The following is a 115343-nucleotide window of genomic DNA, read 5'->3' as shown; positions in this document are numbered from 1 at the left end:
ACTGCCGCGCACCCCGTCCGGGAAGCTGAGCCGGGGCCGCGTCCGCGACGCGTACCTGCGCGGACACGAGAGCTGACGCCCGCTCCCCGGTCGACCGGTCCCGAGACGACCCGCGCCCTTCGCATGGCCGCGGGTCGCCTCGGTGCGTCCGCAGGGAAGGGGGAAGCCGGTGGCGCCTTGCGGACGGTTGGTGGGGAAAGTGCATAAGACGTCCGGGGAGCGTCGAACGGTTCGCGGGACGGATGCGTACCACGGCACATGGAAGACCAGAAGGTCGCCCCGCTCGACAGCCCCGCGAAGGCAGCCGCCGCCCCGACGATGCACGACCTTCCGACGATCCCCGACCCTCCCGCCGCCGTCCCCGGGCCCGCCCCGGCGGGGGAGGGGGCGGACGAGCCCCGCGCCGGGATCACCCGCCTCGGCGACCCGGTCGCGGTATGGCCGTGCGCCGGCTGCGGCAGGCCCGTGCCGCAGCCGGCGCACGGCGCCCGCACCGTCCGCTACTGCCAGGACGAGGACGGCGGCTGTGAGCGCGCGGCGCGCGAGGCCCGGGCGCGGGCATGGGAGTCGCCCGGCCTGACCGGCCAGGTCGCCTGGGCCTGGGAGATGGTGGAGCGGCTGGAGGACGCCGCCGGCCGGCTCGCCGGCTCCCTCGCCTCCGAGCTCGGCGTCGCGGGAGTCGAGCGGCGCGTCGCGGACGCGCGGGCCGACGCGGCCGGGCACGTCGCCATCGCGCAGCGGGAGCGCGACGCGTCCCAGCGCCAGGCCGAGGCCGCCTGGCGGGAGACCGCGACCGCGCGGGCCCGCGCGGACACCGCCGAGCAGGACGCGGCGCGGGCACGGGCCGCCGCCGAGCGCGCCGCCGCGGAGCGCGACACCGCCCGCCGCGAGCGCGACGACGCCAAGGACGCCGCCGACGCCGCCGCGGCCGCCCGGCTCGCCGCCGAGAGCGAGCGCGACCGCGTCGCCGGCCGCGAGGGCGAGCTGCGCGCCGCCCTCGAGGCCGCCCGGGGCGAACTCGTCACGCTGCACGAACGGGTCGCGGAGGCGGAGGGCCTCGCCCAGTCGCGCGGCGGCGAGCTCGCCATCGCCGGCCGCACCGCCGACGACCTGCGCGCCGCCGTCCGGGACGCCGAGGCGCAGCGCGGCCAGGCCGTCGCCGACCGCGACCAGGTCCAGGCCCGCGCGCACGACCTCGAGCAGCAGAACTGGCGGCTCGCGCGCACCGTCGACGACCTGCGCGCCGCCGTACGGGCGCTCACCGCCGAGCGCGACGCGGCCCGCGCCGAGGCCGACCGCGCCCGCCGCCGTGTCGACGCCCTCACCCGCGTCGCGGAGGGCGGCGGCCCGCACACCGCCATCGACAGGGAACCGCCCACAGGCGTCCACTCGCTCACGCCGCTCACCGCCATGACCGGCGACCCGCTGGGCCTGGACGGGCACCGGAGCGGCCGCAACGGCTTCCGCCTGCCCCACACCGGGTGAGGCGGGCGATTGGAGGCACGGGAACAGGAGGTGAGGCCGCACGTCCATGTACCGGGCCCTGAACCGGCCGCCGCACCGCACCGGGATGGTGCGGCGGCCGGTCCCGGTCAGCCGGACCGGGACCGCAGATAGGCCGTGTAGTCGACCGCGCCCGCGTGGACGGCGCCGTGCACCGCCCGCGCGATCCGCGCGCCCCAGACGGAGCGGGGACCGGCGAAGGGCTCCTCGTCCCCGGTGTCCGGGGCCGCGACGCAGACGGCGTCCGACGCCGTCCCCGTGCACCGGTACCCGGCCTCCAGCAGCGCCTGCGTCTTCGCCTCCGTCGCGGTGACGACCGCGTTCACCAGCGCCGCGTCGCTCAGCGGCACGGGGACCGCGACGACGATGTTGACCGTCCCCGGCAGCCCCGCCCGGGGGACGGGCGCGTCCAGCCGGATCGGCGCGAGCTCCCGGTCGGCGGCGCCCTCGGGTGCCGCCGCCCATGTCGGGACCCGCAGCCCCACCGTCGCCGACACGTGGACGCCGCCGTCCTCCCGCTGCACGGTCCGGTCGACGGACGCGGCGGTCAGCATCCCCACCCCGCGGCCGGTGAGGCCCTGCGCCGCCGCCAGTTCGGCAAGGTGCGCCACCGGGTCCATCCGCGCGTAGCCGGCCGCGACCTGCGCGTTCAGCACCCAGCGGACCGGCCCGATCCCGCCGCCCGCCATGGCCGACGACACCCCGCGCCAGCCGTCGCCCGCCCGCCACACGGTCGCGGCGAGCCGGGTGCCGTCCTCGTCGCGCCAGGTCCGCTCGATCCTCATGGGCGCTCCAGGGAGAGGACGGGCCGGCCGTCCGGGCCGGGGGACACGTGCACGCGGGCACCGAAGTGCTCCTCGACGGCGGGCCTGGTCAGCACCTGCGAGGGCGTCCCCGCCGCGGCGACCCGTCCCTCCGACAGCAGGACGAGGGTGTCGGCGTACTGCCCCGCCAGCGTCAGGTCGTGGATGGTCGTCACCACCGTCAGGCCGTCCGACAGGCGCAGCCGGTCGACGAGTTCGAGGACCTGCTGCTGGTGGCCGATGTCGAGCGCGGCCGTCGGCTCGTCCAGCAGGAGCACCGGAGTCTGCTGCGCCAGCGCCCGCGCCAGCACCACGCGCTGCCGCTCCCCGCCCGACAGGTGGTCGAGCGGGCGCGCGGCCAGCCCGACCAGGTCGAGCCGTTCCAGGACCTCCGCGGTGATCGCCAGGTCGGCGGCGCTCTCCCGGCCCAGATGCGGGATGTAGGGGGAGCGGCCGAGCAGCGTGTAGTCGAAGACCGTCATCCCCACCGGCAGGCTCGGGATCTGCGGCGCGTACGCGATGAGCCGCGCGCGCTGCCGCGCCTTCAGCGCCGCGATGTCCTCGCCCGCCACCCTGATCGCCCCGGCCGAGGGGACGAGCCCGAGGACGGCCTTCAGCAGCGTCGACTTGCCCGCCCCGTTCGGACCGATGATCGCCGTCCACGACCCGGCGGGCGCGTCGAGCGACACGCCCCGCAGCACCGGGCGCCCGTCCAGCGCGACGTCCAGGCCCTTCACCGCGACGGTCACGTCTCCACCCGCCGCCGGCTCGCGCGCAGCACCGCGACGAAGAACGGGCCGCCGACGAACGCCGTCACGACCCCGAGCGGCAGTTCCGCGGGCGCGACCACCGTCCGCGCCACCAGGTCCGCCACGGCCAGGAACGCCGCGCCGCCGAGCAGCGACAGCGGCAGCACCACCCGGTACGAACCGCCCGCGAGGCGCCGCACCACGTGCGGCACCACGATCCCCACGAAACCGATCAGCCCGCTCACCGCCACCGCGCACGCGGTCGCCAGCGACGCCGCCACCAGCACCATCAGCCGGACGCGCCGCGCCGACAGGCCGAGCGCCGACGCCTCGTCGTCGCCGACGCTCAGCACGTCCAGCAGCCGCCCGTGCGCCAGCAGCACCGCCGTCGACACGGCCGCGTACGGGGCGATCAGCGTGAGCTGCCGCCAGTCCGCCGCGCCGACGCCGCCGAGGATCCACGAGTAGATCCGCTGCAGGTCCTCAGAGCTCAGCTGCTGCACGAACGTCTGCACCGCCGAAAGGAACGACGACACCGCGACACCCGCCAGCACCAGTGTCGCGGCGCCGCCCCCGCGCTCGGCGGTGCTGCCCAGCGCGTAGGCGAGCAGGACCCCGCCGATCGCCCCGACGAACGCGGCGAGCGGCACCACGAACCCGAGCCCGTCCGGCACCAGCACGATCACGAGCGTCGCGCCGACTCCGGCGCCCGCCGCCGCGCCGAGCAGGTACGGGTCCGCGAGGGGGTTGCGGAACACGCCCTGGTAGCCGGCGCCCGCCAGCGCGAGGAGCCCCCCGACCACGGCCGCCATCAGCACCCGCGGCACCCGGAGCTCCCACACGATGCTCTCGCCGACCGGCCCGAGCCCCGAGTCGAGGGACACCAGCGGCACCCGGTCGGCGAGCGCCCGCACGACACCGGACGCCGGCAGGTCCGCCGCGCCGACCAGCAGCGAGCCCAGCAGGGTCCCCGCCAGGACCAGCAGCGCCGCCGCGAGCAGCCCGGGACGCAGCCGGGCCTGGCCGCCGGCCGCCGCGGCGGCGGGATCGGGGCGGACCGGGACCTTCACGGCCGGGCACCCCCGGACGCGGAGGTCACTTGGCCTTCTGCACCGCGTCGCCGATCGCCTTCACGAACTCGGGCAGGCGCGGGCCCCAGCGCGACGCGACATCGTCGTCCAGGGCGACCACGCCGTTCTTCTTCACGGCGGTGAGCCCGTCGAAGCCGGGCCGCTTCGCGACGGTCGCGGCGCTCTGCCCGCAGCACTTGGTGTCCGCCAGGAAGATCAGGTCGGGGTCCTGCCGGACGAGGAATTCGCGGGACAGCTGCGGGTACCCGCCCGCCGCCTTCTCCGCCCCGTCGGCGACGTTGCGCAGCCCGAACAGGCCGTACACCTGGCCGACGAACGTCTTCGACGTCACCGAGTGGAGCTGGTCCGTCAGCTCGTGGTAGTAGTCCAGGCCCTTCCCCTGGGACGCGGCCGCGACCGTCTTCTCGATGCTCGCCTTCATGTCGGCGGTGAGCTTCTTCGCCTCGGCCTCGTGGCCGGTGGCCTGGCCGAGATCGGTGATCTCGTCGTACGCCTCGTCCAGGGTCTGTGCCGCGGGCTCTCGCAGCACCGGGATCTTCACCTTCTCCAGCGCCTTCACGATGCCGTTCATGTCGTCCGACACGACCACCAGGTCGGGCCTGTACCCGATGATCGCCTCCGCGTTCGGCTTGAAGCCCGACAGCTTCGTCCGGGGCGCGTTCGCCGGGTGGTTGGAGTAGTCGTCCACCGCCACCACCTGCGGGCCCGCGCCGATGGCGAACAGGGTCTCGGTGTGGGTGGGAGACAGCGAGACGATCCGCTTCGGCTTCGCCGGGATCGTCACCTTCCCGTTCGCGGCCTCGACCGTGACGGCCTGCGCGCCGGACGTCGCGTCGCTCTTGTCGTCGTCTCCGCCGCATCCGGCCGCGAGCGTCACCATGCCGATGACGAGGGCCGTGCAGAGGGAGCGTACGGGTTTCACTGGCGCCTCCTGGCTGCCGGGAAGCCGCGGCCCGTTGATGACGGATCGCCCTTCCACGAGGTCGAGAATCGTCGGCGCGCCCGGAGGCGACCTGGCTCGGCCACTAACGGAAGGGCATCACAGTTGCGGGACAGCGCCGGAATCACACCGGACTTCGCTCCAAGGCGCGCGTGAACTGCAACGTTAGCAGTAGCGATGTCCGACTTCGGGCGCGGGCCGCCCGGACGGCCGCCCGCCTCGCGGGGCCACCGGAACGCGGTGGCCCCGCCCGGGGTCACTTCACCGTGACGGACTTCAGGAAGGCCCGCGTCCGCTCGCGCTCCTCGCCCGGCATGTACTCGGCCGCCACGAAATCGGTGACGCCCGCCGCCGCGAGGGTCTCCAGCCGCGCCGCCACCGCGTCCTCGTCACCGACGATCGCCAGGTCGGCGGGGCCGGCCACGCCCTCGCGGTCCATCATCGCCCGGTACGACGGCAGCGTCCCGTATACCGCGAACGCCTCGCCCGCCCGCTCCCGAGCGTTCTCGGCGTCGTTCGTGACGCACACGGGGAGGACGCACACGATGCGCGGGTCGGGGCGTCCGGCCGCCTCGGCCGCCGCCGTGATGGTGGGCGCGATGTGGTCCCGGACGGTCGTCGGCCCGGTCATCCACAGGACCGTGCCGTCGGCCCGCTCCGCCGCCAGTTTCAGCATCTTCGGCCCGAGCGCCGCGAGCAGCAGCGGCACCCGGCCCTCGTTCGGAACGCTGAACCCGATCTGCCCCTTCACCGTCTCACCCGTGAACGACACCGGCTCGCCGGCGAGCAGCGGCACGAGCACCTCGAGGTACTCGCGCATGTGCCGCAGCGGCCGCCCGAAGTCGTACCCGTACATGTCCTCGATGACGACCTTGTGGGACAGGCCGATCCCGAGGGTCAGCCGCCCTTCGAGGGCCAGCGCCGTCGTCCGCGCCTGCTGCGCCATGACGGCCGGGTGCCGCGGATACGTCGGGACGACCGCCGTGCCGAGCTCGATGCCCGGCACCCCGGCGCCCGCCACGGCCAGCGCCGTCAGCGCCTCGATCCCGAAGATGTTCGACAGCCACGCCGAGGGGAAGCCGTCGTCCGCCGCCTGCCGCACATCGTCGGCGAGCCTGCTCAGCGCGTCCGCGCCGCCCCGCTCGTTGAGAAGAACACCGATACGCATATGAACCTCCATGGATCCCGGGGGCGATCTTCGCACATCGCCGCTCCACCCGAGAATGCCGTTATGTACCCGGGTGCCCGACCGTCCATCATGGGGGCGTGCCGACTCCCGAACCGCTCACCCTCTACACATCCGACCACGTCAGGATCGATGCCGGGCACCTGCGCGGCGACGGCCGCCTCTGTTTCGTCCTGGCCCACGGGTTCACCTGCTCCTGGCGGCGGCCCAGCCTGCGGAGGATCGCCGACGTCCTCAACCGGCGCGGCGGCGTCATCGGCCTGGACTTCCGCGGGCACGGCAGGTCGGGCGGCCGCTCCACCGTGGGGGACCGCGAGGTCCTGGACATCGAGGCCGCCGTGTCCTCCGCGCGGCGCCGCGGCTACGAGCACGTGGTGGTGACGGGCTTCTCCATGGGCGGCGCCGTGGCCGTGCGGCACGCGGCCCTGCACGGCGGCGTCGACGCGGTGGTGTCGGTCAGCGCCCCCGCCCGCTGGCACTATCGCGGGACCGTGCCGATGCGGCGCGTCCACTGGGTCATCGAGCGCCGGGTGGGCCGACTGGCCGTGCGCCTGGCGCGCGGTACCCGCGTGGCCCCGGACGGATGGGATCCCCGTCCCGAAGCGCCGCACGAGGTGGCGTCGCTGATCGCTCCCGCGCCGCTCCTGGTGGTGCACGGGGACGCCGACGCGTTCTTCCCGCTGGAGCACGGGGAACAGCTGTACCGGGCGGCGCGGGAACCGCGAGAACTGTGGATAGAGCCGGGTTTCGGTCACGCCGAGGCGGCGGCCACGCCTGACCTGATCGAGCGCATCGCGGGCTGGGCATCGGAGGTCGTCCACAGTTCCGCATGACGGTGCCGCCGCCCTGCCGGGGCGCGCACGCTCGGGGGCATGAACGGATCCACCCTGACCTGGAAGCGCACACCGGCCGGCGCGGTCGTCCCCGTCGGCCCCGGCCTGTACTTCGCACCCGTCGACGGGAGCTCCCTGGAGACCCGCGCCGCGGCGCTCAGCCGGCTCCTCCCGCCGGACGTCGTCATCGCCCGGCGCACGGCCGCCTGGATCTGGGGCCTGGACGTCCTCCCGCCCGGCGCGGACGCCGCCGACTGGGAGATCGACCTGGTCACGGCGGCGGGCGAGAACGCCCCCGACCCGCCCAGCGCGGAGTGCGCGGCCCTGCCGTCCGGCCACATCGTGGAGGAGGGCGGGGTCCGCCTGACGTCCCGGCACCGCACCGCCCTCGACTGCGCCCGCTGGCTCCCGCGCACCGAGGCCGTCGCGTCCCTGGACCAGTTCCTCCGCGACGGCATCGCCCTCGAGGACCTCCGCCGCATGGCCCGCGCCCTCCCCGGCTACCGGGGCAGCACCCGCCTGAACGAGATCATGCGCCTGAGCGACCCGGGCGCGGCCTCACCGGGCGAGACGTGGGTGCGCGTGGCGATCATCCGGGCGGGGTTCCCCCGCCCCGCGACCCAGGTCCCGGTGGAGGGCCTCTACGGCGGCGACTTCTACCTCGACCTCGGCTACCCCGAGCACCGCGTCGGTCTCGAATACGACGGCGAACGCCACCACACCGGCCCCCGGGCCCGCGCCCGCGACGGCGCGCGCCGCCGCTGGATCACCCGCGAACTCGGCTGGGACCTGATCTCCGTGACCAAGGACTTCCGCACGACCCCCGCTCCGTACCTGGAGGCCCTGCTGACCGCGCTGCTCCACCGCGGCTGGACACCCGACCCGCCCACTCTGGACAGGATCACCGCGAACCTGACCCTCCTCACCCGCCGTCCTCACGGTCGAGGAGGGCGGCGAGGCGTTTGGGGGCGATGAGGCGGTAGCTGTCCTCGATCAGCTCGGTGAGCTCGTCCCAGTCCTGCTCGACGTCCAGGCGGGCGCCGACCCAGCCCTTGCTCCCCACGTACGGCGGGACGAAGAAGCGTTCCGGATCCTCCGCCACCAGCGCGTCCTGCACTCCGGGACCGCCCTTGAACCACAGTGCCGTACCGTCCTCGCCGGTCATCGCGAACAGCTTGTCGCGAATACGGAAGGACGGCGCGGTGTGGCCGCCGAAAGGCTTCTCCACCGCCTCGGGAAGGGAAAGGCAGATGTCCCGCAGACGGCCGATGACTTCCGTGCTCTCCATGCGCGTCCCCTTCTCGAACCGGTGGCCGGAGGCCGAGCCTAACGACGGGGGCCGACATCTTCGGGGGCCGCCGCCATCCGGCGTCCGCGAAACACGAATCCGGCGGCAGTCCGTGCCGTAGGGTTTGCGTCCATGGAGGGTCCACCTCTGCCACCTCCCGGCCTGGACGTCGACGCGGAGAGCGCCGTCCGGGTGAACGGTCTCTTCGACGCCCTCGTGGCCGACCGGGCCGACCTGCGCACCCTCGTCGCCGAGACCGCCGCCCTCGCCGGATGCGGCGCCGGCGTCACCGACCCCGGTACCGGCGTCCTCGAACGGGCCGGCCCCGGCGGGCCCGGACGCGCCTCGGCGGTCCGCGAGTTCTCCGGAACGGGCCGCGTCCGGGTCGGCCGCCACCACAGCACCGTCGCCGCCCGCCTGTCCCGAGCCGAGACGACCTTGGGTTTCTCCTTCGCCACGCCCGCCGGCCGCCGCCGCCTCGACCTGGCCCTCCTCCTCCGCCACCTCCGAGACACTCCCGACCGCCCCTCGACCGCCTCGTCCGGCCCGCGCGCGAGAGGTGGGTGACACAGGGGTCAGAAGAGGGTCGCGGGTTCTATGGGCAAGGGGGTCGGCAGCGGGGCCAGGGCCGGGATCCGGGCCCTCACCTCGTCGTGGAAGCGGCGGGCCAGCGGGAGGGCCTCGGCGTTGTCCGGGGTGTGGATGAAGACCGTGGGGGAGCGGCCCTCGCGCAGCCATCCGGTGACGACGGCGATCCACTCCCGCCAGCCTTCGACGGTGCGGTCGGTGTCGTCGCGGCCCAGATAGCGGACGATCGGGAACTCGGTGAGGGCACGGGTCCGGCGGGGCAGGCGGGGCTTCTTCGTCCAGGCGTCGCGTTCCGCGTCGGTCGCCGGAGGGAGCCGGAACAGGATCGTGGTGTCGAACGGGACCCACTCGGCGGAGCAGCCGGCCAGGGCGCTCTCGAGCCGGGCGGTCGAGCGGGCGTCCTCGAAGAAGGCGCGGTGGCGGACCTCCACCGCGCGCCGGCGCGTCGCGGGCAGGCGGCGGAGGAAGGACGTCAGCGCGCCGATGTCCTCCGGGCCGAACGACGCGGGGAGCTGTATCCAGAGCGGGTGGCCGCCCAGCGGCTCCATGGCGTGCAGGAACGCGCGCAGTTCGGCCTCGGCTCCGTGCAGGCGGGCCTGGTGGGTGATGGTCTTCGGCAGCTTCACCAGGAAGCGGAAACCGGGCGGTGCCTGGGCGGCCCAGGACTCCACCGTCGTGCGGGCGGGGGTGGCGTAGAAGGTCGTGTTGCCCTCGACCGCGTTGCAGGACCGCGCGTAGGCGTGCAGGCGCTCGGCCGGCGGCAGCGGATGCGGGAGGTGGCGCCCCCGCCACGGCGCATGGGTCCACATCGCACACCCCACGTGAAGACGCATGGACGAACGCTACCGAAACGGGCCGCCTCGACCGCCGGCCGTCAGGACAGCCGGTCCGAGTTCAGATCGGCCTCGGCGCGGACGGCGTCCATGAACGCGTCCCTCTTCCGCCGGCGGAGCGCGTCGTGGTAGTCGTCGTCGCCGATGCCCTCGTCGTCGGCGTCCTCGCTGAAGATCAGCCAGCAGGCGTAGATCCCGCTGAGGAGGTCCTCCAGCAGGTCCTGTGCGGGGCGCGACGGGTCCAGCGGGGTCGTGCGCATCTCGGACAGGAGTCGCTCCCGCAGGTTCGGTTCGCGGTGGCCGAACTTCTCCGCGACCTCCTCGGTGAACGTGAGGCGTTCCAGGAGGGCGTCGACGTCCGGCAGCAGGCCCTCGGAGACCCGCACGGCATCGCTGATCAGGCCGGTGACGGCGCGGTACGGCGACACCTCCTCGGCCATGAGGTCCAGGACGGCCGTGGGCGTCTCGTGCGGCAGGGCCTCGATGTTGTCGGCCTCGCGCACGACGTCCGCCGGATCGAGGCCGGCGGCGCAGGCGGCGACGTCCGCGGCGGCCTGCAGCCAGTGGGCGGCCGCGACGGCGGACGCCGCGGGGTCGAGTTCGGTGAACAGCGCGGTGCCCCCCAGGGGGTCCTCGCGCAGCATCGCGTCGGCGACGGCGATCTGCGCGGGCGACGCCCCGACGCGGGTGAGCGTCACGGCGTGCGCGGCGCGTCCCGCCAGGTCGCCCCGGTCGGCCCGCCCGACGGCGTCGAGCTCCGTGCGGACCTCGGCGACGACCGCCTCGGTGAGCGCCTCGTCCCCGAACCGGTGCAGCGTGCGGCCGACCCGGTGGGCGGTCTCCTCCACCGGGTCGTACGACACCACGAGGGTGCCGTCGGAGGCCGGGAGGTTCGGCGCGAGCAGGACACCCGGGACCTCGGGCAGCCGCGCGCGCGTCCCGTCCGGAGCGAGATCCTCCGCGGCCTCCGGCGGATGCGTGTACGTCGCCCACAGGGCCGCCGACAGATCGGTCAGCTCCCGCGCCAGCCGCCTGGCGTCCTGCCCGGTGACCGCCTCGGGCAGCCCGGCGAGCACGCGGGCGCGATCCCCGGCGCCGGTGCCCCAGGACACGATCAGCGTGCGCCGCTCCTCGTCGACCGCGTACCGCGCCACCTCACACCCCCTCACCTGACGGTAACCCGTGCGGGCGGCCGGGCGGGCCGGTTCTCCGGGCCCGCTCACATGACGTGGTACCCGTTCTGCCGGGCCGCGCGCTCGTTGAACGCGGCGAACTCCTCGACCCAGGACCGGACGGCCGCGGTGCCGGGGCTCTCGTCGTAGAAGCCGAGCAGGTCGTCGATCACGCCCAGCTCGACGGCGCGCCGCAGCCGTCCCGCGATGAACTCCGCCTCACGGGCGGTGATGTGCCAGGCGTCGTTCGACATGAACCTGTCGATCGGCACCGTGTCGGCGCAGGTCTCCAGACCGGGACCGCCCAGCGCCGCCGCGAACCCGTCGCCGGCGGTCGCACCCGCCTCGATCATGATGAGGCGGACGTAGTTCATCTGCTCGCCGTTGAAGGCGCAGTGCACGGCGGTGTCGTCGTGCGGCCTCTCCAGCGTGAAGGCGTATCCCATGCGCCGACCCTAGTGACGTCCCGGGGCGCGCGGGACCGCGTGCCCCGGATTGTCGGTGGCGGGCGGGAGAATCAGAGCATGACGCAAGCCGCTGCCGCCGTGAACATCGCCGACGAGGCCGCCTACGCCGCCGCCGTCCAGACCGCCGTCTCGGCGTCCGCCGCCTACTACGGCGACGGTGACTCCCCGCTCGACGACGACGCGTTCGACCGCCTGGTGCGGGCCATCGCCGCCTACGAGCGGGCCCATCCCGGGCGGACGCTGCCGGAGTCGCCGACCGGCAAGGTGGCGGGCGGCGCGGTGGTCGGCGACGTGCCGCACACCGTCCCCATGCTGAGCCTCGACAACGCCTTCAGCGCGGACGAGCTGGCGTCCTGGGCGGCGGGGCTGGAGCGGCGGCTGGGCCGTCCGGTCGAGCGGTGGAGCGTGGAGCCCAAGCTGGACGGCCTGGCGATCTCGGCCCGCTACCGGGACGGGCGCCTGGTGCAGCTGGTGACGCGCGGCGACGGCGCGGCCGGCGAGGACGTCAGCCACGGCATCGACAGCGTGCTGGGGCTGCCGCGCCGGCTGGAGTCCCCGGTCACCGTCGAGGTGCGGGGCGAGATCCTCATGACGACCGCGCAGTTCGAGGCCGCCACCGCCGCGCGGGTCGAGGCGGGCGGCACGCCGTTCGCGAACCCGCGCAGCGCCGCGGCGGGGTCCCTGCGCGCTCAGGACCGCCCCTACAAGGTCGAAATGACCTTCTTCGGGTACGGGGCGCTGCCGCTGTCCGCCGACGCGGGGTTCGGCGCGGGCACGGACGAGCCGACGGCCGAGCGGCTGCGCACCCTCCCGCACAGCGAGATCATGGACGTGGTGCGCGCATGGGGCGTCCAGACGACCGCCGCCACGCCCGTCGCCGGCACCACCGCCGGCACCGTCGAGGAGGTGCAGCGGCGGGTCGAGGAGATCGCCGCCCTGCGCGGCACCCTGGAGTTCGGCATCGACGGCATCGTGGTCAAGGCCGACGCCGCCCTGGACCAGCAGCAGGCCGGGTTCTCCTCGCGCGCCCCGCGCTGGGCGATCGCCTACAAGCTGCCCGCCGTCGAGAAGATCACCAAGCTGCTCGCGGTGGAGTGGAACGTCGGCCGGACGGGCATCATCGCCCCCCGCGCCGTCCTGGAACCGGTGAAGGTCGACGGCGTCGAGATCACCTACGCGACCCTGCACAACGCGGGAGACATCGAGCGCCGCGGCCTGATGATCGGCGACTCGGTCATGGTGCACCGCGCGGGCGACGTCATCCCGCGGGTCGAGGCGCCGGTCGTCCACCTGCGCACCGGCGCCGAGACGCCGATCGAGATCCCGTCCTCCTGCCCCAACTGCGGCGACACCATCGACGACTCCCAGAAGCGGTGGCGCTGCGTCAAGGGCCGCGCGTGCACGGCGGTCACGTCGATCCGCTACGCGGTGGGACGCGACCAGCTCGACATCGAGGGCCTCGGCGAGAAGATCATCGACCAGCTCGTCTCCGCCGGCCTCATCACCGACTTCGCCGACCTGTTCACCCTGACCCGCGAGCAGATCCTCGGCCTGGAGCGGATGGGGGAGACCAGCACCGACAACCTGCTGGCCGCGATCGAGGCCGCCAAGGGCAAGCCGCTCAACAAGGTGTTCTGCGCGCTCGGCGTCCGCGGCACCGGACGGTCGATGTCGCGGCGCATCGCCCGGCACTTCGCCACCATGGACGAGATCCGCGCCGCCGACGCCGAGGCGTTCCAGGAGGTCGACGGCATCGGTCCCGAGAAGGCGCCCGTCCTGGTCGCCGAACTGGAGGAGCTGGCCCCCCTCATCGGCAAGCTGGTCGCCGCCGGCGTGAACATGACCGAACCGGGCGCGACCACCCCCGCCGAACGCGCCGCCGTCGCCCAGGCCGCCGCCGAGGCGGCGGAGGCGGCCGGGGCCGACCCGGAGGAGGCCGCCGCCGCGGCCACGGCGGGCGACGGTCCGCTGGCGGGCATGTCCGTCGTCGTCACCGGCTCGATGACCGGTCCGCTGGCCGACCTGTCCCGCAACGAGATGAACGAGCTCGTCGAGCGCGCGGGCGGCAAGGCGTCCTCCTCCGTCTCGGCGAAGACGGCGCTGCTGGTCGCGGGCGAGAAGGCCGGCTCCAAGAAGGCGAAGGCCGAGAAGCTCGGCGTCCGCGTCATCACCCCGGAGGAGTTCGCCGACCTGGTGGCCGACCACCTGTGAGCCGCGACGGGGACGGCTCCCGCCGCTCAGCGCGCGCGGCGAGCCGTCCCCGGAGCACGTCGCCCATGACGCCCGGCAGCCGGGCCGTCGCCGTGTCGAACTCCCGCCGGATCCGGGCGTCGAGCGCCGCGCCGGACTCCGGCCCGGCGGCGAACACCAGCGCGTTCGCGAAGTGGTACTCCGCCTCGTCGCTCCACTCCTCCGGCTCGTGCCGGAAGCGGTCCCCCGCATCGAGGAACCGCGCTACCTGATCGTCGCGTCCGGCCCCGGCGACCGGGCGGGCCCACAGCAGGCTGAGCAGGACACTCGCGATCTCCAGCCGGACGGGGGACGGCCCGGCCTCCAGCCACGCGAGCACGTGCCCGGCGGCACGGTGGCCCGGCCGGGCGTTCGCCAGCGCGGCGCCGAACGAGCTCAGCTCCTCCGCGTCGTGGCCGGGATGAGCCCGCGCGAAGCGCTCACCGACCTCCTCGACCAGCAGCGCGACCGCGGGCTCGCCGAGCGTGCCGAGGACGGTGTGATGCTCCGCGAGGTGCAGCAGCGAGAGCGCCCGCCATTCCGGATAGGTCAGCAGCGCGCCGCCCGTGTCGGCCAGCGCCCGGAGCCGGTCCCGCCCCTGCCCGCCGACGGCGTCCCACAGCAGGTCCACGACGGCGGGGGCGTGATCCGTGCCGCACACCGCCGCACGGAACAGGGTCCGCGCCAGATCCCACGCCGCCGCGTCCCCGAGCGCCAGGCCCCGATGTCCCTCGACGAGCCGGACGATCCCGTCGTCGGAGCACCGCGCGGTGCCCCGGCGGAACCACAGGCCGCGCAGCAGCGCGCACGCCGTCTCCGACCGTGCGGGCGAGGGGCCCTCCGCGAACCAGTCAACGACGGCCGCCGAAGCCGCACCGTGCGGCGCCCCCGACAGCATCATCCCGACGGAGATCAGGCGGTCGTCGCCGTAGGCGGGGTCGTCCCGCTCGACGCGCTCGCACAGCGACCGGACGAGGCGCGCGGCGGCCGTGGGCCCGAGGTCGCGCAGCGCCGCCCGGTCACCGGCCGAGTACACCGGCGCGGGACCCGCGGGAGAGCTCATCATCGTCGGGGACTCACCACGATCTTGGAGGTGTCCGTTCCGGTCGTGCCGAGCAGGTCGTGCACCGCCCGCAGCTCCGGTTCTCCCAGGCTCCTGCCATCGAGCCGGGTGTTGGGGAAAGCGTAGGACGAATTGTCGTCCAGCAGCCACCGCCCGGTGGGCCTCCCGTCGGGACCGAGCTCCGCCTTCAGCTCGCCGCCCATCCGGGCGGGCGGGCGCAAGGGACCGCCCGTGGGCGCACCGTCCGCACCGGCCGCGAGGTCACCGTGCTTGAGGGCGTTGCCGTTCCGCTTCGGAAAGAGCGAGCCGTACTCCGGACTGGTTTCCGGCGCGACGCGGAAATTCCCCTGCGGATCGACGAGCCACAGATAGGTCTTCGACGGATCGAGCGTGCCGAGATCGAGCGGAGAACCCGGTTTGATGACGCGGACCGTCGGTGGCGATGTGTAGGGGAGTTCGTGCCCGCGCCCCGGGACGAACACCCCCGACGGTTCGCCGATACGGCCGAGGATCGCCTTGATCTGCGCGGGGGTGGCGCCGGTCGGCGACGGTCTCGGCTCCGGTTTGTCACCGCCTTCGCCGTCCGGTTTCTTCCGGCCGCCGAGGTATTTCAGTTTGGTGAGGCCCTTGCCGCCGAAGATGGTGCCGAGTGCCGAGGGGATGGCGCGGAAGACGGACCGGACCTTGTGCCCGTTGTTCCAGTCGTCGCGGACGGGTTTCGTGGCCTCGTCCCAGATCGTGCTCGCGGTGGTGACCGGATTGGTGGTGAAGAGCGCCCCGATACTGCCCCAGTTGCTCTTGAAGCCGTCATGGCTGCAGATGTGCAGGAGACAGCCCGCGAACGTCACCCCGTCCCAGATGTCCTTGCCCGCGTCCACCGTGCCGAGCCGCAGGCCGTCCACCCCGGCGCAGAGCCAGTCGAGCCACTCGTAGCAGTTGCCGTTGTCGGGCTTCCCCTGCGTGACCCCGGTGGCGGTGTCCTTGAGCTTGGGCGGGGGCGTGCTCCCGGTGCCGGGCGGCGCCGTGGTGGGGCCGGGCGACGGCCGGCCGGCCACCGGGCCGGGTCCCGGTGCCGTCCCGTTGCCGTCCTCCTGGCATTTCTTTCCGCTCGTCACCTCGCATATCGCGGATTCGACGCCCTTGACGACCCTGTCCGAGACACCCGTGACGACGACGGAGCCGGCGATGACGGCGAGCAGCAGAATGACGGCCAGATAACTCACCGGGCCTTCACCGCGATCGGGCCGTTGCGGGGGCCGTCCGCGGCCGGACATGCGGATCACCTGGCGGTCACCTCCGCAGCGGACCGTATGGGTGCGGAAATGGGCAGAACCAGGGCCCCTGGGCCTAATCGGGGAACGCTTTTCTGCCTCCTCCTCTGGTCGCCCGGATTCGAGGCGGTGGACGTCCGGTGTTCGGGCCCGGTTCTTCTCCGGGCCGGGCCGGGGCATTAGGATTCGACGCCGACGATGTCGTGGTCGGGAAGGCGAGGGGCGCTGTGCCCGCATATCGTGTGATGCCGAGTTCGGTGCGGGCCGTCCGGGTGCTGCTCTTCGTCGCCGCCGGGCTCACGGTGATGGCGGCTCTCGACGCGGGGTTCGCGGTCGGCGGCGCCCGCGGGTTCGGGGTGGCGCTGGCGGTCACGGTGCCCGCCGCGGCCGGAGTCCTCGCGGGGCTGGCGATCGCGCGCCGGCCGTCCCGGTGGCTGTGGGGGGCGATCCTGGCTCTGGAGATCCTCTACGTGTTCTGGCAGCTCGGCCGTGTCGCGAACGACGACCCCGCCGGGGTGCTGGGGCTCATCGTCCCGTTGGTCATCCTCGTGCTTGCATGCCGGGCGCCCGCCCGCCGCTATTTCCGCTCCGCCGAATAGCGAGGGCACTGGGCCAGGCCCTTCTGCGCAGCTCCACCATGACCACCCGTGGGGGCGTACACAAAAGCCCTGCTGACCTGGATGAACTCCATGGTCGACAGGGCTTGTCGTGCTGTCGGGACGGCGGGATTTGAACCCACGACCCCTTGACCCCCAGTCAAGTGCGCTGCCAAACTGCGCTACGTCCCGGTGCCCGCCGCAGCAGGCGTGATTACTGTAGCGCAGTCCCGAGGGTCGTGCGTACCGGGAAACGGGGTGGCGGGCGGCGCGCGGCGGGGTGCCGGGTCGGGGTCCGGCCAAGCGGCGGGCGCGCGGTGGGCAACGGGCCGGGGCTTAGCGAAAAGTCCGGCAAAGGTCTGGACTGCAGATGAAGGGGATGGGATTCGCCCTTCGCTGGCGTATGTACCTTTCTTCTCTCGGGTGCGGGCGTCGCCGGAGGGGAGGGCCGCGTGGCGGATGCGGAGGACGGGGTGCCGTCCGGTGTGCACGCGGCCATGCCGCGGCTGAAGGACGTGCGGGGCGCCGCGCATGACCGGGCCGTCCTGTCCGAGGCGCGGGTGGTGCTGGCGCGGCGGCTCGGGGTGCCGCCGGGGGAGGCGCTGCAGCATCTGATCTGGCTGGCGCGGGACCTGGAGATGGAGCTCGCCGAGGTGGCGGCGCTCGTGGTGACGGACATCGGGGCCGGGCAGGGCGGGGGCGTCGTCGCGGAGCGGCGGCCGCCTCGGGTGGCGGGGCGGCGGCGGGCCGTCGTGTCGGAGGCGGAGGACGTGCTGCGCCGGGTGCTCGCGGAGAGCACCGCGGGGGACGCCGAGATGCTCGCGGGGCTGCCCGACGATCCGCAGGCGCGTGCCGTCCTGGACGGGTCGCTCGACTCGGCGGTGCATCTGGTGCCGGTCCGGGGGGCCGACGGGCGGGTCGTGGACTTCCTGCAGGCGGCGTTCAACGAGGTGGCGCACGACCTGTTCGGGCGGGGCGGGGATGAGCTGACGGGGCGGCGGCTGCTGCGGACGGATCCGGGGGCGGCGCTCACCGGGCTGTTCGACGAGTACGTCGCGGTGCTGGAGAGCGGACGGCCGCTGGGGCGGGACATCATGTACTCGACGGCGCAGGGCGGGCTGTCGCGGTCGTCCCGGACGAGCGTGCGGTGCGTGCGGGTGCCGACGGGGGTGTGCCTGACGTGGCGCTACCACCGGGAGGAGGACCGGCGGGCGCGGCGGCTGGAGATGGCGGAGCGGCTCGCGTCGATGGGGTTCGGGGAGTGGGACCTCGGGACGGACGAGGCGGACTGGACGCCGCAGATGCTCGCGAACTACGGACTGGACCCGGACGGGGCGCCGCCGATGCCGCACGACCTGCCGAAGGTCGTGCTGGAGGAGGACGTCCCGGTGGTGGAGGAGGCGGTCCAGACCCTCTTCTCGCGGCGGGAGCCGGTGGAGGCCGAGCACCGCGTGGTGGGGCCGGATGGGCGGCTCCGGAACCTGTGGGTGTTCGCGGAGCCGGTCCTGGACGACGCGGGGCTGCCGGTCTCGATCAACATCGTGTCGCAGGACATCACGCGGCGGCGGGGCATCGAGCGGGCGCTGGCGGAGACGCGCAGGCAGGTGCTGCGGCAGCGGGCGCGGACGGCGGAGGAGCGGCGGGTCGCGGTGACGCTGCGGCGGGCGATCCTGCCGGACGTGGACCAGCTGGAGGATCTGCCGGGGCTGCGGATCGCGATCCGCAGCCTGGCGGCGGAGAGCGTCGCGCGGATCGGCGGGGACTGGTTCGCGACGGGGGTCCTGGACGACGGGCGCGCGCTCGTCGCGATCGGGGACGCGGCTGGGCACGGGCTGCCGGCGGCGGCCGCGATGGCGCGGACCCGCAACGGCCTGCTCGGGCTCGCCCGGACGGGGGAGCGGCCCGGCCGGCTGGTCGGGTGGCTGAACGACCTGGTCGGGAACATGGATCCGCCGGCGACGGGCACGGCGGTCGTCGCGCAGTTCGAGCCGGGACGGCGGGTGATCGAGTGGACGTGCGCCGGGCATCCGCCGCCGATCCTCCTGCGGGACGGCGACGTCACGCCGCTGCCGTACACGCCGGACCCGATGCTGGGTGCGGTGGCCGGGTGGGACTACGCGACGGTGACGACGCCGCTGCGGCCCCGTGACTTGATCTTCCTGTACACGGACGGGCTGGTGGAGCGCAGGGACGCCGATCTGGAGGAGCAGATCGGGCGGCTGACCGGCATCCTGCGGGAATGCTCGTCCGGTCCGGGGCTCCTGCTGGACGAGGTGCTGGCCCGGATGGAGCACGACCGGGCCGCCGACGACACCACGCTGTTCGCCGTCCGCGTCGAATAGTCGCCCGGTCGCGGGTGTTCGCCCAGGTAGAGCCGGTCCTTCACGCCTGCCGCACTATGTCCGGCATGCGGCATCTGTCGCTTTCAGTGGTCTGAGTGTGAATATTGGGTAATCCGATCCATTGACGACCTTTGATTGCACTTGGACCTCTACGGGGCCTCCCTGGAAAGGAATCCCTGGCAGTTCCCGAAGGGGAGTGGGAAGGGGGGCCCATGCGCACGCGTCCGGATGTCAGCGTGGTGGTGATCGCCTACAACGACGCGCGGCGGCTGCCGCGCGCGGTGGGCTCCGTGCTCGCCCAGTCCCTCCACTCGGTGGAGGCGGTGATCGTCGACGACGCCAGCACCGACGGCACGGGCCGTGTCGCCGAGCGGCTCGCCGCCGCGTACCCCGGCCGGGTGCGGGCGATGCGGCTGGCGGAGAACTCGGGCGGCTGCGGCCGCCCCCGCAACGTCGGCGTGGAGCGCTCGGACGGCCGGTACGTGATGTTCCTCGACAGCGACGACCTGCTGGACCGGCACGCCTGCCTGAACCTCGTCGCGGCCGCCGAGGAGACCGGCGCCGACCTGGTGTCGGGCCTGTGCACCCGGGTGATCCTGGACCGCCCGCACGGCACGACGGGCCGGGAGCGCCCCTGGTACCCGTGGCTGTACGAGCGCAGTGCCGTGTACGGCTCGCTGACGGAGAAGACCGACCTGCTGTACGACACGCTCTCGACGAACAAGGCGTACCGGCGCGGCTTCCTGGAGGACAAGGGGCTCGCGTTCACCGAGGACCTCCACTACGAGGACCTCCTGTTCACCGCCGAGGCGTATCTCCGGTCCGGCCGGACGGCCGTGATCCCGCACCGCGTCTACGACTGGCTCGTCGAGCGGGAGGCGGGGACGCCGTCGATCTCGAACCGGCGGGCCGAGCTCGCGAACTTCGCCGACCGGCTGGAGATCCACCGGCGCATCGACGCGCTGTTCGCCCGGCACGGCGCGGACGAGCCGCAGCGGGCGAAGGACGCCAAGTTCATCAACCATGACCTGCTGCTCTACCTGCGGGAGCTCCGGGGACGCGACCCGCTGTACCGGGCGCGGTTCCTGGACCTCGCTGCCGCCTACCTGTCCGAACTGGACCCGGAGGTGTTCGAGCGGGCGAACCGCCTCGCCGGGATCGCGGCGTTCCAGATCCGGGCGGGCGACCACGCGGGCGCCCTGGCGGCCGCCGAGTGCGGGATCGGCCGCCGCCCCGAGCTGCGCACCCCCCTGACCGAGCGCGACGGGCGGGTCTTCTGGGCGACGGCGGACGGACGCCCGCAGGACGAGGCCGCCCGCCGCGTCCTCGACGTCACCGACTTCGGCTTCCACCAGCGGCCGCTCCGCGAGATCAGCCCCGGCAACACCGTGACGCGGCTGGACGTGCGGCGCGGCCGGGTCCAGATGGCGGGGCGCGTCCTCAACCCGCTGGACCGGGTGGCGCCGGACGCCGACCTCGGCGCGACCCTGGAGTTCTACGACCGCCGGCGGCCCGCCCGTATCGGCAGGATCCCGGCCGCCATCGAGCACGACGGCGACCATCTGACGTGGCGGGCCGACTTCGACCCGCGGCGGCGCGTCCGGCCGTGGGGGTTCATCGACCCCGTCTGGGACGTGCGGCTCCGCGTCGACGTCGACGGCGACGAGATGATCACGCGGCCCGGGGAGGGGCCGGGCGCGCCGCCGCTGGCCGGGGTCGCGGTGCCGGTCCGGCCCCGGATGACCCGGCTCGCCGCCGACCGGATGCGCTCCTACGTCACCGACCGGGGGCACCTCGCGTTCGGCCTTGAGGGCCACAGGCCGTGGACGCGGCTCGCCCGCGCCGCCGTGTACCGGGCCGCCTACAGTCCGGCGGGGCGGCGGGCGTGGCGGCGGATCCGCGCGGTCCGGCACAGGGCGCGCGAGCTGTTCACGTCCCGCGAGACGAAGCAGGCCGTGTTCAACCGGGTGCTGACCCGGCTGCCCGTCCGGCGGGACCTCGTGGTGTTCGAGAGCCATCTCGGCGCGCAGTACTCCGACAGCCCGAAGTACCTGTACCGGGAGCTGCGCAGGTCCGGGCGGCCGGTGCGGGCGGTGTGGTCGTACGCGTCGTCGCCGCGCGGCTTCCCTGGCGACGCGAAGCTCGTCCGCCGGGGGTCGTGGCCGTACTACCTGGCGCTCGCGCGCGCCGCGTTCTGGGTCGACAACCAGGGGTTCCCCGACGGGCTCCGCAAGCGGGACGAGACCACCTACATCCAGACCTGGCACGGGTCCGCGTACAAGCGGATGGGCCGCGACCAGCCGGCGATGAAGGCGGGCCCGAGGTCGGAGCGCGCCCGGCTGGAGCGGATGGTCGGCCGCTGGGACTGCTTCCTCGTCCGGTCCGGTCACGACGTCCGGACGCTCGCGTCGGCGCTCGGGGTGCGCGGCGAGCTGGTGCCCGCCGGGTACCCGCGCAACGACCCGCTCGTCAACGGCGTGGACGGCGATCCGGAGCTGGCGGACGAGGTCGCCGCGCTGCGCCGCTCGCTGGGCCTGGTGGACGACGGGCGCCGCGTGGTGCTGTACGCGCCGACGTTCCGGAAGGGGCCGGACGGCCGTCCGATCCGCCGCGTCGACCCGCCCCTCGATCCCGAGCGGCTCGCCCGCGAGCTGGGCGGCGAGCTGATCCTGCTCGTCCGGCCGCACTACCTGACCCGTATGACGCCCGTGCCGCCGTCGGCGGGCGCGGTCATGCGGGACGTCGGGGACGTGCCGGACGTGACGCCGCTGCTGCTGCTGGCCGACGCGCTCGTCACCGACCATTCGTCCGTCATGTTCGACTACGCGCTGCTGGACCGTCCGATCGTCCTGCACGTCCCGGACGAGGACGTCCTCGGCTCCGGATACTTCGACCTGCCGCTGCACGCGCCCGGCCCGATCACCCGCACGGAGGACGAGCTGATCGCGGCGCTCGGCCGGCTGGACGAGCTCGGCGCCGCGTACGCCGGGCGCCGCCGCGCCTTCGCGGCCCGGTTCGGCGAGCACGACCGCGGGACGGCGGCGCGGACGGTCGTCGACCGCTACTTCGGGGGGAGCGAACGTGCCCGCACAGCCTGATCCCGGCCGGCCCGGTGCGCCGCGCGCCATCGTCATCGTCGCCAACAACGTCGACGGCATGGGCGGCGTCCAGCGGTGGGCGCACCGGCTGGCCCGCATGTTCGCGGGACGCGGCGACCGCGTCACGCTCGTCGGCGTGACCACCGTGGACGACCCGCACCACCATGACCGCGACGGCTCGTACCGGGTGCGGACGCTGCACGACCCGTGGCGCCCGCCCGCGCTCGCCCACCGGCCCGGCACGCTGCGGGGGCGGATGGACGTCGCGGCCCGCGCCCGGGACGCCTGGCGTGACCGGGTCCAGCGGCAGGGCGCGGAGCGGCTGTCGCGGCTGCTGGACGCGTCCGGGCCCGGCACGGTCGTCATCGCGGCGCAGGTGTGGGCGATGGAGTGGGTGCGGCGCGCCGACACGTCCGGGATGCGCGTCATCGGCATGAGCCACGAGTCGTACGCGGCGACGCGCGCGTCGTCGCGGTACCGGCGGGTGAAGGAGCTCTACGCCGGCGTCGACCGGATGGTGGTGCTCACCGAGGAGGACGCCGACGCCTGGGCGCGCGACGGCATGACCGGCGTGGACCACATCCCGAATCCGCTGCACATCGCGCCGGCCGGGGAACCGGGGGCGGGCGGGCCGGTCGTCGCGTGCGTCGGCCGCCTGTCCTACGAGAAGGGCGTCGACCTGATGCTGGAGGCGTGGGAGCGGGTCGCGCCGCGCCGGCCGGACTGGCGGCTGCGCCTGTACGGGGCGGGACCGGAGGAGGAGGCGCTGCGCGAGCTGGCGGCGGCCGGCGGGTCGGTCGAGTTCCGCGGCGTCATCGACGATGTGGGCGCGGCGCTGGCGGAGGCGTCGGTGTTCGCGCTGCCGTCGCGGGCCGAGGGCCTGCCCATGTCGGTGCTGGAGGCCATGGCGTACGGGCGGCCGACGGTGGCGTTCGACTGCGCGCCGGGCGTGCGGGCGCTGATCGGGGACCCGGCGGGCGGCGGGCTGCTGGTCCCGCCGGGCGACACGGTCGCGTTCGCGCGGGAGCTGGCGCGCCTCATGGACGACGCGGAGCTGCGCCGGGAACTGGGCGCGAAGGCCCGGGTGTCCGCCGGCCGGTTCGCGCCGGACGCCGTGCTGGCGCGCTGGGACCGCCTCTTCGACCTCCTGCACAGGGACCGCCCGTCCGCGTTCGGCGGGTCGCGCGCCCCGGAGCGGCCGGTGGCCGGACGCGCCGTGACGCGGACCCCGGGACGCCCGGCGGCGGAGCCAGCACCTGGCGGGTGATTCTTTCTAACAACCGTTTGGTAGAGTTCGTGGCGTGAACCAGAACGAGTCCCCGGCGGACCGCGCCTTCCGCGCCGAGGTCCGCGACTGGCTCGCGGCCAACCTGACCGGCGAGTTCGCGCACGTCCGCGGCAAGGGCGGCCCCGGCCGCGAGCACGAGGCGTTCGAGGAGCGGCTGGCCTGGGAGCGGCACATGGCCGCCGCGGGCTGGACCTGCGTCGGCTGGCCGGTCGAGCACGGCGGCCGCGGCGCGAGCCTGGAGCAGCAGGTCATCTTCAACGAGGAGTACGCCCTCGCCGACGCGCCGGCCCGCGTCAACCACATCGGCGAGAACCTCCTCGGCCCGACGATCATCGCGTTCGGCACCGACGAGCAGAAGGCCCGCTTCCTGCCGCCGATCGTGGCGGTCGAGGAGATGTGGTGCCAGGGCTACTCCGAGCCCAACGCCGGGTCCGACCTCGCCAACGTGCAGACCCGCGCCGAGCTCCGCGACGGCCACTGGGTCGTCGACGGGCAGAAGGTGTGGACGTCCAACGCCGTCGAGTCCGACTGGTGCTTCGTCGTCTGCCGCACCGAGCCCGGCTCGTCCCGGCACCACGGCCTGTCGTACCTGCTCGTGCCGATGCGCCAGGAGGGCGTGGACATCCGGCCCATCGTGCAGATGACGGGCACGTCCGAGTTCAACGAGGTCTTCTTCGACGGCGCCCGCGCCGACGCGTCCCACATCGTGGGCGCGCCAGGCGAGGGCTGGAAGATCGCGATGGCCACGCTCGGCTTCGAGCGCGGTGTCGCGACCCTCGGCCAGCAGGTCGGGTTCCGCCGGGAGCTGGACGCGGTCATCGGGCTCGCGCGCCGCACCGGTGCCATCGACGACCCGCTCATGCGCGACCGCCTCACCCGCTCCTACCTGGGGCTCGAGGTGATGCGGCTGAACGCGGTCCGGACGATGGCGGGGGTCACCTCCGGGGCGCCCGGTCCCGAGTCGTCCATCTCCAAGCTCGTCTGGGGCACCTGGCACCGCGATCTCGGCGAGCTGGCCATGGACGTCCTCGGCGCCGCCGGACTGATCGCGGACGGTGAGCCCTACGACCTGAGCGAGTGGCAGCGGCTGTTCCTGTTCACGCGCTCCGACACCATCTACGCCGGCTCCAACGAGATCCAGCGGAACATCATCGCCGAGCGCGTGCTCGGCCTGCCTCGCGAGCGGCGAGGGAACGAGTGAGGGACGAACGAGGACCGAGCGCGACCGTCGGCCCAGAGCGGCGAGGGAACGAGTGAGGACGGGCGAATGACCGAGCGCGATCATGAACACGGCGGTTCGAGGACGGCTCCGCCACCGTACGTGCCCGGTCACGGGCTGCTGAGGGATCGCGCGGTCGTCATCACCGCCGCCGCGGGGGCCGGGATCGGCGGCGCGACCGCCCGGCGCTGCCTGGAGGAGGGCGCGCGGGTCCTCGTGTCCGACGCGCACGAGCGGCGGCTCGCCGCGTCCGCCGCGGAGCTGGAGAAGGAGTTCGGCGCCGACCGTGTCGCCGCGCTGGCCTGCGACGTCACCGACGAGGAGCAGGTGGCGGCGCTGTACCGGCTCGGCGTCGAGCGGTTCGGACGCGTCGACGTCGCCGTGAACAACGCGGGCCTCGGCGGCACCGACGACCTCGTCGACATGCCGGACGAGACGTGGGACCGCGTCCTCGACATCACCCTCAACGGCACCATGCGGTGCACCCGCGCCGCGCTGCGGCTGATGCGCGACCAGGGCTTCGGCGTCATCGTCAACAACGCGTCCGTCATCGGCTGGCGCGCGCAGAAGGGGCAGTCGCACTACGCCGCCGCGAAGGCCGGCGTCATGGCGCTCACGCGGTGCGCCGCGCTGGAGGCCGCCGAGTTCGGCGTCCGGATCAACGCGGTGTCGCCGTCCCTCGCCATGCACCCGCACCTGGTCAAGGTGACCTCGGCGGAGCTGCTGGACGAGCTGACCCGCCGCGAGGCGTTCGGGCGGTACGCGGAGCCGTGGGAGGTGGCCAACGTTATCGTCTTCCTGGCCAGCGACTACTCCTCGTACATGACGGGCGAGGTCGTCTCCGTCTCGTCCCAGCACGCTTAGGAATCCCATGAGTCCACGACGGCGCGACGCCGAGGGCACCGCCGCGGCCCGCGCGGAGCGGCGGGCCGAGCTGCTCGCCGCGGCGGCCGAGGTGTTCGCCTCCCAGGGCTACTCCGCCACCACGATCCGGAAGGTCGCCGACGCGGCCGGGATCCTCGGCGGCAGCCTGTACTACCACTTCGACTCCAAGGAGTCGATGGCCGACGAGATCCTGTCGACGTTCCTGGACGAGATGTGGGCGTCCTACGACCGGGTCCTCGCGGCGGGGCTGGGCGCCCGCGACACCCTCGAGGCGATCATCGTCGAGTCGTTCCGGTCGATCGACCGGCACCGGCCCGCCGTCGTGCTCTACCAGAACGAGTCCAAGCACCTCGCGAACTCCGAGCGGTTCCGCTACCTCCTCGACTCGCAGCGGCGGTTCGAGGAGATGTGGCTGGCGCTGCTGGAGCGCGGCGTCCGCGAGGGGGAGTTCCGCTCCGACCTCGACCTGGTCCTCATCTACCGGTTCGTCCGCGACACCGTCTGGGTCGCGGCGAACTGGTACCAGCACGGCGGGCGCCTGTCCGCCGACGACATCGCCAAGCAGTACCTCGCCATGGTCCTGGAAGGGATCCAGGCGAGCTGAGCCCCCTGGCAGAAGGAGACATCATGGCCGAGGCCTACATCGTCGACGCGGTCCGCGCGCCGGTCGGGCGCAAGAAGGGCGGGCTCGCCGGCGTTCATCCCGCCGACCTCGGCGCCCACGTGCTGAAGGCGCTGATGGACCGGGTGGACGTCGATCCCGCCGCCGTCGAGGACGTCGTGTTCGGCAACGTCGACAGCGTCGGCCCGCAGGCCGGGGACATCGCGCGCACCTGCTGGCTGGCCGCCGGCCTCCCCGAGGAGGTCCCCGGTGTCACCGTCGACCGCCAGTGCGGCTCGTCCCAGCAGGCGGTGCACTTCGCGGCGCAGGCCGTCCTGTCCGGGACGTCCGACCTCGTCGTCGCGGGCGGCGTGCAGAACATGTCGCAGATCCCCATCTCGTACGCGATGCTGGCGGGCGAGCCGCTCGGCTTCACCGAGGGCCCGTTCGCGGGGTCCAAGGGCTGGCGGGCCCGGTACGGGGACCGCGAGGTCTCGCAGTTCGCGGGCGCCGAGCAGATCGCCGCCGACTGGGACATCTCCCGGGAGGAGATGGAGCGGTTCGCCTACGAGTCGCATCAGCGGGCGCTCCGCGCCATCGACGAGGGCCGGTTCGAGCGGGAGATCGTCCCTTTGGAAGGCGTCACCACCGACGAGGGGCCGCGGCGCGACACCACCCTGGAGAAGATGGCGGGGCTGAAGGCGCTCGTCGAGGGCGGCCGGCTCACCGCGGCGCTGTCGTCCCAGATCTCGGACGGCTCCGCCGCGCTGCTCATCGCGTCCGAGCAGGCCGTGAGGGACCACGGGCTCACGCCCCGCGCCAGGATCCACCACATCTCGGCGCGCGGCGAGGACCCGATCCGGATGCTGTCCGCGCCGATCCCCGCCACCGCGTTCGCGCTGAAGAAGACCGGCATGACGATCGGCGACATCGACGCCGTCGAGATCAACGAGGCGTTCGCGTCCGTCGTGCTGGCGTGGCTGAAGGAGACCGGCGCCGACCCGGCGAAGGTCAACCCGAACGGCGGCGCGATCGCGCTCGGCCACCCGCTCGGCGCGACCGGCGCCCGCCTGATGACGACGCTGCTGCACGAGCTGGAGCGCACCGGCGGCCGCTACGGCCTGCAGACGATGTGCGAGGGCGGCGGCCAGGCCAACGTCACCGTCATCGAGCGCCTCTGACCCCGCCCGCCCGGCGCCCGGTGCGATGATCGTCCGATGATCGACATCACGGGCTGGGCGCCGGAGCCGGACGAGACGACGGAGACCATCGCCGCCGGGCCGGCGGCGGCGCTGGCCGGGGTCCTCGACGTGGAGCCGGCGGGGGAGGAGCTGCCGCCGCTCTGGCAGTGGCTCCACTTCCTCGAACGTCCGGCCCAGCGGGAGCTGGGGGCGGACGGGCATCCCCGCGACGGCCGGTTCCTCCCGCCCCTTCCCGAGCGGCGGCGGATGTTCGCGGGCGGCCGGTTCCGGTGCGGGGAGCCGCTGCGGATCGGCGACACCGTCACCCGGCGCGCGGAACTCGCGTCCACGGCCGTGAAGAGCGGGCGCAGCGGCGAGCTGCTGTTCGTCACCGTCCGGCACACGTTCCTGCGGGACGGGACCGTGCTCGCCGTGGAGGAGCAGGACCTCGTTTACCGCAGTGGCGACGCCGCGCCGCCTCCGGCGGAGGCCACGCTCGACGCACCCGTCGTCGACGCGCCGTGGACGCTGCCCGTCACGGCGGACCCGGTGCTGCTGTTCCGTTTCAGCGCGCTGACGTACAACGCCCACCGCATCCACTACGACGAGGCGTACGCGACGCGGGTCGAAGGGCACGCCGGGCTCGTCGTGCACGGCCCGCTGCTCGCGATCCTCTGCATGGAACTCCCGCGCCGGGCCGGCGTGCGGGTGCGGGAGCTGTCGTTCCGGGCCAGCAGGCCCGTCCACGCGGGGCGGCCGTTCGTCGTCGCCGGTTCGCCGGGCGGGACGCTGTCCGTCGAGGCGCCCGGCGGCGTCACGGCGATGACCGCGGCGTTCGCCCCTTAGATCCGGTTGCGCTCGATGAGCTGCTTGACGATGACGTTCCGCTGGATCTCGTTCGTCCCCTCACCGACGATCATGAGGGGCGCGTCGCGGAAGTAGCGCTCGACGTCGAACTCGGTCGAGTACCCGGCCGCGCCGTGGATCCGGACGGCGTCGAGCGCGATCCGCATCGCGGCCTCGGACGCGTACAGCTTCGCCATGCCCGCCTCCATGTCGCAGCGCTCCCCGGCGTCCAGCCGCGCGGCGGCGTCCAGGGTGAGCAGGCGCGCGGCCCGCAGGCTCGTCGCCATGTCGGCGAGGTAGTTGCCGATCGACTGGTGCCGCCAGATCGGTTTCCCGAACGCCTCCCGCTCCTGCGCGTACCGGAGGGAGTCCTCCAGCGCGGCCCGGCCGACACCGAGCGCGCGCGCCGCGACCTGGATGCGGCCGACCTCGAGGCCCCGCATCATCTGCGCGAACCCGCGCCCCTCCACGCCGCCGAGGACGGCGCCGAGCGGCGCCTCGTAACCGTCGAACACCAGCTCGCAGCTCTCGACGCCCTTGTAGCCGAGCTTCGGGAGGTCGCGGGAGACGGTGAGACCGGGGCCCTTCTCCACCAGCAGGATGCTGATCCCCCTGTGCCGCGGCTCGGCGGACGGGTCCGTCTTGCACATCAGCGCGATCAGCCCGGACGTCCGCGCGTTGGTGATCCACATCTTGGCGCCGGCCACGACGTACCGGTCGCCGTCGCGGCGCGCGGTCGTCCGCATCGCCTGCAGGTCGGATCCGCCGGACGGCTCGGTCAGCGCCATCGTGGCGCGCAGCTCGCCGGTCGCCATCCGGGGGAGGTACCGGTCCTTCTGCTCGTCGGTACCGAACGTCGCGATCAGGTGCGAGACGACGGTGTGGCCGCCGAACGCGCCGGCGAGGGTCATCCAGCCGCGCGCCAGCTCCTCGGTGACCAGGGCGTAGCAGGTCTTGGAGACGGCGGCGTCCCCGTAGGGCGCGGGCACCGCCAAGCCGAAGACGCCGAGCTCCTTCATGCGGCCGATCAGCGCCTCGGGGTACGTGCCGGCGTGCTCCAGATCCCGGGCCGCCGGACGGACCTCCCGGTCGACGAAGTCCGCGACGACCTCGACGACGGCCCGTTCCTCATCGCTCAACCCGTACATGGGTCCTCCCTCACCTCCCGGCGATCATATTTCATATATTTGATAGCGTGCCGGTATGGCGGGTGATCTGGGACGGCGGCGCCAGCTGAGCGACGAGGTCGCCGCGTACATCCGGGACCTCATCATGTCGGGTCAGGTCCGGCACGGGGAGTTCCTCCGGCTGGAACGGGTCGCCGACGATCTCGGGATCAGCGTCACCCCCGTCCGCGAGGCGCTGCTCGCGCTGCGCGCCGAGGGGTTCGTGACGCTGGAGCCGCGCCGCGGCTTCATGCCGGCGCCCCTGTCGAAGCGCGACGTGCACGATCTCTTCCAGTCCCAGTCCTACTTCGCGGGAGAGCTCGCCGCCCGTGCCGCCGAGAAGATCACCGCGCCGGAGCTGGAGCGCCTGGAGCACACGCAGGCCCAGCTCGTCCGGGCCTCCGAGGACGCGGACCCCGAGGCCATCGAGCGGGCCAACCACCGGTTCCACCGGACGATCAACCTGTGCGCCGCCTCCCCGAAGATGGCGTGGCTGCTCCAGACCGTCGCCCGCTACGCGCCGCGCCGCTTCTACGCCACGATCCAGGGCTGGAGCCAGGCGTCGGTGGACGACCACCGGATGATCCTCACCGCGCTGCGGGACGGGGAGGCGGCCGCCGCCCGCGAGGCGATGCGGGCGCATATATGGCATGCGGGCGTCCTGCTCGTGCTCCATCTCGAGGAGCGGGGATTCTGGGCGGATCATATAAAAAATACGGAGGGAGAACGGTGAGCAGGCTCCAGCAGACCCACGGCCTCACGGACGAGCAGCGCGAGATCCTCGGGACCGTCCGGGCGTTCACCGAGAAGGAGATCCTTCCGGTCGCGACCGCGCTCGAGCACGCCGACGCCTACCCCCAGGCCATCGTGGACGGGATGAAGGACCTCGGCCTGTTCGGTCTCATGATCGGCGAGGAGCACGGCGGGCTCGGGGAGTCGCTGCTGACCTACGCCCTGGCCGTGGAGGAGCTGTCGCGCGGCTGGATGAGCGTGTCCGGCATCCTCAACACGCACTTCATCGTCGCCTGGATGATCACCCACCACGGCACGCCGGCGCAGCGGGCGCGCTACCTGCCGAAGATGGCGACCGGCGAGATCCGCGGCGCGTTCTCGATGTCGGAGCCCGGCTGCGGCTCCGACGTCGCCGCGATCACGACCCGGGCCGTCCCGGACGGCGGCCACCACGTCATCACCGGCCAGAAGATGTGGCTGACGAACGGCGCGTCCGCGAACCTCGTCGCGACGCTCGTGAAGACCGATCCGGACGCGGGCCACCGCGGCATGACGACGTTCCTCGTCGACAAGGAGCCCGGCTTCGGGGAGGTCGCGCCCGGCCTCACCGTCCCGGGCAAGATCGAGAAGATGGGCTACAAGGGCGTCGACACGACCGAGCTGCTGTTCGACGGGTTCCGGATCCCGTCCGGGCAGATCCTCGGCGGGACCACCGGGCGCGGCTTCCACCAGATGATGGACGGCGTCGAGGTCGGCCGCGTGAACGTCGCCGCCCGGGGCTGCGGCGTCGCCCGCCGCGCCTACGAGCTCGCCCTGGGCTACGCCCGGCAGCGCGAGACGTTCGGCAGGCCGATCGTCGAGCACCAGGCCGTGCTGTTCCGGCTCGCGGAGATGGCGACGAAGGTCGAGGCCGCCCACCAGATGATGGTGATGGCCGCCCGCCGCAAGGACGGGGGCGAGCGCAACGACCTCGAGGCCGGCATGGCGAAGTACCTGGCGGGCGAGTACTGCAAGGAGGTCGTGGAGGACGCGTTCCGCATCCACGGCGGCTACGCCTACTCCAAGGAGTACGAGATCGAGCGCCTCTACCGCGAGGCGCCGATGCTCCTCATCGGCGAGGGCACGGCCGACATCCAGAAGATGATCATCGGCCGCCGGCTGCTGGAGGGCTGATCGTTGCGTCCGCTCGACGGGGTCACGGTCGTGGCGCTCGAACAGGCCGTCGCGGCGCCCTTCGCGTCCCGGCAGCTCGCCGACCTCGGCGCCCGCGTCATCAAGGTCGAACGCGTCGACGGCGGCGACTTCGCCCGCGCCTACGACACCGGCGTCCGCGGCGCCCTCGGGACCCACTTCGCCTGGCTGAACCGGTCGAAGGAGTCGGTCGCCCTCGACCTGAAGCGGGACGAGGGCCGGGCGGTCCTCGACGACCTCGTCTCGCGCGCCGACGTGTTCCTGCAGAACCTCGCGCCGGGCGCCGCCGCCCGCCTCGGGTTCGGGGCGGACGCGCTGCGCGCACGCGATCCCCGGCTCATCGTCGTGGACCTGTCCGGCTACGGCTCGGACGGCCCGTACCGCGGCAGGCGGGCCTACGACATGCTCGTCCAGGCCGAGACCGGCATCGTCTCCGTGACGGGGACGCCCGGCTCGCCGGTGAAGGCGGGCGCCCCGCTGGCCGACATCGCCGCCGGGATGTACGCGTTCTCGGGCGTCCTCGCCGCGCTCGTCCGGCGCGGGACGACGGGTGAGGGCGCGTCGATCGAGGTCGCGATGTTCGACGCGGTCGCCGAATGGATGGGCCAGGCGATGTACACGGCGCTCTACACCGGTGAGCCGCCGCCCCGCACGGGCCTCGCGCACCCGGTCATCGCGCCGTACGACGCGTACCCCACCGCGTCCGGTGAGGACGTCGTCATCGGGGTGCAGAACGACCGGGGCTGGGCGGCGCTCGCGACCCGCGTCCTGGACCGTCCCGACCTGGTCACCGACCCGGAGTTCGCGACGAACCGGGCCCGCACCCGTAACCGGGAGAAGACGGACGCGCTCGTCGCCGCCGCCACGTCCCGGCTGACCCGCGGGGAGCTGACCCGCCGTCTGGACGAGGCGGGCGTCCCGAACGCCTCCCTGAACGACGTCCACGGCCTCATCGCGCACCCGCAGCTCGCGGCGCGCGGCCGCTGGCGCGAGGTCGGCTCCCCGGCCGGTGACCTGCGCGCGCTCCTGCCGCCCATCACGTTCGCGGACGCCGAAGCCCGCATGGACCCGATCCCGGCCCTCGGTGAGCACACCGACGCCGTCCTCCACGAACTGGGCCGCGGGCCCGATGAGATCGCGCGCCTCCGCGCCTCCGGCGCCGTCGGCTGACGGGTAGCGTGGGCTCCGTGTCCGATCGCCGCCGCGCCGAGCTGCGCGACTTCCTGAGGATCCGCCGCGCCCGCCTCACGCCCGCCGACGTCGGGATGCCCCCCGGCGGCCGGCGCCGCACGCCGGGGCTGCGCCGCGAGGAGGTCGCCGTCCTCGCCGGCGTCGGAGTGTCCTGGTACACGTGGCTGGAACAGGGCCGCGACATCACCGTGTCCGCGGACGTCCTGGACGCGATCTCCCGGGCGCTGCGGCTGGACGGCGCGGAACGCGAGCACCTCTACCTCCTCGCGGGCCTCAACCCGCCGCGCCGCGACCCGGTCCCGGCCGTGCCGGTCGCTCCGGAACTCCAGCGGGTCCTGGACGCGTGGTCGCCGCGCCCCGGGTACGTCCGTGACCGGCACTGGAATTTCGTCGCGCTCAACGACGCGGCCAAGGACGTGTTCGGGTACGGCGACACCGACCACAACTGCCTGGTCACCTTCTTCACCAATGCGCGGTACCGGTCCGTTCTCGAGCACTGGGCGGCGGCCGCGCCGGGCGTCGTGGCCCGCTTCCGCGCCGACGCGGCCCGCCATCCGGACGACCCGGAGTACGACCGCCTCATCGCGGACCTGTGCGCCGCGAGCGCCGAATTCGCCGAGCTGTGGTCCCGGCACGAGGTGAGCGTGCCCGCCCGGACGGTGAAGGCGATCCTGCATCCGGAGGTGGGGTTGCTGGTCCTCGAGGCGACGCTGCTGCCGCTGCCCGAGCGGCCGGGCGACCAGATGGTGCTGTACAACCCGCGGCCCGGCACCGGATCCGTCGAACGGCTCGCGCGGCTGGCGGGCGCACCGCTGTCCAGGGCGGGCTGAGCCCGCGAGGGTGGTGGTGGCGGACCCCGGATCAACGGAGTCTGTCAGCCGGGCCGGCGGTCCGGCAGCATCGTGGCATGACCGAAAACGATATGAGGACCCGTGAGTTCGCCGGCCGCCCCGTGGGCGCGGTCGGGCTCGGATGCATGGGCATGAGCTGGGCGTACGGCGAGTCGGAGCGGGACGACGACGCGTCCGTGGCGCTGATCCGCGAGGCCCTGGACCTCGGCGTGACGTTCATCGACACCGCGCAGGTGTACGGGAACGGCCACAACGAGACCCTGGTCGGCCGGGCGCTCGCGGGCCGCCGCGACGAGGCCGTCGTCGCCACGAAGACCGGCCTGGTCCTCGCCGACGCGGCCGCCTGGCGGATCGATCGGAAGGCGACGCCCGAGCTGGTGAGGACGTCCGCCGAGGAGAGCCTCCGCCGCCTCGGCACCGACGTGATCGACCTGTACTACCTGCACCGCGTCGACCCGGCGGTGCCGCTCGCCGACTCGTGGGGCGCGATGGCGGACCTCGTCGCCGAGGGCAAGGTGCGGCGGCTCGGCCTCTCCGAGGTGTCCGTCGCGGAGGCGGCGGAGGCGCATGCGATCCACCCGGTCGCGGCGATCCAGTCGGAGCTGTCGCTCTGGACGCGGGACGCGCAGGGCGTGCCCGGCGGCGTCCTGGAGTCGGGCGACGTCGTCGGCTGGTGCGCCGCCCACGGGGCCGCGTTCGTGCCGTTCTCCCCGCTCGGCCGCGGCTTCCTCACCGGGAAGGTCACCGGCGACTTCGAGGACACCGACTACCGGGGCGGCAATCCCCGTTTCCAGGAGGACGCCCTGAAGGCGAACCGCCGCATCGTCGAGGTCGCCGAAGCGGTCGCGGCACGGCACGGTGCGACGCCGGCCCAGGTGGCGATCGCGTGGACGCTCGCGCAGGGCGACCACGTCATCCCGATCCCGGGCACGAAGAAGTCCCGCTACCTCCGTGAGAACGCGGACGCCGCCTCCCTGGTCCTCACGGAGCAGGACCTGGCCGCGCTGGACGCCGTCCCGGCGGCGGTCGGGAACCGTTACTGAGCGGAGGGGGCGGGGTTCCGCGCCGCCTGGGCGAGGACCTCGTCGAGGCTCCACTGGTCGTTGGCGTGCTCGCCGTACTTCGCGGCGAGCAGGCGGCCGTCCGGGGCGATGAGGAAGTCGCCGGGCAGGCCGAGCCGTCCGCCCGCCGGGCTCCTGGCCGGGAGTTTCCCGCGTCCGCGCAGCAGCCGCCATGTGCCGTGCAGGACGCCGAGGACGATCCCCGGCCACGCCCGCGGATCGAGCAGGGAGCGGCGGGACGATTCCACGCCGAACTCGCGGTAGAGCGCCTTGCCCGGATCGGCGATCACGGGGAACGGCAGGTCGTCCACGTGCCCCGCGAGTTCCTCGGCGGGGGAGTGGAACACGGCGACCTCGGTGATGCCCGCCGCCTCCAGTTCGGCGTGCCGGACGGTGAACGCCCGCAGGTGCAGGTTGCAGATCGGGCAGCCCGCGAAGCGGCGGAACTGCAGGTGGACGAGCCGTCCGGGGGCGGGGATCGTGATCGGTGCGGCGTTGACGGGGGTCAGGTCCCGTGCCGGGATGTCGGATCCGGTGACGAGATGCATGAGGGCGGCCTCCTGTAGGTGTACGGCATACGCTTACGATGGTAGGCGTATGCCGTACGCTGTCAAGTCATGCCGCGTCCCCGCTCGCTCACCCAGGACCAGGTCGCCGCCGCCGCGCTCGCCGTCGCCGACCGGGACGGCCTCGCCGGGCTGTCCATGCGCGCCGTCGCCAAGGAGCTCGGGATGAGCACGATGGCGCTCTACCGGTACGTCCGCGACCGAGACGAGCTCGAGGGACTGATCGTCGATCTCGTCCTCGGGGAGGTCGACACGTCGCCGCCGCCGGACGGTCCGTGGCGGGAGCGCGTCGAGGTCATGGCGGTGCGCATGCGGGACGCTCTCGCCGCGCACGCCGCGATCGTCCCGCTGACGATGACGCACCGGCACGGCTCGCCGGGGTCGCTGCGCTGGGGCGAGACGGTCACCGGGATCCTCGCCCAGGCCGGGATCGAGGGGCGGGCCGCCGCGATCGCGCTGCGCGCGCTGATCGCCTATGTCACCGGCGCGATCCAGCTCGAACACCTGGGCGCGCTGTCGGGAACGGGGACCGACGCCATCGCGGAACTCCCCGGCGACGTGTTCCCGAACATGGCGAAGACCGCGCAGCACGCCCGCGGCATCGGCCCGGACGAGGAGTTCCTCGGGGGCCTCTCGGCCTTGCTGCGCGGTCTCGGGTCCTAGCGCACCAGGAGGGACTGCTGGGCGGTGATGGCGTCCACGGCCTGCCTCACGATGCCGTCGATCAGCTCGGCGCAGCTCGGCAGGTCGTCGATGACGCCGACGACCTGGCCGGACGCCATGACGCCGAGGTCGGGACGGCCGTCCACCATGGCGGCCCTCAGCAGCATCGGGGTGTTGGCGGCCATCAGCACCTGCGACCAGGTCAGGTCCTTGCCGTGCTTCATGGCCTTGCCGTCGGCGAGCATCGCGCGCCACGACATGCCCGACAGCTTCTTGAACCGGGCGCCGTTGCGGATGGCCCGGAACGTGCCGCTCACCCGGCCCGACCTCTCCAGGGTGTCGACCAGCTCGCTGCGCAGCACGCGGTGCGGCATCCCGTCGACCTGGCGGGTGACGATGGTCTCGCCCGTCCTCAGGTAGACCTGTTTCACCTCGTCCGGCACCGAGCTGTCCGACGTGAGGAGGAACCGGGTGCCCATCGCGACGCCCGCCGCGCCGTAGGAGAGGGCGGCGGCGAGGCCGCGGCCGTCGAAGAAGCCGCCGGCCGCGATCACGGGGATGTCGACGGCGTCCACGACCTGGGGGAGCAGCAGCGTGGTGGCGACGGCGCCGGTGTGCCCGCCGCCCTCACCGCCCTGCACGAGCACGGCGTCCGCGCCCCAGGCGGCGACCTTCTCCGCGTGCCGGCGCGCGCCGACGGACGGGACGACGACGACCCCCGCGTCCTTCAGCCTGGCGATCAGCTCCCGCTTCGGCGCGAGCGCGAACGAGGCGACCTTGACGCCCTCCTTGATGAGGAGGTCGATCCGGTCGCCCGCGTCCCCGGCGTCGGCGCGCAGGTTCACGCCGAACGGCGCGTCCGTCCGCTCCTTGACCTCGCGGACGGCGGCGGCCAGCTCGTCGAGGGTCATCGTCGCGGACGCGAGGATGCCGAGCCCGCCCGCGTTCGCGACGGCGGTGACGAGGCGGGGCCCGGCGACCCACCCCATGCCGGTCTGGACGACGGGGTGCCGCACGCCCGCGAGCCGCGTCAGCGGCGTGTCGAGGACCTGCTCGCTCACGACGGCACCTCGCGTTCCCGAAGGCCCTTCGGGTCGAGGACGTCGCGCATGATGCGCAGCTCCTCGGCGGTCGGAAGGCGCGTCTCCGGCACCTCGTCCGGGACGGCGAGCTCGAAGCCGGTGGCGGCCACGACCTCATCGACGGTGACGCCGGGGTGCACCGACCGCAGCCGCATCCGCCCGTCCGGCGTCTCGAAGTCGAGGACGGCCAGGTTGGACACCACGGCCCGGAGGTCGTGCGCGCCCCGGTCGGTGCCGACGCCGCTGACGAAGTCGACCTTCTCGGTGAACACGCGCGCGGAGTGCTTCGGCACCCAGTAGCTCGTCGGATTGAGGAGCGTGTTGCCGGGGCCGCCGCGCGCGCCCAGGAGCTGCCGCGCGGGCCGGTCCCAGTCGCCGATGCACGAGATGTTCGTGTTGCCGTGCGCGTCGATCTGGCTCGGACCCATGATGACGTGGCGGCGCCCGTTGAGGACGAGCCACAGGTGGTCGCGGAACGGCAGCCAGCCCTCGATCTCCGTCGCGGACCGCCCGAGCGGGACGGGCCCGGCGCTCAGCACCGGCCCGCCGTCGGTCGTCAGGAGATCGGGCTCGAACGTGGCGCGGGCCAGCCGCGACCCGAGCATCGGGACGAACCCGGCGACGGCCGCGGCGACGATCTCGCCGTCGCCGCGGAACAGCTCGGCGCAGGCCACGGCGCACACCTCGGCGCGCGTGGCGGTGATGGTCTCCGTCATCGGTCCTCCTCCCGCCACACGCGGACGGCGTCCTGGTACGCGGCCTCGTCACCGGCCAGGAAGCGGTCGCGGAACGCGGCCCACCGCTCCGGGTCCCCGGCCGACTGCGCGTACAGCCTCTGGAACCCCTCGTCCCGGCCGTGGTCGGGGACGCAGTCGGTGAAGTGCGCGCCGTTCGGGGTCTCGACGACGCCCGCGACGTGCGACCGGCTGATGAGAAGGGACTGCAGCGGCCCCTCCTTGGCGAGGTCGGCGGTGTCGACGAGCCGCTCGCACGTGACGTAGGTGCGCTCGGCGGCCTTGGCGAACAGGTCGTCCATGTACGGGTCGGGGCCGAGGTACTGCGCGTTGCCGCGCGCGTCGGCGCGGTTCATGTGGACGAACGCGACGTCCATCGCCAGCGGCGGGACGGCGACGACCTCCTCGTCCCCGTACGGCGACCGGATGGTCTTCAGGCCGGGGTTGACCCTCAGGACGTCGGAGCCGAGGCCGACCGGGGTGGGCAGGAACGGCAGCCGGTGCGCGGCCGCGTACAGCCCGAACAGGAACATGCCCTCGTCGTACTCGGTCATCTCGATCGCGCCGGTCTGCCGCGCGGTGCGGAAGTGCGGCTCGAGGGGGATCGAGTCGAGCGTGACGAACGCCGTGATGAGCCGGCGGATCTTCCCGGCGGCGCACAGCAGCCCGACGTCCGGCCCGCCGTAGGAGATGACGGTCAGGTCGGTGACGGGGGAGTTGCACAGCGCCCGGACGAGCGCCATCGGCTTGCGCCGCGACCCCCAGCCGCCGATCCCGATCGTCATGCCGCTCTCCAGCGAGCCGACGATCTCGTCGATCGTCCGCACCTTGCCGGTCGCGCTCATCTCGCCCCCTTCGCCACGAAGGCGTCGCGGTGCTCGTCGCCCGCGCCCATGAGGTTCAGCTCGAACGTGAAGCCCTGCTCGAAGCGGTAGCTGCGTTTCACGTCGACCGGGTCGATGCCGTTCAGCGACTCCTTGGCGCGGCGGATCACGTACCGGTCCTTCGCGGCGATGTTCGCGGCGATCTCCATGGCCTTCGCGCGCAGCTCGTCCCTCGCGACGACCTCCAGCACCGACCCGTGGTGGTGCAGCTCCGCCGCGGTGACGTTCCGGCACGTGTAGACCATCGCCCGCATCAGGTGCTGCGGGACGAGCCGGGCGAGGTGGGTGGCGGCGCCGAGCGCGCCCCGGTCCACCTCCGGCAGGCCGAAGAAGGCGTCGTCCGACGCGATGACGATGTCGGCGTTGCCCGCGAGGCCGATCCCGCCGCCGAGGCAGAAGCCCTGCACGGCGGCGACGACGGGGACCTCGCACTCGTAGACGGCGGCGAACGCCGCGTAGCAGCCCCGGTTGGCCCCCACCAGCGCGGTGTGGCCCTCCGTCGCCTGCATCTCCTTGATGTCGACGCCCGCGTTGAAGCCCCGGCCCTCGGCCCGGAGCACGACGGCGCCGACCTGCGGGTCGCGCCCGGCCGCGGTGACCGCGTCGGCCAGCTCGAACCACCCCGCCACGGTCAGGGCGTTGACCGGCGGCGCGTCCACGACGATCTCTGCGACCCCGTCCAGGGTCGTGGTGGAGACTCCCATGCGCTACCTTTCCACCAAACATTTGTTAGAACTGACCGTAGCAGAGGAGGCGGGATGGCACTGGCCCTGGACCTGTCCGGCAAGACCGTCGTGGTCACCGGGGGAGTGCGCGGAGTCGGCGCGGGGATCAGCCGCGCCTTCCTGGAGGCCGGGGCGGACGTCGTCGCCGTCGCCCGGCGCGAGCCGGAGCGGCTCCCCGCGGCGGGCGGCCGGACGGCGCGCTTCTTCTCCCTGGACGTCCGCGACCCCGACGCCGCCGAGGCGTTCATGGCGGGCCTCGACCGGATCGACGTCCTGGTCAACAACGCGGGCGGCGCGCCCCACCTGCCGGTCGCCGAGGGCCCGCTGCGCACCCACATCAAGATCATCGAGCTGAACCTGACCGCGCCGCTGATCATGGCGCGGGCGGCGCGGGCCAGGATGGCGGCGGGCGGCCACGGTGGCTCGATCATCATGGTCGGCAGCGTGAGCGGGGTGCGCCCGTCGCCGGGCACAGCCGCCTACGGCGCCGCCAAGGCGGGCCTGCAGAGCCTCGCCACGTCCCTCGCCGTCGAGTGGGCGCCGGACGTGCGCGTCAACACGGTGACGCTCGGCATGGTCCGCACGGAGCTCGCCCACCTGCACTACGGCGACGAGGACGGCATCGCGGCCGTCGGGGCCACCGTCCCGGCCGGCCGGCTCGCCGACCCCTACGAGATCGGCGCCGCCTGCGTGTACCTCGCGTCCGACCTCGCGTCCTACATCACCGGCTCGGCGCTGCTGCTGCACGGCGGGGGCGAGCGCCCCGCCTTCCTGGACGCCGCCACCGTCAACAAGGAGGAGTCACGATGATCTGCAAGGACCGTGTGGTCGCCGTCACCGGCGCGGGCCGCGGCCTCGGCCGCGCCCACGCGCTGGAGTTCGCCCGGGAGGGCGCGCTCGTCGTCGTCAACGACCTCGGCGTTGCGCGGGACGGGTCCGGCGACGCCTCCGCGGGCCCGGCGCACGACGTCGTCCGGGAGATCGAGGCGCTCGGTGGCCGGGCCGTCGCCCACACCGAGGACATCGCCGCCGACGCCGGCGCCGCGTCGCTCGTCGCGACGGCGGTCGAGGCGTTCGGGCGGCTGGACGTCCTGGTGAACAACGCCGGGTTCCTCCGCGACCGGATGCTGGTCAACCTGGCCGAGGACGAGTGGGACGCCGTCATGCGCGTCCACCTCAAGGGCCACTTCCTGCCGCTGAAGCACGCCGGGCGGTACTGGCGGGCGGAGAGCAAGGCGGGCCGCCCCGTCGACGCCCGCGTCGTCAACACGTCGTCGGGCGCGGGCCTGCTCGGCAGCGTCGGGCAGGGCAACTACTCGGCGGCGAAGGCCGGCATCGTCGGGCTGACGCTCGTCGCGTCCGCCGAGATGGGCCGGTACGGGGTGACGGTGAACGCGATCGCGCCCGCCGCCCGCACCCGCATGACCGAGGAGGTCTTCGCGCAGACGATGGCGAAGCCCGCCGAGGGCGAGTTCGACGCGATGGCGCCCGAGAACGTCTCCCCGCTCGTCGTCTGGCTCGGTTCGGCCGAGGCCAGGGGCGTGACAGGCCGGGTGTTCGAGGCCGAGGGCGGCAAGATCTGCGTGATGGACGCCTTCCGGCACGGCCCGACCTACGACAAGGGCGCCAAGTGGGAGCCCGCCGAGATCGGCGAGGTCGTCCAGGGCCTGCTGGCGAAGGCGGCCCCGCCGGAGCCCGTCTACGGCGCGAGCTAAGAGGTTCGCAGCGGGGTGAGCGTGCGCGAACGCGTGACCTGACCGGCGCGGCGAAGCCGAAGGCGAGCCGCGCCGGGAAGATCGCGAAGCGATCGACACGGCGTCCCGGAAAACGAATCGACCCGGGGCGGGGGTTCCGGTTACGGTCCCGAGACGGCCGTGCGCGCCGGCGCACGCCCGGAACCCTATCCTTGATGTGGCCATGAGGACCCCGCCTGTGAGATCGCCGCTCGCCGACCTGCGCGCGCGCCTGCCCGAGCTGATGCCCTACGACCGGCACCGGCTGCGCCGCCGCATCGACGGCGTCGAGAAGATGCGCGACGCCGGAAGGCGCGACAAGGCCGCCGGGGAGATCGCCGCCGAGATCGAGGCCGCCGAGGCGCGGGTCGCGCGGCGCCGCGCGGTGGTGCCCGCGATCACGTATCCGGCGGAACTGCCGGTCGCGCAGAAGAAGGACGCGATCCTCGAGGCGATCCGCGACCACCAGGTGGTGATCGTCGCGGGGGAGACCGGCTCCGGAAAGACGACGCAGATCCCGAAGATCTGCCTGGAACTGGGCCGCGGCGTCCTCGGCACGATCGGGCACACGCAGCCGCGGCGGCTCGCCGCCCGCACGGTGGGCGACCGGATCGCCGAGGAACTCGGCACCGAGCTGGGCGACGTCGTCGGCTACAAGGTGCGCTTCACCGACCGGTCGAGCGACGACACGCTCGTCAAGCTGATGACGGACGGCATCCTGCTCGCCGAGATCCAGACCGACCGGCTGCTCCGCCGCTACGACACCCTCATCATCGACGAGGCGCACGAGCGCAGCCTCAACATCGACTTCCTGCTCGGCTATCTCAAGGAGATCCTGCCCCGCCGCCCCGACCTCAAGATCATCATCACCTCGGCGACGATCGACCCCGAGCGGTTCTCCCGGCACTTCGACGGCGCGCCGATCGTGGAGGTGTCCGGCCGGACGTATCCGGTCGAGGTCCGCTACCGGCCGATCACCGACCCGGACGACCCGTCCGCCGATCCCGACCGCGACCAGATCCAGGCGATCATCGACGCGGTGGACGAGCTGGGCCGCGAGGCGCCCGGCGACGTCCTCGTGTTCCTCAGCGGCGAGCGGGAGATCCGCGACACCGCCGAGGCCCTGACCAAGCACCTCGCCCGGCAGCGGACGCCCACCGAGGTGCTGCCGCTGTACGCGCGGCTGTCGGCGGCCGAGCAGCACCGCGTGTTCCAGGCGCACCGCGAGCGCCGCGTCGTCCTCGCGACGAACGTGGCGGAGACGTCGCTGACCGTCCCCGGCATCAAGTACGTCGTCGATCCCGGCAACGCCCGCCTGTCCCGCTACTCGCACCGGCTGAAGGTGCAGCGGCTGCCGATCGAGCCGATCTCGCAGGCGTCGGCGAACCAGCGGAAGGGACGCTGCGGCCGCGTCTCGGAGGGCATCTGCATCCGGCTGTACCCGGAGGAGGACTTCGAGTCCCGGCCCGAGTTCACCGATCCCGAGATCCTCCGCACGAACCTCGCGTCCGTCATCCTGCAGATGACCTCGCTCGGGCTCGGCGACATCGCCGCGTTCCCGTTCGTGGAGCCGCCGGACCGCCGCAACGTCAAGGCCGGCGTCGACCTCCTGCACGAGCTCGGCGCGATCGACCCGTCCGAGAAGGACCCGCGCAAGCGGCTCACCCCGCTCGGCCGCCGCCTCGCGCAGCTGCCCGTCGACCCGCGCCTCGGCCGCATGGTCCTGGAGGCCGATCGGAACGGCTGCGTCCGCGAGGTCCTCGTCATCGCGTCGGCGCTCTCCATCCAGGACCCGCGCGAGCGCCCCGCCGAGCACCAGCAGGCCGCCGACGAGCGGCACCGCCGGTTCGCCGACCCGACCTCCGACTTCCTGGCCTACCTGAACCTCTGGAACCACCTCCAGGAACAGCAGCGGGAACTGTCGGGCAGCGCCTTCCGCCGCATGTGCAAGAACGAGTTCCTGCACTTCCTGCGCGTCCGGGAATGGCAGGACCTGCACGGCCAGCTCAAGCAGGTCGCCAAGGCGCTCGGCGTCACCCTCAACACCGCCGAGGCCGCGCCCGACCGCATCCACGTCTCGCTCCTGTCCGGTCTCCTCTCGCACATCGGCCTCCTGGACGCCGAGAAGAAGGAGAAGCAGCGGCGGGGGCAGGAGTACGTCGGGGCGCGGGGAGCGAGGTTCGCCCTGTTCCCCGGCTCGTCCCTGTTCAAGAAACCGCCGCGCTGGGTGATGTCGGCGGAGCTCGTCGAGACGTCCCGCCTCTGGGGCCGCATCAACGCCAGGATCGAGCCCGAATGGGTCGAGCCGCTCGCCGGGCACCTGGTCAAGCGCGCCTACAGCGAGCCGCACTGGTCGAAGAGGCAGGCCGCCGTCATGGCGCGCGAGAAGGTGACCCTCTACGGCGTGCCGATCGTCGCCGACCGGCCCGTCAACTACGGCCGCATCGACCCCGTGCTGTCGCGCGAGCTGTTCATCCGGCACGCGCTCGTCGAAGGCGACTGGGAGACCCACCACCGGTTCTTCCACGACAACCGCGCGCTGCTGGAGGAGGTCGAGGAGCTGGAGCACCGCGCCCGGCGCCGCGACATCCTCGTCGACGACGAGACCCTCTTCGACTTCTACGACGAGCGCGTCCCCGAGGACGTCGTCTCCGGGCGGCACTTCGACACCTGGTGGAAGCAGGCCCGCCGCACCGATCCCGACCTGCTCGGGTTCGAGAAGTCGATGCTCATCAACGCGACCGCGGAGGACGTCAGCGAGGCGGACTACCCGGACGTGTGGAAGCAGGGTCCCCTCCGGCTCCGCCTCACCTACCAGTTCGAGCCGGGCACCGACGCCGACGGCGTGACCGTCCACATCCCGGTGCAGATCCTGAACCAGGTACGGCCGGACGGCTTCGAGTGGCAGGTCCCGGGCCTGCGCACCGAGCTGGTCACCGAGCTGATCCGGTCGCTGCCCAAGCAGCTGCGGGTCAACTTCGTCCCCGCGCCCGACCACGCCCGCCGTGTCCTCGACCGGGTCGCGCCCCGCACCGAACCGCTGCTCGGCGCCCTCGAGCGCGAACTCACCGCGATGACGGGCGTGCCGGTCGCGCGGGAGGCGTGGGACCCGTCCCGGCTGCCCGCGCACCTGCGGATCACCTTCCGGGTCGTGGACGACAAGGGCCGCACGCTCGGCGAGGGCACCGACCTCGACGCGCTGAAGCGCCGCCTCGCCGGCAAGGTCCGCGGCACCCTGGCCAAGGCCGCGCCCGGCATCGAGCGCACCGGCCTCACCGACTGGACGATCGGCGCGCTGCCCCGCACCTACGAGCGCAGCCAGGACGGCTACGACGTCAAGGCGTACCCGGCGCTGACCGACGAGGGCGAGAGCGTCGCCGTCCGCATGTACGAGACGGAGGCCGAGCAGCGCCGCGCGATGCGGCTCGGCACCCGGCGGCTGATCCTGCTGAACGCCCCGTCTCCGGCGAAGCTCATCCAGAAGAACCTCACGAACCAGGCGAAGCTGGCGCTGAGCCACAGTCCGCACGGGTCCGTCCCCGCGCTGTTCGACGACTGCGTCACCGCCGCGGCCGACCGGCTCATCGCCCAGGCGGGCGGCCCCGCCTGGGACGAGGCCGGATACCGCGCCCTGTACGACAAGGTCCGCGCCGACCTGTACGACGCCACGGCCGCGATCGTCGGGGTGACCGAGCGGATCCTCGCCGAGTCCCACGAGATCGAGCGGCGGTTGCGCGGCACCACGAGCCTCACGCTCGTCCCCGCGCTGACCGACGTCCGCGCGCATCTGGGGTCGCTGATCCACCCGGGCTTCGTCACCGAGACCGGTGCGGGGCGCCTCCCCGACCTGCCCCGCTACCTGCGCGCGCTGCGCACCCGGCTGGAGAGGCTGCCGGAGAACCCTGGCCGCGACCGGGCGCTCGCCCACCAGGTGGAGGTCCTGCGCCAGGAGCTCGAGCAGGCCGCCGGGCGGCTGCCGCCGGCCCGCCGCGACGACGAGCCGGTCCGCCAGGTCCGCTGGATGCTGGAGGAGTTCCGGGTCAGCCTGTTCGCCCAGCAGCTCGGCACCCGCTTCCCCGTCTCCGACAAGCGCATCCGCAAGGCGATCGCCCAGCTCTGATCATCACCGCCACCGGGACGCGATGGGCCGTCGAGCAGCCTCGGGCGCGACGCGGTGAGGGTGCGGCGGCGTCCGGATCGGGACTCTGAGCGCAGGTTCGCATCCGGGGAGTGAGGCTTCGCCGTCCACCGGACGCGGTGTGAAGTTCGCGACGGATCGGGAGGGCCCACATGTGCCCCCCAAGTCACTGCAGTCCCGCAGACTAGTGCGTATGGTTCATTCCATGCCTAACAGCGAAGAGCGCGACAACGGCCGTCCCGAGGAGGCGGCCGCGGCCTCCGGCGCCATGGTCCGCAACGACGCCGGCGCGGCTCCGGCGGACGTGGCCCGGGTCGGCGACCCCGTCACCGTCTGGCCCTGCGCCAGCTGCGGACGGCCCGTCCCGCAGCCCGTCGGGGCCGTCCGCGCAGTCCGCTACTGCCAGGACAACGACGGCGCCTGCGCCCGCGACGCCCGCGACCGACGCGAGCGCGGCCGGGACGCGCCGGGGCTCACCGGGCAGGTCGCCGCGACCTGGGAGATGGTCGAGCGGCTGGAGCAGGCCGCCGACGCGCTCGCCGACTCGCTGGCCGCCGAGCTCAGCGTCGCCGGCGTCGAGCGGCGCGTCGCCGAGGTGCGCGCCGAGGCCGCCCGCGAGCTCGCCATCGCGCAGAGCGAGCGCGACGCGTCCCAGCGCAAGGCCGAGGAGGCGTGGCACGAGGCCGCCGGTGCCCGCAAGCGCGCCGCCGCCGCCGAGGAGGACGCCGGCCGCGCCCGCGAGGAGGCCAAGCGCGCCACGGCCAAGCGGGACGCCGCGCAGCAGGCGTGGGAGGAGGCCCACCAGATCGCGCAGCAGGCGATGACCGCCAAGCTGGCCGCGGAGAGCGAGCGCGATCGCGTCGCCGCCCGCGAGACCGAGCTGCTCGCCGCGCTGGAGAACGCCCGCGCCGAACTCGTCACGCTGCACTCCAAGGTCGCCGAGGCGGAGAGCGGCGCCGAGACCCTGCGGGTCGAGGCGTCCGCCGCCAAGCAGGGCGCCGAGGATCTCCGCAGCGCCATGCGCGACACCGAGGCGCAGCGGCAGCGCGCCCTGCAGGCCGCCAGCAAGGCCGAGGCCGAGCGGAGCGCCGCGCTGCGCGCCCAGGCCGAGGCCGAGGCCGAGGCGGTCCGCGCCGCCGCCCGCGCCGACGAGGCCGCGAAGGACCGCGACGCCGCCCGGGAGCAGGCCGCGGCCGTCGCCGCCGAACGCGACGAGATGGCCGGCCGGCTCGGCGAGCAGGCCGTCCAACTGCGGCAGCTGTCCCAGTCGGTCGCCGAGCAGCAGGCCGCGCTCACCGCCCTCGCCGAGGAGCGCGACGCCGCCCGCGCCGAGGCCGACCGCGCCCGCCGCCAGATCGACCAGTTCACGCAGAGCACCCTCGCCGCCGGGAGTCCCGCCCCCGCCCGCACCCCCGACCCGCTCGGCTCGGCGTACGGGCGCCCGGCGGCGCCCACGAACGGCGCCCCGTCGAACGGCGTTCCCACCGGGGGCTACTCCGCCACCGGGATGTTCGGCGCGAGCGGGACGGGGAACGGCGCGTCCGGGATCTCCCGGAACGGCGGGTCTGGCCCGCTCCCGGCGCCGCCCGCGCCCGGCGCCGCGCAGCCCGGACCGGGGCGGCCCGGACCGGGCCAGGCCGCACCCGGGCAGCCCGGAACCGGAGGCAACCCCATGTCCGGCGGTACGCCCCCCGGGCTCGGCCGCCCCCTCAACGGCGTCAACGGCACCGATCGCGTCAACGGCACCGATCGCGACGACCCGCTCTTCACCGGCCCCTGAGCCGCCGGGCGCCGGGGGCGCGGCCGTGCGCGCCCCCGGTCAGCCGCCGCGGGCCTTCACGATCAGGAAGAGCACCACGGTCGCGATCACGATGATCATCAATGTCTGGCGCTGCTCCTTCGCCGCCGTCTGCCGCAGGTTCGACACCCGCTTCCGTCCGATCTTGACGTCGAACATCGCACGCCGGGCGCGCTCCCAGTGCATCCCGGTGTACACCGCCAGGGCCGCGATCCCGATGAGGAGCAACCCGCTTCCGCTCATCTGACCCGCCTCCAGTTTTCGCGGAAGCTTCAGATTCAACAGCGGAAGGCGCGCACGGGTCCATGTCGGAAGACACATTCTTCTGTAACCCGGGTGGAATCGGGCGGGATCGGGTGGGTCAGATCGCGGTGCCGCGCCCGAAACGCTCGGGATCGATCTCGACCCAGATCTGTTCCGCGCGGCCGAGGAGCCGCCCGTCCGCGCCGTACAGCGCCGTCGCCGCGTGCATCTTGCGGCCCTCCCGGCTGCGCGCGTACCCCACCACCACGCACCGCTCGCCCGCCGCGGGCACGTCGCCGATCTCCGCGGTCATCGTGCCGAGCACGGCGGGCCGGCCCGCCACGTCGAACGCCCAGCCGCCCGGGCAGTCGAGCGCCGCCCACACGATCTCGCGGCCCGGCGTCCGCACCGGCGTCCAGGGCGCAGCCACCGTACCGTCGCCGACCGGACCGGGTTCCAGCCGCAGCCCGTCCCCGAGGGCCCGCTCCGGCCCGCACACGAAGCAGCCGGGAAACGGGTGGCTCTCGGCCGCCCGGTACTTCTCCGCCCCCACCGCCGCCATCACGAACGGCACCGGCGGGACGGGCGGCACAGCGATCGCGCCCGCCATGGCCTCCGCGACCAGGCGGTCGCCGTCCCACAGCCGCAGCGCGCGGCGCCGCTCGTCCTCGGCCGTGACGGTCAGCTCCCGTTCCAGCGGCGGCGGGCACCGCAGCGTGACCGTCACCGTGTCGGTCACCATCCGCCCGGCGAGCAGGCCCGCCACATAGCCCCCGTTGCCCGAGCCGTCCGGGCCGCGGAACCGTCTCTCGATGATCATTAGAGCCCCCCGGTGCTCTCGTGCCCCCGCACGGAACGGTCCGATTTTAAGGCGCGGGGCGGCGGCCCGTGGCCGTACCGCCCCGATCAGACGGCGCGGGACGGCTGCGGGCGGCCGGGGCGGGTCGTGAAGAAGACCGACAGGGAACCGTTCAGCCGCGCCCGCACGGTCTCCTCGTCGACGGCCCCGCCGGCCGGGACCGGCGTGCGCTCCAGGGCGCGGGCGATGATCAGCTCCACGTTGCGGTCGGCGATGAGCACCGAGCACGTGTCGCACGCGTACCAGGGGTACAGCATGTTCAGCACGGCGACGGCCGTGTCGTCGTCCGACAGGTCCGAGGTGTCGAGTTCGACCTCGAACATGTCGGTGTCGTCCGGGTCGAGCGTCGGGTAGTACAGCCAGCGCGGGGCGGGCGCGGCGCAGAAGTCGCACGCCGGGCTCTGCGGGCCCGGGGCTCCCACGGCGAGCTCCAGCTCGTGGTCCCACGGCTCGACACGCCGGTTGTGCCGGTACCCGACCCCGTCGAGCGAACCCTCGCGGTTGTGCGTCACATCGTGCACCTCCCCGCCGCAGCGGGCGCACATGAAGCCCAGGTCGTCCATGTCCCCCCTCCCCGGGTCACCGGGACGCCGGTCTTCACAGTATCCGGCCGGACGCCCCGCCGGTACGCGGTGCGGGGTATCTCCGGTCACCCCGCCGGGACGCGGTGCGCCGCCAGATGCGCGAGGACCGACTGGTTCGCCTCCCACCCGTCCGGGAACTTCACCGGCACCCCGAGCCGCACCGGCTCCGTCGACGGGTGCGCGTCCAGCAGCTCGGGGATGCCCGCCCGCGCCACCACCACGCACGCGTGCCGGTGCCGCGACGCCAGCACGCACAGCCGGCCGGACTCCAGATGGAACGCGGTCGCGTCGCGCCGCCCCGACAGCGGATGCAGCACCACCGTCACGTCGTACTCGCGGCCCTGCAGCCGGTTCGCCGTGTCGACCGTGATGCCCGCGCCGTGCGGGCCGAGCGCCGCCCGGATCGCGGCGACCTGGTCGCGGTGCGCCGCGCCGATCGCCACCCGGGCCGCGTCCACGCCCGCCGTGCCCTGCTCCGAATGCGCGACCGGGCCGCGCTGCAGCAGCCGGACGGCCAGTGCCGCCGTCGCCTGCACGGCCTCCGCGTCGGTCCGCAGCGTGTGCCGCGCGGGCAGCTCGTACAGGGCCCAGCCGGTCGCCGCGGCCTCCTCCAGCGCGCGGTCGTAGGTGGTGCCCATGCCGCGCGCGCCGAACTCCAGCCGCCGGTCGCCCTCCCGCGTCCCGGCCTGGAAACCGGTGAACGGGTAGAACGCGTCCGACACCACCGGCGCGGCCGACGCGGGCAGCCGCCACGACACCGGCAGCCGGTGGACGGGCAGGTCCGGATTGTGCGCCAGCAGCACGGACACGGCGCTGCGCATCGGATCCCAGGAGAGGCCCGCCCAGCGCTCCACCTCCACGGTGGAGAACGGGTCGAGCTGCCCGGGATCGCCGACGAACAGCGCCCGCTCGAACCGCCCCGCGATGCGCAGCAGCATGTCCGAGCGCATCTGGTACGCCTCGTCCACGATCGCCCACGGCCAGGAGCCGTCCTGCAGCGTCGCCCACTTCGCGGCGGTCGCGATGACGACGGTCTGGCCGGCGAGGTCGTCGGCCTTCTGCGCCACCCGCACCGCCGGATGCGCGCGGACGCGGTCGGACGGCGCGTACCCGGACGCCGACAGCCGCCCGAGCGGCACCTCGGGGTGCTTCCCGGCGAGCCGGTCGATGAGGTCGTCGACCTGCTCGTTCGTCTGCGCGACGATCATCAGCCGCTCGCCCGCGGCGGCCAGGTGCGCGGCCGCGCGGACCACGAGCGTCGACTTCCCCGCGCCCGGCGGCGAGTCGACCACCACCCCGCGGTGGCCGCCGCCGAGGTCGGCGAGGACGTCCGCGACGACCCGTCCCGCCGCCCGCGCCGGGTCGGTCTCCGGGGGCGCGGGGCCGGTCTCCGCGTTCGCGGCGTGGGGCACCGACATGAGAGGGGGGCGGCTCACGACCAGTCCTCGCGGGCGTCGTCGGCGGTCGGTACGTAGTCCTCCGGCGGCCCGCCGTGCGTCCACGGCGTGTCCTCCCGGTCGGGGAACCGCGCGATGCCGAAGGACCCCTCCGTGCGGGACGTGAAGCAGACGCGGTCGCCCTCCACCGGGACCACGCCGGCCTCCGGGACGAGCCGCCTGCCCAGCCCGCCGGTCAGCTCCACCAGCACGCCGCCGCCGCCGATCTCCACGATCCTCCCCTTCAGCGCCGGACGCGCCGCGCTGCACACCGGCGTCCCCGGCTCCAGCCGGACCGGGTCGCCGGTCGCCACCCGCAGCAGCGGGCGCAGCTTCGGCCGCTTGCCGGTCTCGTCCAGCCGCTCCGGGTGGCACTCGGTGACCACACCGCCGAACGCCGCGCCCGTGAGCCGCTGCTCCGCCATGACCAGAGGATCGTCGAACGCCCGCTGCGCCTCGTACGCCTCCTGCGCCCGCTCCAGGTCGTGGAGCCGGCGCGCCGCCCGGACGGGCGGGTCGCGGCGGGCCTGAGGATACGCCTCGCCGAACGTCTGGTGGTAATGGGTGAACGCGTCCCGGTCCCGCTCCCAGCGGCGGGCGACACCGGCGGCCTCCGGCAGGGCCCGCAGCAGCCCGACGGCCCGCCACATCAGCTCCCACGTGGGCGTGACCTGCGTCTCGATCGCGGCCCGGAGCCGTTCCCGCGCGCGGGCGTCGCCGCCCGACCGGTCGTAGGCCGCGATCGCGGGGGCGAGCACCTCGTTGTCGAACGTCGGGTCGGTCGCCGGGCCCGCTGGCGGCCACCGCACCGGGTCCTCCGCGAGGGCCGCGGCGGACGGGCCGTCCAGCCCGTCCGGCGGGTCGATCCAGCCCATGAGCGCCGCCAGGTTGCCGTCCTCCAGGGAGCTCTGCCCGGTCGCCCAGTGCAGCCGCAGCAGCTCCGTGGCGGCCCCCAGCAGCGACGAGCCCGGATGGTCGTGCCGGTCCGCGAACCACGTCAGCCATCGGCCGAGGACGGGCACGGCCGCGTCGACCGCGTACGCGCCCTCCGTGCTCCGGAACCGCGTCGACCGGCCGAGCAGCCGCAGGAACCGGACACCGCCCCGGTTCGGGACCAGCAGCTGCGGCGCGTCCCCGTACCGCAGCCGCACCTCGCCGTCCTTGCCGGGCAGCTCCTCGACCTCGCCCCGGTGCGTCTCGACATGGTTCAGGACGAGCCGCGCCAGCGACGCCGCGAACGCGAACCGCTGGTCGCGGTTCCGGGGCTGCGGGACGATCAGCAGCGACGGCGCGTCCGGTGCCGCGCCCGCCATCACCGCGAGCGGGGCGGCCGCCTCACCGGCCAGCTTCAGCGGCACCAGCACCAGCGGCGCGTCCGCGATGTGCACGTGCCGCACCGTCGCGACCGGCTGCGCCCGGCCCGCCCGCACCGCCTCCAGTCGCGCCAGCGCCGACAGCGCGCTCATGACGCGCGGCTCTCCGGGATCGCGGCGGCCGGAGCCGCGGCCGGGGCCGGCGGCGCCTCGGCGGCCCGGCGGGCCTCCGCGTTCTCCAGGGCCTCGGCCCGCAGCAGGGACGCGAGCCGCAGCTGCGCGGCCGTCTCCGCGAGGTCCGCCGCCGGGTCGAGGTCGCCGTCGGCGAGGGCCAGCGCGGTGCCGATCGTGTCGAGGCCGCCCAGATCGTCCCGGACGGACCTGCCGAGCGCGCCCGTCGCCCCGCACGCGCGCGCCTCGTCCCGGCAGAAGAACGCCATCTCGCAGCCCGCCATGCACTCCGGCGCGTACCGGGCCTCGACCGTCCGGACCGCCTCGGCGAGCCGCTCGCCCGGCGCGAACGTCAGGTCGGCGGGAAGCTCCGCGAGGATGTCGTCGATCCGGGTGAGCCGCGCGAGCTGCCTGCGCAGCACCGCCAGCTGCGGCCGCACGTCCACCGGCGTCGCCGCCGGACGGTTCGAGAAGTTCTCCGGGCACACCAGGAACACCTCGTGCGACACCCGCTCAGGATCGTGCCCGAGCTCCGCGACCAGGTCCCGCAGCGCCAGCACGTACACCGCCGACTGCCGCGCCGCCGCCGCGACCTGCTCCGGCTCCGCCTGCCCGTCCACGACCGCGAACGACTTGATCTCGATGACGTGGAACCGGCCCGCGAACTGGAACGCGATCACGTCCGGCTCCAGGTACGCGGGACGCCCCCCGATGTCGAGCCGCAGCAGCGGATGGTCGAACAGCGTGCCCTCGCCCGTCTCCAGCGCGCGGGCGAGCAGCCGCCGCGTCCGGATGTGCCGCAGCTCCCGCCCCTCGTTGCCCGCGACCGTCTCCAGATCGTCGTAGGCGACCTCGGGGACGTCGAGCCCCAGCCCCTCCCGCAGCAGCGTGAGCAGCTCCGCGCAGCCGTCCGCCTTCACCTGCTGCTCGAACACGTTCCCGCGCGTGATCGCGAACTGCGACTGGCCGAACGGTGCCGGGAACCCCAGCGCCCGCGCAACGGCGTCCTTGTCGACGCCCGCCGCGTCCATCACCCCGCGGCGGGCGCACCCGGGATTGGCGGTCAGCGCCGCGATCGTGCGGGCGTCGTGGTTGCGCGGGGCGGCGCCGCCGCGCAGCCGGTCCAGGTCCGGCGCGGTCTCGGTCATCGGTCTCGTTCTCCCGTGTGGGCGCGGCCGCCGGGATGCGCCCGCAGCCGGCTGCCGAACAGCCGTTCGGCGTCGTCGAGCCCCTCCCGGGCGCGCGCGGCCGCGGCCGCGCGGCGCCGCAGGTCGGCGTCCCGGTGCACGTCCAGCTCGGCACGGGCGGCCGCGGCGAGCACGTCCGGCTCGACGGTACCGACCGTACCGGTCGCCGCACCCGGAATGTTGGCCGCGAAACGCCACAGCAGCCGCCGCGCGTCCGGCGACGGCGTGCCCCGCCGGGCGTGCTCCGAGAGCCGGATCGCGGACGTGAGGAAGTCGGTGCGGGCGCTGAGCGGTCCCACGATCCGCCGCTCCAGCGGCCATGTGCTCACCGTCAGCAGCCCGCGCGCGGGCGCCAGCAGGTCGGCGGTCAGCGCCGCGCACAGGTAGAACGGGCGGGCGTACGGCGCGGTCCGAAACGAGCGCTCCTCGTCCCGCCGCAGGCTCGTCACCCGGTTCCCCGGCAGGTCGCCGCCGAAGAACGCCGCGTGCACCGACCCCACCAGCTTCGGCGCGGCGGGCGCGCCGAGCAGCGTCAGCACCTGGTGGACCTGTTCCCGGACGGGCACCAGCCCCGGCGCGTCCCGCGGCCCGCCGTCGTCCACGGCGCCGAGGACCGCGTCGTCCCACGCGCTCTCGGCGTCGCGCAGCGCGGCCCGCAGCCGCCGCGCCTCCGCCCGGTCGCCCGCCGCCATCGCCCGGCGCACGCCGCTCCGCAGCTCGGCGATGCGCGCCTCCAGCGCGTCGGGGGACCCGGACATGCGCGAGACAGTACCGGATCTTCCTGACAGTTCCAGTGTTTTCCAGTTTTCGCCGGGCTTTCCCGCTCATCCCGGGGGCGGCGGCGGTCTCAGCCGTAGGCGGGATTCGCGGCCGGATCGGCGGTGTAGGGCGCCGCGAACGCGTCCAGCGTCCGCTCCAGATGGGCGGACCACCAGGTGACGAGCGCGGACGCGGCCCGCTCGGCCGACCCGTCCAGATACCGGTCGCGCAGCGGCCCGGCGTCGCAGAGCCGCTCCCACCAGGCGCGGTGCACGGCCGCCTGGATCTGCCCGGCGTCGAGCGGGAAGGCCGCCCGGTGGCCCCGCACGAACGCCTGCACCCGGTCGAGGTCGAGGCCGCGGTCGTCCTCGCAGGCGAACAGCTCCGCCGCCGCCCGCACGACCTCGCCCGCCACCGGCCCGGTCGTCAGCCCGTCCCAGCCGAGGACCGCGGTGACGTTCCCCGAACCGCCGTACCGCAGGTGCCGAGCGCGGAACGACCCGTGCAGATGCCCGACCGTGCTCACCTCCAGCTCCGGCGGCTGGTGGTCGGCCATCCCGGTGAGCAGCGCGTGCCGCTCCCGCAGCCGCCGCTCCGTGAGGGCGTCGAAATCGGTGCCGCCCGGCACCGCCGCCAGCATCGCCTCGACCGCCGCGGCCGCGTCCACCGCGCGCGGCGTCGGGACCAGCATGCTCTGCTGGACGGGCGGGGTCAGCCGGTCGAGCTCCGCGTGCAGCCTGCCGAGCAGTTCCCCGAGCGCCTCGCACTGGGCGAACGTCAGCTCCAGCCCGCCCCGCGTCCGCCCCGCCACCCACGGGTACAAGGCGAAGCCGCGCCCCTCCGCCGTGACGAGCGTCCTGCCGCCGCGCGCGGGCACCGGCGCCAGGACCGGCAGGCCCGCGGCGTCCAGCGCGGCGGTCAGGGCGTGCCGGAACAGGACTCTCTTGCGGTCCGGGTCGGCGCACTCCTTGAGGAAGAACCGCCCGCCGGACGCCTCGACGCGCCAGCGCCCCGGCCGTCCGGGCAGCGGGACCGCGCCGTCGACGGCGCCGATCTCCCAGCGCCGCAGCAGCCGGGTCGGCGGCTCGGTCAGTGTCGGCGGCACCTCAGCACCTCGGCGGTGTCGAACGGATGTTCACCACCGACGCTACACGCCCCACCCGCCCGCGCGAAAGCGAACCGCCCGCCCGGCCGCCGCGGGGAGCCCCGGTCACTTCCTTTCGAGGACGACGACGGGGATCTCGCGGTCGGTCTTCTGCTGGTACTCGTCGTAATCGGGCCAGGCGGCCGTCATCTTCGCCCAGTAGGCGGGCTTCTCCTCCGGGGTCGCCGTCCTCGCCCGCGCGGTGAACTCGTCGTCCATCACCTGGACGCCGACCTCCGGGTCCGCCTGCAGATTCAGGTACCAGAGCGGCGGCTCGTCGGCGCCGCCCTTCGACGCGACGACGAGGTAGTCGTCCCCGGCCCGCTGATAGATGAGCGGGGTCGTGCGGGGCTCTCCGGTGCGGCGCCCCTTCGTGGTGAGCAGCAGGGTCGTGGTGCCCTGCCAGTCGTGCCCCTCGCGCCCGCCCGTCGCCCGGTAGCGCTCGACGTGCTCCTTGCCGAACAGCATGCGTGCTCCTCTCCTCGGCGGTGACCTACCCCGGCGGACGCGGATCACCGGCTCGCCCGCCAGGAGGTTCCGCCGCTCCACCACGGAGCCGACCGGGGGCCGAACCCGTGAGTCCGGGCGTCACGTGGAGGGAAGAGGAGCGGTCAGAGCTCCTTGAGGACGCCTTCGAGGAAGGACGTCGTGGTGTCGGGCCGCCCCGCCGTGATGCAGAGGTTGTTCATGGCGCGCATGTAGGTGTCGACGTCCGTCGGCTTGTCGAGGTAGAGCGCGCTGGTCAGCTGCTCCAGGTACACGACGTCCGACAGGGCGGGCTCGGCGAACCGCAGGATCGTGAACGGGCCGCCCGCGGCCGCGTGCCCGCCCGCGCCGAACGGCACGATCTGCAGCGTCACGTTCGGCAGCTCCGACATCTCGACCAAATGCTCGATCTGGCGCCGCATCACGTCCCGCCCGCCGAGCGGCCGCCGGACGACCGCCTCGTCGACGACGGCCCAGAGCGTGGGCGCCCCGGGCGCGGTGAACCGCTCCTGGCGGGTCCGCCGCACCTGGACGCGCCGCTCCACCTCCTCCTCGGACGCGTCCGAGAAGCCGAGCCGCACGACGGCGCGCGCGTACTCCTCCGTCTGCAGCAGCCCGGGGACGAACTGCAGCTCGTAGGTGCGCAGCAGCGACGCCGCCTCCTCCAGGCCGAGGTACACCTCGAACCAGGTCGGCAGGATGTCCCCGTAGCGGTGCCACCAGCCCGGGGTGTTGGCCTCCCGGGCGAGCTCCAGGAGCGGCGCGCGCTCCACGGCGTCCGTGACCCCGTACAGCGTCAGCAGGTCCGAGACGTCGCGCTCCTTGAACCCGACCCGGCCGAGCTCCATCCGGCTGATCTTGGAGTGCGAGCCGCGGATCTCGTATCCCGCCTGCTCGGTCGAGATGCCCTGCGCCTCCCGGAGCCGGCGCAGCTGCGAGCCCAGCAGGATGCGGAGCACCGTGGGCCCGCCCCGGCGGGGGTACTCGATCAGCTGTCCGGCGGAGTCGCCCTCCGGGGGAGTGGATGCGGTTGAGTCCTGGGGCAAGGGGTCACCAGCCGGTCGACGGGTCCGCTCTGAGCGGAAAGGCACCGCCTCATGGTAGAGGATCGGGCCTCGCTTTTGGGAAGTAGGAGAAAAGGCGGTTTCGGACAAACTCCCGATCCCCGCGGCGTCCAATCCGGAACGGCGGGTGACGTGCGGGTGAATTCTCGTCCGATCGAACGACCGAGCCGGGAACAAGCAGGCCGCCCGCCCGTGTTGGCGATCACCGAGGGGAGCGTTCCCCACCGAAGGAGTACCCGCATGACGAAGCTCTCGGACGACGCCAGGAAGCTGCTCGACCGGCCCCTGCCCGGCTGGGCCACGACCGTCCGCCCGGACGGCTCCCTGCACAACACGGTCGTCTGGGTCGGCCTGGACGGCGATGACGTGCTCATCAACACCGCCGTGGGCCGCGCGAAGGAACGCCACCTGAGCGCCGACGCCCGCGTGTCCGTCAGCGTCCTCGACCCGGACGACGCGTTCCACTGGGTCACCGTCTCCGGCCGCGGCGTCCTCGAGCGCGACGGCGCCGACGACGTCATCAACGCGCTGTCCAAGAAGTACATCGGCGAGGACGTCTATCCCTTCCGCCAGGAGGGCGAGCAACGCGTCACCGTCCGTATCGCGCCCGAGAACGTCATCTACAACACGGGTGGGTGACGCACCTCTCGTCGGGAAAGGCGCAGCTGAGCGGGTTCCGTGATCAAGCTCTCGTCAATATCGGACATCCGCGGTCCGCGCAAGGCGTTCACTGGTCATAAGGCGATGAAACGCATCGACTGGGAGACACCCATGAACGCAACCGTCCACCGGAACCCGGAGATCCGCTTCCAGACGTCCGGCAAGGTCACCGAGGACGAGCGTGCGGCGGCCGAACGCGCCGTCCGCACCGCCCTCGACGGCAGAGGGTCCGCGACCGTCCAGGTGACCCTGAGCATCGCGGCCGACCCGGCGCTCCCGCGCCCGGCCCTGGCCCAGGCGGTGGCCGACCTGGAGGGCCGCCGCCTGCGCGCCCAGGCCGCCGCGCCCCACCTGGAGGAGGCGATCGACCTCCTCCGGACCCGCCTGACCCACCGCCTGGCGAGCTGACCGGGCGGGCGGCCCCGCCGCCCGCCCGCCTCCCGCCTTCGCGCGACCCGCCTCGGTCCCGTACAGCGGAACCACGTCCAGGAGGGGCCCGACGTCGCCGAGCGACGCAGCGGGTTCGTGCAGGTTCGCGGTGTTCGCCTTGGTCTCGGACAGCGGGACCTCGTCCAGGAGGGGCCTGGCGTCGCCGAGCGCCGCGGCGAACTCGTGCACGTTCGCGATGTCGTCGGCGGGGCGCGTGAACGACACGGCGTAGCGGCGTGCGCTCGGGGCCGCGCGTCTGCTGAAAAACCCGGTTGCCCGTCGCCGGCCTCGTGGGACATCGTGAGCGCCACCGCCGATCGAGGAGGCCGGGGACGACGATGCGCACGCGTGAGATCCGCGCCGGGTACGACCGCGATTCGATCACGGTCTGCCAGGCGTACGGCACGGAGATCGGCCGTGCGGCGGTCGAGCACGGCACGTTCGTCCTGACGGCATGCGGATGTGCCGGAGCCGGCGCCGCCCGTGTCGCCGCCGACCACCCTTGACTCCGCGGCCGGGGAGTCAAGGGTGCGGATCGGGTTCGCAGGAGAGGAGTTCGTGCAGGATCGGCGGCAATTCGTCCCAGAGCCACTCGTTGAGCGTGCCCGGGAAGCCGGCCGGGGCGGCGAGCCGGATACGGCCGGGCGCCACCTCGGTCAGCCGGACGGCGACGGGGCCGTCGTCCCAGACCGGTTCCCGGCATCCCCAGTAGGCGGCCAGGTCGTCGCCGGTCAGCAGGATCTCCGAGGCGAGGACGTGCTCTCCGCGATGCCGGCCGAGGGGCAGCAGCCGCTGCGCCGCCGAGCGGATGAGGTTGAGCGCGGCGAGGTCCTGCGCGCACGCCACGTCGGTGATCTCCAGCTCGGGCAGGCCGAAGCGGCGGAGGCCCGTGGTCGCCAGGTCGACGCAGGAGCATCCGTCGATGTCGGCCTCGGCCGCCCTGCAGCGGCCTGCGTCGCGGTACGGCGGCAGTGACGCGCCCAGCCACTCGTCGGCGAGCACGAACTCGTTGAGGGGGCCGAACGGGACGATCGGCAGCACGCTGCTCGTGTCGGTGTCCACGGGGACGCCGCCGAGCGACTCCGCGATGGCCTTGGCGACGGTCCGGCTCAGGTGGAGGCCCACGGGGAGGTCGCCGACCTCCAGGACGGACGTGACGCCGATGTGGCGGGTGGCCTGGTGGAGACGCTCGACGTCCTCGGCGTCTCCGGTGACCGGGTCGAGATCCCAGGGGGAGTCCGCGGCCGGATGGCCCGTGATCGTCAGCCGGGGCGTGCCGAGCCGGTGCAGCGCCGTCGGCGCGGACGCGCCGGGCAGCCGCTCGCGAAGCAGCGCGGGGAGGTCGCCGGGCACCTGGTCGGTGGCGATGACGAACCCGGCGGTGGTCTTCTCGGGGACCGTGATGGTGACGGACATGCGCAGCCTCCTCGGGCCGGAGCGGCGTGGTGCTGTCCAGCCTCGGGGAGCGGTCGGGCGCGGTGAAGTAGAACGTGATTCTGTGGATGAGCTGCGGAAACATGCCGGAAATGGCCGTTCTGTGGGGCAGGTGCCGCTCAGAACGCGCAGGGCAAGGAGGCGATCCCGTTGATGAAACTCGCCCTCTGCCGGACGGGCGCGGCCGTGGCGTGCAGGTCGGGCAGGCGCGTGTAGAGCTCCCGCAGCAGCACGGTTATCTCCCGGCGTGCCAGGTGCGCGCCGAGGCAGAAGTGCGGTCCGGCGGCACCGAACCCGAGATGCGGATTGGGGGATCGGCCGATGTCGAAGGAGTCCGGGTCCTCGAACACGCTCTCGTCCCGGTTGGCGGAGTTGTAGTAGAGGATGACGCGCTCGCCCCGCCTGTACGTGTGCCCTTGCAGTTCATGGTCGCGCGTCAGAGTCCGGCGCATCCAGGTCACCGGGGTGGCGTGGCGCACGACCTCCTCGACCGCCGCGGGAAGCCGCCCGTCCAGGTCCGCCAGGAGGCGGGCGCGCTGGCCGGGGTTCGCGGTGAGCAGCGCCAGCGCATGCGAGAGGGCGTTGCGGGTCGTCTCGTTGCCCGCCACCACCAGCAGGGAGAAGAACCGCGCCAGTTCGATGTCCGTGAGCGCCTCCCCGTCCACGTTGGCGTGCGTCAGCGCGGTCACCAGGTCGTCGGCCGGGGCGGCACGGCGCCGGCGGCCGAGTTCGGCCATCAGCGCGTGCAGGTAGGAGAACTTCTCACCGAGGATCAGCGAGCGTCCGCGGCCGTCCGGTGCGACATAGCCGGGATCCCCGATCGCGAGGATCGCCTCCGTCGCGTCGATGACCCCGGCGTACTCGGACTCCGGAATCCCCATCATCGTGCAGATGATCCGCAACGGCATGGGCACGGCGACGTGGTCGACGAAGTCGCACGGCCCGCGCTCCGCCAGTTCGTCCGCGATGCGGCGCGCCAGGACGGCCACGTCCCCGGTCAGGCGCTCGACCATGCGGGGGGTGAACGAGCGCGACACGATGCGGCGCAGCCGCGCGTGCCGCGGATCGTCCAGGCTGATCATGGACGCGGAGTACTCGACGGCCTCCGGCGGCGGATCGACGAGGCTGACCGCGGTCGGCTGGGAGCTGAACACGTCCGAGCGGCGGCTCGCCTCGGTGACCTGCGCGTAACGGGTCAGCGCGTAGAAGCCCGGCCCGTCGGGGACCGGGCAGAACACCGGGCCCCGCGCTGACCGCAGAAAGGCGAACACCGCGTCGCGCTCGGCTTGCCGCCCCGTCCAGAAGTCCAGGTTCTGCAGCCGCGTTTCGACAATGGCGTCCATCGGCCGGGGGTCGCCTTCCGCTCGGCAGTCGCGTCTCAGGCTAACCCGGCCGTCCGATGGGCGCGGGCGGGAACGCGTCCCGCCCGCGCCACCCTCGGCTCAGCGGTCGCCGACCGCCACGTAGGGGCGCTCGCCCGGACCCACGTAGACCTGGCGCGGACGGCCGATCTTCGTGGTGGGGTCGTTCATCATCTCGCGCCACTGGGCGATCCACCCGGGCAGCCTGCCCAGCGCGAACAGCACGGTGAACGCGTTGGTCGGGAAGCCCATCGCCTTGTAGATGACCCCGGTGTAGAAGTCGACGTTGGGGTAGAGCTTGCGCTCGATGAAGTAGTCGTCGCTGAGGGCGACCTCTTCCAGGCGCATCGCCAGGTCGAGGAGCGGGTCGGGCTTCCCGAGCGCCTCCAGCACCTTCGAGGTGGCCTTCTTCACGACCGCGGCGCGCGGGTCGTAGTTGCGGTAGACGCGGTGCCCGAAGCCCATCAGCTTGACGCCGGGCTCCTTCTTCTTGACGCGCTCCACGAACGACTCGATGTTGTCGCCGTTCTGGTGGATGCCCTCCAGCATTTCGAGGACGGCCTGGTTGGCGCCGCCGTGCAGGGGGCCGAACAGGGCGTCCACCCCGGCGGACACGGACGAGAACAGGTTGGCCTGGCTCGACCCCACGAGCCGCACCGTGGACGTGGAGCAGTTCTGCTCGTGGTCGGCGTGCAGGATGAAGAGCATGTCCAGGACCCGGACGATCTCCGGGTCGATCTCGTACGGCTGCGTCGGCAGTCCGAACGACATGCGCAGGAAGTTCTCCACGTACCCGAGGGAGTTGTCGGGGTACAGGAGCGGCTGCCCGGTCGACGTCTTGTACGCGTACGCCGCGATGGTCGGCAGCTTGGCGATGAGCCGGATGCTGGACTGGTCGACCTGCTCGGGGTCGAACGGGTCCAGGCTGTCCTGGTAGAAGGTCGACAGCGCGCTCACCGCGGACGACAGCACGGCCATCGGGTGGGCGCGGCGCGGGAAGACGGAGAAGAAGGCGCGGAACTTCTCGTCCAGGAGCGTGTGGTTGCGGATCTTGTCGGTGAACGAGGTGAGCGCGTCCGCGGACGGCAGCTCACCGTAGATCAGCAGGTAGGCGACCTCGAGGAACGAGGACTTCTCCGCCAGTTCCTCGATCGGATACCCGCGGTAGCGCAGGATGCCCGCCTCGCCGTCGATGTAGGTGATCGACGAGGTGGTGGACGCGGTGTTGGTGAAACCGGGGTCAAGAGTGACGTGGCCGGTCTCCTTGAGGAGACTGCCCACGCCCACCCCGGAAGGGCCCTCCGTCGCCTCGGTCACCTCGAGGGGCATCCTGCCGCCCGCGTGGTCGAGCTCGAAATCCGACATGATCGCTTGCTCCCAACTCTGTCCACACCTGCGTAGACGTTCCGCTCTTCATCGTATCCGCGTGATCACACGGCCCGATCCTCGCAGGGTGGCCTGCCGCGCTCCGTCCCGGAACGCGCAGATCCCGCGGAAATCGGGGCGACCTCTGGTCCTGGCCTCGCGGACCACAGAGAAGAGGGCGCTCTGGGACGCGGTATGGCTTCCGTGCCGCCTTGGTGTGAAGTGAGAAGAATCTCCTCTAGTAGTCCGATGCACTGTCCACGGCCACGGACGGGGCTCAATCCACAGAACGGGGTTCTACTGGTCCGCCGCTGCGGTGCCGGTGAAGCTGGGCCGAGTCGACATCCGGCACCGCAGAGAGGCACGATGCCCGCTCCGATCATCCGCGCCGACTACAGCGTGAACCAGCTCGCCGTCCACCTCGGGCTCGCCCCATGGCAGATGCGCCTCGGCCGCGAGCACGGCCTGCTGCCCGAACCCGACCGCGACGGTGAGCGCTGGTCCGCCGCCCTCGCGGCGGAACTCGAAGGCGGGCAGGTCATCGCCCGGTTCGGTACCGAGCCACCGATCGGAGCGGGGAGGGCCGCCACCCGGCTCGCCGGCCGCGTCGGCATCGACGTGGAGCGTCCGGACATCGCGGTTCTCGCTGCGCACGGCGAGCTGCGGGTCATCAGCGCCTTCCGCGGCCATCCCGTGTACCTCCTGCGCGACCTGGACGCGCTCGACCCCGATGCGGTCCGCGCGGTGGTCTCCACCCGGAAGGGACCGCTGGCCGACACCGTCGACGCGGCCGGTGCCGCGGCGATCCTCGACTGGCCGAGAAGGGCGTTCGACCGGATCGCGCTCAGCCGTTCCCTGCCCATGGACCGCCTGGGCCGCTACATGCTTGCCGACGTCCGAGCCTTGAAGGCGGACGAGCTCCTCGCCCGCCAGGTCTCCGAGGAGAAGCACCGCCTGGCCGCGGCGAAGCGCCACCGGCAGGAGGCGAAGTGCGAGGACGCGATCCGTGGCTGGATCCTGCGCTGCACCGCCTACGTGGACCGCGTCGCGGAGGATCCGCCGGACACCGCCGCCCTGTCCCGGGCACTCCGAACCCTGACCGCGGCCCGCCGGACAGAACCCGGATGAGCCGCCACCCCGTCACCCTGCAGCACCGCTCGGGACGCCCTTCACATCTGGCAACCCCGAACGGCCACCATGAGGGACGGACACGCGAACGCACGGTCCGCCCCAATCGGAGTCGTGTCGAACGCGACCGCCCGCTGGAGCCGCCGGCTTCCGCCGACCTGTCTGTACGAGGCCGTCTCACATGCCTTCAGGACGGGATCGCCGCGCATGGGGGATGTGGATCGGGGCGTGTGCGGTCATGATCGGCGGTTGCCCGATCGCCGCTTGACGGGCCGGTTCACCGCCTTGCCGTGACGGTCGAGGGCGGCGTGCAGGCGATCACGGGCGTCCGCCTGGGAAATGGAGGGAAGAAGGAGGCGTGGCACCAGTTCCATCAGCGCGGCGGGAGCGTCGACCAGGCCGTCGTCACCGACCGTCGCCCGCTCGCCCGTCCAGGCGCCCAGCAGGATCATCGTGGCGCCGTTCGGATGGCGGGCGAGTATCTCGCCGATGCGGTCGGCCTCCTCCCCGCAGTCCGCCACCAGAAGCAGGCGGCGGGCCTGCGGTGAGACGGTGTTCCGCCGGATGGCGAGTTCCGTCTCGAGGTAGGCCAGCGCGGCATCGAGATTCCCCGGGATGAAGAGGTTCGCGGCGGACTCGTCGAGCTGCTCGTCGTCGGACACCCCGAACAGGCCGGCGATGTCGGGCCGGGGAATGATCACCAGTGCGGCGTCGCCGTGCGCGTCGAGGGCGGACAGCGCGAGCAGGCGTGCGGCGGCGACGGCCCCCGCACCGGACAGAGCCAGAACGGGAACCGCGAAGGGATCGAGCACCGACCGGCACGTGGACGGGACGTCCGACGCGCCGATCCCCTCACCGTCGACACCGATTCCCGAGCCGCTCGTATCGGTTCGCACTCGCCCTGCGGTGCTCCCCCTTCCGCATGCGTCGTTCCCTGCTCGCGGCATGAGGGATCCCGAGTCGCCTGCGGTGGTGCTCGCTCCACCCGTAGCGGTTCCCGCTACGCCTGTGTCGGTTCCTGTTCCGCCAGCCGTGGAGCCCGCATCACCGGGGGTGGTTCCTGCTTTCTCTGGGCCGGCTCCTGCTCCGCCTGGGGTGGTTCCCGTTTCGTCCGGGGCGGTCTTGGGGGCGCGGGTGCCGACGTCGGCGCTGGTGAGGGTCGTCAGACCTCCGGCGGTCACCGCGGCGTGGATGCGGTGGCGGAAGGGGTAGCAGATCGCCACCGCGGCGAACAGAAGGAGGCTGAGGAGGATCCTCGGCTGCAGCGGGGCCGCGGACGGTTCTCGGGCGGCGTTCTCGGAATCGGGGACCGGCTGGGGTGAGACCGCGGGGACGGGGGCCGCGACGCGCGGCGGTGCCGTCGTCGGGCGGCGGACGGCGGGCGTGGCCGGGGGTTTCCGGACACGGGGACGGGGATGGGCCCGACTGATCGGGTCCGTCCGCTCATCGCGCACGGAGGGGACCTGGCGGCGGCGCGGAGGGGCGTTTCGCGACCTTCGGTGCATGGCGAGCCATGCCTCCTTGCATGTTCGCATGGTGTGCCAATTCGTGAGGGCGGCCGGGCGGCGGCACGTGACCGGCATCGTCCGGTGCGGGCCCGGCTCGAGGCGTTCGACGGCCGCGGCGGGCGCGGGGGAGCTCAGCGCAAGGGCTCCGGCCACCGCCGCGCAGCCCAGGACGCCGCTGGTGCGGCGCAGGACGCAGCCGACGGTGTCGGTGAATCGGGGAGTTGCGCGGAAACGGTTCATCTTCGCCCCGGGGGATCACGTCGGTCTTCGTAAGAGTGCCGATCGTAGTCAATCCGGCTACGGAGGGTTGAGGATTGATTACGACTCTGTGTGTGATCATGTGTAAGCGGTCGGTAATCGCCGTGATCGTATGCAGGTTCGATGGCATTCGTCCGGTATTTCGGTGGCCGTGGGTGCCGTCGCGGATGCGCTTTGGTGCGGGCGTCGTCTCGGATGTGTGACCGCGCCGGGAGCCCGGCCCGTGCACCGTCCGCTGCGCAAGAGTGACCCGTGGCCTCCGCCGACAACGTGTGGGGTGATGCCGAAGCTCGGCTGCGGGGGCGATCTTGCCTGCCGGTGGCGGAAGGGGTGGCGCCGTCAGGTCGCCTCCTTGAAAGGGCGGGCTTGTGGATGTCAAAGGGATCTCTAGACCGGCGCACGGCATCGGAGCGACTACGCACAGTACGGGACGTGTGCCGGTCTTGCTCCGATCTGCAGAGAATGACGAGGGCACCGTTCTGTGGAGAACTCGGGCCGCTGTCAGGTACTGCGTTTCGGCTCAGCCTTCGTCGTTCTGAGGGGCCAATGTCGGATAAGCCCCCGCTTGCCGGAGAGCGGGAGAAGAACACCATTATTGGCTGAAGCGCACCTGTGGTGCCCGGAGCCGGTGGAATCCCTGCCGTGGCGACCGTCGGCGGCCTGCGCATTCGAGGGGACCGATCGCTGGAAATGCGCCACCCGCCGTGACGACGATCGGTAAAGTCGCCATCACTCGCAGTTAAAGCGGGCCGTCCCTGCCGGGTGCGGCCGGCGGACGGGGCGCACAGCGGGTGATCGGAGCACGACCGTGCCGGTGCCATGCTCCGCCGCCGCTGCGAGACGGGGACACACGCGATCGGGAACATGAGAGGTGACGGCATGTGCCGACTGTTCGGGATGAGCACCGGCGGACCGCGGGTACGGGCGGCCCACTGGCTGCTGGACGCGCCGCGCAGCCTGCGGGCGCTGAGCCACCGGATGCCGCACGGCGCGGGATTCGGCTGGTTCTCCCTGGGCGGTGAGCCCGTGCGCGACCGGGCGCCGCTGGCGGCCTTCGAGAACACCGACTTCGCGCTCCACGCGCGCAACGTCCTGTCCCACACGTTCGTGTCGCATGTCCGCGACGCGTCGGTGGGCGGGCTGACGGTGCACAACTGCCATCCGTTCGTGATGAACGACCGGCTGTTCGCCCACAACGGCGTCGTCAAGGGGCTCGACACCCTCCGGACGTGGCTCACCGACGTGGGGCGCGCCCACGTGGCGGGTGAGACCGACTCCGAGCTCGTCTTCGCCTACGTCACCGCGGAGATCCAGCGGCAGGGCGACACGACGGCCGGGATCGTGGAGGCGGTGCGGCGCATCGGTGCGGAGCTGCCGGTGTTCTCGCTGAACCTCCTGGTCGCCGAGGCCGGCCGGCTGTGGGCGTTGCGCCAGCCCGACACGAACGAGCTGTGGGTGCTGTCCCCCGGCGACGGAGGGATGAGCGGGCCGGGGCAGCCGGGCGCCGCGCACGGACCGGTGCCGGCGGTCGTCGTCGCCAGTGAACCCATGGACGACCACCCGGGGTGGCGCCTGCTGGAACCGGGTGAGCTTCTCGTCGTGGACGGCCTGGAAGAGACGTCGTTCTTCCCGTTCACGCCGCTGGCGCTCCCGCTGCAGCGCTCGGAGCTCACCGCCCGGGAGGCCGCCTCCCAGCAGGTCACGGCGACCGCCCCCTCGTAGCGCTCTCCGCGGGCCGGGCTCTGCCCGGCGGCTCCTTGGGGGCGGCGGTCCGGCCCAGGGCTCGATCGGCCCTCTCACCCTCGACCTCCTCAGAGGTGTGCCATCTCACGGCCGACTGCGGCATGGTCGGCCGCCTCACCGCCGTCCGTCCGACGTCGGCTGCATCGCGTTCGGCGCTCTGGAGGCCGAGTGCACCAGCGCGCTGTGGTCGGGTGTGCGGGTGCCCGGTCTTCGGGTGTGCCATGACGGGTTTCGGTTCACGACACGCCGTTCACCGTGGAAAAGACCGACTTCGGCCGACTTCGCGGCGATTCGCACGGCATCAGCGGCCTCATCCAGGGGAATGTGTACGTTGGGTAGATCAACAGGGCTGTGAGCTGCGGGGACGGTCCCGCCGCCCAGCTTCGGAAACAGGAGGTCCCCGTGACCCGAACGCTGACGAGGGGCACCCGTGTCACCGGTGCCGAACGGACGCGGCTCGCCGCGGAGCTCGCACCGCGCTACGCGGCCGGTGAGAGCATCCGCGACCTGGCCGCCGAAACGGGCCGCTCTTACGGATTCATCTACAACGTCCTGAAGGAGGCGGGGGTGCCGCTCCGCAGCAGAGGGGGCAACACCAGGCGCAAGAAGGCCTGACCCGGTCCCGCTGTGCCGGACGTCCCCCTCGCCCCCGGGGGGACGCGCGCCCTAAGCGCGGTGTGCGATCTCGGCGCGGTCCCGGAGACCGGCAAGGTCCGCCGCCATCCGTCCGGCGAGCCAGCCCTCGCGGTTGGAGACCGAGCTCGCCCGGCTCCTGGCCAGCCTGGGGAACAGGGCGCCGACGGCGTCGTCGACCGCCCGGTCGCGCGCGGCCAGTACGGGGAGCGCCTCTCCCGTGGCGGCCCTCTCCGTCGCCTCCCGCAGCCGCTCGCCGATGCGGCCCGCGTAGGCGTTCAGGAACGCGTGCCGGAACGAGCGCGTGCGCGACGCGCCACGGGCGTCCCGCCGCGGACCGGCGCTCACCATCGCGGACGTCGCCTGGACCAGCAGCGACGTGAACAGCATCTCCGTCCCCGCCACATCCGCCGGGAACCCCACGACCGTGGAGAAGCCGAGATCGCGGTGCCATACGGCCCGGCACCGGTTCGCGTCCGACACCACCGTCAGGAGCGCGGCCTTGGGTGCGTCGTACGGGCTCTCGATGGGGACGCGCCGTCCGGCGGGGGCGCAGGGGCTCTCCGCGTCCGCCTCCAGCAGTGCCCGGTCGATGCTGTGCCGGGCCATCAGCTCCTGGGCGCGGGCGCTGAGCGCTTCGGCCTCGTCCGGGAACTCGGTCGACTCCGCCTTGGCCAGCAGGGCACGGACCCTGCCGAGCACCCGGCCGTCGACGTTCGCCGTGACCGCCGGCCCCTGCCGGGAAGTCCCTGGGAGCGGACCGATACGGGGAAGGCGGGGGAGATGGTGAAGCAGGTGCAGGACTTCGATGGAGCAGGCGATGAGGGCAGTGCGCCCGGCGCCTTCGCGGGCGCACCAGGCCGCCGGGTGCTCGTGGTCATCCCCCCACCAGACCTCCGCCTTGAGGTGGGCGAGTTGCTCACGCCACCGGTCGTCCACGGTGGAGGACGGGTATCGGCGCATCTGGGCGGCGATCGCGTCGCGAGCCAGGCGGACGTGCCGTGCGGTGTGGCGCCGGCCGGTGAACCGGGCCACGTCTCCGGGCTGCCAGCCTCGTTCCCATGCATCCTGGACGGCGGCCCGCAGCCGGAGCGAGAGGCAGCGATCGGCGGCCCGCGTCCACCCGGGCACGCCCGGGTCGCCCGCCAGTTCGGTGACGAGGTGATCGAACGCGCTCGCGTCACCGCGGGACAGCGCGTGCAGCGCCGCCGCCGCCAATCCCTCCACGGCCTCCAGAGCCACCACCGCCCCCTTCAGCGCCCGGCCACGACGCATCCTCGCACGTGCGGGGGCGGGCGGCGGGGCTAACCGCCGTGCTGCTCGGCTCCGCGCATCTCGTCGACGACCACGCTCTGGTAGGCGCGGGAGGTGTCGGGGACGTAGCTCAGCCGGGCCAGCGCCTTCCCGGCCCGGTCCCGGATCTCGAACCGATAGTTGTCCCGGACGTCGCCCACATGGGCGACCGCCTGGTCGTGGCGGAGCCGGCACATCGTGTCGACCTTCTCGAGCGCGACGGTCAGGCTGCCCGCGTCGCTGATGAGCCGTGGCGGCTCGCTCGTCTCCCAGATCTCGAACATGGCGCGTCCCGTCGGCGGTCGGTCGGAAGGTGCGGGCGCCGGACACGGGCGGAGTGACGTCGGCGCCGGAGACAGCTTGAACCCATTTGGTGGATCTTTCAATCAGCACAGGTCTCGACTTGATCACCTTTCGGAGCCGTGCGCGCTCGCAGTGTCATGCCGGACGCCGTCCCCGACCCGTCCGGCGCACCGGAAGGGCGCGCGGCGGGCGGTTCGCGGACGCCGCGCGGGAAAGTGAGTAGTGGAAAAGTCGCCCATTGTGCATGCAAAGTCTTTTTTGGGTGTCGAGCTGGTCGGGGGTTTGGTGATCGGTGCCGTTCCTCCTTCGCGGGGCCGGTAAGGTGAGTGCCAGAAGTTCCGCCCTGCGTCCGCGGATCGCTGCCTCATGCTGCCCGAAAGGAACGCCGTGGCGTACGATCGCGACAGGGCCGGCGGAAACGACCGCCTTCCGGAGTGCTCTTCGGGATTCCTCTCCATGGGTGAACTCGCGATGGAGGAATTCCGGCCTTCCTTTCCCGTGACGCGGCATCCGCTTCGCATCGCACCCGTGGCGTCCGACGCCGGCCGGCCGGTCCTGCCGGCCGCGGCCGCGACGACGAAGGATCACGGTCTGCCCTAGGGCTTCACATCTCCCCGACCGAACCCCCATCAAGGATGTGGAGCATGATGCATATCGATACGGAAGCGTTGCGTTCGAGCCTGGACCGCCTGCACGGGGCACCGCACGACACGGACGTGGCGAGCGCGCTGCGCCGGGTGGTCGGCTCGGTGGACGAGCTGTTCGGCTACGACGGCGCCGGCATCATGCTCATCGACGCGCAGCAGCAGCTGTGCTACGTCGCCGCGTCGGACGAGGTCGGGCGTTCGCTGGAGCAGGCACAGGCGGGCGCCGGGCAGGGGCCGTGCTACGACGCGTTCGTCCGCGGCAAGCCCGTCACCACCGAGGACGTGCGCTCCGACGTGCGCTGGCCGCTGCTGGCCGACGTCCTGGACGAGCGGGTGCGGGCCGTCGCGGGCGTGCCGATCACGCTGGGCGGGGGCCCGGTCGGCACCCTGAACGTCTACCGGGCGGAACCGGCCGGATGGGACGACTCGGATGTCACGGCCCTGCGGGCCTACGCCGGGCTGACCGGCGACCTGATGGGGGCCGCGCTGTCGTCCCACGAGCACAGCGTCACCGCCGCCCAGTTGCAGTACGCCCTCGACTACCGGGTCGTGATCGAACGCGCCATCGGGTACCTGATGGCGACCCACGGCATCGACTCGGTGTCCGCGTTCAACCGGCTCCGCAAACAGGCGCGCGACAGCCGCCGGAGGGTCGCCGACCTCGCGGCGGAGGTCCTCGGCGAGACGGTGGAGGCCCGGTGACGACGGACGGGGACGACCTGACCTGCGGGAACGGCGCGCTGGTGCTGAAGGTCGAGGTCCGGGGCGAGGAGGCCGCGGCCGAGCTGCGGCTGAGCGGCCATGTGGACGTGATCACCGCCGCCGAACTGCGGGAGCACATCGGCGCGGTGATCGCCGGGCACGATCCGCACCTGCTGCTGATGGACCTGTCCGGGGTCGGGCTCGTCGACTCCAGCGGCCTGTCCCTCATGGTGTGGGCGCACCAGGAGATGACGGGCCGCGGACGGCGGTTCGCCCTGCGGCATCCCCAGCCGCGGGTGCTGCGCGTCCTGCGCATGACGGGCCTGCACACGCGCCTGGACATCATCGAGGCGCGCGTGGAGCCGCTTCGGCGGGCGCCGGGGGCGATGCGCCGGTTCGGGCGGTCGGGTTCCGCCCCCGGCCTGCCCGAGTGACCGGAGCGCCGCCGCCGCCCGTCCGCGCCGGTGCCCCGGAAGGCACTCTTTCCTGACTTGTCCGCATGCGGTCACGATTCCGATGCTCTGAGTGAACCCCGCGCGCGGCGCGCCCGTGCTTTGAAAGGGTGGAACCGGGATCGGGAGGCGATCATGACCGGGCTGCCTGGATCGGCGGGCGAGCACGACCTGCAGCGGGCCCTCGGGTTCGAGGGGCGGGCCGCGCGCTTCTATCGCGAGCAGATGCTCGACCGGCTGAACGGCCGGATGGCGGAGTTCATCGGACGCCAGGAGATGGTGTTCGTCTCGACGGCCGACGGCGGCGGTGAATGCGACTGCAGCTTCCGCGCCGGCCCGCCGGGATTCGTCCACGTGCTGGACGAGCACACCCTGACCTACCCCGAGTACCGGGGCAACGGCGTCATGGGCAGCGCGGGGAACATCACCGAGAACGGGCACATCGGGCTGCTGTTCGTCGACTTCTTCACCCATCTCGTCGGCCTGCACGTCAACGGCACCGCCGCCCTGGTGGACGACGCGGCGCTCCGCCGCGAATGGCCGGAGTGCCCCGAGCCGAGCATCCCCGGGCGGCGCGCCCGCTTCTGGGTGCGCGTCGGCGTCGAGGAGGCGTACATCCACTGCAGCAAGCACGTCCCGCGGCTCATGAGGATGCCGCATTCGCGGCAGTGGGGCACCGATGACGTCCGCGCGAAGGGCGGCGACTTCTTCGGCGCCGCCGAGGAGAAACGCCCCTGGTGACGGGCGGCGCCCGGCGCCGGCGGCACGAGGGTCGGCGCGCGGTTCAGGCCGTCCCGCAGTGGGAGACGGCGAGGGCGGTCAAGACGCGCGACGCGGTGGCGACCCCGGTCAGGGACACGCGTTCGTCGTGCGCGTGCATGCGGTCGATGTCGCCGGGCCCGTACTGGACCGCCGGGATGCCGCCGAGGCCGGTGAGCAGGCGCAGGTCGCTGCCGTAAGGGGCGCCCCAGACGGCGGGCGGCGCGCCGGTCACGCCCCGGTGGGCCGCGGCGAGCAGGTCCAGCAGGCCGCCGTCGTCGGCGGGGAGGCGGCCGGACGCGAACCGGCCGCCCCACCACTCCACCTCGACGGGGTGCCGGGACAGCCAGGCGTCGGAGGCGCACACCTCCGCGACCGCCCGTTCGAGGGCGTCGCGGGCGTCCCGCTCCGGTTCCCCGAGCGCGACGCCGATGCGGCCCTCGGCGACCAGGTCGCCCGGGACGGTGGACGGCCAGTCGCCCGCCCGGACGGTGCCCACCTCGATCGCGTAGGGCAGATTCCACCGCCGCATCAGCGGATCGACGTTCGCGTTGCGGCGGCGTTCCAGGTCGCGCAGCGCGGCGAGCACCGGTGGGAACTTCTCCACCGCGTTCACCCCGCCGTCGCGCCGGGCGGCGTGGGCGGTGCGGCCGCGGATCCGCAGCCGGAACGTCAGCGCGCCCGCGTTGGCGGGGACGGCGTCCAGTCCGGTCGGCTCGGGGATGACGCAGGCGTCGGCCGTCCAGCCGCGCCGGAGCAGGGCGTAGGAGCCGAGGCCGCCGTCCTCCTCGCCGGGGACGCAGGCGATCAGCACGTCGCCCCGCAGCCGGACGCGGCGCAGCGCGCGCACGGCGAACAGCGCGGCCACCAGGCCGCCCTTCATGTCGCAGGAGCCCCGCCCGTACAGCAGGTCGCCGTGGACGCGGCCGCCGAACGGGTCGTCGCGCCACGCGGACGCGTCGCCGGGCGGGACGACGTCGACATGGCAGTTCAGCATGAGCGACGGCCCGCCGCCGGCGCCGGGCAGCCGCCCGACGAGCCCGAGGGCCCGCGTCCGGGGCACCTCCATGCCGGGGAAGCCCTCCTCGGCGGTGATCTCCGCCACGGGGATCGGCCACAGGTCGACCTCCAGACCCTCGCCGCGCATCCACGCGGCGAGGCGCTCCTGGATGGAGATCTCGGCCGGGGACCCGCCGACGCTCGGGATGCGGACCAGTTCGGCCAGCAGGCCCGCCATCGCGGCGGCCTCCGTGTCCGCGGCGCCGGCGGGGAGCGTCATGGCCGGTCGGTGAGGTAGCCGCCCATGACGCGGAAGTAGTCGTTCGCGCGCAGTTCGGTTCCGTCGTCGGTGCGGACCCGCTCGATGACGAGGCCCCGGCTGCGGCCGCGCCGCGCGCCGGCCCCGGCGACGATGACCACGCCGTCGCCCTCGCGGATGAAGACGCGGCCGGGGGTCCCGCCGTAGACGCCCTCGGAGACCGACGCCTTCAGCACCCGGACGCGCTCGCCCCGGTAGTGCGTGAAGGCGTTCGGATAGGGGTCGGACTGCGCTCTGACCAGGCGTTCGATGTCCTCGGCGGGCCAGGCCCAGTCGATCCGGCCGTCCTCGACGGAGCGCTTGTGGAAGAAGCTGGCCTTCGAGCGGTCCTGCGGCGTGAAGACGGCGCGTCCGGACGCGATGGACTCCAGCGACTCCGCGACGATCGGGCCGATGAGGTCGACGGTGCGGTGGAACAGGTCGGTGGCGGTGTCGGACGGGCCGACCGGGACGGCGCGCTGCACGACGATGTCCCCGGCGTCCAGCCGCTCGTCCATCATGTGCGCGGTGACGCCGACCTCCGTCTCGCCGTTGATGAGGGCCCAGATGATGGGGGAGAAGCCCGCGTAGGCCGGCAGCAGCGAGTCGTGGACGTTGAGGGTTCCGTGCCGGGGGAGCGTGAAGATCTGCGGCGGGATCCACGTCCGCCAGTTGTTGGCGACGATGAGGTCGGGGTCGGCCTCCTTGAGGGCGGCCATCAGCTCTTCGTCGTCGGGGCGGTTGCGGAGCAGGACGGGGACGCCGTGCGCGGCCGCGAGGTCGGCGACCGAGTCGTCCCAGATCTTCTCGTAGGCGTGGTCGCTCCTGGGATGCGTCACCGCGAGGGAGACCTCGTGTCCGGAGTCGAGAAGCGCCTGGAGCGTGCGGTGTCCCCACGTCTGATAGCCGAACATCACGACCCGCATGGACTCTCCTTGTGCGGAAGGTCAGGGGAGGTTAGGCTCACCTATATTAGGTGAGGCTAACCTAAACGATGCGTGGGATTATGGGAAGCCCGCGAAGCGGCGCGATTCGGCCGGGTCGTGCCGTCCGCGGCGTCCCCGTCCCGGCGAGCAGCGTTCCCGACCCGGACCAGCCCCTTCGGAAAGGCACCCCCCATGCCCCCAACGGACACCCATGTCCACGATCTCGTCGGCATCGGCTTCGGCCCCTCCAACATCGCGCTGGCGATCGCGCTGCGCGAGCGCGAGGCGCTGACCGGCGAGGTCGTCGACGCCGTGTTCCTCGAGAAACAGCCGCGGTTCGGCTGGCATCCAGGCATGCTCATCGACGGCACGACGATGCAGGTGTCCTTTCTCAAGGACCTGGTCACCATGCGGAACCCGACCAGCGGGTTCGGGTTCCTGAGCTACTTGAAGGACCGCGGCCGGCTGCCCGACTTCGTCAACCACAAGACGATGTTCCCCTCGCGCGCCGAATTCCACGACTACCTGGAGTGGTCGGCGTCCGCGTTCACCGACCAGGTCCGCTACGGCTCGGAGGTCGTCGGCGTCACGCCGGTCACCGTCGACGGCGTCGTCGAGTACGTCGACGTGGTCGTCCGGCAGAGCGGCCGGGCCGACGAGCTCACCACGTGCCGGGCCCGCAACCTGGTGATCGCCGCCGGGCTGGAGCCGGTGCTGCCCGAGGGCACCGCCGAGAGCGAGCGGATCTGGCACAGCGAGGAACTGCTGAACCGCGCGCCCGGCCTGCGCGACCCGAAGCGGCTGCTGGTGGTGGGCGCCGGGCAGAGCGCCGCCGAGGTCACCGACTACCTGCACCGCACGTTCACCGGCGCCGAGATCTGCGCGGTCTTCGCCAAGTACGGCTACACGCCCGCCGACGACAGCTCGTTCGCCAACCGCATCTTCGACCCGGGTGCCGTCGACCACTTCTTCGACGCCCCCGAGGACGTGAAGCGGACGCTGATGGGCTACCACCGCTCCACCAACTACTCCGTGGTCGACCTGGAGCTCATCGACGAGCTCTACCGGCGGCACTACCAGGAGCGGGTCGCGGGCCGGGAGCGGCTGCGCATCCTCAACGCCTCGCGCCTCGTCCACGTCGCGGCCGACGCGTCCGGCGTGCGCGCCACGGTGGAGTTCCTGCCGACCGGCGAGCGCGCCCCGCTGGACGCCGACGCCCTCGTCTACGCGACCGGGTACCGGCCGTGCGACCCGCTGACGCTGCTCGGCGAGGCGGGGGAGCACTGCCTGCGGGACGCCGGCGGCGCCGTGCGCGTGGAACGCGACTACCGCATCGCCACGGACGCGACCATGCGCTGCGGCATCTACCTGCAGGGCGCGACCGAGCACTCGCACGGCATCGGCTCCACGCTGCTGTCGAACACCGCCGTCCGCTCGGGGGAGATCGCCGACTCGATCGGCGCGCGCCTGCGGTCCCCTTCGCCCGACTCCTACGCCTTGGGCCGCTGACCCGCCGTGGCCCATGGGCGGCGTCCCCGTGCCGGTTCCGGTGCGGGGACGCCGTGCTCCCGCCGGTCAGGCGTCCCGGCCGCCGGGCCCGCCGTGGTGGCGGCCCATCGGGATGACCAGGGGCGTCCCGCTGACCGGGTCGGGGGTGACCTGGCAGCGCAGCCCGAAGACGTGCTCGACCAGGTCCGCGTCGACGACCTCCGTCGGCGGCCCCTCCGCCACGATGGAGCCCGCCTTCATGACGACGACGTGGTCGGCGTACCGGCACGCCTGGTTCAGGTCGTGCAGCACCATGACGACGGTGCGCCGCTCCCGCCGGTTCAGGTCGACGACCAGGTCGAGGACCTCGACCTGGTGGGCGAGGTCGAGGTAGGTGGTCGGCTCGTCCAGCAGCAGGATCGGGGTGCCCTGCGCGACGGCCATCGCGATCCAGGCGCGCTGCCGCTGGCCGCCCGACAGCTCGTCGACCGGGCGGGCGGCGAGGTCCAGCATCCCGGTCGCGCGCAGCGCCGCGGTCACCGCCTCCTCGTCGGCGGACGACCACTGCCGCCACCACGTCTGGTGCGGAGCCCGGCCCTGCCCCACGAGGTCGACGACCGTCAGGCCCTCCGGCGCGGCGGGCGATTGCGGCAGGATCCCGAGCCGCAGCGCGACCTGGCGCGTCGGCGTGGAGTGGATCTCGCGGCCGTCGAGATGGACGGCGCCGGCGCGCGGCGCCAGCAGCCGCGCCAGCGCCCGCAGCAGGGTGGACTTGCCGCAGGCGTTCGCGCCGATGATGACGCTGATCCTTCCCGGCGGGACGACGAGGTCGAGGTCCTCGACGACCACGCGGTCGTCGTAGGCGAGCCGCAGGCCGCTCGCCCGCAGGTCCGGCTCGGACCGGTCGCCGCTGCCGCGCGCCGGGACTTGGGTGGACGACGGTGCTGTCACGGGTTCAGCCTCCAGTGCCGGAGCGGTTGGCGCGGACGAGCAGCCAGAGCAGGAACGGGGCGCCGAGGACGCCGGTGACGACGCCGACCGGCAGCTCCAGGTCGGCGAAGAGCCGCTGGGCGGTCAGGTCGCAGCCGAGGACGATCAGCGCCCCGCAGAGCGCGGACGCCGTCAGCGGCGGACGGGGCGTCCCGGCCAGCCGCAGCGCGATCTGCGGCGCGGCCAGCGCGACGAACGCGACCGGCCCGGCCGCCGCGGTGGCGAACGCGACCAGGCCGACGGCGGCGCACAGCAGCGCGAGCCGCGCACGCTGGACGGGCACGCCGAGCCCGCCCGCCACCTGGTCGCCGAACTGGAGTGAGCGCAGCCACGGGCTGAGCAGCAGCATGACGGGGACGAGCACGGCGAGGGCGATCGCGAGCGGCCGGACGCTCTCCCAGCCGCGGCCGTTGAGGTTCCCGACGAGCCAGCCCACCGCCTGCTGCGCCTGGTAGACCTTCGCCTTGACGATGAGGTACTGCGTCGCGCCGACGAACACCCAGTTGACGCCGATGCCGACGAGGACGATGCGGAACCCGGTGGTGCCGCGGTTCCAGGCGAGCGCGTAGATCAGCAGGGCGGTGAGCAGCGCGCCGCCGAGGCCGAGCGTCTGGGTGCCGAGCCCGGCGCCGACGCCGAGGACGATCCCGGCGACCACGGCCGTGCCCGCGCCCTGGGTGATGCCGATCATGTCGGGGCTGGCGAGGGGGTTGCGGGTCAGCGTCTGGAAGACGGCGCCGGACATGCCGAACGCGGCGCCCGCCAGCAGGCCGATCAGGGCCCGCGGGAGCCGCAGCGTCCGGACGATGAGGACGGTCCCCTGGTCGCCGCCGCCCCACAGCGCCGGGATCACCTCGCCGAGGCCGAGCGGGTAGTCCCCGGTGGCCAGGCAGTAGCACAGGACGAGGAAGGTCGCGGCGGCCAGCCCGGCGCACGTCAGCACCAGCCGGGGCCGCAGGATCATCGACGCCCGCGGCCGCGCGAGCCGGACGGCGGTGCGCCCGGCCGTCCGGGTCACCTCGATCGCGCTCATGTCCGGGCTCCTCCGTCGGTGTTCATGGCTCCCGCCCTCGGGATCGGCCGGTCACGGTTCGGCGAGGCGGCGGCGGCGCACCAGGGCGATGAAGAACGGCGCGCCGAGGAACGCGGCCACGATGCCCACGTCGATCTCCTGCGGGCGCGCGACGACGCGTCCGGCGATGTCGGCGGCGAGCAGCAGGCAGGGGGCCAGGACCGCGGTCAGCGGCAGCAGCCACCGCTGGTCCGGCCCGGTGAGCGCGCGCACGGCGTGCGGGACGACCAGCCCGACGAACAGGATCGGGCCGGCGACCGCGACGGCCGCGCCGGTGAGCAGGACGACCGCCGCGACGCCCTGCACGCGGATCAGCCGGAGCCGCCGGCCGAGCGAGGCGGCGACGTCGTCGCCGAGGGCGAGGTTGTTGAGCGCGGGCGCGAGGGCCAGCGCGAGGAGGCCGCCGGTCGCCAGGAACGGCAGCACCTGCAGGAGCGTCGAGGTGTCCTGGCCGGTCAGCGAGCCGGACGACCAGAACCGGTACCGGTTGAGGACCTGCGGGTCGACCAGGGAGACGCCGCGCGTGATCGACTCCAGCATGAAGGTGACGGCGATCCCGGCGAGCGCCAGCTTGATCGGGGTCTGCCCGCCGCGGCCGAGGCCGCTGAGCACGTAGACGGCGGCGCTCGCGGCCAGGGCTCCGCCGAACGCGAACCAGACGTAGCCGTAGAAGGACGAGACGCCCGCCACGCCGATGGAGAGCATGAGGGCGAAGGCGGCCCCGGCGCTGACGCCGAGCAGGCCGGGATCGGCGAGCGGGTTGCGGGTGAGGGCCTGCATGACCGCGCCGCCCACGCCGAGCGCGGCCCCGGCGAGCACGCCGAGCAGGGTGCGGGGGACGCGCACGTCCCAGACGATGGCGCCGACCTCGCCGTCGTGCGGCCCGGTGAGTGCGGAGAGGACCTGGCCGAGCGGGATCTGCCGGCTGCCCACCGCCAGCGAGAGGAGGCAGAGGAGGAGCAGCAGGGCGGTCATGGCGGCGAGCACCACGGGCCGCCGGACGCGAGGGCGCCCCGCCGGTATTCCGGGCGGGAGGTCGTCCGCGGGCGGCGCCGGAGCCGTTTTCGCGAGGACGGGCGGCCGGATCTCTTCCGTCACGTGATCACAACCTGTCGGGGGCGGCGGTCCGCGTCATCGGGTGGGGCATACCTTATCGGGATCGGTGGGCCTTGTGATTAGGTAAGGCTTACCTTAGTATCACACCGGCGCCGGGTGATTTCGAGTTCTCCGCATGCGCGGTGCCTCCCGACAATCGAATCCGAAGGGCAGCCGATGTCCCCCACATCGCTTTCGACGGCCGCTCCGCCGTCGGCCAGGAAGATCACGCTGGCGGTTTTCGCCGTACTGCTCCTGATGGCCGGCCTCGCGGCCTGCGGCGGCGGGGAGAAGAAGGGCGACGGGGATACTCCCGCCGGCCAGGCCGGATTCCCGGTGCGCATCGAGCACAGGTACGGGACGACCGAGATCAAGTCCCCGCCTCGGCGCGTGGTGACCGTCGGCATGACCGACCAGGACGCGGTTCTGGCGCTCGGCGTCAAGCCCGTGGGCGTCGTGGAGTTCTCCGGTCTCGGCATGGAGATCGGCGAATTCCCGTGGAGCTCGGCCCGATGGGGCGGCACCGCGCCGACCGTCGTCGGGCAGCGGGAGGACTTCGAATTCGAGAAGATCGTGAAGCTGAACCCGGACCTGATCATCGGTCTTTACACCGGGATGAAGAAGGAGCAGTACAGCAAGCTCTCCCAGATCGCCCCGACCGTGGCCCAGTCCGCGAAACACCCCGATTACGCGATGCCGTGGAAGGACATGACGCTGGTCACCGGGCAGGCGCTCGGCAAGGAGGCCGAGGCGAGGCGGCTCATCGCCGACGTCGACCGCCGATTCGGCGACGCCCGGCAGAAGAATCCGCGACTCGCGGGAAAGACCTTCGCGATCGCCGATCCTTTCAAACCGGGCCAGTACGCCGTTTTCGGCCCGTCCGACCCGAAGGTGGAGTTCCTGAAGGGCCTCGGCCTGGCCGTGCCGGGCCCGATCTCCGAGGCGACCGGCAAGGAGCAGGCCGCCGTGATCGGCTCCGAGCGCCTCGACCTGCTGGAAGTGGACCACCTCGTCTTCCTCACCTCCGTCCCGGACGCCCAGAAGGTCGTCGAGGGCGACAAGGTCTACACCGGCCTCAAGGTGGCCAGGGAGAAGCGCAGCGTGTTCGTGCCGTACACGCCGACCGGCGCGGCGATCTCCTTCAACACCGTGCTCAGCATCCCCTTCGCCATCGACCGGACGGTGCCCCTTCTGACCAGGACGGGCTGACCGCCCCCTCGGCGCTGAACGATGGGACATGGGGGACCGGGCCGCCCCGACGCAGGCCCGGTCCCGGACGGTGACCAGGCGGATTCGGCCATCGCGGAGGTGCGGTTGTGACCCAGGAGAACCCCGCTGTCGGACAGGACGTGCCCCTCTCACCGGCGGAGCGGCACCGGATGCTCGTCGAGTGGAACGACACGGAATGCGCGGTGCCCCCGGCGACCTGGCCCGCGATGTTCGCCGAGCGGGTCCGCGAGGCCCCGGACGCGGTCGCGCTCGTCTTCGAGACGACCGAACTCACCTACGCCGAGGTCGACGCGGCCGCGAACCGGCTCGCGCACGTCCTGGTCGGGCGGGGCGCCGGCCCCGAGCGGATCGTGGCCCTCGCGCTGCCCCGCTCCCCGGAACTGATCATCGCCGAGATCGCCGTCCTCAAGGCGGGCGGGGCCTACCTCCCGCTCGACACCGACCACCCCGCCGAGCGCCTCGCGTTCATGCTGGCCGACGCGCGGCCGGTGTGCCTGCTCACCACGGCCGCCCTGGCGGGCTCCGTGCCCGACGCCGAGGGCACGGCCCGCCTGCTGCTCGACGACCCGGACGTCGCCGCCGACGCCGCCGCGCGGCCCGCCACGGCCCCCGAGATCGCGCTCGACGTGCGGAACGCCGCGTACGTCATCTACACCTCCGGCTCCACCGGACGCCCCAAGGGCGTCGTGGTCACGCACTCCGGCGTCGCCAAGCTCGTCGCCACGCAGTCCGAGCGGCTCGGCGTCGGGCGGCACAGCCGCGTCCTGCAGTTCGCCTCGCCCGGCTTCGACGTCGCCTTCTGGGACCTGTGCCTCGGCCTGCTCTCGGGCGGGCGGCTGGTGGTCGTCCCGTCCGAGCGCCGGATCCCGGGCCCGGAACTGACGGAGTACGCCCGCGAGCACGGCGCGAACTTCATGATCCTCCCGCCGGCGCTGCTCGCCACGCTGCCGCCGGAGTGCGCGCTGCCCGAGGGCGCGACGCTGCTCGCCGGGACCGAGCGCGTCGCCGCCGAACTGGTCAACCGCTGGTCGCCCGGCCGGCACATGTTCAACGCCTACGGACCGACCGAGGCCACGGTCAACTCGACGCTCGGCGCCTGCCCGCCGGAGCTGCCGCCGGGCTCCACGGTGCCGATCGGCGTCCCCGACCCCGGTACCCGCGCCTACGTCCTGGACGACGCGCTCCGGCCCGTCCGCCCGGGCGTCACCGGCGAGCTGTACCTCGCCGGATCCGGCCTGGCCCGCGGCTACCTCGGGCGTCCCGGCCTCACCGCCGAGCGGTTCGTCGCCGACCCGTTCGGGGAGCCGGGCGGCCGGCTGTACCGCACCGGCGACGTGGTGCGGTGGCTACCGGACGGCCGCCTGGAGTTCGTCGGGCGCGCCGACGATCAGGTGAAGATCCGCGGCTTCCGGGTCGAGCCCGGCGAGATCGAGGCCGTCATCGGCGGCCACCCGTCCGTCGCGCGGACGGCCGTCACCGTCCGCGAGGACCGGCCCGGCGACCGGCGCCTCGTCGCCTACGTCGTGCCCGCCGCGGGCGGGGGCGAGCGCGACGAGCGGCGCGAGCGGGACCAGGTCGGCGAGTGGAAGCGCCTGCACGAGCTCCTCTACACGGCGGTCAGGGCCGAGGACGCCGGGCTGAAGGAGAGCTTCACCGGCTGGAACAGCATGTACGACGGCACGCCGATCCCGCTGGAGGAGATGCGGGAGTGGCGGGACGCGACGATCGACCGGATCATGGAACTGCGGCCCCGCCGCGTCCTGGAGATCGGCGTCGGCAGCGGCCTGATCCTCGCGCGGGTCGCGCCGCACTGCGAGTCGTACTGGGGCACCGACCTGTCCGAGGAGGCGATCGAGGGCCTGCGCCGCCAGATCGGCGTCATCGCCGGGCTCGCGGACACGGTCGAGCTGCGCGCGCAGCCCGCGCACGACTTCACCGGCCTGCCCGAGGGGCACTTCGACACCGTCGTCCTCAACTCGGTCGCGCAGTACTTCCCGTCCGCCGGCTACCTCGCCCAGGTGCTGCGGTCGGCGGCGGGCCTGCTCGCCCCGGGCGGCAGCGTCTTCGTCGGCGACGTGCGCGACCTGCGGCTGCTGCCCTGCCTGCGGGCGGCCGTCGAGCTGCGCCGTCACCCGGGCGGCCCGGACCCGTCCGAGCTGCCCGCGCTGCGCGCGGCGGTCGAGCAGGCGGTCCGCTGGGAGGGCGAGCTGCTGCTCGACCCCGGCTTCTTCACCGACCTGGCCCGCACCGCCGAGGGCATCGGCGCGGCGGACGTGCGCATCAAGCGCGCCCGCCACCACAACGAGCTGAGCCGCTACCGCTACGACGTGGTCCTGCGCACCGGACCGCCGGGCGCACCGCGGCAGGCGCCCACCCTCGCATGGGGCACGGACCTCGACGGCCCGGCGGCGCTGGCGGAGCGGCTGTCCGCGCGCCCGCCGCTGCTGCGCGTCAACGGCGTGCCGAACGCCCGGCTGACCGGCGACCTCGACGCGCTCCGGACGCTGTGGCCGCAGGACCCGGCTCCGGGCGCGCCCATGGACCCGGAGGACTTCTGGGACCTCGGCGCGGAATCCGGTCACGAGGTCGCCGCCACATGGTCGGCGTCAGCGCCGGACGGCTCGATCGACGTCGTGTTCGCCGCCCCGGGCGTGGACCCAGGGCCGCTGTACCGGCCGGACGACGACGGGGCAGCGGCCCCGTACGCCAACACGCCGTCGGGGTTCCGCGACGTGAGCGCCCTGACGCACGCGCTGCGCGCCCACGTCCGGAGCAGGCTGCCCGCCCACATGGTGCCCGCCGCGTTCGTGCCGCTCGGCGAGCTCCCGCTCCTGCCCAGCGGCAAACTCGACCGCGCCGCCCTCCCAGCCCCCGACTACCGGGCGTCGGCGTCCCCCCGCCGGCCCCGGGCGGCGGACGAGGCCCCCCGTCCCGGCGACGCCGAGCTGCGGAGCCGCGAGGACCTGCTGCGCGGCGTGTACGCCGAGGTGCTCGGCGTGCCGGACGTCGGCGTCCGGGACGACTTCATCGAGCTGGGCGGCGACAGCATCCTCGCCATCCAGGTCCTCATCAAGGCGCGGGCGGCGGGGCTGCGCCTGACCGCCGGGGACGTCTTCCGGAACCGGACCGTCGCCGGCCTCGCGGCGGTGGCGTCGTCCGGCACGCGGGACGCGCCGCGGGGCGGCGGGGAACCCCTCGTGCGGCTGGGAGAGGCGGACATCGCCCGCCTCTCGGGCCCCGCGGGCGAACCGGACGAGGTCCTCCCGCTCACCCCCCTCCAAGAGGGCTTCTTCTTCCACTCGCTGGTGGACGAGCCGTCCGGCAATGTCTACGTCGTCCAGCACGTCATCGACCTGAGCGGCCCCGTCGACGGGACGGCCCTGCGCCGCGCCGTCCAGGCCGTCGTCGACCGGCACGCCCCGCTTCGCGCCGGGATCGCGCGGCTGGACGACGGCCGCATCGTCCAGTTCGTCCCGGCCGGGCGGGTCGCGATCCCGTGGCGGGAGGTCGATCTCGGCGGCCTCGGCGAGGACGAGCGGGCCGCGCGCGCGGCCGCCGTCGCCGCCGAGGAGAACGCGCGGGGCTTCGACCTCGAGCGCCCGCCGCTGCTGCGCTGCACGCTCGTCCGGCACGGCGCGGACCGGCACCAGCTGGTCCTGATGTTCCACCACATCGTGGCGGACGGCTGGTCCGTCCAGGTGATGCTGCGCGAACTGCTCGCGTTCTACAAGGCGTCGCCCGACATCGCTCCCGTCACGCCCTACCGCGACTACCTCGCCTGGCTGGCGGGGCGTGACGCCGGCGCCGGGCCGGCCGCCTGGCGGCGCGTCCTGGACGACCTCGACGGCCCGACCCGCCTGGCCGACGTCCTGCCGGCCGCTTCCGGGGACGCGGGGGGCCGGCGCCGCGCCGACGTCCGGCTTGAGCTCTCCGAGGAGATCACGGGCAGGCTCGCCGAGCGCGCCCGGCGACACGGCCTCACCCTCGGCACCATCGTCCAGGGCGCTTGGGGCGTGCTCCTCGGCCGCATGACCGGCCGCGCCGACGTCACGTTCGGCACCGCGGTCTCCGGGCGCGGCGCGGACGTGCCCGGCATCGAGTCGATGGTCGGCATGTTCGTGAACACGCTGCCGGTGCGGATGCGGTGGCGCCCGGCGCAGCCCCTCATCGCGGCGCTCGGCGGCCTGCAGGACGAGCAGTCGTCCCTGCTCGACCACCAGTACCTCGGCCTCGCCCGGATCCAGCGGCTCGCCGGGACCGGCGACCTTTTCGACACCCTCGTCGTCCTGGAGAACTACCCCGAGGAGCACGACCTGCGCGACCCCTCGGGCACCGTCGCGATCACGGGCGTCGACTTCACCAACGTCGAGCAGTACCCCCTCGCCCTGGTCGCCCTGCCCGGCCGGAGGCTGGCGCTGCGGATCGACCACGACCTCGCGCGGATCGGCACCGCCGACGCCGAGCGCATCGCCGCGCGGCTCACCGGCGTCCTCACCGTGATCGCGACGGACCCCGACCGGCCCGTCGCGCGGGTCGAGCCCCCGGCTCCGGACGAGGGGGAGCGCGCCGCCCTCGCCGGGGAGCCCGTCGTCCCGGCCGCGCCCACGCTGCACGCCATGATCGCCGCGCGCGCCGCCGCGGCCCCGGACGCGACCGCCGTGATCGGCGCGGACGACCCGGCGACCACGCTCACCTACGCGGAGCTGGACGGACGGGCGCGCGCCCTCGCACGGCGCCTGCGCGCGGGCGGGACACGGCCGGGCGACATCGTCGGGGTCGCGGTGCCGCGCTCCATCGACCTGGTCGCCGCCCTCCTCGGTACGCTCCAGGCGGGTGCCGCCTACCTCCCGCTCGACGTGGACCTGCCGGCCGAGCGGCTGGCGTACATGCTCGGCGACTCGGGCGTCCGCACCGTCCTCACGACGCGGGAGGCGGCGGGACGGCTCCCGGCGGCCGACGGCGTCGCGCGCCTGATCCTGGACGAGGACGGCCCCGAGGACGAGACGCCCCTCGAACCGGGCGCCGGGCCGGACCACCCCGCCTACCTGATCTACACCTCCGGGTCGACGGGCCGCCCCAAGGGCGTGCTCGTCCCGCACCGCGCCATCGTCTCCCAGCTCTCCTGGCTGCGGGAACGGTTCCCCCTGGACGACGGCGACCGCGTCCTGCAGCAGCTGTCGGCGAGCTTCGACGCCTCGCTGCTGGAGCTGTTCTGGCCGCTGACCGCCGGTGCCGGGATCGTCCTGACCCGGCCGGGCGGCCGGCGCGACGCCGTCCACCTGGCGGACCGGATCCGCGAGCACCGGGTGACCACGCTCGCCATGGTGCCGTCCCTGCTGCGCGCCTTCCTGGAGGCCGCCGAGGACGCGGGCGACCTCGCGCCCCTCCGCGGCCTGCGCCGCGTCTTCAGCGGCGGCGAGGCCCTGACCGGCGGCTTCGCCGCCCGCTGGAGCGAGGCGACCGGCGTCCCGATCCACAATGTGTACGGGCCGACCGAGACGGCGGTCCAGGTGGCGTACCAGGCGCACGGGGAGGCCCCCGGCACCGCGCCGGTCCCGATCGGCGGACCGGTCGGCGGCACCCGCCTGTACGTCCTGGACGCCGCGCTGCGCCCGGTGCCCCCCGGCGCGGCGGGCGAGCTGTACGTCGCCGGGGCGCAGCTCGCGCACGGCTACCACGGGCGCCCCGGCCCGTCCGCCGAGCGGTTCGTCGCCGACCCGTTCGGCGAGCCCGGGGAGCGCATGTACCGCACCGGCGACCTGGTCCGCCGCGGACCCGCGCACCTGGTGTACCTCGGCCGCGCCGACCGGCAGGTGAAGGTGCGCGGCCACCGGATCGAACTCGGCGAGGTCGAGGCGGCGATCGCCGCGGAGCCGGGCGTCCGGCGCGCCGCCGTGGTCGACCGGCACGGCGGTCCCGGCGGCACCCGCCTGGACGCCTACGTGGTGCCCGCACCGGGTGCCCGCCCGGACGCGGAGGAACTGCGGGAGAGGCTGGCCGCGAGGCTGCCGGAGCCGATGGTCCCCGCGCACGTCGCCGTCCTGGACGAGCTGCCGCTCACCCCGGGCGGCAAGGTCGACCGGGGAGCCCTGCCCGCGCCCGCCGCCGAGCCGCGGGAGGCCCGCACGCCGCGGACCGAGCGCGAGCGGCTGTTCTGCGAGATCTTCGCCGACGTCCTGGAGACGGACGAGGTCGGGATCGACGACGACTTCTTCGTGCTCGGCGGCGACAGCGTCCTGTCGATCGTCCTGTCCGGCCGGGCGCACCGCTCCGGGCTGTCCATCGGCCCGCAGGAGGTCTTCGAGCACCGCACCCCCGCAGCCCTCGCCGCCGCGGCCGGGACCGCCGGGCCCCGCGCGCCCGGACCGGACGGCGCCGCGCCGCTCGTCGCGCTCACCGACGCGGAGCGGGACCGGCTCGCGCGGGTCGGCCCGCTGCCGGTCGAGGAGGTCTGGCCGCTGTCACCGCTCCAGGAGGGGCTGTACTTCCATTCCAGCTACGACACCGCCGCCCTGGACGTCTACACGGCCCAGGTCGCGTTCGACTTCCCGTACCGGGTCGACGCCGTCCGGCTGCGCGCCGCGTGCGCGGCGGTCATGTCCCGCCACACCGCGCTGCGCGCCGGGTTCACGGCCGAGGGGCTCCGGCGCCCCGTGCAGTTCATCGCGGCCGGCCCCGAGCCGCCGCTGGAGGAGATCGACCTCTCCGCGCTCGACGCGGACGCCCGGAACGCGGCCGTCGACCGGATCCTGGCGGAGGACCGCGGGAACCGGTTCGACCTGGCCCGCCCGCCGCTGTTCCGCCTCCTGCTGATCCGCTTCGGCGACGGCACCGACCGGCTCGTCATCACCCACCACCTGATCCTGTGGGACGGATGGTCGGCGTGGCTGTTCTTCGAGCAGCTCATCGCCCTGTACGAGCGGCGCGGCGACGCGTCCGGGCTGCCCGCGCCCGGCTCCTACCGCGACTACCTGGCCTGGCTCGACGGGCAGGACGCGGAGCGCGCCGCGGCGGCCTGGCGGGACGCCCTCGCCGGCCTGGCGGAGCCGACCCTGACCGGCCCGCCCGACCGGGCCCTCGCGCCGGTGATCCCCGAGCGCCGCCGCGCGGAGCTGCCCGTGCCGCTCACCGAGCGGCTGTACGGGGCGGTGCGCCGGCACGGCCTGACGCCGAACACGGTGTTCAGCGCCGCGTGGGCGCTCGCGCTGTCCAACGCCACGGGACACGGCGACGTGGTCTTCGGCACGGCGGTGGCGGGGCGCCCCGGCGACGTCCCCCACGTGGAGAGCGTCATCGGGATGTTCCTCAACACGGTGCCCGTCCGGGTCGTCCTGGACCCGCGCGAGTCCGTTCCGGACCTGCTGAGGCGGATGCAGCGCGAGCGGGTGGCGCTCATGCCGTACGACCACCTCGGCCTGGGCGACATCCAGCGGGCGGCCGGCCACGCCCGCCTCTTCGACACCCTGTACGTGCTGCAGAACCTCGGCGACGAGGACGACATGGCCGCGCTGCAGCGGCGGCACGGCATCACCGAGTCGGAGGGCCTGGACGCCACCCACTACCCGGTCACGTTCGTCGTCACGCCCGGCACGCCCGTGCGGATGAAACTGGACCACCGGCCCGATGTGATCGGCGGCGCGTTCGCCGAGGCGCTGCTGCGCCGCTTCGCGTCCGCCGTCGAAGGACTGGTCGCCGGCCTGGACGCCGAGACCTCCCGCGTCGGCGCGCTCGACCTGGCCGGCCCGGCGGAGCGGGCGGCCCTCGCCGCCGAGTGGGACTCCGCCCGCCGTCCCGTGCCGGACGAGACCGTCTCGGAGATGCTCGCCGCGCAGGCGGCCCGCACCCCGGACGCGACCGCCGTCGTCGCGAAGGAGGGCGCCCTCAGCTACGCGCGGCTCGACGCGCGCGTCAACCGGCTCGCCCGGCTGCTGCTGGCGAACGGCGCCGGGCCCGAGCGGGTCGTCGCGCTAGCGCTGCCGCGCACGGCCGACATGGTCGCCGCCCTGTTCGCCGTGCTGCGCACCGGCGCGGCGTACCTGCCGCTGGAGCTGGACCACCCGGCCGAGCGGCTGGCGCACATGCTCGCCGACGCCGAGCCGGTCTGCGTCCTGACGACGACGGAGGTGGCGGTGTCCGTCCTGCCGGACGGGCCGGGCCGCATCGCCCTCGACGACCCCCGTGTCGCGGCGGAGGTCGACGCCCTGCCCGGCGGCGCCGTCACCGACGCCGAACCGCCGGGGTTCGAGCGGGGCCGCCCGGACCGGCTGGAGCACCCGGCGTACATCATCTATACCTCCGGCTCCACCGGCCGGCCCAAGGGCGTCGTCACGCCCTACCGGGGCCTGACCAACATGCAGCTGAACCACCGTCGGGCGATCTTCGAACCGGCGATCCGGGCGGCGTCCGCGGAACGGCTGCGGATCGCGCACACCGTGTCGTTCGCCTTCGACATGTCCTGGGAGGAGCTGCTCTGGCTCGTCGAGGGCCACGAGGTGCACATCTGCGACGAGGAGCTGCGCCGCGACGCCGAGGCGCTGGTCGCGTACTGCGACCGGAACCGCGTGGACGTCGTCAACGTCACCCCGACGTACGCGCACCACCTGTTCGAGGAGGGCCTCCTCGAACAGGGCGCCGGACGGCACCGGCCGGCGCTCGTCCTGCTCGGCGGCGAGGCGGTGACCGAGACGGTCTGGTCCCGGCTGCGGGACACCGGCGGCACGACCGGCTACAACCTGTACGGGCCGACCGAGTACACGATCAACGCGCTCGGCGGCGGGACGGGCGACAGCGCCGCCCCGACCGTCGGCCGCCCGATCCGCAACACCCGCGCGTACATCCTGGACGCGGCGCTGCGGCCCGTCCCGGACGGGGCGCCCGGCGAGCTCTACCTCGCGGGCACCGGGCTGGCGCGCGGCTACCACCGCGGCGCCGCCCTCACCGCGGAGCGGTTCGTCGCCGACCCGTTCGGCCCGCCCGGCGGCCGCATGTACAGGACGGGCGACCTGGTGCGCCGCGGCCCCGGCCGGAACATCGACTTCCTCGGCCGCACCGACGACCAGGTGAAGATCCGCGGGTACCGGGTGGAGCCCGCCGAGATCGGCGCCGCGCTGGAGGAGCACCCGGCGGTCGCGCACGCCGCCGTCGTCGCGGACGCCTCCGGGCCGGGCGGGGTGAAGCGCCTGGTCGGCTACGTGGTCCCGGAACCCTGGCCGGGGGACGTCGCCGCGTTCACGGCCGCGCTGCGCGCGCATCTGAAGGCGCGGCTGCCGGACTACATGGTCCCCGCGGTGCTGATGCCGGTGGAGCGGCTGCCGCTGACCGTCAACGGCAAGCTGGACGTGGCGGCGCTGCCCGCGCCGGAGGTCACGGCCGCGGCGGAGAGCCGCCCGCCGCGCACGCCCGCCGAGGAGGTGCTGTGCGGCCTGTTCGCCGAGCTGCTCGGCGTCGAGAGCGTCGGGATCGACGACCACTTCTTCGACCTCGGCGGCCACTCGCTGCTGGCGACGCGGCTGATCGGCCGCGCCCGGACCGCGCTGGGGGCGGAGCTGGCGATCCGCGACCTCTTCGAGGCGCCGACCGTGGCGGAGCTGGCCGGGCGCGCGACGGCCGCCGCCGGCGGACGTCCCCCGCTCGCGGCGCGCGCGGACCGGCCCCCGGAGCCGCCGCTGTCGCACGCGCAGCGGCGGCTGTGGATGATCGAGCAGCTGTCGCCGTCGGCCGCGTACAACTTCCCGCTGGTGATGCGGCTGCGCGGCGCGCTCGACACCGGCGCGTTCGAGGCCGCGCTGACCGACGTGATGGGACGGCACGAGGTGCTGCGCACGCTCATCGCCGAACGCGACGGGCGGCCGTTCCAGAGGGTCGTCCCGGCGGCGGAGGCGCGCCCTGACGTCCGGGTCGTCGGGGCCTCCGAGGCGCACCTGGACGCGGTGCTGGCGGACGCCCTCGGGCGGCGGTTCGACCTGGCGGAGGAGCCGCCGCTGCGCGCGACGATCGTCCGGCTCGGCGAGGACGAGCACGTCGTGGCCCTCCTGCTGCACCACATCGCCACCGACGAGTGGTCGGACGGCCCGTTCCTGCGCGACCTGTCCACCGCCTACGCCGCCCGTCTGGAGGGGGCCGCCCCGCACTGGGGACCGCTGCCCGTCCAGTACGTGGACTACACGCTCTGGCAGCACGACCTGCTCGGCGACCGGGACGCCCCTCAGAGCCCGGCCGCGCGCCAGCTCGCCTTCTGGCGGGAGACCCTGGCGGGGGCGCCGGAGCGGCTGGAACTGCCCGCCGACCGCCCGCATCCGGCGCGTCCGAGCGTGTCCGGCGGCGAGCTGGCCGTGGAGTTCGACCCGGTCGACTGCGCGGCCCTGCGGCGGATCGCGCAGGGCGCCGGAGCCAGCGTGTTCATGGTGTGCCACGCCGCCGTCGCCGCGCTGCTGCACCGCCTCGGCGCCGGCGACGACCTCCCGCTCGGCGCGCCGGTCTCCGGCCGCACCGACGGAGCGCTGGACGACCTGGTCGGCTTCTTCGTCAACACGCTGGTGCTGCGGACCGACGTGTCCGGCGACCCGACGTTCGCGGAGCTGGTCGCGCGGGTCCGGGAGACGGACCTGGCGGCGTTCTCCCACCAGGACGTGCCGTTCGAGGCCGTCGTGGAGGAGCTGAACCCGGTCCGCTCGCCCGACCGCAACCCGCTGTTCCAGGTCATGGTCGGCTACCGCAACCGCGCCGGCGGCGGTGTCGGGCTCCCGGGGCTTGAGGTGCGCCCGCAGGAGGTCCAGGCGCGGACGGCGAAGTTCGATCTCGTGTTCGCCTTCACGGAGGACGCGGAGACGGGCCGGATCTCATGCGTCCTGGAGTACCGCTCCGACCTGTTCGACCGTGCGACGGTCGCCGCGCTGGGGGAGCGGCTGTCGAACCTCGTCGGCGCCGTCACCGCCGACCCGGAGCTGCGCGTCGGCGACATCGACGTCCTCACGGGGGAGGAGCGCGATCTCGTCCTGACCGGCTTCAACCGCACCGACCGCGAGGTGGCCGAGGAGACCCTCACCGGGATGTTCGCGCGGCACGCGGCCGAGCGCCCGGACGCCGTCGCGGTCGTCGACGGCCGCCGCGCCCTCACCTACGCCGAGCTCGACGCGCTGGCGGACCGCATGGCGCGGCTGCTCGCCCGCCACGGCGCGGGGCCCGAGAGCGTCGTCGGCGTCGCGGTGCCGCGCTCGGCGGAGATGGTCGCGGTGATGCTCGGCGCGAACAGGCTGGGCGCCGCGTTCCTGCCGCTCGACCTCGCGCACCCCGCCGACCGGCTCGCCTACATGCTCGGCGACGCGAAGGCCGCGGCCGTCGTCGTATCCGAGCAGGTCGCCGGGAAGGTGCCGGAGGTCGACGGGGTGCGGACCGTGGTGCTGGACGGCCCTTCCGGCGGCGATCCGGAGGGGGAGGGGCCGGATCACCGGCCGGATTCGCCCGCCCTGTCCGGTCCCGCGCTCGACCAGGCCGCGTACGTGATCTACACGTCCGGCTCCACCGGCCGGCCGAAGGGCGTCGTGGTCCCGCACGAGGGCATCGGGAGCCTGGTCGCGACCGCCGTCGACCGGATGGGCCTGACCTCCGACAGCCGTGTCCTGCAGTTCGCGTCCATCGGCTTCGACGTGACGGTCTTCGAGCTGGCCATGGCGCTCTGCCACGGCGGCCGCCTCGTCCTCGTCCCCGACGAAGCGCGCGTGCCCGGCCCTGAGCTGACCGGTTTCATGCACGAGCAGGGCGTCACGCACGCGATCCTGCCGCCCTCACTGGTCGCCGCGCTGCCCGCCGGGTGCGCGCCTCCGGCGGGCGCGACCGTGCTGGTGGGAACCGAGACCGTGCCGCCGGACGTGATCGCGCGCTGGGCCGGGCACCTGCGCCTGCTGGCGGCCTACGGGCTGACGGAGGCGACGGTGAACTCGACCCTGTGGGCGGCCGAGCCCGGCTGGTCGGGGGCGGTGCCGATCGGCGTGCCCGACCCCAACACCCGCGCGTACGTGCTGGACGAACGGCTGCGGCCGGTGCCGCCCGGTGTCGCCGGCGAGCTGTACATCGCCGGACGCGGTCTCGCGCGCGGCTACCTGGGCCGCCCGGGGCTGTCCGCCGAGCGGTTCGTCGCGTGCCCGTTCGGCCCGCCCGGCGCGCGCATGTACCGGACGGGCGACCGCGCCCGCTGGAGCGCCCGGGGGCTGCTCGGCTTCCTCGGCCGCTCGGACGACCAGGTCAAGGTCCGCGGGTTCCGGATCGAGCCGGGCGAGGTCGCCGGGGCGCTGACCCGGCATCCGGGCGTCCGGCAGGCGGCCGTGGTCGCCGACCGGAGCGGCCCGGACACGAGGCTCATCGGGTACGCGGTCCCCGAACCGGGCGCCGCTCCGCTCGTCCCGGCGGAACTGCGGACCCACGTCGGCTCGCTGCTGCCCGAGTACATGGTCCCGGCGGCCGTGGTGGTGCTCGACGGCCCGCTGCCGCTCACCCCCAACGGCAAGCTCGACCGCGGCGCGCTGCCCGTGCCCGACCGGGGGTCGATGACCGGGTCCGCCCGGCCCGCCACCGCGCGGCAGCGGGTCCTCTCCGAACTGTTCGCGGAGGTTCTCGGCCTGCCGGAGGTCGGTGTGCACGACGGCTTCTTCGAGCTGGGCGGGCACTCCATGTCGGCGATGCGCCTCGTCGGCCGCGTCCGCGCCGTCCTGGACGCGGGGGTCTCCCTGCGCGACGTGTTCGACGCGCCCACGGTCGCGGCGCTCGCGGAACGCCTCGACGGGACGGACGCGTCCGGCGGCGGGCCGCGCCTGACCGTCGCCGCCGGGCGCCCGGAGACGGTGCCGCTGGCGCCGCCCCAGGAATGGCAGTGGGCCCGCCGCTCGCGGGACACGGGCTACGACTCGGCGATGGTGCTGCGGTCACCGGACGGGTTCGACGCGCCGGCGCTCGCGGTCGCGCTCTCCGATGTGGCCGGACGCCACGAACCGCTCCGCACCTGCTTCACCGAGCGCGGCCCCGGACCGGCCGAGCCGGTCCTGGAGCACGTCGCGGTCGCCGATCTGGACCGGGCCGTCCGGGATCTGGCGCGGGAACCGGCCGGTGCGGCGGGCCGCCCGCCGCTGCGCGCCCGCCTGCTCACCGACCCGGGCGGCGCCCAGGCGCTGCTGCTGACGGCGCACCACATCGGTGTGGACGAATGGTCGACCGTGCCGCTGAGCCGCGACTTCGCCACCGCGTACGCGGCGCGGCGGCGGGGGCGGGAACCCGGCTGGCGGCCGCTCCCGGTCTCCTACACCGACTACACGCTGTGGGCCCACCGCGTCCTCGGCGAGGTCGGCGGGGAGCAGCTCGCCTACTGGCGCGAGGCGCTCGCCGGGATGCCGCCCCGCATCCACCTGCCGTGGGACCGGCCGTCCGGCGCGCGCGGGGGGCCGGCGGAGCACGTCGAGTTCCGGATCGACGCCGGCCTGCACCGGGCGCTCGGCGCCCTCGCGGGGGCCGGGACGAGCCTGTTCATGGTCCTCCAGGCGGCTTTCGCCACGCTGCTCACCCGGCACGGCGCGGGCACCGACGTGCCGATCGCCTCCCCGGTCGCGGGCCGCGCCGACGAGCGGCTCAACGGCCTCGTCGGCTGCTTCTCCAACCTCGTCGTGCTGCGCACCGGCACCGCCGGGGACCCCGCCTTCACCGAGCTGCTCGCCCGGGTCCGGGAGACCGGCCTGGCGGCGCTCGACCGGCAGGACGTCCCGTTCGCCCGGGTCGCGGACGCGCTCGGCCTCGCCGCGCCGCAGGTGATGCTGATCCAGCACGAGCAGGCGCGCCTGTCGGACGTCCCGGGTCTCGGCGCGGCGTTCGAGCCCGTCCCGGCCGGGGCGCCCCCCGCCGAGCTGGCGCTCGGCTACTACGAACCGCCAGGCCCCGGCGCCGTGGACTGCGTCGTGCGCTACGACCCGGGCCTGTTCGACCGGGCGACGGTCCAGGGCCTGGCGGACGAACTGCTCGACATCCTGAGGAGGAACGCCCGATGAGCACCAACCCGTTCGAGGACCCCGACGGCCGCTTCCTCGTCCTGGTGAACGCGGAGGGCCAGCACTCGCTGTGGCCGTCGTTCGCCGAGGTGCCGGCCGGGTGGGACACCGCCTTCGGCGAGGACTCCCGCGACGCGTGCCTGGCCTACATCGAGGAGAACTGGACCGACATGCGCCCCCGCAGCCTGGCGGAGGCCATGGACTCCGGCGCCTAGAGGTCGTCCCGGCGGCCGTCCGACCAGGCGCGCCAGAGCTCGGCGTAGCGGCCGCCCGCCTCGACCAGCTCCCGGTGGGGGCCGCTCTCGACGACCCGTCCGGCGTCGAGGGTGATGATCCGGTCGGCGGTCGCCGCCTGGGTGAGCCGGTGCGCGACGATCAGGGCCGTCCGGCCCTCGGCCGCCGCGTCCGCGGCGGACTCCAGCTCGCGCGCGCCGGCGCTCCCGGCCTCCGCCGTCGCCTCGTCCAGCACCACCACCGGGGGGTCGGCCAGGACGAGGCGGGCGAGCGCGAGCTGCTGGGCCTGCGCGGCGGTGAGCCGGTGCCCGCTCTCGCCGACCACTGTGTCCAGGCCCTGGGGGAGCGCCCGTGCCCATCGCAGGGCGCCCACCCGCTCCAGCGCCTCGCGCAGCTCCTCGTCCGTCGCCTCCGGGCGGGCGAGCCGCAGGTCGTCGGCCAGGGGGCCGGTGAAGACGTGCACCTCCTGCGTCACCAGCGCGACGCGGCGGCCGCTGCCGGCGGCATCGTCCGGCCGGGGCTCCGCGCCGCCGACGGTGAGGGTGCCCGTGTCCGGGGCGTGGATGCCCGCGATCAGCCGGGCGAGGGTCGTCTTGCCCGCGCCGCTCGCTCCGACGAGCGCCACCCGCTCCTTCTCCGCGATGTGCAGGTCGATGTCGTGCAGGACCGGGTGGCCGGGCCGGTAGGAGTACCCGACGCCCTCGACGCGGATCGTCCCGTCCCGTGCGGGTTCCGCCGGTCTCTCGGACGGGACCGGCGCCGTGTCCGCCACGCCGATCAGGCGGGCGAGGCCGGCGAGGGCGCTCTGCGCGTCGTCCACCAGGCCGAGCGCGACGTTGATCGGGCCGAACAGGTTGTGGAAGTACAGGGCGGCGGCGCTGGCGGTGCCGATGCTGACGCTCCCGTTCCGGACGAGGAGGAACCCGGCAGCGAGCACCGCCGCCAGGCCGACGAACTCCGCGAGGTTGAGGCGGGAGTAGAAGCGGGTGACGAGCCGCACGCCCTTCAGGGCCAGCTCCACCGCCGCGAGGGAGCGCCTCCCGACCCGCTCGGCGTGCTCGTCCTCCAGCCGGAACGCCCGCACGGTGGACGCGCCGCCGACCGAGCCGAGCAGCTCCTGCTGCTGCGCCCCGATCGCGACGCGCTGGGCCGCGTACAGCGGGACCGCCCGGCGCACGTACCACCGCACCGTGTGCGCCTGGACGGGCACCGCGAGCAGCGCCACCAGCAGGAACCGCCAGTCGAGGACGGCGAGGGCGACCAGCGTCAGGGCGATGGTCAGCAGCGACCGGCCCAGCGCCGGCACCGCCTCCCGGACCACCGTCGTGATCACGGTGACGTCGTTGGTGACCCGCGACGTCAGGTCGCCCGACCCCGCCCGCTCGACCCGCTCCAGCGGAAGCCGCAGCGCCCGGTCCACGAACCGCTCCCGCAGCGTCGCGAGCATCCCCTCGCCCGCGCGGGCGACCAGTCCCAGCCCGTACGCGGTCGCGACGCCCTGCACCACGGCGATCACCGCGAGCCAGCCGGCGGGCGCGGTGATCGCCGACGCGGGCGCGCCACCGGCGACGAGGTCGATGACGCGGCCCAGGACCGGGGCGGTGAGGAGCCCGGCCGCGGTCGCGGCGACCAGGGTCAGGAAGCCGGCCGCGAGCGTGCGGCGGTGCGGGCGCGCCAGCGCGCGCACGGCGGCGCCGGTGCGGGCCGCCGAGGCCGTCGGCAGCAGCTCCCGCTCGTGGGTGGTCGCCATCGGGAGGTCTCTCTCCTCGTTCACAGGACGGCCGCGCGGTAGGCCGGGTACTCGTGGACCAGCCGCGCGTGGACGCCTTCGGCGGTCACGGCGCCGCCCTCGACCAGCACCACCCGGTCGGCCGCCGCCAGCAGCGCGGGGCCGGTCGCCACGACGATCGTCGTGCGCCCGGCGCGGACGGCGCGCAGCCCCGCCGCGATCCGCGCCTCGGTGACCGCGTCGACCGCGGTGGTCGGGTCGTGCAGCACCAGCACCGGCGCGGCGGCGGCCAGCGCGCGGGCGAGCGCGACGCGCTGCCGCTGCCCGCCGGACAGCGACCGGCCCCGCTCGGTGAGGACGGTTCCGGCGCCGTGCGGCAGATCGGCGGCGACCTCGTCCGCGGAGGCGGCGGCCATCGCGGGCTCCACCGGACGTCCGGCGGCGGGCGCGGCGACGTTCTCCAGCAGAGTGCCCTCGAACAGGTCGGCGTCGTGGTCGGCGACCAGGACCGTCCGCCGGACCTCCGCCGGATCGAGGGCGGAGAGGGGCGTCCCGTCCAGCTCGACCGTGCCCGAATCGGGGTCGGCGGAACGGCCGAGCAGCCGCAGGAGCGCGGTGGCGGCGGCCGGGTCCGTCGTCACGACGCCCAGCATCTCGCCCGGCGCGGCCTCCAGGTTCAGCTTGCGCAGGGCGTCACCGTGAGCGACGTCGACGAGCCGGATCCCGCCGCGCACCGGCCGCGGCGGCCCGCCCTCCCCTCCGGCGACGGCGGGCGGCGCGCCGAGGACGGCGGCGACGCGGGCCGCCGACGCGCGCCCCTGCGCGAACTCGCCGTTGGCCCACGCGAGGATCGACAGCGGCGTCAGCAGGAACTGCGCCAGGCCCACCGCCGCGACGAGCTGGCCGACGGTGATGTCGCCCGAGACGGCCAGCCGCCCGCCGACCAGCGCGACGACCGCGATGAAGGCGCCGGTCACCATCAGCATCACGCCGTCGTGCCACGCCTGCGCGCGGGCCGCCCGCACGGTCGCGGCCAGGGAGTCGCGGCTGGTGCGCCGGTAGCGCTCCACCGCCGCGCGTTCGGCTCCCAGGCCCTTGAGCACCCGCAGTCCGGCGATCAGGTCGGCGGCCACCCCGGAGGCGTGCGCGGCGCGCTCCTGCTCCGCGCCGCTGTGCCGCTCCAGCGGCTTGCCGAGCAGGTGGGCGAGGCCCAGCACGGGCGGGATGCCCAGCAGGACGAGCAGCCCCAGCGGCACCGACACGGCGAGCAGCGCGACGCCGCCCGCCAGCATCCCGGCGAGGGCCGTCGCCCCGGCCGCGAGGGCCACGTGCACGGCGCCGACGCGCTTGGTGTCGCCGGACGCGACGCTCGCGAGCTCGCCCGGCAGCCGCCCGGCCTCCGCGCCGCCCCGCGGATCGAGCGTCCGCCGGGTCAGTTCCATGCGCAGCGCGTGCGCGGCGCGCTCCGAGGCCCGTTCCGCGAGGCGGAAGCAGAACCGGTAACTGAGCGACAGCCCGGTGAAGACGAGGGCCAGCACGATGGTCCACCGGACGAGCGCGGACCCGTCCCCGGTCCTGATCGCCTCGTCGATGACCACGCCGATCACGACGGGCACGAGCACCTCGCCCGTCTGGTGGCCGGCGCCCAGCACGGCGCTGCCCGCCGCGGACCGCCACTGCCCGGCGACCGTCCGCCGCATGACGTCACGACCCCGCACGGGCGTTCCCCTCCCCGGTCACGCAGCAGGTCGAGCACGGCTCCCGGCCCGGCAGCGTCACCCACAGGCAGCAGGTGCGCCGCCGCGGTCCGGGCAGCTCGACCAGGCCGGCCACCGGCTCCCCGACGGCGTCCAGCAGCGCCCGCGCGGCCGCGGCGGGGTCGTCGACGAGGTCGTCGGCGAACCAGATCAGCGGGTCGGCCAGGGCTTCGGCGACCGACCCCCACAGCCCGCGCCGGCCCGCCCGGGTCAGCGCGTGGAGCGCCTCGATGAGGGGCGCGTGCAGGTCGCGAAGGAGCGTCCCGGCGATGACCTCGCCCAGTTCGCCGGTGTCTCCGGTGACGACGCGGAACTCCGTCGCGGCCACCTGCATGCGGGGTTCCTCGGCGATGGTGCGCACCATCGTGGTGTCCGGCGCCGGCACGGGCACCCGCCGGTTGAGCGCCCAGCCCAGCACGGCCGGGAGCGTCGACCAGTAGGAGAAGCTTTTCCACCACAGGGCGGCGGCGACGTGCGCGGGGGCGTCCCACTGCCGCTCGACCGCGCCGACGAGTTCTCCGAGCCGGTCGTGGGGCGGGACGGTCAGCTCACCGACGGCCGCCCACCCGTCCCCCGGAGGCCGGAGGCCGGGGACCGCGCCGAGCGGCATCCCGGTCGCTGCGATGGCCCGCAGGCGCTCGAAGAGGGGTTCCAGGGCCTCCTCGGCGGCCCGCCCGACGATGCCCGCACTGATCCGAGTCGCGTTCACGGCCCCTCCGCGGTCACAAATAAGGCAAGGCTAACCTTAAACGACGGTGCTGCCGAGAGGGCCCGGGCGGCCGTCGCGCCTTGTCGCCCGTACCGGGTGGTGCTATAGCGGAGAGATGGGCCGATCACCGTGGCGGAACAAGGCCGCCCTCGCCGTCGCCGCCGCCGCGATGGCCGTCGCCGTCGCCGTCGCCGTCGCGGGTGCGGTCCTCTGGTGGCCGCGGGGCTCCCGGGCCGGCGGCGGTCCGCCCGGCCTCACCGCCGACGAGCGGCGGAGCCTCGCCACGCTCCGGGTGATCGACGCCGGCCACCCGCTGCTGGCGATGACACTGTACGGCCGCTACGACGCGCTGCGCCCGGTCACGCTCGCCCCGCCCTCCGAGCGTCCGCTGGCCTGCTCGCTGTTCGTCGCGTCGCGGGGGCCGCGCGGCCCGCTGTTCGGCCGTAACTTCGACTGGCTGCGGAGCCCGGCGATACTGGTGACGGCCAGGCCGCCGGACGGCCCGGCCTCCATCGCGCTCGCCGACATCGGCTATCTGGGCATCAGCCGCGAAGAGGCGCTGCGCGCCCCCACCGACGCCGCGGTCCAGCGCAGGCTGCTGCGCGCGGTCGTGCTGCCCTTCGACGGCGTGAACGAGCACGGCCTCGCCGTGGGGCTCGCCCAGGTGCCCGAGGCGCGCCCGCCGCGGGAGGCCGGCCGCCCGCTGGTCGGCAGCGCCCGCATCCAGCGGCTCGTCCTCGACGAGGCGCGCACCGTCGACGAGGCGATCGCGGTCTTCGGCCGGTACGACGTCGAGTTCGAGTCGGACGAACCGCCGCTGCACTACCTCCTCGCGGACGCGTCCGGCCGGTCGGCGGCCGTCGAGTACGTCGACGGCCGCATCAGGATCGACCGGGGCGCGGGCGCCTGGCACGGCATGGTCAACTTCGTCCTCGCCGAGACGGAGGAGGCGGGGCGGCGCGCGGACCGCCGCTACCGCGCGATCTCCGGCCGCCTGCGCGGGACCGGCGGGAGTCTCGGCCCGGACGACGCCATGAGCCTCCTCCAGGCGGTGGCGCAGCCCCACACGCGCTGGTCGGCGGTGTACGAGCTGCGCCAGGGCACCGTCCACCTGACCCTGAACCGCGACTACGGGACGCGCCGCACCTTCTCCCTGAAGCCGGACTAGCGCGTCCGGCCGCCGCTCAGCCGTCCTCGGTGACGCGCACGCCTATCGGGAAATGGTCGGAGAAACCGTCCGTGTTGATCTTTTTCCCCATGCCGCCGAACGGGACGGGCCGGGGATAGGGGCCGGTGTCGAACGTGCCGGGGAACTTCAGGATGCGGACCGATTCGGCGTCGACGCGCAGTGGCGAGTCGTCCCGCGCCATGTTCGCGTTGGCCAGGAACTGGTCCAGCATATTGGGCTGGTCCTGGTAATAGAAACTGCCGTCGGGGGTGCCCATGGCGGGCCACATCAGATTCCACAGCCGCGGGGCGCCGCCCTCGAGCGCCCTGCGCCGCTGGCGGACGCCGAGGGCGTGGGTGACCATGGACGGGTCGAACGGCTCGTCGTTGAAGTCGCCCATCGCCAGGACCGGGGCGTCGGCGCCGGCGGTCTCCAGGACCCGCTGGTGGAAGAAGGCCAGCGTCTCGCCCGCGATGTGCCGGTAGCCGGCGGTCTCGTGCGCGCCCCCGCTGCGGGACGGCCAGTGGTTGCCGAACACCGTCCAAGTACGTCCGCCCCGGGTGCGGAAACCGGCCTGGACGATCTCCCGGGTGGCGGTGCGGCGCATCACGACGTGGAAGAACACCCGGTCGGGCAGGGCCTCCAGCAGCCCGGCGTCGTGCAGGAACGCCACGTCGATGCCGCGGGCGTCACCGGTGTCGGCGTGCACGACGGCGTACCGGCGCTTCGGCAGCAGCTCGTGGACGGCCTCCGCGAGCCGGTCGAGCACGAACCGGTTCTCCACCTCGCAGACGCCGAGCAGGTCGGGGCCGGCGCCGTCGTTCATCCGCGCGATGACCGAGGCCAGCCGGGCGATCTTCCGGTCGCGCAGCTGCGGTGTCCAGCCGGCGATGTCCTTCTTGATCACCCGCGCGACCTTCTCGCTCCGGCGCGGCGAGTTCTCCTCGTCGAAGAGATTCTCCACATTCCACCACGCCACGTAATACGTCGGCATAGCCGCACTCCTGACAGGAGATGTCACCGGACCGGGAAAGAACGGTGCAAGTATTATGTGCCACATCCGTTCCGATGGCGATGTGCGAGCTTATCGGCGAGGTCAAGGGCACCTAGATTTCGAATGACGAATGAGTGGGCCGGCGCGTGTTCGAAGAAGCGGGAGGGCGGTCGACGCCCAGGCGGAGGGCTCTCGGGGCCTGCGGGGCCATGGCGAGCAGTTGCGCGGCCCCTGCCGGGGCTTCGCGCCGATTTGGCCGTGAGTGGTCACAGATAGGGCATTGGGGCGTTTACTGGGGTTACGGTCCTTGAAGTGTGATTCGGGGGCGTGTACGTGTTTCGCTACTGACAAAGGAGTCGTATGCGCATCCTCAGGCGCGGGCGCGCAGCCCTGGCCGGCGCGATGGCGCTGGCCGTGACCGTCCCGCTCGCCGCGGCGGCGCCGGCCGAGGCCGGGACCGGATCCGTGGAGGAGGTCTTCTCCCGTCTGCTGGTCAAGCAGGTCTCCGGCAAGAACGTCGACAAACACCTGAAGGCCCTCCAGGCGATCTCCGACGCGAACGGCGGCAGCCGCGCGGCCGGGACGCCCGGCTATGACGCCTCCCGCGACTACGTGGCGAACAGGCTGCGCCGCGCGGGCTACAAGGTCAGCCTCCAGCCGATCGACTTCGTGAAGTCGTGGAGCGAGAACTCCCAGCCGGTCCTGGCACTGGAGTCACCGAACCAGAAGTCGTACACGGCCGGCACCGACTTCGTCACCTTCCAGCCCTCGCCCGCGGGCGACGTGACCGCGCAGGTGCAGGCCGTGGACCTGACGCTCCCGCCGACACCCGCGCCGACGTCCACCAGCGGCTGCGAGGCGGCGGACTTCGCCGGCTTCGTCTCCGGCCGCATCGCCCTGATCCAGCGCGGCACCTGCCCGTTCACCACGAAGGTGCAGAACGCCAAGGCCGCCGGGGCGACCGGCATCATCATCTTCAACGAGGGCCAGCCCGGACGCACCGACCCGTTCCCGCTCGACATCGGCGAGTGGCGGGCCGGGATCCCCATGGTGTTCGCGAGCTTCGCGGTCGGCAACGAGCTGGCCTCCACGCCGGGCGCGACGGTGCACCTCAAGGTCGACTCCAACCTCGTGCTCGGCACCAACCACAACGTCATCGCCGAGAGCCGCCGGGGCAACCCGGACAACGTCGTGATGATCGGCGCCCACCTCGACAGCGTGACCGAGGGGCCGGGCATCAACGACAACGGCTCCGGCAGCGCGGCGATCCTCGAGACCGCGCTGCAGATGAGCGCGTACCCGGTGCGCAACAAGGTGCGGTTCGCGTTCTGGGCCGCCGAGGAGATCGGGCTGCTCGGCTCTGACCAGTACGTCGCCGCCCTGTCCGCCGCGGAGCGCGACCGGATCCGGCTGTACCTGAACTTCGACATGGTCGCCTCGCCGAACTACGCCTACAAGCTCTACGACGGCGACGACTCCGACGGCGTCGGCTCGCCGGCCGGCCCGCCCGGCTCCGCGCAGATCGAGAAGCAGCTCGAGCGCTTCTTCGACCGCCGCGGCCTCGGGCATGTGGGGACCGACTTCGACGGACGCTCCGACTATGGCCCGTTCATCGCGGTCGGCATCCCGTCCGGCGGCATCTTCACCGGCGCCGAGGGCATCAAGACGCCCGAGGAGGCCGCGCTGTTCGGCGGTACCGCCGGTGTCGCCTACGACATCTGCTACCACCAGGCCTGCGACACCATCACCAACGTCAACCGGACGGCACTGGACGTCAACGCGGACGCGATCGCCGACTCCGTCGCGCGCTACGCGTTCAGCCTTCGATCGATCCCGGCCCGCACCCGCGCGGCGATGCTGAGCGGCGGGTTCGCCGGCTCCGGCGCGGCCGCCTGATCACCGTCCCGCCGGGGCTGGGGCTCCCACCCCCGGCGGGACGGCATGACCGGCTCGACCTGCGGCCCCCGGACCATCCGCGTCCGGGGGCCGCAGGTCACCGCAGGCGGGACTCGATGGCCTCGATGATCCGCGGGCGCAGCTCGGCGGTGCCGACCACGGCGTCGACCGAGCCGACCTCGACCGCGCGGCGGATGCTGTGCACCCGGTCGAACTCCGCGGCCACCTCGCCGAGCTTCTCCGCCCGGACCGACGCCCGCAGCTCCTCCAGCTCCGCGGTCAGCGCGGCGCGGACCGGACCGGTGGAGGGCGCGACGCGGGCCTCCAGCTCCCGGACGCGCGGGTCCGCCCCGGTGCGGGCGCCGACCTCGCCGGCGAACACCACCGCGGCGGCGGGGGCGCCGCCGAGCACCGACGCGAACGAGCCCTCCAGAGCCAGCACCGTCATGTTCGGGTTGAGCGCCTTCGAGAACACCACGAACGCGCCGCCGTGGTACCGCGAGATCACGCAGAACACGATGGGCCCGCGGAAGTTCACGATCGCGCGGCCGATCTCGGCGCCGTACTCCAGCTGAAGCCTCCGCATCGACTCCGGGGAGCCGTCGAAGCCCGACAGGTTCGCCAGCACCACCAGCGGCCGGTTGCCGGACGCCGCGTTGATCGCCCGCGCCGCCTTCTTCGACGACTGCGGGAACAGCGTGCCCGCCGTGTAGGCGTCCGGGCCGTCGGTGGGCGGGAAGCCGCGCCGCGGCACCGGCCGCGACTCGATGCCGAGCAGGCACACGGGGATGCCGCCGAGATGGACGTCCTGCACCACCGCGGTCTCCGCGTCCGCCATGCCCGCCCAGCGTTCCAGCACCGGGTGGTCCTGGTCGGACAGCGCCCGCATCACGGTCCGGATGTCGAACGCCTTCTTGCGGTCCGGGTTCGCCTCCGCGGAGAAGATCTCGCCGACGGTGGTGAAGTCGCTGCCTGGCATGGCGTGCGTGAAGTCGGAGATGTCGCGGTCGACGGGATCGGACGTCTCCGCCCGCCGCGGCCCGTCCTCGCCGGGCGCGACGTACGTGTGGTCGTAGTGCGCCATCAGGACGTCCCGCGCCGCCGCCAGGTTCGGCGCCCAGTACTGCGCCTGCCCGTTCGGGCCCATCACCCGGTCGTAGCCGCCGATGCCGAAGTTGTCCTCGGCGGACACGCCGCCGGAGAAGTCGAGCGCCTGCTTGCCGGTCAGCACCATCGCCGAGTCCGGCGTCATCACGAGGACGCCCTTGGTGTGCATGAGCATCGTCGCCTCGGCGTTCCAGTACGGCTGCGCGCCGACGTTGATGCCCGCGACCACGATGTTGATCTCGCCGCCGTCCTGCGTGAACTCGACGATCCGCTTGAGCGCCGCGGCCACCCAGTCCATGTTCTCCGTGCCCGACTCCATGGAGATCCGGGCGCCGGACGACAGCGCGTACCACTCCACCGGCACGCGCATCCGCTCGGCGAGGTCCAGCGCGGCGATCACGCGGCGGCACTCCGGCTCCGACAGGGCGCCGAGCGACTTCGTCGGGTCCCCGAGCAGGACGACGCGGGTCACGCCCTCCGGGTACCGCGCCGTCGGCGTGCTGACCACGCCCGTGACGATCGCGGCGGTGTTGCGCCCCTTCGGCCGGTCGACCGGGACGAGCGCGCCGCCGCCGTCGAGGTCGTGCTCGGCGAAGTCGCCGAGCAGGCCGGTCAGCTCGTACGGGTACACGGTGTTGCGGGCGCTCGCCCGCAGCACCTTCTGCCGGTAGCCGTCGATCGGCTCGACCGGGTCGTCCGCCGGTTCGCCGATGGTCAGCTCGGTGCCGCCGGCGGCGTCGAACGCGACCCGCATGGTGATCTTGGACAGTTCGCCGGTCGTCCGGTCCCGCCGCCGCGCGATGAACAGGATCTCCTCCAGCCCGGCGCCCGCGGTCGTCGGCAGCGTCCGCTCGACGAGCGCCTCCAGCTCCGCGCGGGTGAGGTCGCTCGGCGGCCAGACGTAGACCACGATCCGGTTGGTGGTGAAGCGGTTCCGCGGCCGCAGCTCCTGCGCGCGGCGGATCGAGTCGAGGCAGGCCGCGACGGTGTACTCGGCCGTCGGCAGCGCGGCCAGCCGGCCGTCGTCGTCGCGGAGCCCGGTCAGATCGCGGACCTGCGCGAACGCGACGAGCCTGTCGTCGGACGGGTTCTCCCGCGCCACGCACTGGAAGAGGTAGACCTCCTCGTCCGACGACGGCAGGCGAGTGAGGTCGAACCCGCTCAGCCGCTCCAGCTGCATCCGTTGCGCGATGTAGGGGTGCAGGCCGCGCAGCAGCCGCTCCTCCGCCATCCCCGCCTCCGACGGGCGGAACGTGAAGTGGTGGTGCATGACCGCGCCGCCGCTGCCCGCGACGGTGGCGGTGATCCGGCGGACCCGCTCCGGCAGCGGGTGCGCGGCGACGACCTCGTGCAGGGCGGCCGCCATCGCGTCCGGGTCGGCGGGCTGGTTCTCCCAGGCGAGGTAGATGTCCGCGTCGACGGCGTCCGCCGCGCTCGCCACCTCCGCGAGCCCGCGGAGCGCGCCGCCGAACGCGTCGAACCCGACGGCGGCGGAGACCACGCAGGAGTCCGTCCGCTCGGCGACCACGAACGCGCAGCCCGCGGCCTCGGCGGTCTGGACGGAGGTGAGCTCCTTGTTGCCGTAGTACCTCCGGGTCAGGACCTCCAGCATGACCGCGTTGTCCAAGGCGCCGCGGGCGAGGCGCCGGCCCAGCAGCCGCACCAGCGGCTCGGTGCTGCGCACCATCTCGGCGATGCGGGCGTCGCGGTCCGGGGCGTCCGGGTTCGCGTCCAGGTGCCGCAGGTGCCGGCGGACGTCGGCGTAGACGCGGGCGCGGTTGCGGCGCAGCAGCGGCTGGGCGAACCACGCGAACACCACGCCGCACGCGAGGTCGTACACGACGGGGAAGCGGACGCGCGTCGCGGCGATGAGCCGCTCCAGCGCGAGCCCGGCGGCGCGGCGCAGCGCCTCGCCCGGCGGCGGCTCCGCGAGCCACGAGCGCAGCAGCGCCGCGACGACGGCCGCGTCGGCGGACGCCCGCTGCTGCGCGAGGAAGATCCGGAACACCGCGGCCTCGAGCTCGGGTGTGCGCTCCAGGTCCGCGACGCCGTAGTGGCCGAGCGCCTTGGCCAGCCTCGACCGGAACCCCTCGGGCAGCCCGGCCCGCTCGACGTCCAGGCTCTGCAGGTAGGTGTGGAAGTGCTCGCGGGCGCTGTGCACGTGGCCGTCGCCGGTGCCGTCCTCGCCCGCCGGCAGGTTGCGGCCCAGCTCGGCGAGGTCGGCGAAGACGTCGAGGAGCTCCAGCTCCTCGGCGAGCGGGCGGTGCCCCTCCCGCGCGGCGGCCGCGCGGGCGGCGAGGTAGTCGTCCAGCACCCGGCGCTCGTCGTGCGGGTCGACGTCGAACCCCAGCAGAAGGTCCCGCAGGTCCTCCCGGCGCCGCGCGGTGCGCTCGCGGGCCGAGACCGTCCGGGGCGCGGCGGGCAGGTCCAGCTCGACGGCCGCGGCGGAGCCGGCCTCGGCCTCCGCGCCGCCGTCGCCGCCGACCGGTTCCAGCCGCAGCAGCGGGGCACCGGTCTCCACCTGGCTGCCCACGGAGACGACGCACTCCTTCAGCCGCGCCTTGAACGGCGCCCGCAGCACCGTCTCCATCTTCATGCTCTCCAGCACCAGCACCGGGGCGCCCGCCTCGACCTCGGCGCCGACCTCCAGCGGGGTCGCGACGACCAGCGCGGGCGCGGGGGAGCGGACCACGCCGCCCTCGTCGCGGCCGACGCGGTGCGCCACCCCGTCCACCTCGACGAGCTGGACGGGCCCGTGCGAACCGGTCAGCAGGCGGTACCTGGCGCCGTTCACGACGATGTGCCCGCTGTGCCGGTCGAACCGGTGCAGCTCGACGTCGGCGGTGCGGATCTCGTCGCCCGCCTCGACGCCCACCCGGAACCGCTGGGCGCCCACCCGCGCGACGCGCACCCGGTAGCCGACGCCGCGCAGCTTGAGGGCCAGCGGACGGCCGCTCTCGTGCCGCATCTGCGGGCGCCCGCCGGACGCCGTCGCCAGCAGCCGCCGCCGCTCGGCGCGCTCCTCGTCCTCGTACACCTCGATGGCGGCGGCCGCCAGGGCGACCGCGGAGTGCCGGTGCGAGACGAGCCGGCCCTCACCGCGGACGCGGTCGATCCAGCCGGTGTCCGCGCTGCCGTCGACCACCTCGGGCTGGTCGAGCAGGTCCAGCACGAAGCTCTTGTTCGTCGCCCCGCCCTCGATGATCACCGTGGTCTGCGCCATCGCGCGGCGCAGCCGCCCGAGCGCCTCGTCCCGGTCGCCGCCATAGGCGATGATCTTCGCGATCATCGAGTCGAAGTCGGCGGGGATGGTGTCGCCCTCGCTGACGCCGGTGTCCACCCGGATGCCCGGCCCGGCGGGCAGATCGAGCCGGGCGATGCGCCCGGGGGAGGGCGCGAAGTCGCGGTCGGGGTCCTCGGCGTTCAGCCGCGCCTCGATCGCGTGCCCGCGCTCGGCCGGCGGCGCGCCGTCGAGCCGTCCGCCGGACGCCACGTGCAGCTGCGCCTTGACCAGGTCGAACCCGGTGGTGGCCTCGGTGATCGGGTGCTCCACCTGCAGCCGGGTGTTGACCTCCAGGAACGCGAACAGCTCGGTGCCGGGGTGGTAGAGGAACTCGACGGTCGCCGCGCCCCGGTAGCCGACCGCCACCGCCAGCCGCTCCGCCGACGCCTTCAGCTCGGCGACCTGCTCGGGGCGCAGCACCGGGGACGCCGACTCCTCGATGACCTTCTGGTTGCGCCGCTGCACCGAGCAGTCGCGGACGCCGAGCGCCCACGCGGCCGCACCGTCCGCGATCACCTGGACCTCGACGTGCCGGGCGCCGGTGACCAGGCGCTCCAGGAACACGACGCCGCTGCCGAACGCGCGGGCGGCCTCCTGGCTGGTGCGCTCGTAGGCGTCCGCCAGCTCGTCCTGGTCGGCGACCACGCGGATGCCGCGCCCGCCGCCGCCCGCCGTGGCCTTGAGCATCAGCGGGTAGCCGATGTCGCGGGCCGCGGCGAGGGCCGCGTCCAGGGTCTCGACCGCGCCGCGGCTCCACGGCGCGACGGGCACGCCGACCTCCTCGGCGATGAGCTTCGCGCCGATCTTGTCGCCGAGCCTGCGCATGGCGTCCGCGTCCGGCCCGACGAACGCGACCCCGATCCGCGCGCACAGCTCCGCGAACGCCGGGTCCTCCGCGACGAAGCCCCAGCCGACCCACGCGGCGTCCGCCCGCGTCTCGATCAGCGCGCGCTCGAGCACCTCCAGGTCGAGGTACGGGCGCGCCGACGCGGGACCGAGGTCGTAGGCCAGATCGGCCTCCCGGACGAACGTCGCCGTCCGGTCCACGTCGGTGTGCAGCGCGACGGTCTCGATCCGGTCCCCGGTCTCGGCGGCCAGGTCCCGGACGGCGTGGATGAGCCGCATCGCGGCCTCACCACGGTTGACGATGGCGACACGACTGAACACCCGACCCAGCCCTCCTGCAGACGAACGATGTGCGCCGCCGGGTGGCACCCCGGCATCTGGTCACCGTTCCATCTCCCGCCCCAGGCGTCATGTGGCGGAGGGTGCATGCTTCGGCCGCTCCAGTTGTAGGAACCGACCAAAGACGGCCGCCCGCCCCCGCGACGCGGGGACGGGCGGCGCCCGATTCGGGTCAGTCGTCGTGGTAGTTCGGCTGGGACTGGGCGTTCAGCACGTCGAGCCGGACGCGCTTGGCCCTGTCGGTGCGGGGATCCCGCAGGTCGATGACGTCCAGGCCCATCTGGATGTCATTGGAGTAGATGTAGCCGTTGTAGTAGTACGTGGACCACGTTCCCGCGAGGATCTGCAGGTTGTCCGCCCACTGCCCGCGGTCGAACCAGGCGATCTCCTTCGGGCGCCGGGAGTCGGTGAAGTCCATGACCGAGATGCCGCCCTGGTACCAGGACTGCACCATGATGTCCTTGCCCTTCACCGGGATCAGCGAGCCGTTGTGGGCCACGCAGTTCTCGTTGTCGGTGTTGTGGCGCGGGATCTTGTAGTAGCTGCGGAACACCAGTTTGCGGTGCTTGCCCTTGCCGACGATGTCGTAGATGGCGTTGGCGCCCTTCTCCGGGCCGATCGCCGGGTTGCAGGTCGCCGCGGAGCCGCCGCCCAGTTCGTCGGTGAAGACGACCTTCGTGGCGCTGTTGTTGAACGTCGCCGAATGCCAGAACGCGAAGTTCTCGTCGTCTCGCACGCTCGTGATGGTGCGCGGCTTGAGGGGATCGGAGATGTCGAACAGCACGCCGTCGCCCATGCACGCCCCGGCCATCAGGTCCCGGTCGGGGTAGGCGGTGAGGTCGTGGCAGCCCGAGGTGGCCCTGGTCTGGTTCGGCCACGGCGTTTCCGGCGGGTCACCGGGGTTGCCGCCGTCCGGGAACAGCACCGGCTCGGCCGCCACGCTCGCCGCCTCCGGGTGCCGCAGCGGGACCTTCACGATCGAGATGAGGTCGTGCGGCGTCCTGCAGTCGGGGTAGGTGTCGCTCGGGTTGTACGAGGACACGTAGATGTAGGCCGTGCCGCGCTTGCCCGGGACGAGCGTGTTGGTGTGGGAGCCGCACTTGGTCTCGACGGCCTTGACGTAGCGCGGGTTGCGCACGTCGCTGATGTCGAAGATCTTGATGCCCTCCCACGCCGTCTTGTCGGTCGCGGGCTTGGGCACCGACTGGCACGAGTCGTCGCTGCGCGAGCTGTCCGTCGACAGGAACAGCAGGTTCCCGGCGACCGACACGTCGTTCTGGGAGCCCGGGCAGTGCACGACCGTGACGACCTTCGGCGTCCTCGGGCGGCTGATGTCGTAGACGGTGAAGCCCTCGTAGTTGCCGCCGAAGGCGTACCGGCCCTTGAAGGCCCAGTCGGAGCCGTAGGCGGTGGGAGCGGCGAGCGGCCCCTGCTTGGGGATGTTCGCCAGATGATGCATGTTCGGCGTCTTGGTGATCCCGTCGTCCGCGGGCGCGCCGGCCGAGGCCGCCGGGACGAGCACGGACGAGATCACGAGCACGATTCCCGAGAGGACCCCCAGGAACACTTTGCGTCTGGTTCTTCGATGCGAGACCGGCGCCACCTCTGACTCCTTTGTCTTCAGCCCCTCGCGTGCAGAATCTGGATCAGCCAGGAGTATGAAGCGTTTTGGGGTATCTGACTAGATCTGAACGCGTAGTGAGGACCATGTGATCGGAAATCCTTTCGCCCCCCTTTTGCGGCACCGGCCCCGGCGGTTACGGTTCGGGTGTCCGGCCGGACGGGGAGGTGCGATGCGGCACCGGATCGCGGTGGCGGCCGCGGTGGTCGTGACGGCCGCCGGGGTCCTGGCGGGCTGCGGCGGCGGCGATGAGCCGGCGGCGGCCCCCTCGAAGACCGTCCTGGTCCCGGGCCGTCCGGGGGAGCCCAACAAGACCCGCCTCGCCGGGCCCCGGAAGGCCGCCCCGCCCACCACGGCCGAGGTCAGGTTCGTCCAGATGATGATCCCCCACCACGCGCAGGCGCTGGAGATGTCGGGGCTCGCCCCGGACAGGGCGTCGAGCGGGCAGGTGCGGTCCCTGGCCGCCCGCATCGGCGCGGCGCAGAAGGTGGAGATCGCGGCGATGAGGTCGTGGCTGGATCAGAACCCCAAGGCCGTTCTGAAGGCGCAGGGCGGCCACGGCGCCCGCCACGCCGCCATGCCCGGCATGGTCACCGAGCAGCAGCTGGAGCGGCTGAGGGCCGCCCGCGGCGCGGAGTTCGACAGGCTCTACCTGACGCTGATGATCGCTCATCACCGGGGCGCGGTCACCATGGCGAAGGACGTCCTGGACAGGGGCACCGATGTGACCGTCCAGGCGCTCGCCCGGGACGTCCAGTCCACCCAGCTGGCCGAGATCGGCCGCATGCAGGGTCTCCTGGAAGGCTGACCGCCCCGGCGGCCGGGCTTGTCAGAGGTATGCAGCACACTCGTGGGATGTCCAACAGACCTGACGTTCCGGCGGCCTGGGTGCGGCGGTTGAGCGGTGTGCTCACGTCGTTCCCCGAGTGCGTGGAGGAGGACGCGTGGGTGGGTGTGCGGTGGCGGGTGGGATCGGCCACGGTCGCCCACGTGTTCGGCGGTGAGGACGGGCTCTTCCGCATCACCTTCCGGGCCGAGCCGGGCGAGGTCATGGCCTTCGAGAAACTCGGCGACCCGTACTTCAAGGTCGGCTGGGGCAGCGACTCCGTCGGCCTCCTCCTCGACGAGGGGACCGACTGGGAGGAGCTGACCGAGCTGCTCACGGACTCGTACTGCATCCAGGCCCCCGAACGGCTGGCCGTCCGGGTCGCCCGGCCGGCCCCGTGAGCCGCCGGCGCCGCCGCGGCTGCGGAAGATGACCCCGCCCCCGTCCCGGAACGGCCACCGGCCGCGCGGGCGAGGCCCGCGCGGCCGGTGTTCCGGTCACCCGACCGATCAGGAGGACGGGCAGGTGTCGCGGTACTCGGAGATCGTCGCCTCGCGCGGCGCCGGGCAGATGAACTGCTCGTAGCGGGTGTCGTTGTCGATGAACCGCTTGAGCCAGGAGATGCTGTACTTCGCGATCGTCGTGTTATTGCTGTTCGGCGCGAAGTGGGAGGCGCCGGCCAGCTCCAGGTACGCCTTCTCCGACGCCGCCGGGATCGTGCTGTAGAACGGCTCGGAGTGCGAGGAGACCGGCGCGACGGTGTCCGCCTGCGCACCGATGATCATGGTGGGGACGCGGACGTCGTTGAAGGTCTTGTCGGTGTGCCACGGCGTCAGCGGGATCGCCGCCTGGAGCTGCGGCCGGTTCGCGGCGGCCTCCAGCGTGCCGCCGCCGCCCATCGAGTGGCCCATCAGGCCGAGCCGGGACGCGTCGATGCGCGAGCGCACCGAGCTGCGCTGGGTCAGGTAGTCCAGGGCCGCCTCCAGCTGCCGCGCGCGGCTGGACGGCTGGTCGAGGCGCGTCAGGGTGTCGATGGTGAACACCACGAAGCCCTGCGAGGCGAGCCGCGGCCCGAGCCACGCCATGCTCGACTGGCCGGCGGTGAAGCCGGGCGCGATGGCGACGGCGCCGAACGTGCCCTGGGCGGTGCTGGTCGGGTAGTAGATCGTCCCGCCGCCGAAGCCGGTGACCGACAGGCCGGAGACGCTGGTCTCGGACGTGGCGAACGGCCCGCGCAGCGCCTCGATGCTCGCCTCCGTCGGGTCGGGGCCGCGCTCGTAGGGGTTCTCGGCCGCGGCGGCGGCGGCCACGTTCGCGGCGGGGGCGGCCGGGACCGCCTGCGCCGCCGCGGGGGCGAGCGCGGTGGCGCAGGCGGCCGCGGCGAGCGTGAGGGTCAGCCGCCCGCGGCGCGTCCGGCGGCGGGGGGCGGGCCCGGCGGGGGCGGGGCCGGCGGGGGCGGGGTGCTCGGGGTACTCGGCGGGGTGGGAGTCGTGAGGTCGCACGTCGGTGCACTCCTGTTCGAGCCTGGGAACCGGCCGGTGGGGGGGAAGAGCGGGCGGCGGGTTCCGGTTGTTGCGACGTTCGTGATTGTGAGCCGGAGCGCACCCGAGCGCATCGGTGAAATCACCTGTCCTCACAGAGTGTTCCCTCGCGGCCACCCGGAACGCACGGGACGGCCACCCCGCCCGCGCCATCGCGCGACGGTGAGAGTTCACCTTCGCCACCTAGGCACGACCCGGCGCCCGGGTTACCGTGCGGCCACTATCCGAGCTTTCCTCACATTCGGAGGATCCCGTGCGTCGGAGCCCGCGCATCCTCGCCACAGCCGCCCTGGTCGCCGCCTTCCCCGTTCTCGGACCGCCCCCCGCCACCGCCGACACCCCCGCCTCCGGCACCTTCCGGGCGCTCACCTACAACATCGCGGGCCTCCCCGAGGGCATCTCCAGCGCGCCGACGCCCCGGCGGCCCGCCACCACGGCCATCGGCCGGCGGATCGGCCCGTTCGACCTCGTCAACGTCCAGGAGGACTTCAACTACCACGCCTACCTGTACGCCGCGGACTCCCACGCCCACCGGACGCCGACCACGGGCGGCGCGGGCCTGGGCAGCGGCCTCAACAGCCTGTCCCACCAGCCCTTCGGCGACCTCGATCGGATCACCTGGAACGACTGCTTCATCGGCTCGGGCGACTGCCTGACCCCCAAGGGCTTCACCTTCCACCGCGTCCGGCTCGCCGAAGGCGCCTACCTGGACGTCTACAACCTGCACGCCGACGCCGGATCGGAGTCCGGCGACGAGGCCGCGCGCCGCGCCAACCTTGCCCAGCTCACGTCCTACATCGGCACCCACTCGGCGGGCGGTGCCGTGCTCATCATGGGCGACACCAACACCCGCTACACCCGGACCGGCGACCGCATCGCCCAGTTCGCCGCCGACAACGGGCTCACCGACGCGTGGGTGCGGCTCGCCCGCGGCGGAACCGCCCCGGCGCCCGGCAGCCCCGCCCTCACCTGCCCCGACACCGCCCCCGGCATCGCCTGCGAGGTCGTCGACAAGATCCTTTACCGGAGCAGCCGGCTGCTGACCCTCACCGCCACCCGCTACGCCAACCTCGACGCCGACTTCCGCGACGGCGGCGGCGCCAAGCTGTCCGACCACTTCCCCATCGCGGCCGACTTCACCTGGACGCGCAACCCCGCCTACCAGGCCAGCGACCAGTTCGGCGGACCGCACGGCGCCTCGTTCACCGACATCGACCGCGTCCCGGCAGGCGCGCGCGCCGCCACCATCTCGCTGCGCGCCGGCTCCCGCGTCGACCAAGTGGGCGTCACACTCGACAACGGGACGTCCCTCACCCACGGCGGCACGGGCGGCACCGCCGACAGCCTCACGCTGGCGGCGGGCGAGTACGTGACGTCCGTCCGGCTCTGCCAGGGGCAGAAGGACGGCCGAACCCGCATCTTCCACGCCCGCTTCACCACCAGCCATAGCCGCGTCCTGGAGGGCGGCACCACCACGTCCGACTGCGTCACGCGCACCGCCCCGGCCGGCTGGCGGCTCGCCGGATTCCACGGCCGGTCCGGCGCCGAGGTCGACAAGCTCGGCTTCATCTACACCGCCCGCTGAGGCGGCCCCACGGTCCTCGCAAGCGTCTGGCCCAGCCGGGGCCGACCGGGTGGGATTGTCGTTCTGGTGGAGTACGGCGGACATGGACCTGCCGGTGCATCGCGAGGACCATGAACGTATGGATGCGCCGTCTATCTGAACGAAAGCGAGCAGAGCCATGACGGAGCCGCCTCCCCCTCCGGGCACGCCGCCGTTCCACGACCCTCCACCCCCGCCCGGCACCCCACCGCACGGCGGCCGGGCCGGGTCCGGGTGCGGTTCGCGCGTGCTGGCCGCCGTCGTGTCCGCCGTGCTGGTCGTCGGCGGGATCGCCGCCGTGAATCTCGTGCGCTCGCTCGTCACGGACGAGAAGCCCGAGCCTTCCACCGCGAAGACGCAACCCGCCGAGTTCACGACAGGCGGCTGCGTGCGGTTCCGGGTGAAGCCGTCGCCGATGCACACCACTCCGGGCGGCCACGTGATGTACACCCGCGCCGAATACGCGCCCGCTCTCTGCGACGATCCGGCGGCCTACGCGCGGATCACCAAGATGGGAGACGGCACCGCCGTTCCCGACCTCCTGGGTGAGCAGGCCCTGGAGAAACTGGACTGCCCCATCGACACCGACGAGTTCGCGCAGTTGCGCGTCATGAACCTGTCGACCGACCTGGCCTGCATGCGCAGGCTCACGGCCCCGCACCCGGGCGACCCGGGGCAGGGCGGCGGCCTGGTGAGGCCGGGGGACTGCGTCCAGGTGCGCAACCGCGACCACTACGGGGCGGGCGTTGAGGTGCCCTGCACGAACGAGGACTTGATCGTCAGAGGGACGAGGTTCGGAAGGAAGTGGTTCGGACAGGTGGTGAAGCGGGCGGACACCGCCCGCGGCTGCCCGCGGTCGGCGATCTACAGCATGACGCTGCGCGCCGGCAGGCCCCGCGTCCTGTGCATCGCCAAGAACGGCGGATGGATGCCCGCCGTCGGCGACTGCGTCGACAGCACCACGATCTACGCGGGGGTGACCGCGCCGGAGGACTGCCGCGAGAAGGGCCTCACCAAGAGGATCAGCGCTCTGGTCAGACCGGGCAGGCCGTGCCCCGGCGACGACCGGCGCGAGGAACCCGAGGGCTACCTGCTCCGCATGTGCCTCAAGGACGTGGAGTGAGGCGAAGCCGGGACACCACCCGGCGCCGCTCTGGCGGCGATTCGAATCGGCCTCCGAACCACGGCCGAACAAGCGAAACCCCGGTCACCGTTGGTGGTGGCCGGGGTCGTGAACCAGGTCTTGTGTGGTGGGCGATACTGGGATTGAACCAGTGACCTCTACCGTGTCAAGGTAGCGCTCTCCCACTGAGCTAATCGCCCTCGCGCATCTCCCGGGGGGAGGTGCGGCATCGAGGTGGAGACGGGATTTGAACCCGTGTACACGGCTTTGCAGGCCGTTGCCTCGCCTCTCGGCCACTCCACCAGAAAGAGACCTTCTGGTCACAGCCGGAAAGGCCCCTCAGAGCGGAAGACGGGATTTGAACCCGCGACCCTCACCTTGGCAAGGTGATGCTCTACCCCTGAGCCACTTCCGCGTGTGCTGCCCGGCGGCCGTCCCTTGCGGGCCTGCCCCCTTGCGGCGACGGGTGAAACATTAGCGTGTCCCGCGCCGTTCCGCGAACCGGATACCGCCGGGGCCGCCCGCGGAGGGAGTCGCGTCCCGTCGTGCCTGCTCGTGCGGGGTGCACCGGGGCCGTACTGTGGAGAGACCGCCGGGACGATCGAGAAAGGTGGCCTTTCCTGTGCAGGCCAAGATCTGGATGAACGGGGAGCTGCTCGAGCCCGAGCGGGCCGTGGTGTCGGTGTTCGACCACGGCATGCTGGTCGGGGACGGCATCTTCGAGACGGTGAAGGCGGAGCGCGGGGTGCCGTTCGCGCTGACGCGGCATCTGCGCCGGCTGGCGCGGTCCGCGTCGGGGCTGGGGCTGCCCGAGCCCGATCAGGACGCGCTGGCCCGGGGCGTGGCCGAGGTGCTCGCGACGGCGCCGGACTGGCCGCTGGCGCGGATCCGCATCACCTACACCAGCGGTGTGGGGCCGCTCGGCTCCGACCGGGGCGACCAGGGGCCCACCGTTTCGATCATCGTGGCGGAGCAGAAGCCGTTCCCGCCGTCCGCGGACGTGACGGTGGTGCCGTGGCAACGGAACGAGCGGGGCGCGCTGGCGGGGTTGAAGACGACCTCCTACGCCGACAACGCGATGGCCCTCGCGTACGCGAAGCAGCGCGGCGGCGGTGAGGCGATCTTCGGGAACCTCGCCGGGAACCTGTGCGAGGGGACGGGCACCAACGTCTTCGTGGTGCGGGGCGGGCGCCTCGTCACGCCGCCGCTGTCGTCCGGCTGCCTGGCGGGCGTGACGCGCGCGCTGGTGCTGGAGTGGTTCGGCGGCGAGGAGGAGGACCTGCCGCTGGACGACCTGTACCGCGCGGACGAGGCGTTCCTGACCTCGACGACCCGGAACGTCCAGCCGATCAGGACCGTGGACGGCACGCCCCTGCCGGCCGCGCCCGGTCCCATCACGGCGAAGGCGATGGAGGTGTTCGCCGCGCGCGGCGCCGAGCTGATCGACCCCTGACGGTCTTCTCCCCGCCGTGTCCCCGGTTCAGGATGGTGGCGACGCCTTCGGGAGGTCACCGTGCGGATGACGGATCCGATCGTCGTGGTGCCCCACACCCACGGGGACCGCGAGTGCTATCTGCCGTTCCAGCGGTTCCGGCTCCGGCTGGCGGTCGGGCCGTGGCAGATCCTGCACGTCGCCCAGGGCCCCGAGCCGTCCGAGGCCGTCGTGGCGGGGGCGATCACCGCCGCCGAACGCGTGGACCTGCGCGGGCGTGCGATGGAGCCCCTGCCCGTCGACGACGGGACGGTCCGGCTCGCGCTCGGCCCCTGGGAGATCGCGACCCCGCGGCTCGGCACGGGCTAGATCGTTGATGGGGGTTTTTGAGTGCTCTGGTTAGTGGTCGTAGGCGATCAGGGATCGCTTGACCGGGGCGTCGATGAGCCAGTTGTGCCAGATGGCGGCGTTGAGTGCGCAGATGCGCTGGCACAGGCGTGTC

General features: G+C 73.7%; 91 protein-coding genes, 4 tRNA genes, 1 pseudogene and 1 riboswitch (1 of these 97 running past the window's edge). Of the genes and pseudogenes, 46 read left to right on the top strand and 50 right to left on the bottom strand.

Annotated elements, in window-relative coordinates; translation table 11 throughout:
* On the top strand, positions 1-76 hold the final stretch of the coding sequence (locus IE99_RS0118110; RefSeq protein WP_030171795.1) for an AMP-binding protein. 1511 nt of this gene lie to the left of the window's left edge; only the last 76 of its 1587 coding nucleotides appear in the window; its start codon lies off the left edge, out of view; it ends in the stop codon at positions 74-76.
* A 182-nt stretch (positions 77-258) separates the two neighbouring features.
* Positions 259-1485: a hypothetical protein gene (locus tag IE99_RS0118105; RefSeq protein WP_051712682.1), complete on the top strand. Its 1227-nt coding sequence runs from the start codon at positions 259-261 to the stop codon at positions 1483-1485.
* A 107-nt stretch (positions 1486-1592) separates the two neighbouring features.
* On the opposite strand, the gene IE99_RS0118100 is transcribed toward IE99_RS0118105, so the two are convergent.
* The 5 genes from IE99_RS0118100 to IE99_RS0118080 all read right to left on the bottom strand — a co-directional run bounded on the left by IE99_RS0118100 (position 1593) and on the right by IE99_RS0118080 (position 6254).
* Positions 1593-2288 (bottom strand): adenosylcobinamide amidohydrolase, encoded by a 696-nt coding sequence (locus tag IE99_RS0118100; protein WP_030171790.1) that lies wholly within the window; start codon positions 2286-2288, stop codon positions 1593-1595.
* Positions 2285-3055 (bottom strand): ABC transporter ATP-binding protein, encoded by a 771-nt coding sequence (locus tag IE99_RS0118095; protein ID WP_030171787.1) that lies wholly within the window; start codon positions 3053-3055, stop codon positions 2285-2287. Before IE99_RS0118095 ends, IE99_RS0118100 begins: the two co-directional genes overlap by 4 nt.
* A complete protein-coding gene (locus tag IE99_RS0118090; RefSeq protein ID WP_030171782.1) occupies positions 3052-4068 on the bottom strand; it encodes a FecCD family ABC transporter permease in 1017 nt (338 codons plus the stop codon). Before IE99_RS0118090 ends, IE99_RS0118095 begins: the two co-directional genes overlap by 4 nt.
* An 82-nt stretch (positions 4069-4150) precedes the next feature.
* Positions 4151-5068, bottom strand: coding sequence for an ABC transporter substrate-binding protein (locus tag IE99_RS0118085; RefSeq protein WP_030171780.1), 918 nt, complete (start codon positions 5066-5068; stop codon positions 4151-4153).
* 90 nt (positions 5069-5158) lie between these two features.
* Positions 5159-5220, bottom strand: a riboswitch (cobalamin riboswitch).
* 122 nt (positions 5221-5342) lie between these two features.
* A complete protein-coding gene (locus IE99_RS0118080; RefSeq protein WP_030171778.1) occupies positions 5343-6254 on the bottom strand; it encodes an LLM class F420-dependent oxidoreductase in 912 nt (303 codons plus the stop codon).
* Positions 6255-6352: 98 nt separating this feature from the next.
* Between IE99_RS0118080 and IE99_RS0118075 the strand changes: the two genes are divergently transcribed.
* Positions 6353-7105: an alpha/beta hydrolase gene (locus IE99_RS0118075; RefSeq protein WP_030171775.1), complete on the top strand. Its 753-nt coding sequence runs from the start codon at positions 6353-6355 to the stop codon at positions 7103-7105.
* A 39-nt stretch (positions 7106-7144) separates the two neighbouring features.
* A complete protein-coding gene (locus tag IE99_RS30435; RefSeq protein ID WP_051712680.1) occupies positions 7145-8080 on the top strand; it encodes a hypothetical protein in 936 nt (311 codons plus the stop codon).
* On the opposite strand, the gene IE99_RS0118065 is transcribed toward IE99_RS30435, so the two are convergent.
* Positions 8028-8393, bottom strand: a complete 366-nt coding sequence (locus IE99_RS0118065; protein ID WP_030171769.1) for an MmcQ/YjbR family DNA-binding protein — start codon at positions 8391-8393, stop codon at positions 8028-8030. The genes IE99_RS30435 and IE99_RS0118065 overlap by 53 nt on opposite strands.
* 132 nt (positions 8394-8525) lie before the next feature.
* Here IE99_RS0118065 and IE99_RS0118060 point away from each other — a divergent pair, with 132 nt between their 5' ends.
* A complete protein-coding gene (locus tag IE99_RS0118060) occupies positions 8526-8960 on the top strand; it encodes a hypothetical protein (protein ID WP_030171766.1) in 435 nt (144 codons plus the stop codon).
* Between the two features lie 8 nt (positions 8961-8968).
* On the opposite strand, the gene IE99_RS0118055 is transcribed toward IE99_RS0118060, so the two are convergent.
* From IE99_RS0118055 to IE99_RS0118045, 3 genes are all read right to left on the bottom strand, one after another.
* Positions 8969-9814, bottom strand: coding sequence for a DUF72 domain-containing protein (locus tag IE99_RS0118055; protein WP_084219591.1), 846 nt, complete (start codon positions 9812-9814; stop codon positions 8969-8971).
* A 41-nt stretch (positions 9815-9855) separates the two neighbouring features.
* Complete coding sequence (locus tag IE99_RS0118050) at positions 9856-10968, bottom strand: hypothetical protein (RefSeq protein WP_030171761.1); 1113 nt, start codon at positions 10966-10968, stop codon at positions 9856-9858.
* 65 nt (positions 10969-11033) lie between these two features.
* Positions 11034-11432 (bottom strand): hypothetical protein, encoded by a 399-nt coding sequence (locus tag IE99_RS0118045; RefSeq protein WP_030171759.1) that lies wholly within the window; start codon positions 11430-11432, stop codon positions 11034-11036.
* A gap of 78 nt (positions 11433-11510) precedes the next feature.
* On the opposite strand from IE99_RS0118045, the gene ligA reads away from it, so the two are divergent.
* Entirely contained in the window at positions 11511-13664 is a 2154-nt protein-coding gene (ligA, locus tag IE99_RS0118040) for an NAD-dependent DNA ligase LigA (RefSeq protein WP_030171758.1), read from the top strand.
* On the opposite strand, the gene IE99_RS0118035 is transcribed toward ligA, so the two are convergent.
* Together IE99_RS0118035 and IE99_RS0118030 are read right to left on the bottom strand one after the other, a co-directional pair.
* On the bottom strand, positions 13621-14748 hold the full coding sequence (locus IE99_RS0118035) for a hypothetical protein (RefSeq protein WP_157610366.1): 1128 nt from the start codon (positions 14746-14748) through the stop codon (positions 13621-13623). The genes ligA and IE99_RS0118035 overlap by 44 nt on opposite strands.
* On the bottom strand, positions 14745-16196 hold the full coding sequence (locus IE99_RS0118030) for a hypothetical protein (protein ID WP_157610365.1): 1452 nt from the start codon (positions 16194-16196) through the stop codon (positions 14745-14747). Before IE99_RS0118030 ends, IE99_RS0118035 begins: the two co-directional genes overlap by 4 nt.
* A gap of 65 nt (positions 16197-16261) precedes the next feature.
* Between IE99_RS0118030 and IE99_RS0118025 the strand changes: the two genes are divergently transcribed.
* Positions 16262-16615 (top strand): hypothetical protein, encoded by a 354-nt coding sequence (locus tag IE99_RS0118025; protein ID WP_030171751.1) that lies wholly within the window; start codon positions 16262-16264, stop codon positions 16613-16615.
* A 115-nt stretch (positions 16616-16730) separates the two neighbouring features.
* Here IE99_RS0118025 and IE99_RS0118020 read toward each other — a convergent pair.
* Positions 16731-16804: transfer RNA gene (locus tag IE99_RS0118020), tRNA-Pro, on the bottom strand.
* 260 nt (positions 16805-17064) lie between these two features.
* On the opposite strand from IE99_RS0118020, the gene IE99_RS0118015 reads away from it, so the two are divergent.
* From IE99_RS0118015 to IE99_RS0117980, 8 genes are all read left to right on the top strand, one after another.
* The gene (locus IE99_RS0118015; RefSeq protein ID WP_245623251.1) at positions 17065-18954 is read left to right on the top strand and encodes a SpoIIE family protein phosphatase; all 1890 of its coding nucleotides are present in this window, start codon (positions 17065-17067) and stop codon (positions 18952-18954) included.
* A 212-nt stretch (positions 18955-19166) separates the two neighbouring features.
* Entirely contained in the window at positions 19167-22052 is a 2886-nt protein-coding gene (locus IE99_RS0118010; protein WP_030171745.1) for a bifunctional glycosyltransferase/CDP-glycerol:glycerophosphate glycerophosphotransferase, read from the top strand.
* On the top strand, positions 22036-23319 hold the full coding sequence (locus tag IE99_RS0118005) for a glycosyltransferase (protein WP_245623250.1): 1284 nt from the start codon (positions 22036-22038) through the stop codon (positions 23317-23319). Before IE99_RS0118010 ends, IE99_RS0118005 begins: the two co-directional genes overlap by 17 nt.
* Positions 23320-23353: 34 nt before the next feature.
* Positions 23354-24541 (top strand): acyl-CoA dehydrogenase family protein, encoded by a 1188-nt coding sequence (locus tag IE99_RS0118000; protein WP_030171740.1) that lies wholly within the window; start codon positions 23354-23356, stop codon positions 24539-24541.
* 66 nt (positions 24542-24607) lie between these two features.
* A complete protein-coding gene (locus IE99_RS0117995) occupies positions 24608-25423 on the top strand; it encodes an SDR family oxidoreductase (protein WP_051712678.1) in 816 nt (271 codons plus the stop codon).
* 7 nt (positions 25424-25430) lie between these two features.
* Positions 25431-26048, top strand: coding sequence for a TetR/AcrR family transcriptional regulator (locus IE99_RS0117990; RefSeq protein ID WP_030171734.1), 618 nt, complete (start codon positions 25431-25433; stop codon positions 26046-26048).
* Positions 26049-26071: 23 nt separating this feature from the next.
* On the top strand, positions 26072-27226 hold the full coding sequence (locus tag IE99_RS0117985) for an acetyl-CoA C-acetyltransferase (protein ID WP_030171731.1): 1155 nt from the start codon (positions 26072-26074) through the stop codon (positions 27224-27226).
* Positions 27227-27262: 36 nt separating this feature from the next.
* Positions 27263-28072, top strand: coding sequence for an HTD2 family dehydratase (locus IE99_RS0117980; protein WP_030171728.1), 810 nt, complete (start codon positions 27263-27265; stop codon positions 28070-28072).
* On the opposite strand, the gene IE99_RS0117975 is transcribed toward IE99_RS0117980, so the two are convergent.
* On the bottom strand, positions 28069-29220 hold the full coding sequence (locus IE99_RS0117975; protein ID WP_030171725.1) for an acyl-CoA dehydrogenase family protein: 1152 nt from the start codon (positions 29218-29220) through the stop codon (positions 28069-28071). The genes IE99_RS0117980 and IE99_RS0117975 overlap by 4 nt on opposite strands.
* Positions 29221-29275: 55 nt before the next feature.
* Between IE99_RS0117975 and IE99_RS0117970 the strand changes: the two genes are divergently transcribed.
* The 5 genes from IE99_RS0117970 (at position 29276) to IE99_RS0117950 (ending at position 34246) form a co-directional block, all read left to right on the top strand.
* Positions 29276-29971 carry a GntR family transcriptional regulator gene (locus IE99_RS0117970; RefSeq protein ID WP_051712676.1) on the top strand — a complete coding sequence of 232 codons (696 nt, stop codon included), beginning with the start codon at positions 29276-29278 and terminating at the stop codon, positions 29969-29971.
* On the top strand, positions 29968-31143 hold the full coding sequence (locus IE99_RS0117965; RefSeq protein ID WP_030171719.1) for an acyl-CoA dehydrogenase family protein: 1176 nt from the start codon (positions 29968-29970) through the stop codon (positions 31141-31143). The genes IE99_RS0117970 and IE99_RS0117965 overlap by 4 nt, the downstream gene beginning before the upstream one ends.
* Before the next feature lie 3 nt (positions 31144-31146).
* Entirely contained in the window at positions 31147-32331 is a 1185-nt protein-coding gene (locus IE99_RS0117960; RefSeq protein WP_030171717.1) for a CaiB/BaiF CoA transferase family protein, read from the top strand.
* A gap of 17 nt (positions 32332-32348) precedes the next feature.
* A complete protein-coding gene (locus tag IE99_RS0117955) occupies positions 32349-33182 on the top strand; it encodes a helix-turn-helix transcriptional regulator (RefSeq protein ID WP_245623249.1) in 834 nt (277 codons plus the stop codon).
* A 92-nt stretch (positions 33183-33274) separates the two neighbouring features.
* Complete coding sequence (locus IE99_RS0117950) at positions 33275-34246, top strand: aldo/keto reductase (protein WP_030171712.1); 972 nt, start codon at positions 33275-33277, stop codon at positions 34244-34246.
* Here the strand turns inward: IE99_RS0117950 and IE99_RS0117945 are convergent.
* Positions 34240-34812 (bottom strand): peroxiredoxin-like family protein, encoded by a 573-nt coding sequence (locus IE99_RS0117945; protein WP_030171709.1) that lies wholly within the window; start codon positions 34810-34812, stop codon positions 34240-34242. The two genes, IE99_RS0117950 and IE99_RS0117945, sit on opposite strands and share 7 nt — an antisense overlap.
* Positions 34813-34881: 69 nt before the next feature.
* Between IE99_RS0117945 and IE99_RS0117940 the strand changes: the two genes are divergently transcribed.
* Positions 34882-35493, top strand: coding sequence for a TetR/AcrR family transcriptional regulator (locus IE99_RS0117940; protein ID WP_030171707.1), 612 nt, complete (start codon positions 34882-34884; stop codon positions 35491-35493).
* Here IE99_RS0117940 and IE99_RS0117935 read toward each other — a convergent pair.
* From IE99_RS0117935 to IE99_RS0117920, 4 genes are read right to left on the bottom strand one after another with little or no spacing between them, the layout of a single operon-like run.
* Positions 35490-36554: an NAD(P)H-dependent flavin oxidoreductase gene (locus tag IE99_RS0117935; RefSeq protein WP_030171704.1), complete on the bottom strand. Its 1065-nt coding sequence runs from the start codon at positions 36552-36554 to the stop codon at positions 35490-35492. The two genes, IE99_RS0117940 and IE99_RS0117935, sit on opposite strands and share 4 nt — an antisense overlap.
* The gene (locus IE99_RS0117930) at positions 36551-37291 is read right to left on the bottom strand and encodes a CoA-transferase subunit beta (RefSeq protein ID WP_030171701.1); all 741 of its coding nucleotides are present in this window, start codon (positions 37289-37291) and stop codon (positions 36551-36553) included. The genes IE99_RS0117935 and IE99_RS0117930 overlap by 4 nt, the downstream gene beginning before the upstream one ends.
* Positions 37288-38154: a CoA transferase subunit A gene (locus IE99_RS0117925; protein WP_030171698.1), complete on the bottom strand. Its 867-nt coding sequence runs from the start codon at positions 38152-38154 to the stop codon at positions 37288-37290. The genes IE99_RS0117930 and IE99_RS0117925 overlap by 4 nt, the downstream gene beginning before the upstream one ends.
* Entirely contained in the window at positions 38151-38897 is a 747-nt protein-coding gene (locus tag IE99_RS0117920) for an enoyl-CoA hydratase family protein (RefSeq protein ID WP_030171695.1), read from the bottom strand. Before IE99_RS0117920 ends, IE99_RS0117925 begins: the two co-directional genes overlap by 4 nt.
* A 54-nt stretch (positions 38898-38951) precedes the next feature.
* On the opposite strand from IE99_RS0117920, the gene IE99_RS0117915 reads away from it, so the two are divergent.
* The 4 genes from IE99_RS0117915 to IE99_RS0117900 all read left to right on the top strand — a co-directional run bounded on the left by IE99_RS0117915 (position 38952) and on the right by IE99_RS0117900 (position 46569).
* Positions 38952-39728: an SDR family oxidoreductase gene (locus IE99_RS0117915; protein WP_030171692.1), complete on the top strand. Its 777-nt coding sequence runs from the start codon at positions 38952-38954 to the stop codon at positions 39726-39728.
* Positions 39725-40633: an SDR family oxidoreductase gene (locus tag IE99_RS0117910; RefSeq protein WP_030171689.1), complete on the top strand. Its 909-nt coding sequence runs from the start codon at positions 39725-39727 to the stop codon at positions 40631-40633. Before IE99_RS0117915 ends, IE99_RS0117910 begins: the two co-directional genes overlap by 4 nt.
* Before the next feature lie 202 nt (positions 40634-40835).
* On the top strand, positions 40836-44771 hold the full coding sequence (gene hrpA / locus IE99_RS0117905; RefSeq protein WP_030171686.1) for an ATP-dependent RNA helicase HrpA: 3936 nt from the start codon (positions 40836-40838) through the stop codon (positions 44769-44771).
* Between the two features lie 223 nt (positions 44772-44994).
* On the top strand, positions 44995-46569 hold the full coding sequence (locus IE99_RS0117900) for a coiled-coil domain-containing protein (protein WP_030171682.1): 1575 nt from the start codon (positions 44995-44997) through the stop codon (positions 46567-46569).
* A gap of 39 nt (positions 46570-46608) precedes the next feature.
* Here IE99_RS0117900 and IE99_RS0117895 read toward each other — a convergent pair whose 3' ends face one another.
* From IE99_RS0117895 to IE99_RS0117850, 10 genes are all read right to left on the bottom strand, one after another.
* Positions 46609-46830, bottom strand: a complete 222-nt coding sequence (locus tag IE99_RS0117895) for a hypothetical protein (protein WP_157610364.1) — start codon at positions 46828-46830, stop codon at positions 46609-46611.
* Positions 46831-46948: 118 nt separating this feature from the next.
* Complete coding sequence (locus IE99_RS0117890; RefSeq protein ID WP_037559650.1) at positions 46949-47650, bottom strand: hypothetical protein; 702 nt, start codon at positions 47648-47650, stop codon at positions 46949-46951.
* An 86-nt stretch (positions 47651-47736) separates the two neighbouring features.
* Complete coding sequence (locus IE99_RS0117885; RefSeq protein ID WP_030171663.1) at positions 47737-48252, bottom strand: hypothetical protein; 516 nt, start codon at positions 48250-48252, stop codon at positions 47737-47739.
* Between the two features lie 86 nt (positions 48253-48338).
* Positions 48339-49709, bottom strand: a complete 1371-nt coding sequence (locus tag IE99_RS0117880; RefSeq protein WP_245623248.1) for an AAA family ATPase — start codon at positions 49707-49709, stop codon at positions 48339-48341.
* On the bottom strand, positions 49706-51175 hold the full coding sequence (locus IE99_RS0117875; protein WP_030171657.1) for a hypothetical protein: 1470 nt from the start codon (positions 51173-51175) through the stop codon (positions 49706-49708). The genes IE99_RS0117880 and IE99_RS0117875 overlap by 4 nt, the downstream gene beginning before the upstream one ends.
* The gene (locus IE99_RS0117870; RefSeq protein WP_245623247.1) at positions 51172-52341 is read right to left on the bottom strand and encodes a hypothetical protein; all 1170 of its coding nucleotides are present in this window, start codon (positions 52339-52341) and stop codon (positions 51172-51174) included. The genes IE99_RS0117875 and IE99_RS0117870 overlap by 4 nt, the downstream gene beginning before the upstream one ends.
* Positions 52338-53138, bottom strand: a complete 801-nt coding sequence (locus IE99_RS0117865) for a hypothetical protein (RefSeq protein WP_037559649.1) — start codon at positions 53136-53138, stop codon at positions 52338-52340. The genes IE99_RS0117870 and IE99_RS0117865 overlap by 4 nt, the downstream gene beginning before the upstream one ends.
* Positions 53139-53227: 89 nt before the next feature.
* On the bottom strand, positions 53228-54244 hold the full coding sequence (locus tag IE99_RS0117860; protein ID WP_051712674.1) for a phosphotransferase enzyme family protein: 1017 nt from the start codon (positions 54242-54244) through the stop codon (positions 53228-53230).
* A gap of 105 nt (positions 54245-54349) precedes the next feature.
* The gene (locus tag IE99_RS0117855) at positions 54350-54751 is read right to left on the bottom strand and encodes a nitroreductase family deazaflavin-dependent oxidoreductase (protein ID WP_030171647.1); all 402 of its coding nucleotides are present in this window, start codon (positions 54749-54751) and stop codon (positions 54350-54352) included.
* Positions 54752-54894: 143 nt separating this feature from the next.
* Positions 54895-55761, bottom strand: coding sequence for a helix-turn-helix domain-containing protein (locus IE99_RS0117850; protein WP_030171644.1), 867 nt, complete (start codon positions 55759-55761; stop codon positions 54895-54897).
* 312 nt (positions 55762-56073) lie between these two features.
* Here IE99_RS0117850 and IE99_RS0117845 point away from each other — a divergent pair, with 312 nt between their 5' ends.
* From IE99_RS0117845 to IE99_RS31945, 3 genes are all read left to right on the top strand, one after another.
* Positions 56074-56472 carry a PPOX class F420-dependent oxidoreductase gene (locus IE99_RS0117845; RefSeq protein WP_030171641.1) on the top strand — a complete coding sequence of 133 codons (399 nt, stop codon included), beginning with the start codon at positions 56074-56076 and terminating at the stop codon, positions 56470-56472.
* 132 nt (positions 56473-56604) lie between these two features.
* Complete coding sequence (locus IE99_RS0117840) at positions 56605-56901, top strand: hypothetical protein (protein WP_030171638.1); 297 nt, start codon at positions 56605-56607, stop codon at positions 56899-56901.
* Positions 56902-57260: 359 nt separating this feature from the next.
* The gene (locus IE99_RS31945) at positions 57261-57428 is read left to right on the top strand and encodes a DUF4291 family protein (protein WP_157610363.1); all 168 of its coding nucleotides are present in this window, start codon (positions 57261-57263) and stop codon (positions 57426-57428) included.
* Between the two features lie 16 nt (positions 57429-57444).
* On the opposite strand, the gene IE99_RS0117825 is transcribed toward IE99_RS31945, so the two are convergent.
* The 3 genes from IE99_RS0117825 to IE99_RS0117815 form a co-directional block, all read right to left on the bottom strand.
* Complete coding sequence (locus tag IE99_RS0117825) at positions 57445-58338, bottom strand: hypothetical protein (protein WP_030171635.1); 894 nt, start codon at positions 58336-58338, stop codon at positions 57445-57447.
* 137 nt (positions 58339-58475) lie between these two features.
* Positions 58476-59699 (bottom strand): cytochrome P450, encoded by a 1224-nt coding sequence (locus IE99_RS0117820; RefSeq protein WP_030171633.1) that lies wholly within the window; start codon positions 59697-59699, stop codon positions 58476-58478.
* A gap of 99 nt (positions 59700-59798) precedes the next feature.
* Entirely contained in the window at positions 59799-61082 is a 1284-nt protein-coding gene (locus IE99_RS0117815; RefSeq protein ID WP_030171630.1) for a citrate synthase, read from the bottom strand.
* Between the two features lie 366 nt (positions 61083-61448).
* On the opposite strand from IE99_RS0117815, the gene IE99_RS30430 reads away from it, so the two are divergent.
* On the top strand, positions 61449-62210 hold the full coding sequence (locus IE99_RS30430) for a hypothetical protein (RefSeq protein WP_051712669.1): 762 nt from the start codon (positions 61449-61451) through the stop codon (positions 62208-62210).
* A gap of 236 nt (positions 62211-62446) precedes the next feature.
* Here IE99_RS30430 and IE99_RS0117805 read toward each other — a convergent pair whose 3' ends face one another.
* Entirely contained in the window at positions 62447-63106 is a 660-nt protein-coding gene (locus IE99_RS0117805; RefSeq protein ID WP_030171625.1) for a hypothetical protein, read from the bottom strand.
* Between the two features lie 1749 nt (positions 63107-64855).
* Between IE99_RS0117805 and IE99_RS0117800 the strand changes: the two genes are divergently transcribed.
* Together IE99_RS0117800 and IE99_RS0117795 are read left to right on the top strand one after the other, a co-directional pair.
* Positions 64856-65698 carry a class II glutamine amidotransferase gene (locus IE99_RS0117800; protein ID WP_030171622.1) on the top strand — a complete coding sequence of 281 codons (843 nt, stop codon included), beginning with the start codon at positions 64856-64858 and terminating at the stop codon, positions 65696-65698.
* 423 nt (positions 65699-66121) lie between these two features.
* A complete protein-coding gene (locus tag IE99_RS0117795; protein ID WP_030171620.1) occupies positions 66122-66334 on the top strand; it encodes a helix-turn-helix domain-containing protein in 213 nt (70 codons plus the stop codon).
* 51 nt (positions 66335-66385) lie between these two features.
* Here the strand turns inward: IE99_RS0117795 and IE99_RS0117790 are convergent, their stop codons facing one another.
* Positions 66386-67594, bottom strand: a complete 1209-nt coding sequence (locus IE99_RS0117790) for a DUF2786 domain-containing protein (RefSeq protein WP_169744450.1) — start codon at positions 67592-67594, stop codon at positions 66386-66388.
* Positions 67595-67656: 62 nt separating this feature from the next.
* Positions 67657-67929, bottom strand: coding sequence for a hypothetical protein (locus tag IE99_RS0117785; protein ID WP_030171612.1), 273 nt, complete (start codon positions 67927-67929; stop codon positions 67657-67659).
* A 663-nt stretch (positions 67930-68592) separates the two neighbouring features.
* Here IE99_RS0117785 and IE99_RS0117775 point away from each other — a divergent pair.
* The 3 genes from IE99_RS0117775 to IE99_RS0117765 all read left to right on the top strand — a co-directional run bounded on the left by IE99_RS0117775 (position 68593) and on the right by IE99_RS0117765 (position 70490).
* A complete protein-coding gene (locus IE99_RS0117775) occupies positions 68593-69297 on the top strand; it encodes a GAF and ANTAR domain-containing protein (RefSeq protein ID WP_169744449.1) in 705 nt (234 codons plus the stop codon).
* Entirely contained in the window at positions 69294-69731 is a 438-nt protein-coding gene (locus IE99_RS0117770; protein WP_030171606.1) for an STAS domain-containing protein, read from the top strand. Before IE99_RS0117775 ends, IE99_RS0117770 begins: the two co-directional genes overlap by 4 nt.
* Positions 69732-69884: 153 nt before the next feature.
* Complete coding sequence (locus IE99_RS0117765) at positions 69885-70490, top strand: pyridoxamine 5'-phosphate oxidase family protein (protein ID WP_030171600.1); 606 nt, start codon at positions 69885-69887, stop codon at positions 70488-70490.
* 43 nt (positions 70491-70533) lie between these two features.
* Here the strand turns inward: IE99_RS0117765 and IE99_RS0117760 are convergent, their stop codons facing one another.
* Complete coding sequence (locus IE99_RS0117760; protein WP_030171597.1) at positions 70534-71787, bottom strand: ArgE/DapE family deacylase; 1254 nt, start codon at positions 71785-71787, stop codon at positions 70534-70536.
* On the bottom strand, positions 71784-72731 hold the full coding sequence (locus IE99_RS0117755; RefSeq protein ID WP_030171594.1) for a methionyl-tRNA formyltransferase: 948 nt from the start codon (positions 72729-72731) through the stop codon (positions 71784-71786). The genes IE99_RS0117760 and IE99_RS0117755 overlap by 4 nt, the downstream gene beginning before the upstream one ends.
* A 192-nt stretch (positions 72732-72923) precedes the next feature.
* On the opposite strand from IE99_RS0117755, the gene IE99_RS0117750 reads away from it, so the two are divergent.
* Complete coding sequence (locus IE99_RS0117750; protein WP_030171592.1) at positions 72924-74240, top strand: lysine N(6)-hydroxylase/L-ornithine N(5)-oxygenase family protein; 1317 nt, start codon at positions 72924-72926, stop codon at positions 74238-74240.
* A 66-nt stretch (positions 74241-74306) separates the two neighbouring features.
* Here IE99_RS0117750 and IE99_RS0117745 read toward each other — a convergent pair whose 3' ends face one another.
* The 3 genes from IE99_RS0117745 to IE99_RS0117735 form a co-directional block, all read right to left on the bottom strand.
* Positions 74307-75107, bottom strand: a complete 801-nt coding sequence (locus tag IE99_RS0117745; protein WP_030171589.1) for an ABC transporter ATP-binding protein — start codon at positions 75105-75107, stop codon at positions 74307-74309.
* Between the two features lie 67 nt (positions 75108-75174).
* Positions 75175-76242 carry a FecCD family ABC transporter permease gene (locus IE99_RS0117740; protein WP_030171585.1) on the bottom strand — a complete coding sequence of 356 codons (1068 nt, stop codon included), beginning with the start codon at positions 76240-76242 and terminating at the stop codon, positions 75175-75177.
* A 51-nt stretch (positions 76243-76293) separates the two neighbouring features.
* Complete coding sequence (locus tag IE99_RS0117735) at positions 76294-77379, bottom strand: FecCD family ABC transporter permease (RefSeq protein ID WP_245623246.1); 1086 nt, start codon at positions 77377-77379, stop codon at positions 76294-76296.
* 174 nt (positions 77380-77553) lie between these two features.
* Between IE99_RS0117735 and IE99_RS0117730 the strand changes: the two genes are divergently transcribed.
* The 3 genes from IE99_RS0117730 to IE99_RS0117720 all read left to right on the top strand — a co-directional run bounded on the left by IE99_RS0117730 (position 77554) and on the right by IE99_RS0117720 (position 92848).
* On the top strand, positions 77554-78585 hold the full coding sequence (locus IE99_RS0117730) for an iron-siderophore ABC transporter substrate-binding protein (protein ID WP_051712662.1): 1032 nt from the start codon (positions 77554-77556) through the stop codon (positions 78583-78585).
* A 107-nt stretch (positions 78586-78692) separates the two neighbouring features.
* Positions 78693-92633 carry a non-ribosomal peptide synthetase gene (locus IE99_RS0117725; protein WP_051712660.1) on the top strand — a complete coding sequence of 4647 codons (13941 nt, stop codon included), beginning with the start codon at positions 78693-78695 and terminating at the stop codon, positions 92631-92633.
* Entirely contained in the window at positions 92630-92848 is a 219-nt protein-coding gene (locus tag IE99_RS0117720; protein ID WP_030171572.1) for an MbtH family protein, read from the top strand. Before IE99_RS0117725 ends, IE99_RS0117720 begins: the two co-directional genes overlap by 4 nt.
* Here the strand turns inward: IE99_RS0117720 and IE99_RS0117715 are convergent.
* From IE99_RS0117715 to IE99_RS0117705, 3 genes are read right to left on the bottom strand one after another with little or no spacing between them, the layout of a single operon-like run.
* Complete coding sequence (locus tag IE99_RS0117715) at positions 92845-94617, bottom strand: ABC transporter ATP-binding protein (RefSeq protein ID WP_030171568.1); 1773 nt, start codon at positions 94615-94617, stop codon at positions 92845-92847. The two genes, IE99_RS0117720 and IE99_RS0117715, sit on opposite strands and share 4 nt — an antisense overlap.
* 20 nt (positions 94618-94637) lie before the next feature.
* Positions 94638-96314, bottom strand: a complete 1677-nt coding sequence (locus IE99_RS0117710; protein WP_245623245.1) for an ABC transporter transmembrane domain-containing protein — start codon at positions 96312-96314, stop codon at positions 94638-94640.
* On the bottom strand, positions 96301-97062 hold the full coding sequence (locus tag IE99_RS0117705; RefSeq protein WP_030171562.1) for a (2Fe-2S)-binding protein: 762 nt from the start codon (positions 97060-97062) through the stop codon (positions 96301-96303). Before IE99_RS0117705 ends, IE99_RS0117710 begins: the two co-directional genes overlap by 14 nt.
* A 115-nt stretch (positions 97063-97177) precedes the next feature.
* On the opposite strand from IE99_RS0117705, the gene IE99_RS0117700 reads away from it, so the two are divergent.
* Positions 97178-98230 (top strand): carcinine hydrolase/isopenicillin-N N-acyltransferase family protein, encoded by a 1053-nt coding sequence (locus IE99_RS0117700; RefSeq protein WP_051712659.1) that lies wholly within the window; start codon positions 97178-97180, stop codon positions 98228-98230.
* 16 nt (positions 98231-98246) lie between these two features.
* Here IE99_RS0117700 and IE99_RS0117695 read toward each other — a convergent pair whose 3' ends face one another.
* Positions 98247-99224, bottom strand: a complete 978-nt coding sequence (locus IE99_RS0117695) for an endonuclease/exonuclease/phosphatase family protein (protein ID WP_030171556.1) — start codon at positions 99222-99224, stop codon at positions 98247-98249.
* 360 nt (positions 99225-99584) lie between these two features.
* On the opposite strand from IE99_RS0117695, the gene IE99_RS33430 reads away from it, so the two are divergent.
* Positions 99585-101120, top strand: a complete 1536-nt coding sequence (locus tag IE99_RS33430; protein ID WP_030171553.1) for a M28 family peptidase — start codon at positions 99585-99587, stop codon at positions 101118-101120.
* Positions 101121-101217: 97 nt separating this feature from the next.
* Here the strand turns inward: IE99_RS33430 and IE99_RS0117685 are convergent, their stop codons facing one another.
* Both IE99_RS0117685 and IE99_RS0117680 read right to left on the bottom strand, forming a co-directional pair.
* The gene (locus tag IE99_RS0117685) at positions 101218-106677 is read right to left on the bottom strand and encodes an ATP-binding protein (RefSeq protein WP_030171550.1); all 5460 of its coding nucleotides are present in this window, start codon (positions 106675-106677) and stop codon (positions 101218-101220) included.
* A gap of 190 nt (positions 106678-106867) precedes the next feature.
* The gene (locus IE99_RS0117680; protein WP_211258845.1) at positions 106868-108235 is read right to left on the bottom strand and encodes an LVIVD repeat-containing protein; all 1368 of its coding nucleotides are present in this window, start codon (positions 108233-108235) and stop codon (positions 106868-106870) included.
* A 253-nt stretch (positions 108236-108488) separates the two neighbouring features.
* Between IE99_RS0117680 and IE99_RS0117675 the strand changes: the two genes are divergently transcribed.
* Positions 108489-109124, top strand: a complete 636-nt coding sequence (locus IE99_RS0117675) for a DUF305 domain-containing protein (RefSeq protein WP_030171544.1) — start codon at positions 108489-108491, stop codon at positions 109122-109124.
* 47 nt (positions 109125-109171) lie between these two features.
* On the top strand, positions 109172-109543 hold the full coding sequence (locus IE99_RS0117670; protein ID WP_030171540.1) for an MmcQ/YjbR family DNA-binding protein: 372 nt from the start codon (positions 109172-109174) through the stop codon (positions 109541-109543).
* A gap of 108 nt (positions 109544-109651) precedes the next feature.
* Here the strand turns inward: IE99_RS0117670 and bdeA are convergent, their stop codons facing one another.
* Positions 109652-110644, bottom strand: coding sequence for a bis(hydroxyethyl) terephthalate hydrolase (gene bdeA / locus IE99_RS0117665; protein WP_051712657.1), 993 nt, complete (start codon positions 110642-110644; stop codon positions 109652-109654).
* Positions 110645-110936: 292 nt separating this feature from the next.
* Between bdeA and IE99_RS0117660 the strand changes: the two genes are divergently transcribed.
* Positions 110937-112268, top strand: coding sequence for a jacalin-like lectin (locus IE99_RS0117660; protein ID WP_030171535.1), 1332 nt, complete (start codon positions 110937-110939; stop codon positions 112266-112268).
* 157 nt (positions 112269-112425) lie between these two features.
* The gene (locus IE99_RS0117655; RefSeq protein WP_157610361.1) at positions 112426-113409 is read left to right on the top strand and encodes a hypothetical protein; all 984 of its coding nucleotides are present in this window, start codon (positions 112426-112428) and stop codon (positions 113407-113409) included.
* A 125-nt stretch (positions 113410-113534) separates the two neighbouring features.
* Here IE99_RS0117655 and IE99_RS0117650 read toward each other — a convergent pair.
* The 3 genes from IE99_RS0117650 to IE99_RS0117640 all read right to left on the bottom strand — a co-directional run bounded on the left by IE99_RS0117650 (position 113535) and on the right by IE99_RS0117640 (position 113824).
* Positions 113535-113609: transfer RNA gene (locus tag IE99_RS0117650), tRNA-Val, on the bottom strand.
* A gap of 32 nt (positions 113610-113641) precedes the next feature.
* Positions 113642-113712, bottom strand: a tRNA-Cys gene (locus IE99_RS0117645).
* A gap of 40 nt (positions 113713-113752) precedes the next feature.
* Positions 113753-113824, bottom strand: a tRNA-Gly gene (locus IE99_RS0117640).
* Positions 113825-114049: 225 nt separating this feature from the next.
* Here IE99_RS0117640 and IE99_RS0117635 point away from each other — a divergent pair.
* Positions 114050-114862 carry an aminotransferase class IV gene (locus IE99_RS0117635; protein ID WP_030171531.1) on the top strand — a complete coding sequence of 271 codons (813 nt, stop codon included), beginning with the start codon at positions 114050-114052 and terminating at the stop codon, positions 114860-114862.
* Positions 114863-114928: 66 nt separating this feature from the next.
* A complete protein-coding gene (locus IE99_RS0117630; RefSeq protein WP_030171529.1) occupies positions 114929-115210 on the top strand; it encodes a hypothetical protein in 282 nt (93 codons plus the stop codon).
* A 30-nt stretch (positions 115211-115240) separates the two neighbouring features.
* Here IE99_RS0117630 and IE99_RS33665 read toward each other — a convergent pair.
* Positions 115241-115343 (bottom strand): annotated as a pseudogene (locus tag IE99_RS33665) (IS982 family transposase); the annotation flags it as partial.

This window comes from Spirillospora albida, assembly GCF_000718255.1.
GTDB classification, from domain to species: domain Bacteria; phylum Actinomycetota; class Actinomycetes; order Streptosporangiales; family Streptosporangiaceae; genus Spirillospora; species Spirillospora albida.
Note: the sequence above shows the minus strand (reverse complement) of the source record. Positions and strands in the feature narration are given on the sequence as shown.

What these genes read in the sequence shown, in the direction of transcription:
- IE99_RS0118105 (WP_051712682.1), top strand. Translation starts at nt 259, where the DNA reads ATGGAAGACCAGAAGGTCGCCCCGCTCGACAGCCCCGCGAAGGCAGCC.
- IE99_RS0118100 (WP_030171790.1), bottom strand. Translation starts at nt 2,288, where the DNA reads ATGAGGATCGAGCGGACCTGGCGCGACGAGGACGGCACCCGGCTCGCC.
- IE99_RS0118080 (WP_030171778.1), bottom strand. Translation starts at nt 6,254, where the DNA reads ATGCGTATCGGTGTTCTTCTCAACGAGCGGGGCGGCGCGGACGCGCTG.
- IE99_RS30435 (WP_051712680.1), top strand. Translation starts at nt 7,145, where the DNA reads ATGAACGGATCCACCCTGACCTGGAAGCGCACACCGGCCGGCGCGGTC.
- IE99_RS0118065 (WP_030171769.1), bottom strand. Translation starts at nt 8,393, where the DNA reads ATGGAGAGCACGGAAGTCATCGGCCGTCTGCGGGACATCTGCCTTTCC.
- IE99_RS0118060 (WP_030171766.1), top strand. Translation starts at nt 8,526, where the DNA reads ATGGAGGGTCCACCTCTGCCACCTCCCGGCCTGGACGTCGACGCGGAG.
- IE99_RS0118055 (WP_084219591.1), bottom strand. Translation starts at nt 9,814, where the DNA reads ATGCGTCTTCACGTGGGGTGTGCGATGTGGACCCATGCGCCGTGGCGG.
- IE99_RS0118045 (WP_030171759.1), bottom strand. Translation starts at nt 11,432, where the DNA reads ATGGGATACGCCTTCACGCTGGAGAGGCCGCACGACGACACCGCCGTG.
- ligA (WP_030171758.1), top strand. Translation starts at nt 11,511, where the DNA reads ATGACGCAAGCCGCTGCCGCCGTGAACATCGCCGACGAGGCCGCCTAC.
- IE99_RS0118035 (WP_157610366.1), bottom strand. Translation starts at nt 14,748, where the DNA reads ATGATGAGCTCTCCCGCGGGTCCCGCGCCGGTGTACTCGGCCGGTGAC.
- IE99_RS0118030 (WP_157610365.1), bottom strand. Translation starts at nt 16,196, where the DNA reads ATGCCCCGGCCCGGCCCGGAGAAGAACCGGGCCCGAACACCGGACGTC.
- IE99_RS0118025 (WP_030171751.1), top strand. Translation starts at nt 16,262, where the DNA reads ATGCCGAGTTCGGTGCGGGCCGTCCGGGTGCTGCTCTTCGTCGCCGCC.
- IE99_RS0118010 (WP_030171745.1), top strand. Translation starts at nt 19,167, where the DNA reads ATGCGCACGCGTCCGGATGTCAGCGTGGTGGTGATCGCCTACAACGAC.
- IE99_RS0117995 (WP_051712678.1), top strand. Translation starts at nt 24,608, where the DNA reads ATGACCGAGCGCGATCATGAACACGGCGGTTCGAGGACGGCTCCGCCA.
- IE99_RS0117990 (WP_030171734.1), top strand. Translation starts at nt 25,431, where the DNA reads ATGAGTCCACGACGGCGCGACGCCGAGGGCACCGCCGCGGCCCGCGCG.
- IE99_RS0117985 (WP_030171731.1), top strand. Translation starts at nt 26,072, where the DNA reads ATGGCCGAGGCCTACATCGTCGACGCGGTCCGCGCGCCGGTCGGGCGC.
- IE99_RS0117980 (WP_030171728.1), top strand. Translation starts at nt 27,263, where the DNA reads ATGATCGACATCACGGGCTGGGCGCCGGAGCCGGACGAGACGACGGAG.
- IE99_RS0117975 (WP_030171725.1), bottom strand. Translation starts at nt 29,220, where the DNA reads ATGTACGGGTTGAGCGATGAGGAACGGGCCGTCGTCGAGGTCGTCGCG.
- IE99_RS0117970 (WP_051712676.1), top strand. Translation starts at nt 29,276, where the DNA reads ATGGCGGGTGATCTGGGACGGCGGCGCCAGCTGAGCGACGAGGTCGCC.
- IE99_RS0117950 (WP_030171712.1), top strand. Translation starts at nt 33,275, where the DNA reads ATGAGGACCCGTGAGTTCGCCGGCCGCCCCGTGGGCGCGGTCGGGCTC.
- IE99_RS0117945 (WP_030171709.1), bottom strand. Translation starts at nt 34,812, where the DNA reads ATGCATCTCGTCACCGGATCCGACATCCCGGCACGGGACCTGACCCCC.
- IE99_RS0117940 (WP_030171707.1), top strand. Translation starts at nt 34,882, where the DNA reads ATGCCGCGTCCCCGCTCGCTCACCCAGGACCAGGTCGCCGCCGCCGCG.
- IE99_RS0117930 (WP_030171701.1), bottom strand. Translation starts at nt 37,291, where the DNA reads ATGACGGAGACCATCACCGCCACGCGCGCCGAGGTGTGCGCCGTGGCC.
- IE99_RS0117925 (WP_030171698.1), bottom strand. Translation starts at nt 38,154, where the DNA reads ATGAGCGCGACCGGCAAGGTGCGGACGATCGACGAGATCGTCGGCTCG.
- IE99_RS0117920 (WP_030171695.1), bottom strand. Translation starts at nt 38,897, where the DNA reads ATGGGAGTCTCCACCACGACCCTGGACGGGGTCGCAGAGATCGTCGTG.
- IE99_RS0117915 (WP_030171692.1), top strand. Translation starts at nt 38,952, where the DNA reads ATGGCACTGGCCCTGGACCTGTCCGGCAAGACCGTCGTGGTCACCGGG.
- IE99_RS0117910 (WP_030171689.1), top strand. Translation starts at nt 39,725, where the DNA reads ATGATCTGCAAGGACCGTGTGGTCGCCGTCACCGGCGCGGGCCGCGGC.
- hrpA (WP_030171686.1), top strand. Translation starts at nt 40,836, where the DNA reads ATGAGGACCCCGCCTGTGAGATCGCCGCTCGCCGACCTGCGCGCGCGC.
- IE99_RS0117900 (WP_030171682.1), top strand. Translation starts at nt 44,995, where the DNA reads ATGCCTAACAGCGAAGAGCGCGACAACGGCCGTCCCGAGGAGGCGGCC.
- IE99_RS0117895 (WP_157610364.1), bottom strand. Translation starts at nt 46,830, where the DNA reads ATGAGCGGAAGCGGGTTGCTCCTCATCGGGATCGCGGCCCTGGCGGTG.
- IE99_RS0117890 (WP_037559650.1), bottom strand. Translation starts at nt 47,650, where the DNA reads ATGATCATCGAGAGACGGTTCCGCGGCCCGGACGGCTCGGGCAACGGG.
- IE99_RS0117885 (WP_030171663.1), bottom strand. Translation starts at nt 48,252, where the DNA reads ATGGACGACCTGGGCTTCATGTGCGCCCGCTGCGGCGGGGAGGTGCAC.
- IE99_RS0117875 (WP_030171657.1), bottom strand. Translation starts at nt 51,175, where the DNA reads ATGAGCGCGCTGTCGGCGCTGGCGCGACTGGAGGCGGTGCGGGCGGGC.
- IE99_RS0117870 (WP_245623247.1), bottom strand. Translation starts at nt 52,341, where the DNA reads ATGACCGAGACCGCGCCGGACCTGGACCGGCTGCGCGGCGGCGCCGCC.
- IE99_RS0117865 (WP_037559649.1), bottom strand. Translation starts at nt 53,138, where the DNA reads ATGTCCGGGTCCCCCGACGCGCTGGAGGCGCGCATCGCCGAGCTGCGG.
- IE99_RS0117855 (WP_030171647.1), bottom strand. Translation starts at nt 54,751, where the DNA reads ATGCTGTTCGGCAAGGAGCACGTCGAGCGCTACCGGGCGACGGGCGGG.
- IE99_RS0117845 (WP_030171641.1), top strand. Translation starts at nt 56,074, where the DNA reads ATGACGAAGCTCTCGGACGACGCCAGGAAGCTGCTCGACCGGCCCCTG.
- IE99_RS0117840 (WP_030171638.1), top strand. Translation starts at nt 56,605, where the DNA reads ATGAACGCAACCGTCCACCGGAACCCGGAGATCCGCTTCCAGACGTCC.
- IE99_RS31945 (WP_157610363.1), top strand. Translation starts at nt 57,261, where the DNA reads ATGCGCACGCGTGAGATCCGCGCCGGGTACGACCGCGATTCGATCACG.
- IE99_RS0117825 (WP_030171635.1), bottom strand. Translation starts at nt 58,338, where the DNA reads ATGTCCGTCACCATCACGGTCCCCGAGAAGACCACCGCCGGGTTCGTC.
- IE99_RS0117820 (WP_030171633.1), bottom strand. Translation starts at nt 59,699, where the DNA reads ATGGACGCCATTGTCGAAACGCGGCTGCAGAACCTGGACTTCTGGACG.
- IE99_RS0117815 (WP_030171630.1), bottom strand. Translation starts at nt 61,082, where the DNA reads ATGTCGGATTTCGAGCTCGACCACGCGGGCGGCAGGATGCCCCTCGAG.
- IE99_RS30430 (WP_051712669.1), top strand. Translation starts at nt 61,449, where the DNA reads ATGCCCGCTCCGATCATCCGCGCCGACTACAGCGTGAACCAGCTCGCC.
- IE99_RS0117800 (WP_030171622.1), top strand. Translation starts at nt 64,856, where the DNA reads ATGTGCCGACTGTTCGGGATGAGCACCGGCGGACCGCGGGTACGGGCG.
- IE99_RS0117785 (WP_030171612.1), bottom strand. Translation starts at nt 67,929, where the DNA reads ATGTTCGAGATCTGGGAGACGAGCGAGCCGCCACGGCTCATCAGCGAC.
- IE99_RS0117775 (WP_169744449.1), top strand. Translation starts at nt 68,593, where the DNA reads ATGATGCATATCGATACGGAAGCGTTGCGTTCGAGCCTGGACCGCCTG.
- IE99_RS0117765 (WP_030171600.1), top strand. Translation starts at nt 69,885, where the DNA reads ATGACCGGGCTGCCTGGATCGGCGGGCGAGCACGACCTGCAGCGGGCC.
- IE99_RS0117760 (WP_030171597.1), bottom strand. Translation starts at nt 71,787, where the DNA reads ATGACGCTCCCCGCCGGCGCCGCGGACACGGAGGCCGCCGCGATGGCG.
- IE99_RS0117755 (WP_030171594.1), bottom strand. Translation starts at nt 72,731, where the DNA reads ATGCGGGTCGTGATGTTCGGCTATCAGACGTGGGGACACCGCACGCTC.
- IE99_RS0117750 (WP_030171592.1), top strand. Translation starts at nt 72,924, where the DNA reads ATGCCCCCAACGGACACCCATGTCCACGATCTCGTCGGCATCGGCTTC.
- IE99_RS0117740 (WP_030171585.1), bottom strand. Translation starts at nt 76,242, where the DNA reads ATGAGCGCGATCGAGGTGACCCGGACGGCCGGGCGCACCGCCGTCCGG.
- IE99_RS0117730 (WP_051712662.1), top strand. Translation starts at nt 77,554, where the DNA reads ATGTCCCCCACATCGCTTTCGACGGCCGCTCCGCCGTCGGCCAGGAAG.
- IE99_RS0117720 (WP_030171572.1), top strand. Translation starts at nt 92,630, where the DNA reads ATGAGCACCAACCCGTTCGAGGACCCCGACGGCCGCTTCCTCGTCCTG.
- IE99_RS0117715 (WP_030171568.1), bottom strand. Translation starts at nt 94,617, where the DNA reads ATGGCGACCACCCACGAGCGGGAGCTGCTGCCGACGGCCTCGGCGGCC.
- IE99_RS0117700 (WP_051712659.1), top strand. Translation starts at nt 97,178, where the DNA reads ATGGGCCGATCACCGTGGCGGAACAAGGCCGCCCTCGCCGTCGCCGCC.
- IE99_RS0117695 (WP_030171556.1), bottom strand. Translation starts at nt 99,224, where the DNA reads ATGCCGACGTATTACGTGGCGTGGTGGAATGTGGAGAATCTCTTCGAC.
- IE99_RS33430 (WP_030171553.1), top strand. Translation starts at nt 99,585, where the DNA reads ATGCGCATCCTCAGGCGCGGGCGCGCAGCCCTGGCCGGCGCGATGGCG.
- IE99_RS0117675 (WP_030171544.1), top strand. Translation starts at nt 108,489, where the DNA reads ATGCGGCACCGGATCGCGGTGGCGGCCGCGGTGGTCGTGACGGCCGCC.
- IE99_RS0117670 (WP_030171540.1), top strand. Translation starts at nt 109,172, where the DNA reads ATGTCCAACAGACCTGACGTTCCGGCGGCCTGGGTGCGGCGGTTGAGC.
- IE99_RS0117655 (WP_157610361.1), top strand. Translation starts at nt 112,426, where the DNA reads ATGACGGAGCCGCCTCCCCCTCCGGGCACGCCGCCGTTCCACGACCCT.
- IE99_RS0117635 (WP_030171531.1), top strand. Translation starts at nt 114,050, where the DNA reads ATGAACGGGGAGCTGCTCGAGCCCGAGCGGGCCGTGGTGTCGGTGTTC.
- IE99_RS0117630 (WP_030171529.1), top strand. Translation starts at nt 114,929, where the DNA reads ATGACGGATCCGATCGTCGTGGTGCCCCACACCCACGGGGACCGCGAG.